Raw genomic sequence first — 114,383 nt, forward strand, 5'->3', positions numbered from 1 at the left:
AGGCCTTCGGCACCGAGGATTGGTTCGGGATCGTCAGCATCCGCATCCAGCGGCCAAGGATGCGCAGTTGCGAGACGGCGTTGAAGCTTTGAGAGCCGCCATTGACCTGCATCACGGCAAGGGTCTTGCCCTGGGTCGGCCGCACTGCGCCCAGCGACAGCGGAATCCAGTCGATCTGCGCCTTCATGATCCCGGTCATGGCGCCATGCCGTTCGGGCGTGCTCCAGACCATGCCGTCGCACCAGGACACCAGATCGCGCAGTTCGGCCACCTTCGGGTGCTCGGCCGGCGCGTCATCGGGCAGCGGTAGCCCGGAAGGGTTGTAGATACATGTCTCGGCGCCCAGCCGGCGGAGGATTCGTCCGGATTCCTCGGCGGCGAAACGGCTGAAGCTGCGGGTCCGCAGCGAGCCATAGAGCAGCAGGAACCGCGGCGGGTCGCTGCGGCGCTCTTTCGGAAACAGGGAGTCGGGATCGGGCAGGCGGAAATGCGCGTCGTCGAGCGCCGGCGTATCAGTCAACAGCTTGGCCTTCTGCATCAAGGATCATGGTGCCGTCCTCCTTGTAGAGCGGCCCCTTGGGCCTCTGGTCGAGGAGGTCGAGGACGGCCTGCGACGGGCGGCACAGGCGGACACCCTTCGGAGTGCAGACAATCGGTCGATTGACAAGCACAGGATGCGCGATCATCGCGTCGATCAGCACTTCGTCCGCTACTGCCGGATCGGTCAGGCCCAGCTCGGCGGCGGGCGATTTCGAGACCCGCAGCGCTTCGCGCGGGGTCAGCCCGGCGGCGGCGAACAGGCCCAGAAGCTGCGCCCTTGTCCAGCCCTCGGCCAGATAGTCGATGACCACCGGCGTCTCGCCCGCGGCCCTGATGATGGCCAGGACATTGCGCGAGGTGCCGCAGGCCGGGTTGTGATGGATCACGATCATGCCGGGAACCTTTCGCGGGTCCGGTTGGCAAAGGCAACCAGCGACAGCATCACTGGCACTTCCACCAGCACTCCGACGACCGTCGCCAGCGCCGCGCCCGAGGACAGGCCGAACAGGCTGATCGCCACCGCCACCGCCAGTTCGAAGAAATTCGACGTGCCGATCATCGCGCAGGGCGCCGCGATCCGATGCGGGACCTTCAGCGCGAAGGCGGCGCCATAGGCGACGGCGAAGATGCCGTAACTCTGGATCAGGATCGGCACCGCGATCAGCGCGATGACCACGGGACGGTCAAGGATCACCTGGCCTTGCAGGCCGAACAGGATGGCCACGGTGGCGATGAGGCCGACCACCGACCAGGGTTTGATGCGCGCGGTGAAGCGGGCAATCCGCTCGTCGCTGCCCAGGGCGCGGCGGGTGATCAGCCCGGCGGTCAGTGGCAGCAGGACATAGAGCAACGTCGCAAGCACCAGCGTCTGCCACGGCACCGCGATGTCGGTGACGCCCAGCAGGAAGGCGACGATCGGCGCGAAGAGCACCACCATGATCAGGTCGTTCAGGGAGACCTGGACCAGCGTATAGGTCGGGTCGCCGCGGGTCAGCTGCGACCAGACAAAGACCATCGCCGTGCAGGGCGCGGAGCCCAGCAGGATAAGCCCGGCGGTGTATTGCGCCGCGTCCTCGGGTGCGATCCAGGGCGCGAAGACGTGGTCGAAGAACAGCACCGCCAGCAGCGCCATGGTGAAGGGTTTGATCGCCCAGTTCACGATCAGCGTCACCAGCAGCCCCTTCGGCTGCCGCGCCACCCCGGCCACGGCGCCGAAATCGACGCCGACCATCATCGGGTAGACCATCGCCCAGATCAGCACCGCGACGACGAGGTTGATCTGCGCCACTTCTGCGGCGGCGATCGCTCCGACCAGGCCGGGGAACAGGCTGCCGATGCCGATACCGGCCAGCATTGCCAGCGCCACCCAAAGCGTCAGCCAGCGTTCGAAGGGCCCCATCGCGGCTGGGGCGGCGGTTGTTTCGGCCATGGTGGTCCCTTGATTATTCGGTCTCGGCGCGGGCCTGATCCTTGCCGATCTCCCGCAGACGGGACTGAAGCGACAGGCCGTCGAGCGATTTCAGCGGCAGGTTGACGAAGATCGAGATGCGGTTCTTCAGCATCCGGTAGGTGTCGGAGAAGGCCAGGCGGCGCTCGGTCTCGGAACCGGTGGCCGCGGCGGGATCGGGCAGGCCCCAATGTGCGGTCATCGGCTGGCCGGGCCAATAAGGGCATTCCTCGGCCGCTGCCTGGTCGCAGACGGTGAAGACGAAATCCATCTTCGGCGCGTCGGGGCCAGCGAATTCGTCCCAGCTCTTCGAGCGGAACCCAGAGGTGTCGTAGTTCAGCCGTTTCAGCAGGTCGATGCTGTAGGGATGGACCTCGCCCTTGGGATGCGACCCGGCCGAGTAGCCCTTGAACCTGCCCCGGCCCTCGCGGTTGATCACCGCTTCGGCCAGGATCGAACGGGCCGAGTTTCCGGTGCAAAGAAACAGAACGTTGTACATGGTCTTGTCTTCCTCAGCAGGCGCAGGCGACCTGATCGATCACCGGTTGACACAGATCGGGCCGACCGCCGCAGCAGTCTTCCATGAGGTAGCCCAGCAGGGCGCGCATCCCCTCCATATCCGCGAAATAGCGGATCCCGCGGCCCTCGCGAGCATTGCGGACCAGTCCGGCGGCGGCGAGGATCGACAGGTTGCTGGACATGGTGTTCTGTCGCACGTCCAGCGCATCGGCGATCTCGCCCGCCAGCATCCCCTGCGCCCCGGCCTTGACCAGCAGGCGGAACACATCCAGCCGGGTTTCATGGCCAAGAGCGGAAAGTGCCGCGAGGTGACGTTTCTTTTCCATATATCGAGATAACCCGATTCAAAGAGGCCCCGCAAGCGGATAATCCCGCGCCGTCGCCACTGTGCTGGTCTCAGGCCTTGGCGGCGGTGTGTTTCGGACGGCGCAGAAGAAAGACGATGGGCGCTGCGGCGAGGGTAAAGACCAGCATCAGCAGGAAATTGTCGTCATAGGCGATCATCGCTGCCTGCTGGCTGACCAGCCCGTCGACGACCTTGGCGATCGTCGGATTGCCGGAAAGCAGGCCGGGCACCTGGCTGGCCACCTGCGGCGCGTCGGCGGTGAGACGGGCGGCCAGCTCTTCGTGGTTCACCGTCACCATCCGGGCCAGAACCGTGGTGACGATGGAAATCCCGACGCCCGAGCCGACATTGCGGACCAGGCTGAACAGAGAGGTGGCATCGCCGCGATAGTGGGGCGCCAGGGTGGCGAAGGTCAGGGTCGAGAGCGGCACGAAGACGAAACCCAGGCCAAAGCCCTGAATCACGCCCGACATGATGATCGGCTGCCGGTCCATGGTGACGTCGAAGCCCGACATGATCCACAGTGACCAGGAGGTCATCCCCAGCCCGAACAGGATCAGCGCCCGGGCGTCGATCCTGGCGACCAGTCGGCCGACCAGGATCATCGACAGCATGGTGCCGATCCCGCGCGGGGCCATGACGATGCCGGTGGTGATGACCGGATAGCCCAGCAGCGACTGCAGAAGCGGCGGCAACAGGGCCAGTCCCGAGAACAGCGTCAACCCGACCATGAAGATGAAGACCAGCCCGGTCGCGAAATTGCGGTCGGCAAAGATCCTGAGGTCGATGAAGGGATCGTCGGCGGTCCAGCAATGCACGATGAAGACCCAGAAGCCGCTGATCGAGAGGAAGAGATAGATCCAGATCTCGAGCGACTCGAACCAGTCGACGGCCTGACCCCGGTCGAGGATCAGCTGCAGCGCCCCGACCGCCAGCGCCAGCATGGCGAAGCCGAAGAAGTCGAAGCGCCGCCGCTTCAGGCCGGTCTTCGGCAGGAAGGCGAGAATCCCGGTCAGGGCCAGCAATCCGACCGGCAGGTTGATCAGGAACACATAACGCCAGTTGAAGGTCTCGGTCAGCCAACCGCCCAGGGTCGGGCCGATGATCGGGCCGACCATGATCCCGGCGCCGTAGATCGCCATCGCCTGTCCGATCCGCTCACGCGGGTTGATGTCGAGGATCACGGCCTGCGCCAGCGGGATGAGCACCGCGCCGAAAATCCCCTGGACGACCCGGAACAGCACCATCTCGGACAGGCTGGTCGCGATGCCGCAGGCCAGCGAGGCCAGTGTGAAACCGCCGATCGCGGCGACGAAGACCGCCTGCCGTCCGAACCGGTCTGTCACCCAGCCGGTCACCGGGGTCGCAATGGCCGAGGCGACGATATAGGAGGTCAGCACCCAGGTGATTTCGTCCTGCGCGGCGCCGAGGCTCGATGCCATGTGCGGCAGAGCGACATTGGCGATCGTGGTGTCGAGCACCTGCATCACCGTGGCCAGCATGATCGCGGCCGTCAGCCAGCCGGGATGGGCGACCTCGACCGCCGGTTTCGAATGGGCGGCCGGGCTGCTCATCCCAGTTTGTCCAGTCGCGTGCGGCCGGTGTCGACCGATACCGTGACGCTCATCCCGTCGCGCAGCGGATGGTCGGCGTCGGGGGTGACGCTGATCCGCACCGGGACACGCTGCACCACCTTCACCCAGTTGCCGGTCGCATTCTGTGCCGGGATCAACGAGAACTGCGAGCCGGTGGCCGAGCCGATGCTTTCGACCGAGCCGGTCAGTTCGACTCCCGGATAGGCGTCGATGTGGATGCTTGTCGGCTGGCCGACCTGCAGGGATTCCAGCTGGGTCTCCTTGAGATTGGCCTCGATCCAGGTCTCGCCGGTCTCGACGATGCTGGCAACGTTGGTGCCCGGGGTGACGTATTGACCGACATTCAGACTCTCGATCTGGCTGACGATCCCCGCCACCGGCGCCACGACCTCGACCTTGGACAGGTCCCGCTCGGCGGCTTCGCGCTGCGCCAGGGCGGCACGGACCGCGGGAAAGGAGTCGGTTTCGATGTCAGGGTCACCGCCAAGCGCTGCCGCTGCCGCGGCCACGCCCTGCCGCGCCAGGGTTACATCGTTTTCGGCGACCTGCACGGCCATCGTCGCCTCATCCAGCGCCGCCGACGACGAGACGCCGCGCCCGGCCAGGGCTTTCTGGCGGTCGAACTCGCGTTTCCGGACGTCCAGGATCTGCTCGGCCGCGGTGAGCTTTGCCTGCGCGGTCGCATAGGCGGCGCGCAGCTGCGCGACCGACAGCCGGGCCGAGGCCAGCGCAGCATCGGCCTTATCCAACGCGATCCGATACGGTTCAGGGTCCAGATGGAAGATCGGGGTGCCTGCGGCGACGGCCTGGTTCTCGGTGACATCGACGGCCACGATCCTGCCGGCCAGGTCCGGCGAAATAGTGACGATCGGCTGATGCACATAGGCGTTGTCGGTCGATACATAACGCCCGCCGGTCAACCAGACGTAACCGCCGCCGAGGGCAAGAAGTAGCGGGACCGCCAGCATCAGAAGCCGGTTACGGCGTTTCTTCGGCTTCGCAGGCTGCGGCGGAGGCCCGGCTTCGCTGGGCTGTACCGTCTCGACCTGCGGTTCGGCCTTCCGGGCATCCGGCACGGGCACCGCCTCGATGCGCTTGGTCGCGGCGTTCATGAGTTGTCTTCCTTCTCTTCGATCCCCGAGGCTTCGAGATTGGCGGCGATCTGCTGCAGCCCGCGGGTCAGGCCCTGGAGGTCTTCTTCGGTGATCCCCGCCAGCGCCTCGGCATAGACGTCGTCGGCGATCCGGCGCATCTCCTCGACGATCGGCCTGGCCCGGTCGGTGATCCAGACCAGCTTGGCGCGGCCATCGCTCGGGTCGGCCTCGCGGCGTACCAGCCCGTCGCTTTCAAGACGGTCGATGATGTCGCTCATCGTCATCTGGCTGGCCTCGACCCGGGACGCCAGCGCCGTCTGCGTCATCCCGTCGCTTCGATACAGGGCCCCCAGGGTCCGCCATTGCATCAGCGACAGCCGATGCTCGCGCGCCCGTCGTTCGAACGCGCTCTTCATCAGCCGCGCCGCGTCGTGAAGCATGAGTCCGAGACTTTGCATCCAATCCGCCTCAATTTGCTACGCGGCCAGATAGTAGCCATACGTAGTATATGCAAGAGGCAATTCGGCGGCTTTTTCGGAGCCATGCGGGCGATGCGGCTGCGGCGGAGAGGGATCAGCCGATCTCGGAGAACCGGCCCTTGTAGATCGTCCGCGGCGGGATCAGGTCAGGCTCGATCTCGATGAGCACCGGGTCGGTGGTCCCGGCGTCTATCAGTTCGAAAGCCGTCTGGATCAGCCGGTCGGAATTCTGCCGAACCATGTGGACCGGGAATTGCAGGAAGGCGCCGAACGGATCGTAGTCGTAGCAGCCGATGACGGATTGCTCGAACGCATCGGGCGGCAGATCGACGAAATAGCTCAGCGCGCCCTCGAAGGCGGTCAGCGAATTCACGAACAATCCGGCGGGAAGGCCGCCGAGCCGGTCGCAGAGGGCGGCAAGCTCGCGCGCGGTTTGGCCCGGGGCATAGCCGCAGGCGATGACCTGTTCGGGGCTGATCTGTCCAAGCCGGTCGGTGACCACGGTCCTGAACGCGTCGATCCGGAGCGAGGTGGCGATGTTCGTGGTCAGGCCGCCGACGAAATAGGGCTTTGCCCGCGCCGGGTTGCTTTGCGTCGGCATGGTATCGACGATCACGCGGCTCAGTTGCTCGGCGCCGTGGTAATTGTGGCTGACCACCGAGGGCGCGTCCTTTCCGGGCAGGTCCACATAGATATGCTGGACATTCGCGGCCTTGCAGATGTCGCTCAGCGCGTCGGGGTCGGCGGCACCGGCGATGAACAGCGAATCAATCGCATAGGCGATCAGGGTCTCGACGGTGCGGATCTCCTCTTTCGGGTCGCGCAGGGTGCTGGCGATCACCGGGCAGAGGCCGCGTTCGCGGGCGCAGGCTTCGAAGCTCTGGCTCATCGAGGCGAAGAAGCGGTTTTCGTGGACCGGCAGGATCATCCCGACGAGGCCAGAGCGGGATTTGCGCAAGCCGCGGGCCTGCAGATTGGCGGTGTAGCCGATCTGCGCGGCGGCCGCCTGGATGCGCGTCACCGTTTCTTCGCTGATTCGCCGACGCTTCCAGGAACCGTTGAGTGCGGCGCTGACTGTGGAGGGCGAGGCGCCCGCTGCGGCCGCGACGTCAGATATCGTGGGTTTCGGCTTCCTTGTCGGCATCGGATTTCCTGTCGCTCTGGTCGGTCTGGGCGATTTCTCTTGACGACTATCGGGTTTCTTGTTCATCTGTGCAACATCGATTGTGCAAGCTGCAGGCAAGGACGCCGCGGCGTAGACCCCAACGCAACTGAAGCCCTTGGAAACCCTGCGCTCAAATCGGCAACACAAATAACACAATCGATTGTGCAACGTCGGCCGGGCACTCCGGCCTCTGTGGGAGGAAAGAACATGAACAAATTCACGTCCATTCTGGCCGGGGCGGCTCTCGCCGTTTCGGCTGCTGTTTCGGCGTGGGCAGAGGATCAGCCCACGATGGGGATCGTGGTGAAGATCGGCGGCGTTCCCTGGTTCAATGCCATGGAGCTGGGCATCAACGAAAAGGCCGCCGAGCTTGGCGTCGATGCAAGGATGATCGGCCCGACGAGCACCGACCCGGCGCTGCAGGTGCGGGCGATTGAGGATCTGATCGCGCAGGGTGTCGACATCATCGGAGTGGTGCCGAATGACGAGGCGGCGCTGGAGCCGGTGCTGGAAAAGGCAAGGGCGGCCGGTATCAAGGTGATCGCGCATGAGGGGCCGGGGCTCGAGAACGTCGATTGGGATTTCGAACTCGCCTCGGCCAAGGGCTTTGGAGAGACCCATGCCGAACTGCTTGCCCAGAAGATGGGGGGCGAAGGGCAATATGCGGTGTTCGTCGGCTCGCTGACGGTTCCGCTGCACAACGCCTGGGCCGATTACGCGATTGCCTATATCAAGAAGAACTATCCGAAGATGGAGCTGATCGGTGACCGCTATGGCGTTGCCGAAAGCGTCGATGACAGCCGCAAGACGGCGCTGGACTTGATGGCCGCCAATCCGGGGCTGAAGGGCTTCCTTGCCTTCGGGTCACAGGGCCCGATCGGGGCCGGCCGCGCAATCCAGGAGCGCCGGATGGTCGGCAAGGTGCATGTGCTCGGGCCGTTCTCGCCGGGGCAGGGTCGCAGTCTGGTGAAGGATGGCGCGATTGCCGGCGGCTTCATGTGGAATCCGGCCGAGGCCGGGCGGGTCTTTGTGACCATCGGGCGGATGATGGCCGATGGCACCGCGATCACCGACGGGATGGAGATCCCCGGGCTGGGCGTGGTGCATCCCGATGAGGCCAATCACGACATCATCACCGACAACCTGATCCCGATCAACGCGGAGACTGTGGACGAACTGGCCGATCTCGGCCTGTGATCCGATCCCGGTGAGAGGGGCGGCCTGCGCGGCGGCCCCTTCCTCCACCCCGAATTCAACCTGAGACATGATCCGGACCGATCCCGTAGGGGGGGCCGTCCGGTTGCAAGCTGATCCCGGAGCATTGCCGATGACTGACCTATACCATTCCGCCCTCACCGAACTGGGGACGGTCTTTGACCGGCTCGACGACATCCAGGTCGACCATGCGGTCCGGATGATCGGGCAGGCCGACAAGATCGCGGTTTTCGCCGGCGGGCGCGAGAAGCTGCAGATCATGGGCTTCGCGATGCGCCTGTTCCACATGGGGCTGAAGGTGGCGGTCGAGGGCGACATGACCTGCCCTCCGATCGGCAAGGGTGATCTGTTCATCGTCTCCATCGGGCCGGGCGAAATCTCGACCGGGCTGGCGCTGATGGAGGTGGCCCGCAAGGCCGGGGCAACGATCCTGTTCATCACCGCCCAACCCGAAGGGCGCGGCGCGACCTATGCCGATTTCGTTCTGACCCTGCCCGCCCAGACCATGGCAGACGACCAGGGCGCACAGAGAACATCGACGCTGCCGATGGGGTCGCTCTACGAAGGGGCCTTGTTCGTTCTGTTCGAAGTGATGATCCTGAAGCTCATCGACCATCTGGGCATCACCGCAGAAGCGATGCGCGCCAACCACACCAATCTGGAATAGGGGGGCAAGTTGCGGGAAGAGACTGCCGTCGGTATCGGGGCGCCGCCCGCGATTTCGCTGAAGCATGTCTCGAAGACATTCGGGGGTGTCCATGCGCTTGACGACGTGTCCTTCGAGATCGCCCAGGGCGAAGTGCATTGCCTGGCCGGCGAGAACGGCTGCGGCAAGAGCACGCTGATCAAGATCATCACCGGGGTCTATCAACCCGACGCGGGTCTTGTGGCGGAGTATTTTGGCGAAAGCGTCGCTTCGATGACGCCGAACGATGCCCGGCGCCGCGGCATCGCGGTGATCTGGCAGGACCTTGCGCTGTTTCCCGAAATGACCGTGGCCGAGAACATTGCTTTCGAAACCCTGGTCGGCGGCCGCCCGCGCCTGTTCAGTTTCGGCAAGATCCGGGCCATTGCGCAGAAGGCGCTGGCATCGCTGGAGGTCGAGATCGATCTGGAAGAGCGGTTGGGCCGCCTGCCCATCGCGCAACGCCAGATCGTCGCCATCGCCCGCGCCCTGGTGAGCGACGCGCGGCTGATCTTCATGGACGAGCCGACCGCCTCGTTGACCCAGTCGGAAACCAATGCGCTGCTTGCCGTCGTGCGTCGGCTGTCGGCCCGTGGCGTGTCGGTGGTCTTCGTCAGCCATCGGCTGGCCGAGGTGCTGGACATCGCCACGCGGGTGACGGTCCTGCGCGACGGCAAGCTGGTCGGTGTCTATCCGACCGAGGGCATGACCCAGTCGCGGCTGACCGAGCTGATGACGGGCACGCGTTTCGACACCGCCGTCGCCGCGCGCGACACGGCGAACAATGCGCCGGTTCTCGAAGTGCGGGGCCTGACCCGTCGCGGCGAGTTTTCCGATATCGGTTTCGTGCTGCGCGAGGGCGAAGTGCTGGGCCTTACCGGCCTGATCGGGGCCGGGCGGACCGAGCTTGGCCATACCCTCTTCGGGATGACCCGGCCTGATGCCGGGACCATCGCGCTCGACGGCCGGGTGCTGCATCTGAAATCGAACCGCGATGCGGTCGAAGCGGGGATCGCCTATGTTTCCGAGGACCGGCTCGCGCTTGGTCTCGTGCAGCCGCAATCCATCGCGGACAACCTGGTGCTGCCGGTGCTGGGCAAGATATCGAACCGGGCCGGGCTGATCTCGCGCGCGGCCCGGGACGATCTGGTGCGGCACTGGCTGACGGAACTGGCGATCAAGATCGGCCATCCATCGGACCCGGTGGCAACCCTGTCGGGCGGCAACCAGCAGCGGGTGGTGCTGGCGAAATGGCTGGCTACCGAGCCGAAGGTGCTGATCCTCGACAGCCCGACAGTGGGGGTCGATGTCGGCGCCCGGGCCGGCATCTTCCGCATCGTGCGGAAGCTGGCCGAGAGCGGGCTGGCGATCCTGATGATCTCGGACGAAGTGCCCGAGGTCTATTTCAACGCCGACCGCATCCTGCACATGGCGGCCGGTCGCATCGTCGGTGAGTACGATCCGAGGAAATTCGAACTGCCTGATCTGGAGGCTGCGGTCTATGGCTAGGTTCTTCCGCGCAAGCCCGACCGAGTCGCGGCTGCTGCTGGTGCTGATCGCGATCTGTGTCTTCCTGTCCTTCGCCTCGGACAGCTTCTTCACGCTGGTGAACTTCACCTCGCTCCTGAACAATTCGGCGATCAACCTGATCTGGGCCATGGGGCTGTTGGTGGTGCTGATTGCCGGCGGGATCGACATCTCGTTCGCGGTCGCCGCCTCGGTGGTGCAATATGTCTGCGTCTATGCCTTCGACGCGATCGGCGGCGGCAACTGGGCGATCGGGGTCGTGCTGGCGGCGGGGCTGGGCATGGGGTTGGGGTTCATCAACGCCACGCTGATCCATGTCTTCAGGATCATCTCCATCGTGGTCACCATCGCCACCTTCAACGCCTTCTTCGGGCTGCTGATGTTCCTCAGCTCGGGGCGCTTCCTCTACAATCTGCCGGATTGGTGGACCCGCCGAATCCTAATCTTCGAATACCAGACCGCGGACGGCACATGGGCGGAACTAACGCTGCCGGTGGCGGTGATGTTCGCGGCGGTGCTGGCGACATGGGTGCTGATCAACCGGACCACCGTGGGTCGCCAGCTCTATGCCTTCGGCGACAACCCCGAGGGCGCGCGGCGCGTCGGGGTCAACGTGGCGGCGATGCAGTTCATCGCCTTCGGCTGGATGGGCGCGATGGCCGGGATCGGCGGGCTCATGCAGGCCAATATCGTGCAGGAGGTGGTCCCGAATGCGTTGATCGGGCGCGAGCTGGACGTGCTGGCTGCGGTGGTGCTGGGCGGGGCCCGGCTCGGGGGCGGGCGCGGCTCGGTGCTGGGCTGTTTCCTCGGCGTGCTGCTGGTGGCGATCACCCAGAACGGGCTGAACCTGCTGGGTGTCTCGCCCTTCGCCTTCAAGATGGTCGTCGGCGGAATCATCCTGGTGGCCATCTCGATGTCCAACCTCGATTTCGGAACCCGTGCCAGGCACCGGCCCGGGGACGACCGGGAGGAAACGGCATGACCAGAGCGATTTCCTGGCTGCGCAAATCCTATGGTGACGACGTGCTTGGGCTCCTGGCCTTTCTCTGCGTGGTCATTGTCGGCTTCTCCCTGGCCACGCCGCGCTTCCTGACCTTCGCCAATTTCGACTCGATGGCGTTCCAGCTGCCGGTTCTCGGGTTGCTGACCCTGGCAATGCTGGCGCCGATCATCTCGGGCGGGCTGAACCTGGCGATCATCTATACGGCCAACATGTCGGGGCTGACGCTGGCCTGGATTCTCAACATCAACGGCGGTGTCGAGGCCGGGCCGGCGGCCTTTGCGCTCGGCGTCGTGGCGGCTCTTGCGGTGGGGACGTTTGCCGGCCTGGTGATGGGGCTGATCGTCGCCTATGTCGGGGCGCACCCGATCCTCGTGTCGCTGGCGATGATGATCTTCCTGCGCGGACTTGGAGAGTTCCTGACCAGGGGTGGCGACATCTCGGGCTTTCCGGAATACCTGCGCCCGATCGGGCATGGCGTGTTCCTGGGGATACCGGTGCCGATGCTTTTGTTCCTTGCGGTGGCGCTGATCTGGCACGTGCTCCTGCGTCGGGCGCGGCACGGATTTGCGGTCTACATGATCGGCTCCAATATCGCTGCAACGACCTATTCCGGCGTGCACAGTCGGCGCACGCTGACCCTGATCTACACCCTGAGCGGCTTCATCTGCGCGCTGGCCGGCATTCTCATGCTCACCCGGTTCAACTCGGTCCGGGTCGGGCATGGCGAGGCGCTGCTGCTGGTCACGGTACTGGCCTGCTTCCTGGGAGGTGTCGACCCGTTCGGCGGCTTCGGTCGCGTCGTGCCGGTGGTGATCGCGCTGTTCATCCTTCAGGTGCTGTCCTCCGGCCTCAACCTGCTGGGCGCGAACCAGCATCTTTCGACGGCGGTCTGGGGCCTGTTCCTGATCGCGGTCATGGTCATCCGTTACCTCGTGGCCAATCAACGGATTTTCGGGAAAGGAAAGGGAACCTGACATGGAAGGATTTGGCGTCCATACCAGCATGTGGACCATGGACTGGTCCCGCGAGGGGGCAACAAGGGCGGTCGAGGCGGCAGCGCATTACGAGATGGATTTCATCGAGATCGCGCTGCTCGACGCCCCGAATGTCGATGCGGCCCATACTCGGACCTTGCTCGAGAAGCACGGGCTGCGGGCGCTGTGCTCTCTGGGCTTGCCTAAGGCTGCCTGGCCCTCGCAAGACCCCGAGGCGGCGATTGTCCATCTGACGCAGGCGATCGACAAGACCGCCGAGATGGGGTGCGAGGCGCTGACCGGCGTGACCTATGGCGGCATCGGCGAACGCTCGGGCCAGCCGCCGACCCAGGCGGAACTGGACAATGTCGCCCGGGCGCTGGAGGTGGCCGGCCGGCACGCAAAGACGCGCGGCATCCTGTTCGGGATCGAGCCCGTGAACCGGTACGAAACCCATCTGATCAACACCGGCGCCCAGGGCGTGGAGATGATCGAGCGGATCGGGCTCGACAACATGTTCCTGCATCTCGATACCTATCACATGAACATCGAGGAAAAGGGCGCCGCCAACGGGGTGCTGGCCGGGCGCGAGCACCTGCGCTACATCCACCTGTCGGAAAGCGACCGCGGCACCCCGGGCTGGGGCACCTGCGACTGGGACGAGATCTATGCCGCGCTCGCGGCGATCGGGTTCACGGGCGGGTTGGCGATGGAGAGCTTCATCAACATGCCGCCGGAGCTCGCCTATGGGTTGTCGGTCTGGCGGCCCGTGGCCCGCGACGAGGCCGAGGTGATGGACAACGGCTTGCCGTTCCTGCGCGGGAAGGCGCGGCAGTACGGGCTGATCTGACCCTGCGGGAGGGAACCCCATGTCACAGCGCATGGACATTGACGGTCTGACCGGTCTGCTGGCGGAACAGCCGGGTGATGAACGCTGCTTCGTGGCCATCGCCGGAGCACCGGGGGCGGGAAAATCGACCGTCGCCGCGGCATTGGTCGAGCGGCTCAATGCGGAGCGTTCGGGGGCCGCGGCGCTGCTGCCGATGGATGGCTTTCACTATGACGACGAGTTGCTGCGCGCGCGCGGCAGCCTCGCGCGAAAGGGGGCGCCCGACACCTTTGATGTGGCGGGGCTGCGCCACATGCTGATCCGGCTGCGCGACGACGGCGAGAGAGACGTCGCAGTGCCGGTCTTCGACCGTTCGCTCGAGATCGCCCGGGCCGGGGCGCGGCTGATCGGGCCCGAGGCGCGGATCATCGTGGTCGAAGGCAACTACCTGCTGCTTGACGAGCCGCCATGGGACACGCTGCGGCCGCTGTTCGACAAGACGGTGATGCTCGAGGTGCCCGAGCCGGTGCTCCGTGCCCGCCTGGAAGACCGTTGGCGCGGCTTTGCCTTGTCGCCAGAGGAGATCACCCGAAAGCTGGAAGAGAACGACCTGCCCAACGGCAGGCGGGTGATCCGCAACTCGGTCGCGGCCGAGTTCGTGCTGGACACCTGATCGCGGCTCTTCCCCGCAAGTCGGGAGGTCTGCCGACCGGGAGCCCGCAGCGGTGTTGCCGAAGGCCCTGGCCGGCGGGATGCCCGAACCCGGCCGGCTCCGGTTCAGAGCGCGCCCTGTTCCTTCAACGCGCCAACCGCGGCCTCGGTGATCTCCAGGGTTTCATCGACGACCTCGGGACCATGCTCGCAGGACATGAACCATGCGCCGCGCTCCAGCACACGGACGCCGCGGTGCACCAACTCGTTGGCCAGCGCGACATAGCCGGTCCGGTTCAGCTTCAGCAGGTCGCGGTAGCTCTTGGCCGGGGCGTCGAGGCCCAGGCCGATGTGGAAGACCTGCGGGAAACCGACGATCGAGGCGGTGACCCCGGCATCGGCGAAAATCCGTTTCAGCCCCTCCATCAGCCGGGTGCCATTCTCGGCGATCCCGGCATAGAGTGCGGGCGTCAACTGGCGCAGGGTCGCGGCGGTGGCGGCCATGGCGATCGGCTGCGCGTTGTAGGTTCCGCCGTGCAGCACCCTGCCGGCGCAGAGTTCCAGCAGATCGGCGCGGCCGACGACCGCGGCCACCGGGAATCCGTTGGCAATTGCCTTGCCGAAGGTCGAGAGGTCGGGCGTGACTCCGAACAACTCCTGTGCGCCGCCCGGCGCCAGGCGGAAGCCGGTGATCACCTCGTCGAAGATCAGGATCGTGCCGGTTCGGCTGCAGGCCTCGCGGACACCTTCCAGATAGCCCGGGGCGGGATGGATGGCGCCGGCATTGCACATCGCCGGTTCCATGATCACCGCCGCGATGTCGCCCTTGGCCAGACGCGCCTCGAGCGCGGCGAGATCGTTCCAGGGCAGGACGCTGATCGCCTCGGCGGCGCTGGCAAGCTGACCCTGGCTGCCCGCGAAAGGGGCCGGGTCGTTATGCGAGGCCAGCCAGTCGGCGGGCGGTGCCACCGACCAGAGCACATTGTCGAACCAGCCGTGGTAATGGCCTTCGAACTTCACCACCCGCTCGCGGCCGGTATGGGCCCGGGCGATCCGCAGGGCGGCCTGGATCGCCTCCGAGCCGGAGCAGGCAAAGCGCATCCGTTCGGCACTGGGGACCATTTCGCAGACCAGTCGGGCGGCCTCGGCCTCGATCTCGGTGGTGCCGGCGTAGAGGATGCCCTTCTGGATCTGTGCTGTCACCGCCTCGACCAGGGCCGGCGGCTTGTGCCCCAGGATCATCGGCCCCATCCCGAGGTAATAGTCGATCAGGCTGTTGCCATCGATGTCGGTCAGTCGCGCCCCATTACCGCTCTCGATCACCAGCGGGGTGGGCGAGATGTTCAGGCGGAAGTTGCTGCTGACCCCGCCGGCCAGCCATTGGCCGTTGCGCGCAATCGCTTCCCGCGATCGGTCGAAGCTCAGGCGTGGCTTGCCGCCGCCCGCGTTCTCCGATGGAACATTGCTTTCGAGGCTCATCAGCCTTCTCCTTGTGTCTTCGCTGAGGTCATGGGCGCAAGGTCCCCGATCGGATCGAGCGGGTAGATCGGGCGCCGGAGCTTGCGGTAGGGCAGGCTTTTGAGATCGCTGGTGCAGGGCCCCGGCGTCGCCACCGTGTAGCTGCCGGCCGCGATCTTGTCGTAAGCGCGCCGATGCGCCACGGCCGCTTTCACCCCGATCGCCAAAAACTCCGTTGGTTCAAGTCCTTGCGACCGGAGTTGGGCCAGGTCGTTGGGCGGGGTCTTGTGGCTGGTCAGCATGATGGTGACGCCGCCCGAGCGGACCACGGCTGTTGGCCCCATGCTGAAATGGGTGCCCTGAGACGCGACCATATGGCTTTGCCGGTCCTCCAGATCGAATTCGCCGTCGCTGGTGCTGACCAGGGTCACTTCCAACTCGACCGGGCCGGGGTCGAAGGGGCTGCCCTTGCCGCCGATCGACAGGGTGCGGCGCCCCCCGGGGGGCGTGCCATCCAGGGCGGCGACCGCGGCCGGGTCGGAGATCACGACCAGCGCCTTCTCGATCCCGTGCCGCAGAAATCCACGCAGGATGCTGGTGCAGTCTCCGGGCCCGCCGCCGCCGATGTTGTCGGCCGGTTCGACGATGATCCAGGGTCCGTCAGGACGGGCCTTCACCTTCTCCAGGGCGGTGTCGAGATCATCCTCGTCCGGCTGCCCTTCGTCGCGCAGGCGCCAGGCGATGTCGCAGAGTGACTCCAACGCTTCCCGGGCCTGCGCTTCGCTTCCTGTCGTCACCATGTTGAAGGCGACGCCGGCCGAGTCCACGTCGGAAAAGGCAAAGCCCGCGGTGACACTGACAGACCAGATCTCGGGCGATTCCGCCTCGATCTGCCGGGCGCGCGCTTCGAGATCCTTCATCGGCGAGGCGGCGGTGGCGGTGCCGGTCGGGGGCCAGATCAGTGGTACGCGGGCGCAGTAGATTCGCGGCAGAACCCCTTCGCGCAGGGTCCGGGCCAGAAGTCTTGCCGATTCGACGGCGGCGGCACGGGCGTCGGTATGCGGGTTTTCCCGGTAGCCGACGAGGCCGGTCGCGTGGCGGGCCATGGCGTCGGTGAAATTGGCGTGCAGGTCGAAGACCGCGAAGATCGGCAGGGCCTCGGCGCCGGCAATGGTCCTGATGCGCTTCAGAAGCTTACCCTCGATATCGTCGCAGTCGGTGGTGACGCCGGCGCCATGCAGCGCCAGCCAGATCGCGTCCAGCGGCGCTTCTGCCAGGGCCGCCTTCAGGCCGCTCTCGAGTTCCTGCCAGAAGGCCTCGAAGACGCTGTGCTCAATCGGGCCGGCGGGCAATGCGGAGTATTCGCAGACGGGCACCACCGCCCAGCCCTGCTCGCCCGCGACTTCGAGAAAACCGTCCACTGTCGAGCCATCGCCCGCCCGGGCCAGCAGCTCTTCCCCGCGGCGAATCCGGAAGTCGTCCAGCGCGGTCGTCCGTCGGACGAAGGTGTGGGTTTCGTGATAGATGCCGGCCAGCAGAATTCTGGGTTGAGCGCTCATGTCACCGCCTTCGCTTCGGGGCGCCGTGCCGGGCAGGCCGTGCCGGGGCCCGGGGTGCGCCTGCGTCTGGTTGTCGGCTGGCGATGTTTCATGGCGATCACGTTGTTCCATATTATGGATCGAGCGGCGAAATGCGTTGGCCGATCTAACCACCGGCTTCGGGCGTTGCGCAAGTAGGCAATCCGAAAAAACGTCTACAACAACGCTATTGTTGCTTGACGTGTGGGTATTCAAGGCTGTCAGATGCTCTTTGAGATAGTCCGAATGGTTTGGTAATATAGAACGATGCGACAGAGCATGGCCAAAGGGCGGGAGGGGCTGCGGGTTTTCGTGGCGTCCTTGGCGACCGAGACCAATACTTTCTCGCCGCTCTATGTGGACCGGTGGGCGTTCGAGGACGCCTTCTATTGCCGGCCCGGGGAGCATCCCGAGACGCCGACCCTCTGTTCCGGGCCGATGGTCGCGGCGCGCGAGCGGGCGCGGAGCGACGGGTTCGAACTGATCGAAGGCACCGCGACCTGGGCCGAACCGGCGGGGCCGGTCTCACGCGATGGCTACGAGAGCCTGCGTGACGAAATCCTCGACCAGATCCGCGCCGCGCTGCCACTCGATGTGGTGCTGTTCGGAATGCACGGCTCGATGGTCGCGGTCGGCTATGATGATTGCGAAGGCGATCTCATGGCGCGGGCCAGAAAGATCGTCGGGCCGGAGTGCATCATCGGCACCGAGTTGGACATGCATTGTCATCTCACCGACCAGATGGTGCAGGCGGGTGATGTGATCGTCGCGTTCAAGGAGTTTCCGCATACGGATTTCCTGGCCCGGGCGCGCGACCTGACCGATCTCTGCCTGCGGGCGGCGAAGGGAGAGGTGTCTCCGGTCATGACGGTCTTCGACTGCCGGGCGATCGGGGGGTTCATGACCAGCCGGCAGCCGGGGCGCGATTTCGTAGATCGTCTGCTGGCGATGGAGGGCAGGGACGGCATCCTGAGCATCACCATCGCGCACGGGTTTCAGGCTGCGGACGTCCATGACATGGGCACCAAGGTTCTGGTGATCAGTGATGGCCCCTCCGACAAGGCTGGCGCACTGGCCGAGAGCCTCGGGCGCGAAATCCTGTCGTGGAAAGGCGCCGGTTCGGCCCCGTTGCTGAAGCCGGATGCGGCCATAGAGGCGGCGCTGGCCATCGACGGCGGGCCTGTCGTGCTGGCGGACCGCTGGGACAACCCGGGCGGTGGCGTGGCGGGGGATTCGACCGTGATGGTCGAGGCTCTGCTGGCCCGGCCAGAGATTCCCGCAGCCATCGGCGCGATGTGGGACCCGGTCGCGGTATCCTTCTGCCGGGCTGCCGGCGTGGGCAACAGGATTTCGCTGCGCTTCGGTGGCAAGGCGGCGGCGACCTCCGGCCCGCCCATCGACGCCGAAGTGACGATCCGCGGGGTCACTGACGACCTGTTGATCCCGTTCGAGCAGAGCCTGGTCTCGCTTGGCCCGGCGGCGGCGATAACGCTTGGCAATCTCGACGTGGTGCTGGCGTCCGGCCGGGCCCAGACCTTCAGCCCGGCGGTCTTCACCCGTCTGGGCATCGACCTGGGGGCCAAGAAGATCGTCGTGGTGAAGTCGTCCAACCACTTCTACGCGGCCTTCGCGCCGATCGCGGCCGAGGTTCTCTATCTCGACACCGGCGGCCCCTATCCCGGCGACGTGACCAAGCTGACCTTCAAGAAGCTGCGCCGCCCGATCGCGCCGCTTGACCCGAACCCGCTGCTCTAGGAACCGAGGACCGCCCATGCGCATCGCGCTGATCCATATTTCGCAGGAAACCAACGACTTCAATCCGGCCCTCACCAGGCTGTCGGACTATCGGTCCTTTGGCATCCTCGAGGGCGAGGAGATGCTGGACAAGCTCTCCGGCCATGGCGAGGTCGGCGGCTTCCTGGAGGTGATGCGGGCGAAGGCGCCGAACTGCGAGATCGTGCCGATCTTCCGGGCCTTCACCGTGGCCGGTGGCCGGATCGACCGGGAGTCCTTCGAGTTCTTCGAGCGCAAGATCCGGGATGGCCTGGCCGCGGCGGGCCGGATCGACGGGCTTATGCTGCAGCTGCATGGCGCCTGTGCCTCGGTGGTCACCGACGATGTCGAGGGCGCACAGGCGGCGCTGTGCCGGGAGATTCTGGGTCCCGACATCCCGATTGCCCTGGCGCTGGATCACCATGCCAACATCACCGGCAGGATCGTCGACTCGGTCGATGCCATTGTCGGCCACCGCACCCAGCCGCATGACCTGATGGACACCGGCCGCATCGGCGCCGAGATGATCCTGAAGATCCTGGTCGAAAAGGTGCGGCCGGTGATGGCCTGGCGGAAGATTCCGCTGGTCACGCATCAGGAGCAGTTCCTGACCTCGCAGGGACCGATGAAGACCTGGTTCGACAGGGCGCGGGCGCTGGAGGGCGATCCGAACGTCCTGCAGGTCGCGAATTTTCCGATGCAGCCCTGGCTGGACGTGGCCGAAGGGGGTTGGGCGACCGTGGTGGTCACCGACGGCGACCCGGCCCTGGCCGAGCGCCTGGCCGACGAGATGGCCGAAATGGCCTGGGAGATGCGTGACGACTTTCTGGTGCGCGAAGCCGTCCCGGTGGATACGGCCCTTCGTGCAGCGGATGCGGAACCCGAAGGTCTGGTCGTCCTCAGCGATACCGGCGACACGGTGTTCGGCGGCGCGGCGGGCGACAGCAACGTGATCCTCGAAGCGGCCCTGCGGCTGGGCGTGACCGGACCGGTCCTGATCCCGATGATCTCGAAGGCCGCCGTGGCGATCCTGTCCGAGGCCGGCGAAGGCGCCGAGGTGACACTGCCGCTGGGCGGCTGCACGGCCAAGGAGTTCTTCACCCCGCTGACAGTGACCGGCGTGGTCCGGAAGGTCGCAGACGGCAGCAACGTGACGCTGAGCAACTATTTCCACCAATCGGCGGTGAACATGGGCAAGGTCGTGATCTTCGAGACCGGTCCCGTGACCCTTATGATCACCGAATTGCGCGGCGTGGCGGGCAATGTGCCCGATGCCTATCGGGCCTTCGGGGTCGAGCCCCGGGACTACAAGATGGCGGTGCTCAAGACCGCATCCAATTTCCAGTTCTTCGCGTCGATCACCTCGCGGCTGATCCGGGCGGATACCCGCGGTCCGGGTCAGTCGGATGTCTACACGCTTCCGTGGAAACGCTTGCCGCGGCCAATTCATCCTCTGGACAAGGTGACAGACTGGCGTGGCGCGCACCCCGTCAACCGGAGGACCACACGGGAGGCCGGCCGATAGGCCTGTCCTCGAACCAACGGCACGGAATGAACCGGCCGGCAAATCAACAGGAGATGTGAAAATGACCAAACTCAAGACCACAAGGCGGTTGTTCATGACCGCGGCAACGGTTTCCGTCGTCGGCCTGGGACAGCTGGGATTCGGCAGCTCTGCCTGGGCCGCCGATCTCAAGGGCGGAACCCTTCGGGTGGCCATCACCAATGACATGACCAACTATGACCCGCAGCAGTTCTCGACGGTCAATTTCTTCCTCATCAAGAACCTCTACGACAGTCTGATCGAGTATTCGGCCGAAGGCGAGGCGATGCCGAGCCTGGCGACCGAATGGACGATCGCGGAGGACAACACCTCGGTCTCGCTCAAACTGCGCGATGACGTGACCTTCCATTCCGGCACCCCGTTCGATGCCAATGCGCTGACCGCGACGCTGGAGAAGGCCGCCGACCCCGAGCGCGGCAAGAACGTCTATTCGACCATGTCGATCGTCAAGGACTGGACCGTCGATGGGGATCATGCGCTGACGATCAGCTTCATCCGGCCGATCCCGGAACGCCAGATCACCGACCTGTTGCAGTTCCTGCTTCCGATCGACCCGGCCGCGATGGACTCGCTCGAGACCATGGAAGGCGGCACCGGTGCCTTCATGCTGGGCGAACGCCAGGTCGGCCAGAGCGTGACGCTGGTCCGCAACCCGAACTACTGGCGCGCCGATCAACCGATCCTGGACGAGCTGCAGTTCACCATCTTCAGCGAGGATGCCGCCGCGGCCTCGGCGCTGGAATCCGGCTCGGTCGATCTGATCTATGGCGGCCAGTCGCGCAGTGCGGTCCGGCTTCGCAACAGCGGCTTCAACGTGCTGCAGGGGCCGGGCAAGCTGGTGCAGGTGTTCCGCATCAACTCGACAAAGGCGCCGTTCGACAACAAGCAGTATCGCCAGGCGTTCAATTACCTGATGAACCGCGCGGCCATCCTCAAGGTCGGCTATGCCGGTCTGGGCGAAGTGACCGCTCTGCCCTGGGCGCCGGCCAACCCGGCCTTCGATGCCAGCTATACCGAGAAATATGCCTACAACATCGACAAGGCCAAGGAACTGCTCGCGGCGTCGGGTCTTTCGGCGGAGGAGATGAGCAACTGGAAACTGCTGGTCAACGGCTCGGATGAAGCATCCACAGCCATCAGCCAGGTGGTGCAGGGGTCGCTGAAGGATGCCGGCATCGACATCGAACTGGACGTGCGCCAGGGGGCCGAGTTCATCGACGCGCTGCTCACCGGCGGCTTCCACGCGGTGTTCGGCGGGGTCGGCAACGTGCAGAAATTCCCGTCGCGCGTGGCCACCAACAGCATCTACCGGACCGCGAAGAACCCGGTCTTCGGCGACCCACACCCGCATCCGGCCTATGTCGAGGCCATCGCCAAGGTGGACTCCAGCTTCGGCGAGGATGTCCAGCCCGCATACGACAACCTGAATGCGGTGCTGGTGGACGAAGCCTTCGCGATCCCGACCAACTCTTACGAGACCGGTCTGATCGTCGCCTCGCCCAAGCTGGACGGGTTCACTTTGGATATCGATAATCTCTTCGTGGGCCGTACAGTCGGATTCAAATGACCGACCCCGTCCTGAGCGTCCGCGATCTGAAGGTGGATTTTCTCACCGGCACCCGGAAACGGGTGTCGGTGGTTCGCGGCGTTGATTTCGAAGTCTATCCGAACGAAATCCTCTGCATCGTGGGGGAGTCCGGCTCGGGAAAGAGTGTGACCGCGCTTGCGGCGACCGGGCTGCTGCCCGAGAACGCCGAAGTGCGGGGATCGGTCCGGCTGAATGGCACCGAGGTGATCGGAGCCGATACCGAGACATTGCTCCGAATGCGGGGCAGAGAGGTGGGGTTCGTGTTTCAGGACCCCTCCACCACCCTGAACCCGGTGGTTCAGGTCGGAAAACAGATGACGGAAGGGCAGGTCTGGAACGGCCTGCTGGCGCGCAGGGACGCCCATGCAAGGGCCGTCGAGCTGCTGCGCGAGGTCGAGGTGGCCAATCCCGAGGTGCGCGCCTCGCAATATCCGCACCAGTTCTCGGGCGGGATGCGGCAGCGCGCCGTGATCGGCATGGCGATGGCGGGAAAGCCGAGCCTGATCATCGCGGACGAACCGACGACCGCACTGGACGTGACCGTGCAGGCGCAGGTGCTGGACCTGCTGGCGCGGCGCAAGCAGGAGACCGGCGCCCCGATCATCCTGATCACCCACGACCTGGGTGTCGTGGCCGAGACGGCCGATCGCGTGGCGGTGATGTATGGCGGGCGGATCGTCGAGACCGGGCCGGTCGATGAGATATTCAGGGCGCCCCGGCATCCCTACACCGCCGCGCTGCTCAAGAGCATCCCGCGCCTGAACACGACCGACCGGCGGCTCGATCCGATTCCGGGCCAGCCCGTGACCCCGGCCAACCTGCCGCCCGGTTGTCCCTTCGAGCCCCGGTGCAGGGTCGGCAACGGGCGGCCGCTGTGTCAGAGCGAAGAGCCGCCGCTGAAGGACACCGGCGCGGCGACCCTCTCGGCCTGCCATTACTGGGACGAAATCCCGCCCGACGATCTTCCGGCCCGGCCGCGCCCCCAAGCGACGACGACGCCCGAGGAACAGGCACCGCTGCTGGAGATTCGTGATCTGAAGGTGCACTTCCAGATCCGGCGTGGCATCCTGCAACGCGTCGCAGCGCATGTGCGGGCCGTCGACGGGGTGAGCCTGAAGCTCTTCCCCGGCGAAACCGTCAGCCTGGTGGGCGAGTCCGGCTGTGGCAAGACCACGACCGGGCGGACGGTCATGGGGCTGATCCCCGCGACCGGCGGCGACATCCTCTTCGACGGCAAGTCGATGCGCGGCCTTTCCTTTGGCGGAATGCGCCGGACCCGGCGCAACCTTCAGTATGTGTTCCAGGACCCGTTCTCGTCGCTGAACCCGGTGAAGACGGTCGAGGATATCGTGGCAGAGCCGCTGCATATCCACGGCATCTACGACGAGGTCGGCGGCGCGAAATACATCGCGGAGCTGTTCGACATGGTGGGTCTGTCGCCGCAGATGTTCGGGCGCTTTCCCAACGAGTTTTCCGGCGGCCAGAAGCAGCGGGTCGGGATCGCCCGGGCGCTGGCGCTGAAGCCGCGGCTGCTGATCCTCGACGAACCCGTGGCTGCGCTGGACGTGTCGATCCAGGCGCAGGTCCTCAATCTGCTGGACGACCTGCAGCGAGAACTTGGCCTGACCTATCTGTTCATCGCGCATAATCTCTCGGTGGTTCGGCATATCTCGGACCGGGTCGCGGTGATGTATCTGGGCCGGATCGTCGAGGAAGGGACGCGCGATGCGATCTACGACTCGCCGTCGCATCCCTATACGCAAAGCCTGCTCTCGGCGGCGCCGATCCCAGATCCGGTGGCAGGGCGTCGCCGCAAACGCATCATGTTGCAGGGCGAGGTGCCCGATCCGTCGAATCCGCCGAAAGGCTGTGCCTTCAGCCCGCGCTGCTTCCGGGCGAGCGAGCGTTGCCATTCGGAGAAGCCGCCCTTCGTCCATGCCCCGGGCAGCCCGACCGGGGTGGCCTGTTTCCACGCCGGGCCGCTGGACGGTGCTGCTCCGGAAACCGAGATACCGATCAAGATGGAGGCAGGTCGATGAACAGCCTGCGATTCATGCTGCGGACCATTCGGGGTCTGATGGCCAGGCCCGGACCGGCGCTGAGCCTTCTGTATCTGACGGTCGTGGTGCTGGCGGCCGCGCTGGCGGAAGTGTTGCCGATCGATCCCTTCAGCCAGGATTTCGTGATGATGCTCGAAGGTCCGTCGGCGGCGCATTGGTTCGGCGCCGACGAACTGGGCCGGGATATCCTGGCGCGGGTGATCTATGGCGCCCGGACGTCGCTGGTCACGGCGGCAGGGGCGGTGGCGATTGCCGGGGCGATCGGCATTCCCATGGGACTTGTGGCAGGTTTCTTCGGCGGTTGGCGCGACGCGGTGCTGATGCGCATCGTCGATGTGATGATGGCGCTGCCGGCAATCCTCTTTGCCATGGCTCTGATCGCGGTCTTCGGACGCAGCCAGGGCGCCGCCCTGCTGGCCGTGGGACTGACCGGCGTTCCCGGTTTTGCCCGGATCGTCCGCGCCCAGGTGCTGACCCTGCGCCGCCGCGACTTCGTGGTGGCTGTCGAGGCCTTCGGCGGCACCTCCGGCTACAACATGTTCCGCACCATCCTGCCGAACTCCTGGAGCCAGATTCTGGTGCAGGTGGTCGTGCTGTCCTCGGTCGCGATCCTGCTCGAGGCGGCGCTGGCCTTCCTCGGGGTCGGGGTGCCGCCGCCCACGCCGAGCTGGGGCGAGATGCTGCGGACCGGAAAATCCTATCTCTACGAGGCGCCCTATTACGCCGTGTTGCCGGGCATCGCGTTGACTCTGACGATCCTGTCCTTCGACACCATAGGCCGGGGGCTGGCGCGGATTCTGGAAAACCCGCGTGACGTGGCCGCGGCAGGAGGTCCCACATGATCGGCTATGTGCTGCGCAGAATACTCCAGTTGCTGCCGGTCCTGCTGCTGGCGTCGATCGGCATCTGGGCCATGCTCTATGCGGTTCCCGGCGGGCCGGTCGGCATGATCCTGGGCGAGAACGCGACACCGGAACAGATCGCCGCCACGCGCGCCGAACTCGGGCTCGACCGGCCGGTGGTGGTCCAGTATCTCGACTGGCTCGGCAGCGTGTTTCGCGGCGATCTGGGCCTGTCGATCCACAGCCGGGAACCGGTGCTGGACCTGATCATGCATCGCCTGCCGGCCACGCTTCAGCTGGCCTTCGTCGCCACCATCGTCGCCATCCTGCTGGGCGTTCCAGTGGCGATCATCAGCGCGATGCGGCCCGGATCCTGGCTGGACAGGGTTCTCAGCGGCTGGAGTGCCCTGGCCCTGGGCGTGCCGACCTTCTGGCTGGGGATCCTGCTGATCCTGCTGTTCGCGGTCTATCTGCACCTGCTGCCTTCGGCCTCGGTCTATGCGCCGCTGTGGAGCGATCCGGTGACCGCGTTGAAGAGTCTCATCCTTCCGGCGCTGACGCTGGGCGTCTATGTCTCGGGTGTTCTGGCCCGGTTCCTGCGGGCCTCGCTGGTCAGCGAGATGAACGCGGACTATGTGCGCACCGCCCGGTCCAAGGGCCTGCCCGAGCGGCAGATCATGCGGGCGCATATCATCCGGAACGCCATGTTGCCCTTCATCACCATCGTCGGCCTGCAAATGGCGGCCTTCATCGGCGGTGCGGTGGTGACCGAGGCGGTGTTCACCTATCCGGGGCTTGGACGGTTGCTGATCCAGGCGATCAATACCCGTGACTACCCGCTGATCCAGGGCTGCATCGTCGTCATTCTGGTCATCTATGTGCTGATCAATCTGACCGTCGATGTGATCTATGCCTATGTCGATCCGCGCATCGAGTATCGTTGAGATGGCCGGGGCCTTTCCCACTCCGGCGCAGCTGTTTGACCTGTCCGGGCAGGTGGCGCTGATCACCGGCGCATCGCGCGGACTCGGCTGGGGAATGGCGCAGGCGCTGGCGGCGGCCGGGGCCGATGTGGTGCTGGTGGCGCGCGGTGCCGAGGCGGTCGAGGCGCGGGCGGCCGAACTGCGCGACGCGGGGCTGTCGGCGCATGCATTGGCGCTGGACATATCAGGGCAGCATGCCGCGGAACAGGCCGTCGCCGCCGCGCAGGAACGCTTTGGCCAGCTGGACATCCTGCTGAGCAACGTTGCCGCCAGCGTGCGCAAGCCGGTGCAGGAACTGGGCGAGGGCGAGTGGCAACATGTCCTGACCAATGGCGTCACGGTTGGCTGGCGTCTGGCCCGCGCGGCAGCGCCGCCGATGCGGCAGGCCGGGCAGGGGCGGATGATCTTCGTCTCCTCGATCAATGCCCGGATCGTGCGGCCCGAAATGGCGGCCTATGCCGCCGGCAAGGCCGCCCTGGAAGGGCTGGTCCGATCCCTTGCCGTGGAGCTTGGGCCGGACAGGATCACCGCCAATGCCATCGCTCCCGGCTATTTCCTTACCGATGGAAACGCGCCGCTGCGGCGGCAGCGGCCTGAGTTCCACGACTGGATCGCGGGCCGCACCGCACTGGGACGCTGGGGCATGCCCGACAACCTGGCCACGGCGGCGCTCTATCTCGCCTCCCCCGCCTCGTCCTTCACCACCGGCAGCGTGCTGCTGGTCGACGGTGGCATCACCGTGAAAATCTGAGCCGTTCCGGTTCGGGCCCCATCCAGCAAGAACAGGAGACAGACCATGCTCAAGCTTGTCGACAAGGGCGCCAAGTCCAATCGCCCGTTCAGCCCCGGGTTCATCGCCGGGGATATGCTGCACATTTCCGGCCAGGCCTCTGTCTCCCGCGACGACGGGACGATCATCCCGGGAACCTTCGAAGAGGAAATGCGCCGCTCGATCGAGAATCTCGAGGCGATCCTCAAGGCTGCCGGCCTGACGCTGGATCATGTCATCAGCGTGCGCTGCTATCTTGGCGACTCTGCCGATGGTGCCCGGCACAACGAGATCTATGCCGAGTATTTCGCCGAACCGCGCCCGGTGCGCTCGACGATCTCGGGCGTTCTGGGCACACAGCTGAAATACGAACTCGACGCCATCGCCTATGTCCCCATGACCCGGCAGGAAGCGCAGCGGGTCGAGTGAGCGAGGTCTAGAAGAAGGTCAGGATGCCGTCGATCACGGTGTAGTCGTCAGAGACGATCGGCATGAAGCGCCATTTGTCGAAGGCGGTGCAGGGATGGGAGATGCCCGAGGCGACAAGATCGCCGACCTGCCAGTCCGAGCTGGGCTCGATCCGGACAAAGGCGTGCTGATCGTTGACCGCAAAGACCTCTGCCGCGCCGACATCACGGAACCCGACGCCGGGCCGGTACCGCCGCAGCGGTTTCGGCAGACCGGCGTCATAGGGCACATCGCGCTTGCCCATCGCCAGCAGCGCCAGGCCGGGCTCGGGGCGCGACTGGACATAGGTCCAGGCTTCGAGCGCCGGGCGCAGCTCTCCCTTCCAGGCCCGGTGCGGGTCATTGCGCGCGGCTTCCTGGTTCGAGCGATAGCCCCCGTTGTCGGTGGTGATGTAGCAGCCGGACCGCAACAGGATGCGCACCGGGACATCCAGCTTCAGCGTGGCGAAGCATTCGGCCATGATGTCGAAATGCGAGGACCCGCCGCCGGTCAGGATGAACTCGTCCAGCCCCTGGAGCAGCGCCGGCGGCAGGGCGGCCGCGATATCGACGGTGCTCTGGGCATAGTCGATCACCGGCTGAAGGCTTTCGGCGGCACCGGGAACTACGCCTTCAAAGGCGGCGACACCGGCAAACCGGAACCTGGTGGGATCGGCGGCGGCCATGGCATCGGCCAGGGCAAGACCCTCGGCCGTGCTGCGCACCCCGGTGCGACCGCCGGTGACGCCGACCTCCAGAAGCATCCGGATGGGCTGGGCAAGCGGGGTCTCGGCCAGATGCCGGGCCATGTTGTCGAGCTGGGCGACCGAGTCGACGAAGCAATAGAACTCGAACCCGGGGTCGGCATTCAGCAGCGCCGCGATGCTGGCCAGATGCGTCTTGCCGATCAGTTGGTTGGCCAGAACGATCCGGGGAACGCCATAGTGCCGCATCACCTGCACCTGGGGCACCGTCGCGGCAGTGATCGCCCAGGCTCCGGCCTCGAGCTGTTCGGCATAGAGCTGCGGCGACATCGTGGTCTTGCCATGCGGCGCCAGCGACAGGTTGTGCCGGGTCAGATAATCCGCAAAGACCTTCTTGTTGTGGTCGAGATTGCTGCGCTTGAGCACCATTTGCGGGAACGGCAGATCCTCGGCCAGCAGGTTCCAGCCCCGGGCACCGATCTCGGCAAGGGGAAAGGGGCGCACGGTGCCGGGGATGCCCTTGGTTCTTGCGTCAAGGATCGTGTTCTGGATTTCGGTGAGATTCATCGAGTGTCGTTCCGTAATGTGGTCCGATGCCGAGGGTTCGCGTGACGTCAATAGAGGCGGGATGGGTGATGCATGTCAATCAACTCCTTTAGGGGCGTTGTTTTCTGGAGTTTCATGGCATGGCCGTCACCCGGTCGCCGAAAGGGAATCATTGAATATTGTGGAACATCTCCCGATGGCTATAATCGAATGAAAGGGGTGGCGGATGAACACGCGAACCGGATCGAAGAAGGGTGAAGGCGGCGCCGTCGAGGCGCGTATCCAGTCGATCGGCAGGGCCAAGGCGCTGCTCGACGCGATGGCGGACGGGGAATGGATCGGGCTTCGCGACCTTGCCGCGCAGACCGGGCTGGTCAAGACCACCGCCTTCAACCTCGTCAACGCACTGGCGGATGTCGGCCTGGTCGAGCATGACCCCGAGGTCGGGGCCTACCGTCTTGGCCTGCACCATGTCGTCTATGGCCGGGCGGTGGAGCGCAGGCTCGACATCCTGACCATCGCCAAGCCGCATCTGGTCAAGCTCTGCACCGCCACGCGCGAGACGGTGAACCTGGCCCTGCCGGGACCGGGCGAGGCGACCATCGTCGAAAGCCTGGAGGGCAGCCACAATCTGCGCGTCACGTCCTATTCGGGCACTGCGGCAAGCTATCACGCCACGGCCTGCGGCCGCGCCCTGCTGGCCTATCAGCCGGAAAGCTTCCGGCAGATGGTCTATTCGATGGGCACGCTGAACAAGATCACCGAAAAGACGATCATCGATCCGCAGGAACTGGAACAGTTGCTGGAGCAGTGCCGGACCCGGGGCTGGACGCTCGAGGTCGAAGAAAACGAACCCGGCAGCGCCTGCATCGCGGCGCCGATCTTCGACATGACCGGCAAGGCGGTCGCGTCGGTCAGCGTCGCCGGGCCCGCCGCACGGTTCCATCCCGAGGCGGCCGAGAACCTCGCGCGGATGCTGGTCGAGCACCTGTCGAGGATCAGCGAGGACCTGGGCCGACCACGGACGCCGGCAGAGGTGCCGGACGGCAAGGGTCGCCGCGCCGGGCCCCGCTGAGCGGCGGCAGAATGCGGGTGCAAGTCCATACCCGGGTCCGGGCGCAGGCGACGGCCGGTTCAATCGGCCTCACCGGGCGGGGGTTGGCGGTCCGTGCTCTGCGGCCCGGAATTTCTGACAAGGGAGCCTGACCGAATGCATGTCTTTCTCGCCACGCTTGGCACCGAAACCAACACCTTCTCGACCTTCCCGACGGGCATCGACAGCTTCCGGCATCGGCTGTGGCAAGAGGGCGATGTCGAGAACGCGGTTGCCACGCCATGGTCGGCCCCGGCCCGCAACTGGCGGAACTGGGCGCTGGAAGAAGGGTGGAAGGTATCGCAGGGGCTGCATGCCTTTGCCGAACCTGCGGGAACGACGACACGCTCGGCCTATGAAACGATGCGGGATCGAATCTTGGCCGATCTGAAAGCCGCAGGCCCGGTGGATGCGGTGATGATGTTCATGCACGGCGCGATGGTGGCCGACGGATACGATGACTGCGAGGGCGACATGGCCACCCGCATCCGTGAAATCGTCGGCGACAAGGTGAAGATCGGCATCGAGTTGGACCTGCATGCTCATATCGACCAGGTGCTGGTGGATGCGGCGGACATCATCGTCTTCTACAAGACCTATCCGCATTTCGATCACACCGAGCGGGCGCGCGACGTCTTCGACCTGATGAAGCGCACCCTGGCGGGCGAGATTGACCCGGTGATGGCGCTGTTCGATTGCCGGACGATGGGGCTGTTCCCGACGACGATGGACGGGCCGATGCCGGCCTATATGGAGAAAATGGTCGCGGCCGAAGGCAGGGACGGCATCCTGTCGTTGTCGCTCAACCACGGGTTCCCCTGGGCGGATGTTCCGCTGGCCGGCGCCAAGATGCTGGCAATTGCCGACGGCGACATGGCGAAGGCCGAGGCCGCCGCCGGGGCCTTCGGGAAGGAGTTCTACGGCTTCCGGGCGCAGGCGATGCTGCCGTTCACGCCGTTCGACGAGGCCATCGAGAAGGCGAAGGTCAAGGGCGACAAGCCGATCCTTCTGGCCGATACCTCGGACCAGATCGGCAGCGGTGCGCCGGGCGACACGACCTACATGCTGCGGGCGCTGATCGACGCCGGAATCCGCAGCGCGGCGGTGGCGCCGCTCTATGACCCGCTGGCGGTGAACATCTGCTTTCAGGTGGGGGTGGGGGCGAAGCTGCCGATGCGGATCGGCGGCAAGCTCGACCCCAATTCGGGGCCGTTCCTGGATGCGGATGTCGAGGTGCTGTTCCTGAAGCGCGGGGCCTATCAGGAACATGTCAACAACGAGCGTATTCCGGTCGGCGATCTGGCGGTGATCCGGGTCGAGGGGATCGAGGTGGTGTTGACGACCGAGCGGTCGAACCTGTTCTCGCCGACGCTCTACACGCTGCACGGTATCACCATCGACGACAAGCAGGTGCTCGCGATCAAGAACCTCTACAAGCACAAGGACATCTTCATCCCGCTGACCCGCGAGCAGTTGTTCGTTGCCTCGCCGGGATGCAGCAATCCGGATTTCGGCCAGTTGCCGTTCAAGCGTCTGCCGCGTCCGATCTGGCCCCTGGACCCGGACCCTCTGGGGCTGGACCCGGGCTGACCGGGCAGCAGCAGACCGGGGATGGAAGACAATGTCGCGATCCATGCGGGTCGCGGGTGACGCAGGCAAGGAGATCGGAACATGACGGCCACTTCGGAGATTATGATCCGCAACGCTCGTCTGTTTGACGGCACGGGTGCGGCAGCCGTTGTCAGGGACCTCAGCGTCGCGGATGGCATCATCACCGCCATTGGCCGTGATCTGCCCGGGACGGCTGCGCAGGAGATGGACGGCAGCGGGCTGGCGCTCGCTCCCGGGTTCATCGACGTGCATACCCATGACGATGCCATGGTGCTGCAGCCTGGCGGCATGGAGCCAAAGCTCTCTCAGGGCGTGACCTCGGTCGTGACCGGAAACTGCGGTATCTGTCTTGCGCCCGGTCTGCCCGAGGGAGCCAGCGTGCCGACGCCGCCGCTCGATCTTCTGGGCGATGCGGCGGCCTTCCGGTTCCCCGAATTCGGCGACTTCATCGACGCCCTGCACGGGTCCGGGCCGGAGGTGAATGTCTTTCCGCTGGTCGGTCAGACCCTGTTGCGCCTGCGGGCCATGGATCGTCCCGGCCGCCCCGCCACCGCGGCCGAGGTTGAACGGATGCGGGAGGATCTGGCCCGGGCGATTGCCGGCGGGGCTGCGGGCCTGTCGACCGGGCTGGCATATCCGCCGGCGCGTTTCGCCTCGACCGATGAAATCCTGGCCCTGGCCCGCGATGTCGCGGCGGCGGGGCTGCTGTGGACGACGCATATGCGCGACGAACGCTCGGGCGTGGTGTCGGCGGTGGCCGAGACGCTGGATATCGCCCGGCGCTCGGGGGTGCGGACCCTGATCTCGCACCACAAATGTTGCAGCCAGGCGGCCTTCGGCCTGTCGCGCACGACGCTGGCGATGATCGAGGAGGCCCGCAAGGAGCTGTCCGTCGGGCTTGACCTCTATCCCTATACCGCCAGCTCGACGGTGCTGCTTCCGACTTTCGCGCGCGACAGCACCAAGGTCACGGTCACCTGGTCCGATCCGCATCCGGAAATGGAGGGGCGGGACCTGAAGGATATCGCAGCCGAGTGGGGTGTCAGCCAGGACGAGGCTTTGGAGCGTCTGAAGCCCGGCGGGGCGATCTATCACCAGATGGACGAGGGCGACCTGCGCCGCATCATGGCCTATCCGCCGACGCTGATCGGCTCGGACGGGTTGCCGCAGGACCGCCGCCCGCATCCCCGGCTCTGGGGCACCTTCCCGCGTGTCCTTGGCCATTTCGCGCGGGACGAGGCGGTGCTGCCGCTGGAAACCGCCATTGCGAAGATGACCGGGCAGACGGCGGCCTTGCTGGGGCTCAAGGACCGGGGGCTGCTGAAGCCGGGCTGCAAGGCCGACCTGGTCCTGTTCGATCCGGAGCAGGTCATCGACCGGGCAAGCTATGCCGAGCCGACGCTACCCCCGGCGGGCATCCGGCAGGTCTGGGTCAATGGCGCGCCGGTGGTCGAAGACGGTGCGTACAGGCCCGGAAGGCCCGGTGCCGGCACGGTGATCGGCGGTTGCCGGGCGGCAGCCTGATCCTGCGCCGGCCCCGGCGCGCTAGAGATGCAGGAAACGATACTTCTCGAGCAACTCCAGAAGCATGGTCTTGGCATGGGTGCGGTGCGCATAGTGGATCCGGCGCGCCTCGGCGGCATTACCCGAGCGGATCGCCTCGAAGACGCCACGATGGTCCTCGTTCGACTTCACCGGCAACGGGCGGATTTGCAGGGTCATGGCCTTCGCTCGCCGCACCTGATCGACCATCATGCCGGCGATGGCCTGCACCCGGCTGTTGCGACCCAGGCGGACCAGTTCGGCGTGGAACGCGTCGTCGGCCTTCGCCCAGGCTTCCAGATCCTTGCGTTCCAGCGCCTCCTCCATGTCGCTGATCGCGGTGGCAAGATGGCGAAGCTCCTCGTCGCTGTAGCCAAGGCGGGCGGCATTCTCGGCCGACAGGCTTTCAAGCTCGGTCAGCACATCATAGATGTCGCGCATGTCCGAGGGCGACAGCGCCAGAACCCGCAGCCCCTTCCGGGGCCGCATCTCGACCAACCCCTGCGCCTCGAGGATCAGAGCGGCTTCGCGGATCGGGGTGCGGGACATGCCCAGACGCTCGGCCAACTCGCTTTCCAGGTGGTCCGAACCGGCACCGAGCTCGCCCGAGAAGATCAGCCTGCGCAGTTCATCGACGGCTCGCTGAGTGTTCGAAACCTGTTTCACGGCACCGTCCATTCGGGGTCAAAGCCTCATCTTCATCCCGGTCTCGGCTGACCGGTAGATCGCATCGCGGACCTTGATCACGGTCAGATAGTCCCTTGCAGTATTCGCCAATTCGGTGCCCTGCAACACCCCGGAGACCACATGCGCCTGCAAGGCGTGCACGCAATCGCCGCCAAACCCCTGCCAGGTATCGGGTGGCAGGATCTGCTGCGCCTCAAGCTGGCCGAACCTGCGCAGCTGGACGCTGCCGTCACCCAGCAGGGTCAGCGTGCCCTCGGTGCCTTCGATCAGCGCCTCGCCCATGGTCCGCCGCAGGTTGTCGGCGGCGTGGTCCAGCAGGCGGTTGCCGTCGAACAGCGCACGGACGTCGCCGGGGTGGTCGAACAGGACGAACCCCGCATCCTCGCCGGCCAGCACCGGGTTGATCCGGCGCAGGTCGGCATAGACGGCTTCCGGGTCCCCGAACAGATAGCGGAAGGTATCGACCCAATGCACGCCGGTCTCGTGGATCAAGAGCTGCGGCATGGTCTGGAAATAGGGTTGCCGGTCAAGATAGGCGCGCGGCCCCTGGCCATCGCCGGGGCGCAGCCGGAACGTCGCCTGCAGCACGGTGCCGATCCGCCCCGCGTCGATCGCCGCCTTCATCGCCCGATACCACGGCATGAAGCGGAAGTTCTCGTGCACCACCAGGGTCATGCCCGCCGCTTCGGCCTCGGCGGCAATCGCGGTCGCTTCGGCCAGATCGTGGCAGAAGGGCTTCTGGCAGATCACCGTCGGAATGCCCGCACCGATCGCGGTGCGTATCGCCTGTGCATGGCCCGGCGGCGGCAGGATGATGTCGAGGATGTCCGGCCGGGTCTCGGAGAGCATCCGCTCCAGGTCGTCAAAGGCCGGCACCCCGGTCGCTTCGGCGGCCTGAAGGTTCAGGTCCGCGGCACCCACCAGTGTCACCTCGGGAATGCGGCCCCAGGCGCCATAGTGGAACTGGCTGAAATACCCGGCGCCCAAGCAGGCCACCCGCAGGGGTGCCCGGGCACTCATGCGCGGGACAGGCAGGTCATGACCGCCTCGGCCGCGTCCTGGGTCGTGGCCTTGCCGCCCATGTCTCCGGTGCGCACCTTGCCCTGCGCGATCACGGTCTCGACCGCCTCGCGCAGTCGCGTGCCGTCTGCGGCCAGCACCGGCGCATCGTGGCGCAGGCCCAGCCAGTCCAGCATCATCGCGCCAGAGAGGATCATCGCCAGCGGGTTGGCGATTCCCTGTCCGGCAATGTCGGGGGCCGAGCCGTGGCAGGGCTGGAACACCGCATGGTCAAGCCCGATGTCGGCGGACGGGGCCACGCCCAGCCCGCCCATCAGCCCGGCGCCGAGATCGGACAGGATGTCGCCAAACATGTTCTCCGTCACCAGCACGTCGAAATCCCAGGGCTTCAGCACGAACCAGAGCGCCGTGGCGTCAACATAGGCGTGATCGGCGATCAGGTCAGGGTGCTTTGCGGCCTCGGCATCGAAGATTTCGCGGAAGAAGGCGAAGGCGCGGAACACATTTGCCTTGTCCACGCAGGTCACGCGGCCCTTGCCGCGGCCCTGTTCCTTGCGTTCGCGGGCCAGATTGAAGGTGAAGCGGAACAGCTTTTCCGAGATGTCGCGGGTGATCAGCAGGGTTTCGCGGGCCTCGTCCCGGCTGACCTCGCCGCAGCCCTGGGTATGAAACAGCCCCTCGGTGCTTTCGCGGATCAGCACGAAATCCACTTCCTTGCCCTCGGGCATGTTCAGCGGGGTCGTCTGTCCCGGAATGATGCGGACGGGGCGCACGCCGGCAAAGAGCGTCAACGCCTTGCGCAGGTCGATCTGCGGGGAAATCTCGGTGCCGTCGTCATAGCGCACGCTGGGCAGGCCCATGGCCGAAAGCAGGATCGCATCCGATTTGCGCGCCGCCTCCATCGAGGCAGCCGGAAGTGATTCCCCGGTCCGGGCATAATGTGCGGCGCCCGCCGGAACCGAGTTGAAATCCAGATGATAGCCGCCGTCCTGTGCCAACTGCGTCAGTATCTTCAGGGTGGGCTGCATGATCTCGGGACCAATCCCGTCACCTTCGAACACCGTGATATCGAAATGGTCTTGCATCTTGGTCCTTAACCTCTGCCCCTGATCGCGGTTTTCCGCGCGACTGCAATGTGCGTTGACAATGCATTGATTAACGCATACGCAAATAAATGCAATAATAAACTCAGTGTTCGGGAGGACATTATGAAAGGCACATTCATCAGACTGGCCGCGCTCACGGCGGTGGCGGCTGTCATGGGCACCGGGGTCATGGCCCAGACGGTGCTGCGCTTCAGTCACACCGACAACCCGGGCGGGTCGCGCCAGGCTGCGGCCGAAGTCTTTGCCGAAAAGGTCAAGGAATACACCGACGGTCGTTACGAGATCCGGATCTTTCCGGCGGGCCAGTTGGCGAACGACCCCAAGGCGATCGAACAGCTGATTCTGGGCGGCGTCGATTTCACCGTCTCGGCCACCGGCTCCTATGCCACCCATCTGGCCTCGCTGAACCTGACCGCGATGCCGTTCCTCGTGGACACCTATGAGCAGGGCTGGGAACTCTACGACAATTCCGAATGGCTGCAGGGCGAGTTCGACAAGCTGCCGGCAGTCGGGTTCCGGGTGCTGGCGACCTGGGAGGCCGGGTTCCGCTCATTCACCACCGACCAGCCGCTGGCCTCTCCGGCGGACGCGGCCAAGATGAAGATGCGCGTCTATCCCAACGACATGATCCGCTGGAGCATGGAGGCCATCGGCTTCCAGACCGTCGTGATGCCGATCACCGATGTCTATCTGGCGATCCAGCAGGGCACCGTGAACGGCCAGGAAAACCCGGTGGACACGATCAAGTCGCTGCGCTTCTACGAAGTGGCGCCCTATGTCACGCTGACCCGCCACGTCTACAGCCCGCTGCCGTTGACCGTCTCGGAAGCGACCTGGCAGAAATTCTCGCCCGAGGATCAGGAAGCCGTAATGAAGGCCGCCGCCGAGGCCGCCGCCTTCAGCCGTGACCTGGTGAAGAACTCGGTCGATCAGCAGATCGCCGACATGGAAGCGGCCGGGGCCAAGATCTCGACTCCCGAAATCGGACCGTTCCGCGATGCGGTGGCCAGCGTCTATGACAAGGCCCGCGGTGTCTATGGCGCCGAAGAGGTCGACAATCTGCTGGCCGATGCCGCTGCCATCCGCGCGGCGATGCCGGCGAACTGATAGACATCGAGTCATCGAAGATACCGGGGCCATGGTAACAGGCCCCGGTCACTGACGACCTGGTGGGGGAGCAGGGACATGGACTACAGGCCGCAATACCCGGCGCCTTTGCGCGCCTTGAGCTTCTTGATCGACATCTGCCTGGCTCTGGGCGGGATCAGCATCGTGGCATTGGTCTTCATCAATGCGCTTCTGCGCGGCGCCGCCGGGTTCGACCTGGCCTGGTCGCTGGAGGTCACGGCCTTCTTGCTGCTCTGGACCACCTTCCTCGGTGCTGCCGCAGCCATGGCGCGGGGGGCACACATGCGGGTCACCGAGATCGTCGCCAACCTTGTTCCGCGCGCCGCGCAGGCCTGGCTGGCGCTTCTGATCGACCTGATCGTGACTGCCATGCTGGCGTCGCTGATCTGGTATGGCGTCTCGATCGCAAGCCACAGCTGGGCGCAGAAGACCACCGTGCTCTACTGGCCGGTCGGGCTGCTCTATGCCTCGATGCCGACGGGCATGGCCTTCGCACTGGTCTTTCACCTCTTCAATCTGGTCCGTGACTGGCGCCATCCCGAAACCTGGGTGGCCAAGGACGCGGATGACGGTGCCGCGCAATGATCCTGCTGTTTATCGTCGCCGTCTTCCTGGTCACGGTGTTTCTGGGAATACCGCTGGTCTGGGCGATCCTGCTGACCGCGATCCTGCCGATCTTCGTCTTCGACCTGTCGGGCTATCCGCTGCAGGCGGTCTATCTGAACTTCATCGGCGGGGTCGAGCCGAACCATTTCCTGGCGATCCCGCTGTTCATCGTCGCGGGCGAGCTGATGTCGCGCGGCGGGGTCGGGCTGCGGATCATCGGCTTTGCCCGCGCCGCCTTCGGCTTCATGCCGGGCGGCCTGGGAATGGTGGTGGTCGGTGCCTCGATGCTCTTTGGCGGCATCTCGGGCTCGGCCATCGCCGATACCGCCGCCATCGGTTCGGTGATGATCAAGAACATGGCCAAGGAGGGCTATCACCGCCCCTTCGCGGCAGGGCTCGTCGCGGCGGCCGGAACCATCGGCATCATCATCCCGCCCTCGATCCCGATGCTGATCTACGGATTCGTCGGCAATGTCTCGGTCGCCGACCTCTTCCTTGCCGGGATGGTCCCCGGCGTGATCTTCGGGCTGTTCTTCATGGGGGTCTGCTTCTGGGTCGGCAAATCCTCCGGTTGCGATCCGGGTGGCCGCACCGTCAGCAAGGCCGAGTTGTGGCGATCGTTCATCGGAACGGCTCCGGCGCTGTTCATGCCGGTCCTGATCCTCGGCGGCATCTTCACCGGCTGGGTCACCCCGACCGAGGCCGCCGCCGTCGCCGTGGTCTACGGGCTGTTCGTGACCATCGTCGTCTATCGCGACTTCCGCCTGCGCGACCTGCCGTCGCTGATGGTCGATGCCTTCGTGACCTCTTCGGTGGTCATGGTGGTGATCGGGGCGACAACCGTGCTGGGCTGGATGATCACGCTGGAGCAATTGCCGCAGATCCTCGTGGCCTTCGTGCAGGACGTGTCGAGCAGTCCCTGGGTCTTCCTGCTGCTGGTCAACATCGTCATGCTGATCCTCGGCCTGGTGCTGGACCCGGTGCCGGCGATCCTGCTGACCGCGCCGCTGTTCCTGCCCACCGCGCAGAGCTTTGGCGTCGATCCGGTGCATCTGGGCGTGATCATGACCTGCAACGTCGCGGTGGGCCTGTTCACGCCGCCGGTCGGGGCGACACTCTATGTCGCCTCGCGGATATCCGGGGATGGGGTGCTGTCGATCGCGCGGGCCATGGCGCCGCTCTATATTGCGGCAATCTCGGCGCTGTTGCTGATAACCTATGTCCCGGCGGTCTCGATGAGCATGGTCGAACTGTTCCGCTGAGAAAGGCAGAAGATGTTTGCAGTCGTTGTCACCTTCCAGATCGTGCCGGGGCAGATGCCGGCCTTCCTGCCGCTGATGCTGGCCAATGCCCGGGCCTCTCTGACCGCCGAGGACGGCTGCCACCAGTTTGACGTGGCCACCGACCCGGAGCGTCCGGACGAGGTGTTTCTCTATGAACTCTACACCGACAAGGCGGCGTTCGACGCACATCTCGACAGCCCGCATTTCGCGGAGTTCAACGCCGGGACCGCGGCGATGATTGCCGGCAAGACCGTCGCCACCTATGCGCAGGTGCAGCAATGAGCGACTGGGAGGTTCACGCCGTCAAATACGCCGATCGCAACGCGCGCACCCGCGGCGACAGCTTCATCTTCGACGACAACCACGATGCGCCGCACCCGATGGACTACTTCGTCTGGGTGTTGCGCCGCGGGGCCGAGGTGATCCTTGTCGATACCGGCTATGACGGTGCCGAGGCGGCGGCGCGCGGGCGGCCGATCCGGCAGGACCCGGTGGCCTGCCTCGCGCCGCTGGGGCTGCGGCCCGAGGATATCGGCCAGGTCATCGTGACCCATCTGCATTACGATCACGCCGGGGGCCTGCACCTGTTCCCGAACGCCACCCTGCACATGCAGGCCGCCGAGATGGCCTATGCCACCGGCCCCTGCATGTGCCACGACGTCCTGCGCGGGCCGTTCACCGCGGGCCATGTCTGCGAGGCGGTCAGGCGTCTCTATGCCGGCAAGGTGATCTTCCATGACGGCGAGGCGCAGGTGGCCGAGGGCGTGACGGTGCATCGCATCGGCGGACACAGCCGGGGCCTGCAATCGGTGCGGGTGCGGACCTCTGCCGGCTGGCTGGTCCTGGCCTCGGACGCGGCGCACTATTACGAGAACCTGCTGCTGCGCAAACCCTTCCCCATCGTGGTCGATCTTCAGGACATGCTGGACGGGTTCGACACGCTGGAACGGCTCGCTTCGAAGCCCGAGTTGATCGTGCCGGGCCATGATCCGAAGGTGACGCAGGTCTTTGCCCAGGGTGTGGCCGACCACATCTGGCGGCTCGACCCCGGCCCGATCGCCAAGGTCACGCCATGAAGCTGGGGGTGATCGCGGATGACTTCACCGGGGCCTCGGACATTGCCCTGACGCTGGCCGAGGGCGGGATGCGCTGCGTGCAATATGCCGGCGTTCCCGGACAGCCCGCCGACAAGGAGGTCGAGGCCGGCATCGTCTCGCTGAAGTCGCGGACGATCCCGGCAGGGGAGGCGGTGGCACAATCGCTGGCCGCCTGCGACTGGCTGCTGGAACAGGGCTGCACCCAGATCGTGTTCAAGGTCTGCTCCACCTTCGATTCCACCCCCCAAGGCAACATCGGCCCGGTCGCCGCGGCGCTTGCCGAACGGCTGGGAGAGGATCGGGTCATCGTCTGCCCGGCCTTTCCGGAAAGCGGCCGCTCGGTCTATCAGGCGCAGCTGTTCGTCGGGGACCAGCCACTGGCGGAAAGCAGCATGAAGGACCACCCGCTGACTCCGATGCGCGATTCCGACCTGCGCCGGGTGCTGGGGGCGCAGACCGACTGGCCGGTGGCCCATATCGCTGCGGCGACAGTCTTCGAGGGCGCCGAGGCGATCCGCGCGGCCCTGCCCGACGGCCCGGCGATGGTGATCGTCGATGCGATCCGCGATGCCGATCTGCGGGCGATTGCCGGGGCCGCGCGTGATCGCCGCTTGCTGGTCGGTGGTTCCGGCATCGCCATCGGGCTGCCGCGGAATTTCGGCGCCAGTCCCGCCACCCCCGGCTGGGCGCCGGTCGCCGGCCCGGGTGCGATCATCTCCGGTTCCTGCAGCAGCGCCACACGGGGCCAGGTCGCCGCCTATCGCGACATGGCGCCCAGCCACGAGATCACGCCCGAGGCGGTGATGTCCGGGCAGGTCGATGCCGAGGAGATTGCCGATTGGGCGATGGCGCAGAGGACCCCGCCGCTGATCTATTCCTCGGCCGACCCGGCCGCGGTGGCTGCGGCACAATCGCGCTTTGGCGGCAGTGCACTGGCCGAGGCCATCGAGCATTTCTTCACCCGTCTAACGGCCGCACTCCGGCGTCGCGGCATCGCCCGGCTGGTCGTCGCCGGTGGTGAGACTTCGGGCGCGGTGGTGGCCGGGCTGGGCGCGGCGGCCTTTGCCGTCGGCCCCCGGATCGCCGCCGGGGTTCCGATGCTGCGCCCCGAGGGAAGCGATATGGGCCTGGTCCTGAAATCCGGCAATTTCGGTGGCCCGGCCTTCTTTGCCGAGGCTCTGGAAAGGCTGCGCACCCCATGACCGAAGAGACCCGTCTGCGGGACGAGATCGCCCGCTTTGCCCGATCGCTGTTCGAGCGCGGCCTGACCCCCGGAAGCTCGGGCAATATCTCCGCCCGGTTGTCCGACGGCTCGGTTCTCGTCACGCCCACGGGCAGTTCGATGGGGTTTCTCGACCCGGCGGAGATCAGCCATCTGGCTGCCGACATGACCCATCTCTCGGGTGCCAGGCCGACCAAGGAAGTGCCGCTGCACAGCGCCTTCTACGATACCCGCCGGACCACCGGCGCCGTGGTGCATCTGCATTCGACCCACGCCGTCGCTCTGTCGATGCTGCCTGACACGGACCCCGAGAACGTGCTGCCGGCGCTGACACCCTATGCGATCATGCGGCTGGGCAAGGTGCAGTTGCTGCCCTTCTTCCTGCCCGGCGACCCGGCGATGGGCGCGGCGGTGCGCGGGCTGGCAGGCAGACGTTCGGCGGTGCTGCTGGCCAACCACGGGCCCGTGGTGGCCGGGCGCGACCTGGCGTCGGCGGTCTTTGCCATGGAAGAGCTGGAAGAGACGGCGAAGCTTGCGCTGCTCACCCGCGGGACGGGAGCCCGCGGTCTCGGCCCGGAGCAGGTCGGCGCGGTGGTCGAGCGCTTCGACGTCGATTGGGACTGAGGCCGGGGTGAGCGTCGGGGTCAGGCAGGGGCAGAGAAGGACCGGGTCCGTCAAGACTGGTTGAACAGACGGCCCGTGCCGGTCTTATCGCCCCCGCCGCGGTTTGCCGCCGCGCATGCCGCCTCGGCCCGCCGTGCTTCGGGCCTTCGGGCCTTGGGCGGCATCGCTCGCGGCCTCTACCGCCGACTGCCGCGCCAGCGGGTCGTCCGCGATCGCGAGTTCCACCGCTTCCAGCCGCTTGATCTCGTCGCGCAGGCGGGCGGCCTCTTCGAATTCGAGGTTCTCCGCGGCCTTGCGCATGTCGGTGCGCAACCCCTCCAGATGGGTCGCCAGATTGTCGCCGACCATCGCCTTGTCGACCTTCGCGGTGATCCGGCTCTGGTCGGTGTCGCCCTGCCACAGCCCGTCCAGAACGTCCGCGACGTTCTTCTTCACCGTCTCGGGGGTGATCCCGTGTGCGTCGTTATAGGCGCGCTGCTTTTCGCGGCGCCGGTTGGTTTCGCGGATCGCCCGTTCCATGCTGCCGGTGATCCGGTCGGCATAGAGGATCACCCGGCCTTCCGAGTTCCGCGCCGCACGGCCGATGGTCTGGATCAGCGAGGTTTCCGAGCGCAGGAAACCTTCCTTGTCGGCGTCGAGGATCGCCACCAGCCCGCATTCGGGGATGTCCAGCCCCTCGCGCAGCAGGTTGATCCCGATCAGCACGTCGAAGGCGCCCAGCCGCAGGTCGCGCAGGATCTCGATCCGTTCCAGCGTGTCGATGTCGGAATGCATGTAGCGCACCCGGATGCCCTGTTCGTGCATGTATTCGGTCAGGTCCTCGGCCATCCGCTTGGTCAGCGTCGTGACCAGGGTGCGCAGGCCCTTGGCGGCGACCTTGCGGACCTCGTCCAGCAGATCGTCGACCTGCATCTCGACCGGGCGGATTTCGACCTCGGGGTCCAGAAGCCCGGTCGGGCGGATCACCTGTTCGGTGAAGACGCCGCCCGATTGCTGCAACTCCCAGGCGGCCGGGGTGGCCGAGACGAAGATGCTCTGCGGCCGCATCGCGTCCCATTCCTCGAACTTCAGCGGGCGGTTGTCCATGCAGGAGGGCAGGCGGAAGCCATGCTCGGCCAGGGTGAACTTGCGCCGGTAGTCGCCCCTGTACATGCCGCCGATCTGCGGCACCGAGACGTGGCTTTCGTCGGCAAAGACAATGGCATCGTCGGGGATGAACTCGAACAGGGTCGGCGGCGGCTCGCCCGGGGCGCGGCCTGTGAGATAGCGCGAATAGTTCTCGATCCCGTTGCACACGCCCGTCGCCTCGAGCATCTCGAGATCGAAGCGTGTGCGCTGCTCCAGCCGCTGCGCCTCGAGCAGCTTGCCCTCGCCCACCAGCTGGTCGAGCCGCTGCTGCAGCTCGGCCTTGATGCCCTTGATCGCCTGCTGCATCGTCGGGCGCGGTGTCACATAGTGCGAATTGGCATAGATGCGGATCTGCTCGAAGGTGTTGGTCTTGGCGCCGGTGAGCGGATCGAATTCGGTGATGCTTTCCAGCTCGTCGCCGAAGAACGAGAACCGCCAGGCCCGGTCTTCCAGGTGCGCCGGCCAGACTTCCAGACTGTCGCCCCGAACCCGGAAACTGCCGCGCGCGAAGGCGGCGTCATTGCGACGGTATTGCTGGGCGACAAGCTCGGCCATCACCTGCCGCTGGTCATAGCTTTCGCCGGTCTTCAGATCCTGCGTCATAGCCGAATAGGTCTCGACCGAACCGATGCCGTAGATGCACGAGACCGAGGCGACGATGATCACGTCGTCGCGTTCCAGAAGCGCCCGGGTGGCCGAGTGGCGCATCCGGTCGATCTGTTCGTTGATCTGGCTTTCCTTCTCGATATAGGTGTCGGATCGCGGCACATAGGCTTCGGGCTGATAGTAGTCGTAGTAGCTGACGAAGTATTCGACCGCGTTGTCGGGAAAGAAGCCCTTGAACTCTCCGTAGAGCTGCGCCGCCAGGGTCTTGTTCGGCGCCAGGATGATCGCCGGTCGCTGGGTCTCCTCGATCACCTTGGCCATGGTGAAGGTCTTGCCGGTGCCGGTGGCGCCCAGCAGGACCTGATCGCGCTCGCCGTTCAGAATGCCCTGCGACAGTTCGGCGATCGCCGTCGGCTGATCCCCTGCCGCGGTGAACGGCGTCTGCATGACAAAGCGCCGCCCGCCTTCCAGCTTCGGCCGGGTCAGCACCTCGGGGCGGTCGGTCAGGGCATTCGTGTTGTTATGTGGCATGGGGGGCGACTCCTTGCCCCCAAGATGGGCGGATTGCGCCCGGGCGCAAGGGCAGGCTGCCGCCGGGCGGTACGTTGCGGCGCCCTGCTGACGTGATCTGGCAGGGGCGGGGTCGGTTCGGCCATGTGGCCGGGTGCTGCGTGGCCGGTGATCCGCTGCCCAGGTGATCCGGTGTGTAGAGCTTAAGAAAGTCCTACCATTTTGGAACGCATTTTCGACAATTGAACACCGTCAGGTCGGTTGTTGCGCTTGATCGGCGCGGGGTCGGGGCGTAGCCTTTGCGGGCAAGCATCTGAACAGACTGCCGGGGTCGGCGCACCATCCACCCCACCCACGCTTCCAGCCGTGCCCCGGCAGTCACCCCTGCTCTCACCCCCACAACTCACCGGATTGCCGCTTTGCCCGGCCTCCCGTCGGATGCCGGCGCCTTCCAATGGCTTGTTGCGGCAGGAAGCGCCTCGTGCGACCGGAGCGCTGGCCCTTGCCTCGGGTGCCGATTCTGCGGATAACACGCCCGAAGCCAGAGGAGTCTGCCCCATGCGCGCCCGTATCTTTCAGCCTGCCCGCACCGCGATGTCCTCGGGCACCGCAAGGACCCGACGCTGGGTGCTGGAATATGCCCCGACCCAAAGCCGCGAGATCGACCCGCTGATGGGCTGGACCGGCTCGGGCGACACGAACCAGCAGGTGCGCCTGACCTTCGCCACCAAGGAAGAGGCGCTGGACTACGCGCAGGACAAGGGGCTGGAGGTCACGCTGGTCGAGCCGCACAAGCGCAAGCCCAATATCCGCCCTGGCGGCTATGGCGAGAACTTCGCAACCAACCGGCGGACCGTCTGGACCCATTAGGGCCTTTCGGGCCTGACCGAAAGACCAGCCCGGTTGACCTGACCTCTTGGGCCCGCGTTCATCACGCGAGCCCGCAGGTTTGATTTCGGTAGCCATGGGGTCGGCTTGTGTCGGCGCGCCCTCATGTCGCTCAAACGCCAGGCGCCCGCCCGAGGCCCGCCAGTTGGCGGAACGCGACGGGCGAGATCAGAACCAGACCGACCAGCGTGGCGATCAGGTTGGGCGCCACCAGGAAGATCGCCGCGACCACCAGCAAGGCCCTTTCAAAGGCGAAGACAGGTGCAAACAGCCATCCGGCGAAAGCCGCCGAAAGCGCCCAGATCCCCAGCATCGCACCGCCGGCGGCAAGAAAGAACGCCTCCCAGGTGAATCCGTCTACGACCAGCAGCAGCGAGGGCGAGAAGACGAAGACGAAGGGCACCAGCGCCTTGCCGATCCCCAGCCGGAAGGCGGTGTTGCCGGCCTTGAAGGCGTTGCAGTTGGCGATCCCGGCGGCCGCATAGGCAGCCAGGGCCACCGGTGGCGTGATGTCGGCCAGCACGCCGTAGTAGAAGACGAAGAAATGCGCCACCAGCGGCTGCACCCCCAGAAGTCCCAGGATCGGCGCCGCGACCGCGATCATGATCAGGTAGTTGGCGGTGGTCGGAATACCGCAGCCCATCAGGATGCAGACAATGGCAGTCAGGATCAGGGTGAACAGAAGCGTCATGTCGGTCTGGGTCATGACCTCGAAAGGCAGCACCGACAGCCAGCCCGTGATGCTCCCGGCCCAGGTGGCGGCGATCCCGGTGACCATATAGGCGATCTTGAAGCCGACTCCGGTCAGCGTGACGATGCCGATGATCACCCCGACCAGGGCGGCCGCGGCGGTTACCGACAGCGAATATTTCGCGCCCAGCACGAAGCCGTCGAAAATCCCCCGGATGACCGCGTTGGCGGCGGCGCGCGGCGTCAGCGTGGCCGCGCTCTGAATGATCAGCACCGCGATGCAGGAGGTGATGCCCCAGAATGCCGCCGCGTAGGGCGTCATCCCCGACAACAGCACCGAGACCAGGATGATCAGCGGCACCACCGTCATCCAGCCTGCCTTCAGCACTTTCCAGATTTCGGGCAGCTCGTCCTTGGTCAATCCGCGCAGGCCGCGCCGTCGCGCCTCCAGGTGGACCTGGGTAAGCACCCCGAAGAAATGCATGAAGGCCGGCACCAGCGCCGCGGTCAGGATCGTGGTCAGCGGCAGGCCTAGGTATTCGATCATCAGAAAGGCCACCGCGCCCATGACCGGGGGGGTGATCTGGCCGCCGGTCGAAGAGGCTGCCTCGACCGCCGCCGCAAAATGCCGCGGATAGCCGATGCGGATCATCGCCGGGATCGTCAGCGAGCCGGTGGTCACCGTGTTGGCGATCGACGAACCCGAGATCGAACCGAGCAGCGCCGAGGACAGCACCGAGACTTTCGCCGGCCCGCCCGCATAGCGCCCCGCGATGGCCGAGGCGAGGTCGATGAAGAGCTGCCCCAGACCGATCCGCGTCGCCAGAACCCCGAACAGCACGAAGTGGAACACATAGGTCGAGATCACCCTGAGCGCGGTTCCATAGATGCCCTGGCTGGTCAGGTAGAGATGGTTGACGATGCCGCTCCAGCTGGCGCCGGGATGCACCAGCACCCCGGGCATCGAGCGGCCGAAATAGGCATAGGCGATGAACAGCAGCGCGATCACCGGCAGCGGCCAGCCCATCGAGCGCCGCACCGCCTCGAGCAGCACCACGATCAGCGTGGTGCCCATGATTACGTCGATCGGCAGCGGATTGCCGACCCGGAACGCCAGCTGTTCGTAGATCCAGGGCACATAGAAGGCCGAGACCAGTCCGGCGATGGCCAGCAGCCAGTCCCAGATCGGCAGGCCCAACGGCGCCCAGATCCGGTTGGTCGGCGTCGGGCCCTGTCCCCAGATCCCGAAGGACATGAAGATCAGCGCCAGGGTAAAGCCCATATGGACGCCGGTATGGGTGGTCATCGGCGGGATGCCGAAGCCCGAGGTGTAATAGTGATAGCACGAGAGACCGAACAGGATCGTACCTGACAGGATCAGCACTGGTCGTGACTGGGGCCGGAACCGGACCTCGCTGTCGAAACTCTCTTCCAACTTGCGCAGCTCTTCCGCGGTGAGCGTGGCTACCGAACTCTCGGCTTTTTCGGTCATCCAGGGGTCCCCAGGCAGTCTGTATCGGATCGCGGCCGGAACTTGCCCGGCCGAAAAGCATCGGGGCCGACCCTTGGGGTCGGCCCCGCGGCCCTTACTTCAAGAGGCCGGCTTCTTTGTAGAACCGCTCGGCACCCGCATGCAGCGGAATCCCGACGCCGTCCAGCGCGCTCTCGGCGGTGATCGCCTTGCCCTTGGCATGGCCGGCGTCCAGGAGCTTGCGGGTATTGTCGTTCCACAGCGCCTTGGTGATCTGGTAGATCAGATCGTCCGACTGGTCGGCCGAGGTGACCCAGAGCGCCATGACCGAGATCGTCTCGACATCGCCATCCACGCCCTTGTAGGTGCCGCCCGGCACCAGATCCTTGGCGAAGAACGGATAGTCGGCAATGGTCTTGTCGGCCTCGGCGCCATTGATCGGCACCAGGGTGATGTCCTGCTGGCTGGCCAGTTCGGCAATCGCGCCGGCCGGGAAGCCGCCGACGAAGAAGAAGGCATCCATCGCGCCGTCGCGCATCCGGTCGCCGGCCTGATCGGGCTTGAGGTATTCGGCCTGAATGTCGTCCTCGGTCAGCCCGTAGGCGCCCAGAATGATCCGCGCGTCGACCAGGGTGCCCGAGCCGGGTTCATCCAGCGACACCCGCTTGCCCTTGAGATCGGCGACCGAGCTGATGCCCGAGGCTTTCGAGGCGACGAGGTGGATCGATTCCGGATAGAGCGAGGCGATGGCACGCAGCTTGTCGACCGCGGGCTTGCCTTCCCAGACGCCGGTGCCGGACTGGGCCCATGCGGCGACATCGGATTGCACGAAGCCCGATTCCAGCGTGCCGCCCATGATCCCGTTGATGTTTGCGACCGAGCCATTCGAAGAGACCGCAGTCGCGATGACGCCCGGAGCGCCGCAGGACCCACCCTGGTCGCAGGGCCGGCTGCCCGGCGGGTTCGAGATCGCATTCGCGATCAGCCCGCCAATCGGATAATAGGTGCCGGCGGTGCCACCGGTGCCGATCCGGAAGAATTGCATGTCCTGCGCAAAAGCGCTGGTCGAATTCAGCAGACCGGCGCCGAACAGGCCGGTGGCGCCGAGGCCAAGCAGGAGGTTTCTGCGTGTCGTCATTGTCGATCTCCCTTTTGCAAACTGCCCACACAAAATCACCTTGGCGGCATAGGTTCAACAATGATGTGCACGTCCAATCCGGAGGCTGGCCGCTGCTGATCCTGCTCCGCCGGTCAAGGTTGTCGCGGGCGAAACGGCATGAGCCGCGAACCCGTTCGCTGTTCACGAAACGGCGTTTGTCTTGGTCCCCCGCGCCTTCAATCCGGCCGTATCCGCCAACTGACTTCCTCTGCTGATTGTCGGTATTCGATATCCATCCGGCCATTGGCCAAGATAATGTCGCGTCACGGGTTCCGACGGAGAACCCTGCCTGAGCTCCTCGGAAACCCAATTCCTTGAAGCGCGCCCTCTCGGGCTTTTGTGCGGGCTTTTTCCGCTATCAAAACGGCAGAAATCAACGCATTGACTTTGCCTGCGTTTATGGGCTTCTCCGGGGTAGCCTTGCGCCAATTCTCACCCGGTGCTGCCGATGCTGACTTGCCGGGTGAGCTCCGCCCGACCCCCAATGCGAAAGGACTGCCGATGCGCCGTTGCGCCGTCGTTGCCCTGCTGGTCTGTCTGCCTGCCGTGCCGACCTGGGCCGAACCCGCCACCCGCGCCGGCGCGGATGGGATCGCCGCCGCCCTGGGCCGGCTTCTGCCTGCCGCGCCCGGCACGCTGGCCGTCACGCCGAGCGGCGACCGCTATGTCGCGACACTGGACCTGGGCGCCCTGTTGCCCGAGAAGAAAATCACCCTTACTCTGCGCTTCGGCAGCGTGGGAGCCGCCGCCTGCAAGCTGGATTTCGAGGGCAGAATGGACATCGGTCCGGGGCAGGCCCCGGTCGGAAGGGCCAGGATCGCCCTCGACGGGATCGAGGCGGTTCTGGCGGTGCTGAATGCCGGACCCGAGGAGGTGAAGGGGGACGCGGTGCCGGGGCTGCCGATGATGCGTGGCCCGGGTCGGGCCGAGAGCCCCGACAAGGTAAGCTGGGAGACCGAGATGACCCCTAAGGGAAAACTTCTGATGAACGGCAACGATCTGCCGCCGATGATGGGCCGATGAACGGTCCCGGGAACAGCAGGGTGCAGGGCAGCCGCATCGCGGCGGAAAATCCCCTGGGCGCGGATCTGGCGCTTCTGCACCGGCGCCATACCGACGAGATGCATGCCGACACGCCGCCGGAGTCGATCCACATGTTGCCGGCCTCGGCGCTGGCCGCCCCGGGGATCAGTTTCTTCGTCGCCCGGGACGGCGAAGGGACACCGGTGGCGATGGGCGCCCTGAAACGGCTGGACGTCGTCCATGCCGAGATCAAGTCGATGCATGTGCTGGCCGAGCATCGCGGCAAGGGGTTGGCCCGGCTGATGCTGATGCGGCTGATCGACGAGGCGCGGGCGGCGGGCTTTACCCGGGTCTCGCTCGAAACCGGCAGCCAGGAGAGCTTCAAACCGGCGCGGGCGCTGTATCTGCGGTCGGGTTTCACCGAATGCGGCCCCTTCGCCAGCTACACCCATGATCCGAATTCGGTCTACATGACCTGCACCCTGGCCATGACGACCGAATCCGCCTGACCATCTCTTTGCCACGCCGGGCTTGTGGCGACGGCCCCTGGCGCTTTAGAAGCAGGCGACGACTCCATAGCTCAACTGGATAGAGCAGCTGACTTCTAATCAGCAGGTTGAGGGTTCGAGTCCTTCTGGAGTCGCCAAACGGATTGCCTTGCGGACCCGGTCGCGACGTTGCGACACCGGGGCCGCAAGCGGGCAGGACGCGCCCGATTGCGGCGAAATGCCCTATGACTCGACGCCGAGGCGTGTCAGAAGCGGGCCGCGTCGCTCATCGGGGTCGCCGGCAGCAGACGCCGGTCGCCGGGGGCGCGGACGACACTCGGGGCATTTCAATCCGGCACTCCCATCGGGGCGTCCTTCCCCCGGGGCGCGCAGGCAGATATCGGGCGCCGACCGCCCGGGTTTCAGACAGGGCTCTCGCCATGATCAAGACACTTCAGGACGCGCTCACCGAGCGTGGATATGACAAGCTTACCGATGTTCAGGAGGCCGTCACCGCCGCCGAACTCCAGGATGCCGATCTTCTGGTGTCGGCGCAGACCGGCTCGGGCAAGACGGTGGGTTTCGGGCTGGCGATCGCCCGCACGCTGATGGGCGATGACGAGCAGCTTGGCCCGGCGGCGGCGCCGCTGGCGCTGATCGTGGCCCCGACGCGGGAGCTGGCCTTTCAGGTGATGCGCGAACTGGCCTGGCTTTACGCCAAGGCCGAGGCGCGGGTCGTTTCCTGCGTCGGCGGCATGGACATGCGGGACGAGCGGCGGGCGCTGGACCGGGGCGCCCATATCGTCGTCGGAACCCCGGGCCGGCTGCGCGACCATATCCAGCGCGGCTCTCTCGAGATGAATGCGCTGCGGGCGGTGGTCCTGGACGAGGCCGACGAGATGCTGGACCTCGGCTTCCGCGAGGATCTGGAGTTCATGCTGGCCGCGGCCCCGGTCGAGCGGCGCACGCTGATGTTCTCGGCCACCGTGCCGCCGACCATCGCCAAGCTGGCCAAGCAGTTTCAGCGCGACGCGGTCCGGGTCTCGACGACGAGCGGCGCCAGCCAGCATGCCGACATCTCCTATCAGGCGCTTCAGGTGGCCGAGCGGGATGCCGAACACGCGATCTTCAACCTGCTGCGCTATCACGATGCCACCAATGCCATCGTCTTTGCCAATACCCGCGTCGCGGTGAGCCATCTGACCGCGCGGCTGGCGAACCGGAACTTCTCCGTGGTCAGTCTGTCGGGAGAGTTGAGCCAGGCCGAGCGGACCCATGCGCTTCAGGCTATGCGCGACGGGCGGGCGCGGGTCTGCGTCGCCACCGATGTCGCGGCACGGGGGATCGACCTGCCCAATCTCGAACTGGTGATCCATGCCGATCTGCCTTCGAACCCCGAAGGGCTGCTGCATCGGTCGGGCCGCACCGGACGTGCCGGGCGCAAGGGCATCTCGGCACTGATCGTCACGCCGAAGAACGCCCGCAAGGCCGAACGGCTGCTGGGTTTTGCCAAGATCACCGCCGAGTGGACCGCGCCGCCGGGCGTCGAGGACATCCTGCGCCGGGACAAGGAACGGCTTCTGGCCGATCCGGTCTGGGACGAGGAGGTGACCGAGGATCAGGCGGCCTTCGCGGCCGACCTGCTGGCGCTGCATGCGCCGGAGAAGATCGCCGCCGCCTATCTTCGGCTCTACCAGGCTCGGCAGTCGGCCCCGGAAGAGCTGTCGCCGCCCGGGGCGAAACCGGCCCCGAGAGAGCGCAAGCCCTTCGGTCCGAGCATCTGGTTTGCCGTTTCGGCGGGGCGTGAACAGAACGCCGAGGCCCGTTGGCTGCTGCCGCTCCTCTGCCGGGCAGGGGGCATCACAAAGGACGAAATCGGCGCGATCCGGATTCAGCATTCGGAAAGCTTCGTCGAACTCAAGGCGGATTCCGTCGAAGGCTTCCTGGGGAACCTTCCGGACGGGGTCACGCTTCAGGATGGTGTTACGATCCGCCAGATGGAGGGGGTGCCCGAACTGGGCGTGACGGGCCGTGGCCGAAAGCCGCACAAGGCCAGGGACCGCGCCCCGCGCGAACGTCCCGCCGACCGTGGACCATCGCGCAGGCCGGCGCCTGCGGACGACAGGCCACCGGCCCCGGTCGCGGCACAGGCGGACCCCGCCGCCGAAGCGCCGCAGCCGGCACCCGCACCGACCGCTCCGGTGGCCGAACCTGCACCTGCTGTCGAGCCTGCCCCGGCCCCGGAGCCGAAACCCGCCAAGCCGCGCAAACCCCGGCACGGCGATGGTGGCGCTCCCGCAGGGCCGCGCGCCAAATCGCCGGGGCCGAAACCATCCGGCAAACCCCGCTTCGACCGGCCCAAGTCGCGCCCGGCGGGATCGGGGCCGAGGAAGGCCGCGTCAGAGGGATCGTCCGCCGCGCCGAAAGGGCCACGGCCAGGCGCTGCGGACCCGTCGAAACGCTTCGAGCGGCCGGGCAAGGCCGGACCCGGGAAGCCCCGGTCCAAGGCCCCGCGCAAGCCGCGGCCGCATGGCGGTGGCGGGGCCGAGCCACCAAGGCGCAAGAAGCGGAGCTGATCGCCCCCGCCGCCGGGGTCAAAAGGGGAGTCGGGGGGAATTCGTGCCGCGTCCGGTTTCCGGCTCAGGCGTCGCGTTTCATGATCCACTCGAGTTCCGGCGCAGCGACGAAGCGCCATTTGCGCAGCGGCCCGGCCATGACGTTGAGGTAATACATCTCGACCCCATAGGGTGCGCCGCAGGGGTGATGACCGCGCGGCACCAGCACCACGTCGCCGTCCGAGACCGCCATGGTCTGATCGAGACCGCCGTCGTCGGTATAGACCCGCTGGATGCCGAAACCGTTCGCCGGATTCAGGCGGTGATAATAGGTCTCTTCCAGATAGGTGATCCTGGGGAAGTCGTCCTCGTCATGGCGATGCGACGGGTAGGATGACCAATGCCCCGCCGGGGTGAAGACCTCGGTGACCAGCAGGCTGTCGGCGTAGTCCTCGTTCTCCATGGCGATGTTGTTGATGTAGCGGGTGTTTGTGCCCTTGCCGCGTTCGGTCAGGCTGATGCCCTCGGGTCCGATGCGGCGTGCCGGATGCCCGCCCAGCCCCGGCGCCGAGCAGACGGCGATGACGCAATCGGTCTCGGCGCGTGCGCTCCAGTCGCTGCCGTCGGGCAGGTAGAGGCCATGCGGCGGGGTCTTCTCGAAGACATCCATCCGTTCGCCCAGAACGCCCCAGTCCTGTCCGGCACCGCTGATCGCGGCCTTGCCCTCGACCATGACCAGGATCACTTCGCGTTCCCCTGTCGCCTCGGCGGCGCTTTCGCCCTTGCGCAGGCGGTAGAGCGAAAAGCCGACATAGCGCCAGCCGGCCGAGGCCGGGGTGATCTCGTGCACCTTGCCGTGGGTTCCGAAGGGTTTGCGCAGCAGATCTGTCATGGGTCGATGTCCTGTCTCTCTAGGCCGGGATCAGCCCGGTTTCCCGCGCCTGCCGTTTCAGTGTCGCCAGCCCGAGGGTCTGGTAGAGCAGCGGGTTGTAGCGCTTCGGGTCCTGTTCGGCCTCGATCACGATCCAGCCGTCATAGTGGTTGTCGGCCAGGACCTTCAGCAAGGGCTTGAAGTCCAGGCCGCCTTCCTGATCTCCGGGAACCGTGAAGGCTCCGGCGAGCACCGCCTGTAGGAAGCTCAGCCCCTCCTGCCGGGCCCGGGCGATGATGTCGGGGCGGATGTTCTTGGCGTGGAAGTGCCGGACCCGGCCGATATGCCGGGTCAGCACCGCAAGCGGATCACCGCCGCCGAACCGGCAATGGCCGGCATCGAACAGGAGTTGGGTCGCCGGCCCGGTCGCGGCCATGAGGGCGTCGATCTCTTCCGGGCTTTCGACAATGGTGCCCATGTGATGGTGGTAGACCAGCGCGATGCCTTCCCCGGCCAGATAGACGGCGAAGGATTCCAGTTTGTCGCCGAATGCCGTCATCTCCTCGGCGCTCAGGCGCGGCCGGTCGTTTACCGGTCTGCTCGCATCGCCGTGGATTGCGTTCGAGGTCTCGCAGACGATGCAGACCTTGCAGCCGTTGTGTTTCAGCTTGCGCAGATGCGGCTGCACGGCGGCGATCTCTTCCTCGACCGAGCGGGCGAGGAGTTCGGTGGAATACCAGCCGGAGATGAAGGACAGCCCGTAGCGCCCGAGCAGCGATCCGAGTGCCTTGGGGTCCTCCGGCCAGCGGTGGCCGTTCTCGATCCCGTCGAAGCCGATCAGCTCGCCCGCCTCGTGCAGGATGCGCTCGGTCGGGATGTCGGCGCCGATCGAGCGGTCGTCGTCATTGGCCCATGCGATGGGGTTGGTCCCGAACCGGATCATCCGCGTGGTCTCCTCAATCGGCGCGTTGCTGTTTGCGCGATGCATCATAGGCCGCACGCGCCTCGCGTACCTGCGGGCGGTCCGAGACCTCGGGCACCGCGACATCCCACCAGGCGCCCGCCGCGCCGAATCCGGGGCCCTGGGTCGGGTCGGTCTCGATCACGATGACGGTCGGAATTTCGCGCCCGCGGGCGGCGGCGATCTGCGCTTCCAGATCGGCGATGTCCTGCGCCTTGACGGCATGGGCGCCCATCGCGGCGGCATGGCCGACATAGTCGATCTGCGGCTGGGCCTCGACGTTGCAATCCTTGTAGAGGTTGTTGAATTCCTCGCCGCCGCAGCCCTGCTGGAGCCGATTGATGCAGCCGAAACCGCGATTGTCGGTCAGGACGACGGTGAAGGGCACCCGGCGCATCACCGCCGTCGCCAGTTCGGAATTGGCCATCATGTAGGAGCCATCGCCGACAAAGCAGATCACCTCGCGCTCGGGTGCCGCCAGCTTGACGCCCATGGCGCCGGCGATCTCGTAGCCCATGCAGGAGTAACCGTATTCCATGTGATAGCCGCCGGCGCTGGCCTGCCAGAGCAGCTTGAGCGCTCCGGGCATGGTCCCGGCGGCGCACATGGCGATGGCGTCCTCTCCGGTGGCGCGTTGCACGGCGCCGATCACCTGCGCATCGGTGGGGAGGGCATTGCTTTCGGCCGGCGCGGCGCAATGGGCATCGACGGCGGAGAGCCAGTCTGCACGGGCCTGGGCATCGACCGTGCCGCGATAGTCGCCGATCCGCTCGCCAAGCTTCTCGATCGCAACCTTCGCGTCCGAGACCATGCCGATCGCGCCATGTCGGTCGGCGTCATAGGGTTGCACGTTGATCGACACCAGCTTCCGCTCCGGGTTCCTGAACAGCGCCCAGGAGCCGGTGGTGAAATCCTGAAAACGGGTGCCGATGCCGATCACCAGATCGGCGCTCGCCGTGGCGGCATTGGCAGCGGCCGAGCCATCCACCCCGGCAGCGCCGAAATTCATCGGATGCGCTTGCGGGATGGCCGATTTCCCGGCCTGGGTCTCGACCACCGGGATATTGTGGCGGGTGGCGAACTCGGCCAGCGTGGTCTCGGCCCCGGAATAGATGACCCCGCCGCCGGCGACGATCACCGGGGCCTTGGCGCCGCGGATCAGGGCCGCCACCTCGTCCACTTCGCGCGGGTCGGGTTCCGGTCTGCGGATGCGCCAGACCTTCGGTGTGAAGAAGCTGGCCGGATAGTCGAAGGCCTCGGCCTGCACGTCCTGGCAGAAGGCCAGGCAGACCGGGCCGCACCTGGCCGGGTCGGTCATCACCGAGAGTGCGCGGGGCAGGCAGGTCAGCAGATGTTCGGGCCGGGTGATCCTGTCGAAATAGCGGACAACAGGCCGGAAGCAATCATTGGCGCTCACGGTGCCGTCGCCGAAATCTTCGACCTGTTGCAGCACCGGGTCGGGGGCGCGGTTGGCGAAGACATCGCCCGGAATGAACAGGACCGGCAGCCGGTTCACATGCGCCAGCGCCGCCGCAGTGACCATGTTGGTCGCCCCCGGCCCGATCGAGGAGGTCACCGCCTGCGCCTGGCGCCTTTTCCTGGTCTTGGCATAGGCGATGGCGGCATGGGCCATGGTCTGTTCGTTCTGGCCGCGCCAGGTCGGCAGGTCGTTCCCCAGAGCCTGCAGCGCCTCGCCGAGCCCCGCGACATTGCCATGGCCGAAGATCGCCCAGACGCCCTGAATGAAGCGCTCGCCCTCCTCGGTCATCTGCAGGCTCAGCCAGCGCGCCATGGCCTGGGCAGCGGTCAGTCGGATCGTCTCGGTCATGTCTTCGCCTCCCCTGTCGTGTCACGCGCCTCGTTCCAGATCGTGCAGAGCCTCTCAAAGCGCGTCGCCATCTCGGCTACGGCGGCATCATCGCTCATCTCGCCCTCCAGCCAGGCCCGCGCGACACTGCCGAAGATCGTGCGGCCGACCGCGAAGCCCCTGACCAGCTCATGTGCCGCAGCGACCTTGAAACTGGCTGCCAGCTCGGCCTCGGGCGCGTCGAGGCCAAGGACCACGATGCCGCGTGTATGGCGGTCGTTCTCTTCGATGGCCGCGATCGTGTTGCGCCAGGCGGCGTCGGTCTGCATCGGTTCCAGCTTCCACCAGTCGGGATGGATGCCGCAAGCGTAGAACTGGCGGATCAGCGTGGCGGTCGTGCCATCGTCCACCGGGCCGACCTTGGACGGAATGATCTCCAGCAGGAATTCCAGCCCGTTGCGCCGTGCGGCTTCGAACAGCCGCCTTGCGGTGGCTTCCTGTTCCCTGCGCAGGGCGGGGTCGTCGTCGGGATGGCAGAAGCAGAGCAGCTTGACCACGTTCTCGCGGGCCCATTCCTCCAGCCCGCCGCAGTCGGACCCCAGTTCGGGTTCCAGCGCCAAGGGCCGCGAGCCGGGCAATTCGCAGGGTCGCCCGATCCAGAGCCCAGAGCCGGAGGCGGCATGCAGTGCCGAACGCCCGATCCGGTTGTCGCAGAGGATGCCATAGCCGGGCCGGCCCTGCTGCACCCTAAGCGCCGCCTGCAGGCATAGCTCCTTGAAGGCGCTGCCCCTGGCCGGGGTGAAGCCCTGCATCTCCTCCAGCTGCGACCGGTGGTCGAAGGCGAAGACCCGCATCGTCGACCAGTCGCCCTTGCGGTTCGTTGACCAGTGGAGCTGGTCCAGTTCCGGGTCATTGCGCAGATCGGGCCGGACCACGCCGCGCTTGAGGAAGAACTCCAGTTCCTCCAGCGAGGGATAGGCCGGGGTGCAGCCGTGGCGCGAGACGGCAAAGGCGCCGCAGGCATTGGCGTATTGCAGCGCGGTGGACCAGTCCTCGCCATCGAGCCAGCCTTTCAGCAGCCCCGAGAAGAATCCGTCCCCGGCGCCAAGGACATTGAAGACCTCGACCGGAAAGCCGGGGCCGGACTGGCCGTCATCCAGATCGTCCGGAATCTCGCCGTCCAGGGCCACCGCCCCCCTGGCGCCGCGCTTGCAGATCAGCGTTGCCGGCGTGACCCTCCGCACGGCCCGCAGTGCCGCCAGCGTGTCGGTCGTGCCGCCGGCGATGTGAAACTCTTCCTCCGTCCCGACGATCAGGTCGAAAAGATGCAGCGTCGATTGCAGCTTGGCCGTCACGCTGGCGCTTTCGACAAAACGGCTTTCGCCGTCGCCATGTCCGGCCAGGCCCCAGAGGTTGGGCCGGTAATCGATGTCGAGCGCGGTCTTCGCGCCATGTTTGCGGGCCAGGCGCAGCGCCTTCAGCACCGCGGCTTCGGTCTCCGGGTGGCTCAGATGGGTGCCGGTGGCCAGGACCGACCTTGCCTCCCTGATCAGGCCTTCGTCGATGTCATCAACCCGCAGCCCCATGTCGGCGCAGTTCTCGCGGTAGAAGATCAGCGGGAACCGGGTTTCGTCGCGAATGCCCAGCAGGACCAGCGCCGTCAGCCGCTCCGGGTCGGTCTTGACGCCGCGCGTATCGACGCCCTCGCGCTGCAGTTCTTCGCGGATGAAGCGGCCCATGTGCTCGTCGCCGACGGCCGTGATCAGCGCCGAGCGCAGGCCAAGCCGTGCGGTGCCGCAGGCAATGTTGGTGGGGGAGCCGCCGATGTACTTGCGGAACGACCCCATGTCTTCCAGCCGCCCGCCGATCTGTGCCCCGTAGAGGTCGACCGATGACCGGCCGATCGTGATGACATCAAGACGTTTCACGCGCAGGGGTCCTTCTTCATCGCGGTGTCGTGTCAGGCTTCGAGGGGCACCGGTGCGCCGGTCCTGAGCGAGAGGGTCGCAGCCTCGGCCATCGCCAGCGCCGCCACGCCATCGGCCAGCGTGACGGGAGGCACGGCGCCCTCCGACACCGCTTCCACGAAGCCCGCCCATTCCGCCCGGTAGGCTGGCATATAGCGTTCCAGAAAGAAATAGGTGGGCTTGGCGCCGGTCACGCCCTCGGCGGTGGATTTCACCACGGTGTTCTCCAGCACGTTCTGGGCCTGCAGCAGCCCCTTGGAGCCGAGAAGCTCGATCCGCTGGTCATAGCCATAGGCCGCCCTGCGCGAATTCTTGATCACTGCGATCCGCCCGTCGCCATAGCTCAGGGTGACGACGGCGGTATCGACATCCCCCGCCGCGCCGATCTCGGGATCAACGATGGCCGAGCCGACCGCCGAGACCGTGGCAGGCGCGCCGCCCATCAGGAAATTCGCCATGTCGAAATCGTGGATCATCATGTCGCGGAACAGGCCGCCCGAAACCCTGACATAGGCCACCGGCGGCGGCGCCGGGTCGAAGGAGGTGAGCGTGAGAAGCTCCGGCTTGCCGATCTCTCCCCGGGTCGCGGCCGTCTTGAGGGCGACGAAATTCGGATCGAAGCGGCGGTTGAAGCCGATCATCACCGGACGGCCGTTGGCCGCGACCGCCTTCTGACATTCCTGTGCCCGGGCCAGGCTGAGATCGACGGGCTTTTCGCAGAACACCGCCTTGCCGGCCGCGGTGGCCCGCTCGATCAGATCGGAATGGGTGTCGGTCGAGGTGGCGATCAGCACCGCGTCGATGTCGGGATCGTCAATGATCGCCTGCGTGTCGCCGGCTTCGGCGCCATGGCGTGCGGCCAGGGTCCCGGCGGCGGTGGCATTGATGTCGGACACCGCGACAAGGGCGCTTCCGGGATGCGCGGCAATCGTGGAAGCATGCACGGCACCGATGCGCCCGGCGCCCAACAATCCGACTCTCAGCATGCGTCCCCCCAGTAGTTGCGGTGTGGTGGTTCGGTTTGAGCGCAATTTGCACGCGCGTGCAAGATCATTTTGCACCCCCGTGCAGGACCGTGCTAGCTTCCGCGCGATGCCCGTGCCGGGTATTTCGGTCGGGACAGGCCACCAGCCTTCGGAGGGTGCGATGGACGAAGACGGCTCCGCCCGTCCGCAAACCGCGGTGACCGCGGACGATGTGGCGCGGCGGGCCGGGGTGTCGCGCTGGACGGTCAACCGCGCCTTCAAGAAGGATGCCTCGATCTCGGCGCGGAGCCGCGAGAAGGTGCTGAGCGCCGCCGCCGAACTGGGCTATGTGCCCGACCTGCTGGCGGCTTCGCTGGCGTCTAGCCGGTCAAGGCTGGTCGCGCTGCTGATCGACGACTTCGCCAATCCGCACAAGCTGGTCATGCTGGAACGGCTGACGCGCATTCTGCAACATGCCGGCTGGGACACCCTGCTGGTCAACATGTTGTCCGAGGACGATGGCCGCGACGCGCTGATGAACGCCAGCCAGCGCCGCGTCGATGCCGCGATCCTGATCGGCATCCAGTTCGACGACAAGGTTCTGGCGGCGGCGCTCGGGGCGCGGCGGGTGCGCAAGCTCATCATCTTCGCCCGCAGTTCCCAGAACGCCGAGACGATCTCGATTGCGGTGGATGACGTGGCCGCCATGACCGAGATCACCAGTCATGTCATCGACAGGGGCTATGCGCGGCCGATGTTCCTTGCCGGGCCGCAGACATATTCGGCGCATCTGTTGCGGAAGGAGACATTCGTGGCGCAGTGGACGGCCAGGGTCGGCCGGGCGCCCGAGGTCATTTCGGTCGAGACCTACGATCCGGCCCGCGCCTTCGACCGGGTGCATCAGGTGCTTGCTCCCCGGAACGGGCGCGGGCTGCCCGATGTCCTCGTCTGCGAGAATGACGCGCTGGCGATCGGCGCCATCGACGCCGTACGCCACAAGCTGGGTCTGCGGGTGCCCGAGGATATCGCCGTGACCGGCTTTGACGATGTCCCCCTTGCGAGCAGTCCGAACTACCGGCTGACCACCTACAGGCAGCCGCTGACGGCCATGGCGAACCGGATTGTCGAAATCCTGAACGAAGACCGGGAGCCGGGGAACCACTGCGATTTCCTCGGCCAGATCGTGTCGCGCGACAGCGCCTGAGAACCGCCCGCGACCTCAGTCGTGGTTGCGGAACGGTCTGACCGTGCCGCGCCAGATCATCCGCGCCGGCAGCGACACGGTTGTCGCCGACTCCTTGGGATCCTCCGCGTGCTTCAGCCAGTCCACGGCGGCGTCCGCAATTCCCTCGACCGGTTGGGCAAAGGTGGTCAGCGCGTAGCTTTCCCAGCGGGCCTCCTCGATGTCGTCGAAACCGATCACCGACAGCTCGTGCGGGACCTGGAACCCGAACCGATGCCGCGCCGCGTCCAGAACCCCGCAGGCCAGGAGGTCGGTCGTGCAGAATACACCGTCGGGCCGGTCGGGCCGGGCCATCAACTGGGTGCCGAGGTCGAGGCCTGTCTGATACGAGGTCATGCCGAGCGCCGCGACGGTCAGATCGACACCCGCCTCGCTGGCGGCGGCCTTGAAGCCTTCCTCGCGCCCCGCCAGGCTGGGCGTGCCGGCCTGCGACGTGGCCAGAGCCAGCCGTTTGCACCCGGCCGCGACGAGCGTCGCGAAGGCCTGCCGGCCGGCCTCGGCATCGTCGAGCTGGATGCGGATCGAACCTGGGCGTTCCTCGTCGCGATTGATGAGCACCAGCCGCATGCCGTTCCGCAGGCAGGTCTCGGCCAGCGAGCGCGCCGGCATTCCCGACATCACCACGGCGGCGTCGGTGCGATAGCTGATCGCCTGGCGAAGGGCGCGTTCGACGCTGGCATCGGATCGGTCGGTGTTGATCAGCAGCGCCACCTTGCCCGCTTCCTGCAGGCGCGCGGTAAGTGCAGCGAGCATATTCGAGCGGTAGGGTGTGTTGATCTCGGCCGCGATCAGCGCCACCAGACCGGTCTCGGACCGGATCAGCCCGCGGGCGAGGTGATTCACCTGATAGCCGAGCGTCTCGGCGGCCTGGAACACCTTGGCCCGGGTCTCGGCCGAGACGCTGGCACCGGGCGTGAAGCTGCGCGACACCGCGGCCCGCGAGACACCGGCGAGGTCCGCGACGTCCTTCGCGTTGACCGATGTCCGCGCCATGAATGCTCTCCAATTGCTGTGAACACCTGTGTGCAAAGGTGTTCAACGCGCCAACTTTGGCCGTCATGGGTAGCGAGAAAATGCCTTGTTGACAACGCGAGATTTCAATCCGAACTTGATGCACAGGTGTGCAAGCATCTGCACTAGGGAGGAGACAAGATGAAGAAACTTGCGATTGCCTTGCTGGGAACGACGGCGCTTTCGGCCGGCGTGGCCACGGCGGGAGAACTGAACCTGATCTGTTCGGCGGATGTGGTCATCTGCGAACGACTCGTCACCGAGTTCGAGGCCCGCCATTCCGACATCGACGTGAACATGGTGCGCCTGTCCTCGGGAGAGGCCTATGCCAAGATCCGGGCCGAATCACGCAATCCCCAGACCGATCTCTGGTGGGGCGGCACCGGCGACCCTCACCTGCAGGCGGCGCATGACGGGCTGACGATGGAATACAAGTCGCCGATGCTCGACGAGTTGCAGCCCTGGGCGGTGAAACAGGCCGAGGTGTCCGGCTGGCACACCGTGGGGGTCTATTCGGGCGCCCTGGGCTGGGGCTACAACACCGAAATCTTCAAGGAAAAGGGGCTGACCCCGCCGAAATGCTGGGCCGATCTGCTGGACCCGGCGCTGAAGGGGGAAATCGAGATCGCCGATCCCAACTCTTCGGGAACCGCCTATACCACACTCGCCACGCTGGTGCAGATCATGGGCGAGGACGAGGCTTTCGAATTTCTCGGCAAGCTGAACGAGAACGTGGCGCAATACACCAAGTCGGGCTCGGCCCCGGTCAAGGCGGCGGCGCGTGGCGAGACCGGCCTCGGCATCGTGTTCCAGCATGACGCGGTGGCACAGGCGGTGGCGGGATTCCCGATTGCCGTCGGCTCGCCCTGCGAAGGCACCGGCTACGAGATCGGCTCGATGTCGTTGGTCGAGGGCGCGCAGAATGTCGAAGAGGCCAAGACCTTCTATGACTGGGTTCTGAGGCCGGAAGTGCAGGGCGTCATGCCCGAGGCCGGCTCGTTCCAGATCCCGTCGAACAAGAACGCCAAGGCGCCGAAGGAAGCCCCGGACCTGTCGACGATCAAGCTGATCGACTATGACTTCGCGGTCTATGGCTCGTCCGAGAAGCGCAAGGCGCTTCTGGCACGCTGGGATGCCGAAATCGGCGGCAAGCCCGCGGAATGAGGATGGCGGGGCGCCTTTGGGCGCCCCGTTCGCACTGGACGTTTTCCTATGAACCGTGACAACCGACGGCTGGATCTGGTGATCCTGATGGCGCTGGTCGCGCTGGCGCTGCTGCCCTGGTATCGGGTCCGCGGCGGTTTCTTCGGCTTTGGCTGGATCGGCGACATGATGTCGAAATCCGATCTCTGGCCGGGGCTGGTGCAGGCGGCGACCGGGCGCTGGCAGATCTGGCCCGTGCTGGTGCTTCTTGCGCTGGCGATCTGGTTGCGGCTTGGCCGTGCGCCGGGCGAACAACGGGGGCGTGCCCTGGTCTGGACCGGCGCTTCGGGCCTGCTGTGGATGCTGGTCGAAGGGCTGTCGATCGGTTTGCGCGGCTGGAACTGGGGCCGGCTCGAGGCCCTGGGCGATGTCGCGGGGCAGCCGGCCTTTGGCGCCGGCGCGATGATCCTGGTCCTGGCATTCACCGCCTTCATCGCCTTCGGCCAGGCCGAACGGGGGGCGCTGAAGGGGGATGCCTTCGTGCTCGGCGCGATTTCGTTGCTGATCCTGCTGGTTGTCACCTTCGTCTTCTACCCGCTGATCTCGATGTTCACCGGGGCATTCCAGGACTTTGACGGCTCGTTCACGGCCGATGGCGTGCTGCACAACATCGTGGATCCGAAAATCTGGAGCCTCGGCTGCCTGTCCGGCGGTTCCTGCGGGGTGGCCTGGCGCACCTTCTTCCTGGCCTGCTGCACCGCGACCGGCACCACACTTCTGGGTCTCGCCTTCGCATTGGTGGCGACCCGCACCGCGTTCCCGTTCAAGAAATCCCTGCGCCTGCTGACCGTCCTGCCGATCATCACGCCGCCCTTCGTGGTCGGCCTGGCGCTGACCATGATGCTGGGCAGGAACGGCACCGTCACGCATTGGATCGAGGCGGTGACCGGCGGCGAACTGGGGCGCTGGCTCTATGGTCTGACCGGGATCTGGATCGCGCAGGTGCTCAGCTTCACGCCGATCTCCTTCCTGGTGCTGATCGGTGTGGTGGAAGGCGTCAGCCCGTCGATGGAGGAAGCCTCGCAGACGATGCGCGCCGGGCGCTGGCGAACCTTCCGCAAGGTCTCGCTGCCCCTGATGGCGCCCGGACTGGCGAATGCCTTCCTGATCGGCTTCATCGAGTCGATGGCCGACTTCGGCAACCCGCTGGTGCTGGGCGGGTCCGGAGGGGTGTTGTCGACGGAGATCTTCTTTGCCGTGGTCGGGGCGCAGAACGATCCGGCCCGGGCGGCGGTGCTGGCCACGGTGCTGCTGATGTTCACGCTGTCCGCCTTTCTGGCGCAGCGCTTCTGGCTGGCCGGGCGCAATTTTGCCACCGTCGGCGGCAAGGGCGACGGCGGCCGCCCGGCCCAGTTGCCGGCGCGGGTGGCCTGGCCGGTGACCATCGTGGTGATCGGCTGGAGCGTGTTCACCATCTCGGTCTATGCGATGATCCTGTTCGGCGGCTTCGTGAAGGTCTGGGGCCTGGATCACTCGCTGACCTTCGACCACTACATCCGTGCCTTCGGGGTGAGTTTCGTGGACGGCTGGCACTGGACCGGCGTCGCCTGGAACAGCTTCTGGACCACGATGAAGATTGCCCTGATCTCCGCGCCGCTGACGGCAGCCGTCGGGCTGCTGACCGCATGGCTGATCGTGCGCCAGAACTTCCCGGGCAAGACGGTGTTCGAATTCGCCCTGATGATGAGCTTCGCCATTCCCGGCACGGTGATCGGCATCAGCTACATCATGGCTTTCAACCTGCCGCCCCTGCAGATGACCGGAACCGCGCTGATCCTCATCGCCTGTTTCGTCTTCCGCAACATGCCGGTCGGGGTGCGCGGCGGCGTCGCGGCGATGGCGCAGCTCGACGGTTCGCTGGACGAGGCGTCGCTGACGCTGGGCGCGACCTCGGGCCGGACTCTGCGCCGGGTCATCCTGCCGTTGCTGCGTCCGGCGATCCTGGCTGCGCTGGTCTACAGCTTCGTGCGCGCCATCACCTCGATCTCGGCGGTGATCTTTCTGGTTTCCGCCAAGTACAACATGGCCACCGCCTATATCGTCGGTCTGGTCGAGAACGGCGAATACGGCATCGCCATTGCCTATTCCTCGGTGCTGATCCTCGTGATGATCACCGTCATCGGCGGTTTCCAGCTTCTGGTCGGCGACCGCCGCCTGCGGCGTCCCGAAGCCCGCCGCGAACCGAAGGAGGTCACTGCATGACCATGACCCGTGGGGCCGTCGAGTTTGACGGCGTGCGCAAGGACTATGGCAGCTTCACCGCCATCCCCGAACTGAACCTGCAGATCGAGCCGGGGCAGTTGGTGACGCTGCTGGGCCCTTCCGGCTGCGGCAAGACGACGACATTGCGGATGCTGGCCGGTCTGGAAAGCCCGACCCAGGGCCGCATCCTGATCGGCGGAGAGGATGTCACCCGGCTCCCGGCGAACCGGCGGGACGTCTCGATGGTGTTCCAGAGCTACGCCCTGTTTCCGCATATGTCGGTCGTGCAGAACGTGGCCTATGGTCTCGAATCCGGAGGCATGAAGCCCGTGGAGGCGCGAGAGGCGGCGGCGAAGGGCCTCGACCTGGTCGGTCTTGGCGGGCTGGGCGACCGGCTGCCTTCCGAACTTTCCGGAGGCCAGCAGCAGCGCGTGGCGGTGGCAAGAGCGCTGGTGCTGGAGCCGCAGGTGCTGCTGCTCGACGAGCCGCTTTCGAACCTCGACGCCCGGCTGCGGCGGAGGGTGCGCACCGAAATCCGCGAGTTGCAGCAGCGGCTGGGCTTCACCGCCGTCTATGTCACCCACGATCAGGAAGAGGCGCTTGCCGTCTCGGACCAGATCGTGGTGATGCAGGCGGGGCGCATCGCCCAGATGGGGGCGCCGCGAGAACTCTACGAAAGCCCGGCCTCGGAATTCATCGCCGATTTCATCGGAGAGGCCAACGTTCTGGATTGCACCGTCGTCTCGGTCGCCGAAGACATCGCGACGATCCGCATTGCGGCACTGGAACAGAACCTGCCCGCCCGTGGTGCGCAGCCCGGGCCGACCAAGCTGGCAGTGCGGGCAAATGCGATCAGCGTCACCCCGGCCGAGGATGCCAGCTTTCCCGGACGCATTACGTCCTCAGCCTATTTGGGAGATCACGTGGAATACGAAATCGACACCACGCTCGGCCGGCTCTTCGCCATCGACGCCGGCGCCACCCAGCCGATCGCGACCGGCACCAGCGTCGCGTTAGGGTTCCGGAATCGCGGTCTGGCGCTGGTCTCATGAGCAGTCTCGACATTTCCGCCCGCGTCGCGCGGGCCGAGTCGATCGCCCGCCGCGCCGGCGCCCTCGCTCTGGAGCATTTCCACGCCCGGGACTCGTTGGTGATCGAGACAAAGCGGCACCCGACCGACCTGGTGTCCGAGGCCGACCGCGCGGTCGAAACGCTGATCCGCGATGCGCTGTCGCAGGCATTTCCGGATGATGCGCAACTGGGCGAAGAGCATGGTCTCAGCCCGGGCGGCAGTGGGCTGACATGGGTCATCGACCCGATCGACGGCACCGCACCCTATCTGAACGGTCTGCCCGGCTGGTGCGTCTCGATCGGGGCCTGCGATGACGAAGGACCGCTGATCGGCGTGATCTTCGCACCGGTTCTGGGCGAGATGTTCGTCGCAGCGCGAGGGCAGGGGGCCACGTTGAACGGCAGCGCGGTCCGGGTGTCCGACAGTCTCGACCTGCGGAGCGGGCTTCTGGGGCTCGGCGCGAACGATCGGGTTCCGGCGGCGCGTGTCGGCACGACGCTCGACGCGCTGATGTCTGCCGGGGCCAGCTGGATGCGTTATGGCTCGGGCGCGCTGATGCTTGCCTGGGTCGCGGCGGGTCGGTTGATCGGCTATGTCGAGCCGCGGATGAGCGCCTGGGACTGCATGGCGGGCTATTGCCTGATCCTGGAGGCCGGCGGGCTGGTTCTGCCGTTCCCGGCGGGCGAAGGACTGTTGCGGCCGGCCCCGGTCCTGGGCGCCCGGCCCGGCGACTACGAGGAAATCCTGGAAATCTGCCGGCTTCAGGACGACGAATTCTGGACAATGCCGCCGGAATAGCGGTTTTGCGTAAACCGTGAGCACAGCGCATCCTGCGCTCTCCCTGCCTTCGGGGCGGGAGAGTGCCCCGGATCGCAGTTTCGGCGTCGGTGCGGTAATGCACGAAGCCACCCCACCCGATCTTGTGGTGGGGGACGGGTCTATCCACAATTTGTTCGGAGTTGCTGCCGTGTTCGGCCCGGAAGCCGCTTCCTGACCGCTCCGATCCCGTGTCGTGGTCCCCCGCCAGCGCCCGGACCGGCGCGGCGCCAGTGTTTGCGAAAATGCATCAGCACCGGAATGTTCGACGCCTTGACCGTACGTTAATGGATAGTTGGATGTGCGCCACTCGCCTTATGCGGTATGAATAACGATCATGGGTGACACGAAGATCACCGAAGATTCAGGTACGGCAGAATGCTCGGCGGACGCGCAAGCCTCATATTCCGGTATGCGATCACACTCCTCAGTCTCGTCCTGACTCTGGCGGTCTTTCTGCTTGTGGACTCCATCATTCGCTCCAGGGGCGAGTCCGCCTTTACGACCGTGACCAATGACAACCTGTCGGCGCTGCATGGTCGGCTGCAGAGCTATCTGCAATCGCTCAACGGGCTGGCGGGCCTGCTGGAAGCCTCGGACAATGTCACGGCGCAGGACTGGCGCCAGTATGTCTCGGCCCTGAAGATCGAGGAAAACCTGCCGGGGCTGACCGGGCTTGGCATCATCGTCATGGTTGACAGCAGCAAGCTGGACGAGTTCCAGAAGCTGATGCACGAGGAAGGCGTCGACGACCTCGTGATCCACCCCGAGACCGGCAGGGACCAGAAGCTGGTCATCACCTATATCGAACCGATCGAGACCAACGCCCCGGCGCGCGGGTTGGACATTTCCTTTGAAGAGGGGCGTCTGGCCGCGGCGATGGCGAGCCGTGACAGCGGATTGCCGCAAGCCACCCAGCCGATCCAGCTCGTGCAGGACGCGAAGGGTGAACCGGGATTCCTGCTGATGCGGCCATTCTACCAGCGCCAGATGCCGATCAGCACCGTTGCCGAGCGCCGCCGCGCCTTCCTGGGCTGGGTCTATGCGCCCTACCTGGGCACCTCGTTGCTGTCCGATCTGACTGCCAGCCAGGACAGGTTGTTCGATCTCAGGGTGATCGATCCCGACGCCCCGCCCGAACGCCAGGTCATCTTCGATTCAACCCCTCATGATCCGGACGCTCCCGGTGGTGATTTCGTCCGGCGCACCGAACTGCCGGTCTACGGCCGGACCTGGGAGCTGGAATGGGTCAGCACGCCGGCCTTCGACCTGTCGCAGAACCGCTATGCGAAATGGTTGTTCCTGATTGCCTGGCTGGGCCTGACGGTCTTGCTGCATCTCTACCTGCGCTCGACCCATGAACGGCAGCGGCTGGTCTCGGAGCAGGTCGAGAAGAAGACCCGCGACATCAAGGCGGTCCTCGACCACAACCGTTCCATCGTGGCCAATGCACTGGTCGGCATTCTGGTTCTGGATGGCGAGGACCGCATCCTTCAGGCCAACCCGGTGGCGGAAAAGCTGTTCGGTCGTGACGAGCAGACGCTGCGCAAGATGCAGTTGTCCGATCTGATCGACGAGACGATACAGGGCACCCATGCGCAGCGGAGCCTGGTCACGGCGCATTCGCAACGAGGCAAGCGCCTCTACCTGGACATCCATCGCAACCTGTGGACCGACGGCGAGGGCGAGAAGCGCCAATCGGTTCTGATCGTCGATGTGACCGACGAGACATTGGCCAACCGCGCGCTGGTCGAGAGCGGTGTGCGCTGGAACCTGGCCCTGAAGGGGGCCGAGATCGGCATCTACGATATCGACTTCAAGACCAACACATCTGTGGTGTCGGATACCTGGCTGGAACTGATGGGCCTTCCGCTGGACGATCCGAACCTGGACCCGCAGAAGAACTTCCTGTCGCGCGTGCATCCCGATGACCTGCCGTTCCTGATCCATGCCGATCGGGAATGCATCGCGGGCCGCACCCAGAGATCGATCTCGGAGTACCGGGTGAAGTTCGGTGACAGCTGGCGCTGGATGCATTCGGACGGCGTGGTGACCGAGTTCGACGAAGACGGGAAGGCGCTGCGCTATGTCGGCGTGCAGACCGATGTGACAGAGCTGATCATGGCGCGCGAGGCGCTGGCCCGCAGCGAGGACCGCTTCCGGCTCGTGTTGTCGAACGCGCCGGTCGGGATGGCGGTGATGGATCTCGACGGGCGCCTGACCGACTCGAATACCGCGATCTGCAACATGACCGGCTATAGCGAGCACGAGCTGGACGGCTTCCAGTTCGTGCGGCTGTTCGCCGAGGATGAGGTCGAGGACCTGCTGATCAAGATCGCCAATCTTCAGGGCCTGGCGAACGAATCCTACAGCGGCGAGCATCGGATCATCCGGAAGGACGGAACAGTCCGCTGGGGCGACGTGAAGGTGTCCTGCGTCGTGGACGTGCATGAAGGCGGCGAGATCTACATCCTGCAGATCAACGATGTCACCCATCAGCGGGAAGTCGACAGGATCAAGACCGAGTTCATCGCGACGGTCAGTCACGAACTGCGCACCCCGCTGACCTCGATCAAGGGGGCCCTGGGGCTGGTGTCCGACTCGCGGCTGGCGCCGCTTGAACCCTCGACCCGTCGCCTGATCGAGATCGCGGCGATGAATACCGACCGGCTCATCCTTCTGGTGAACGACATTCTCGACCTCGAGAAGATCTCCGCCGGCAAGGAGAATTTCGAGTATGCGGACATCAGCTGCAACCAGCTGATCCGGGACGCCGCACTGCACATCCGGCCGATGGCCGACAAGCACAAGGTCCGGATCGTCTGGAAGGCGGCGCGGAAGGACGCGACGGTCCGCGCCGATCTGGTCCGCATCGGTCAGGTTTTGTCGAACATGCTGTCGAATGCCTGCAAGTTCTCCTACCCCGAGGGCACGGTGGAACTGTCGTTCAAGGTGGAAGGCAGCGTTGCCCGGTTCAGCGTCGTCGATCATGGCGAAGGCGTGCCCGACAGTTTCCGCGCCAACGCCTTCGATCGGTTCTCGCAGGCCGATTCCTCGGATACCCGGCGCAAGGGCGGCACCGGGCTCGGGCTGAGCATCTCGAAGCAGATTGTCGAGAGGATGGGCGGCGAGATCGGATTCGAAAGCGTTCCGGGCGAACGGACGGAATTCTGGTTCACCTGTCCGCTGGCGATCCCCAGGGTGCAGTCCAAGCGCATGCCGCCGGCGCTGCCGAAGCCCGAGCCGCAAGCCGAGTCGAAGTCGATCCTGCACCTGGAAAAGGATGCCCAGTTCGCCGCCGCGGTTCGCGCCAGCCTGAAAGGGGTGGCCGAGGTGGTGTCGGTTGCCGATGTCACCGCGGCCCGGAAGGCGCTCAAGGAAGGCACCTATGACGTCATCATTCTCGACTGGAGCTTTTCCGACGAGCAGGCCCGCTATCTGCTGGACGACATCGACCTGAAGCAGCCGCAGGCAAGGGTCGTGGTCCTGTCGTCGAACGAGAAGATAGATGCGGATCGGCGGATCAGGACGTCGAAGATGAAATCGGACAACAGCACGCCGGAGGTGGTTTCGTGGCTGAAGGAAGAGATGGCCATGGCACAGCAGTGACGTTACGTCACGGCAGCGCCAAGTTTCCGTCAACAAAACACCCAACCCGCCGTGGATTATCTATGGGTGGTGAACGACCGGCCGACGCGATCACCTGTCCATGGACAGGTGGAACGGAAGCATTTGAGTACATCTGGGAGTAGTACTGTGTCGATGAGTGCCGATAACAATACCCTGCGGGTTGCCATCCTTGGCAGTTGCAGCGTCCTTGCGACCATTCCGCTGATGGCGGTTGCTCCGTTCGTGTCGATCCCGCCGCTGACAAATCTTGCCATCGGTACACTGGCTGCGGGATGCACCTCGATGATCCTGACCTCGATCCTCAGGCTGCGCGGCACCCAGAGCAGCCTGCGCAAGAAGCAGCACCAGCTGGAGCAGGAAGCCAAGGCCCTGAACGACCATGCGATCCTGTCGATGACCGACAGCGACACCCGCATCTGCTACGTGAACCAGAAATTCCTCGACGCCACAGGCTATGCTCCGGAGGACGTGATCGGTAAGGAGCCGGTCGAGTTCTACGAGAAAAAGGACGCGGCATTCTATACGGACATCAACAAGAGGTTGAGACGCGGCGAGTCCTGGAGCGGTGAGACCCGCATGCGCTGCAAGGATGGCAGCATCATGTACAGCCAGACGACGATCCTGCCGCGCGACGACGATCAGGGCAGGTGGCAGGGCACGATCGCCGTCCGCACCGACACGACCGAGATGCGCCGCGCCGCGGCCGCCATAGACACCGTCGCCGCGCTGCGCGGATTGTCCGAGCCGGTGGTGATGTTCATGCCCGACAGTCTGGAACTGGTCTTCATGAACAGGGCCGCCAAGGAGACCGTCGGCTGGTCCGGAGATACCTATCTCGGCAAGTCGGTGTCCGATGTGCCGCTCGATCTGGATATCGACCGGCTTCGCGACGGTCTGCGCCAGCTGGATGAACCGGGGACCGAACAGGTCGTGCTGCGCTTCATGCACATGGGCGCGACCTTCGACGCCGGGCTTCAGATGATCACGCTGCAATCCGGAGAGCGGCGCTGCTTCGCGATCTTCCGGGACATGTCGGGCGAGGTGGAACTGGCTCGTGCCCGCGAGGAATTCATCGCAACCGTCAGCCACGAACTGCGCACGCCCCTGACCGCGATCAAGGGTGCCATGGGGCTGCTTCTGTCGGGTGCGACCGGGACCCTGCCGGACAAGTCCCGCGATTTTGTCGCCATCGCGCACCGCAACGCGGAACGGCTGGTGCTGATCGTCAACGACATTCTCGATCTCGAAAAGATCGTAGCAGGCAAGATGGAATTCCGTCGCGAGGTCGGCGATCTCTGCGAGGTTCTGATCGAAGCGAAGGCGGCGAACCAGGCCTATGCGGACCAATATGGCGTGACGGTCCGGCTGGAGGGCACCGACAGCCCTGCTCTGGCCGATTTCGACGCCGCGCGGATTCTTCAGGTGATCACCAACCTGTTGTCCAACGCCTGCAAGTTCTCGGACAAGGGCTCAGAAGTCGTCGGGGCCATTGCCGTCGAAGACGAGGTGGTGAAGGTCAGCATCATCGACAACGGCATCGGGATCCCCGAAGAAGACCTGCCGCGGATGTTCGACCGCTTCCAGCAGGCCAGCAATGCCGATCGCCACCACCGCGACAGCTCGGGTCTTGGTCTGAGCATCGTCAAGGCCATCGTCGAGAAACACGGCGGGACCACCGAACTCAGCAGCACCCTGGGCGTCGGAACGACGGTGTCCTTCTCGCTGCCGCGCGCGGTCAATGCCTCCTGGCCCAAGAAGCTCCATGTCGTTGCCGGATAGCCCGGCCAGATCTCCTGGAATTGAACATGATCAAACTGCTCCACGTCGAAGACGATCCGGATATCCTTGAAATCGCGCTGATGGCCCTGGAACTCCCCGGGGTGTTCGAGGTCAAGCAATGCTCGGACCCGCTCGAAGCGCTGGCGACGGCACAGGAGTTCGCGCCCGACGTGTTGCTGATGGACCTGATGATGCCCGGGATGAGCGGCGACGTGCTTCTGAGCCGCCTGCGCGAATTGCCGGGGCTCGAGACCACGACGGCGATCTTCATGACGGCGCGTGCGCAGCCGCACGAGATTCAGTCGCTCATCGAGAAGGGTGCCAAGGATGTGATCGTCAAGCCCTTCGATGCCCTGACCCTGGCCGATCAGGTGCAGGCGATCATGGAGCGGCCGTGACGCCGGGCGTCACTCGGCGGTGGTGCTGCAATAGGTGATCGACAGCTCGAGGAACCGGTCCAGTTCCTCCGTGACCGGGGTCTGATCACGGAAATTCGTGTCGATATGCTCCTGCACCACGGTTTCGGCCTTGCCCGCCGCTTCGCCGAGGTCGGCAAAGCCCAGCGAGCCGGCCGAACCGGCGATCTTGTGCAGGATGTCGCGGGCGGTCAGCAGGGCCTGCTGACAATCCTCGCCCGAGCTGATCAAGGTCAGCGCGTCCTCGAGAGCGTCATGTCTCTCGTCATGCATCTCCAGGAACCGCTCGCGGATACGGGCGATCCCGGGCAGCTTATGAGCAAGACTGTTCAAGCCGTGGCCCGCAGCGGCCAGCGGGACTGACGCTGGGCGCTGGCGCAGAGCGCGGCGTGGCGGGCGCTGTCCACGATATCCTCGAAGGCGGTCAGCACCGAGCTGCTGGAGCGCCAGTCAAGCCGCAGGGCCTTGCCGTGGACCACTTCCACGTCCAGCGGCGTGCCATCGCTGCTGTAGAGCCCCATCTTCAGGATCTCGATCTGGGTCCGCGACACGAAATCGTCGAGGTCCGGCATCCATCCATCCTCGGTGACGCAGCCGAACAGGCCATTGCCGAGATAGGCCATCAGGAACTGGTTGCCGACCAGACAGTCGGACAGGGCCTCGGCCACGTCCGAGATCACGCCACGGAAATCATAGGGCTTGATGCTGTGGAACAGTTTCTCGACGTCGCGGATCGCGAAGGCGAAGATGGTCGAGCCGAACATCGCGCTGCGGGTCAGCTTCTGCAGGTAGTTCTCGAGCGCATGGGCCTCGATGACGCCTTTGACGTCGTTGATCTCGAACGGCTGGTCGAGCGTCAGCTGCGGAACGATCCGGCGGACGCGGTTGCGGCCCGGATAGGAGACCGCCGCCCGCTCGGAGCCGCTGCGCCGCTCCTGGACGAGGGAGGCGACCAGCTGGATGCGGCCCTGCAGTTCGGACAGTTCGAAGGGCTTGGTGACGTAATCGGTCGCACCGGCGGCAAAGGCGTTGTCGATATAGCGCTTTTCCGACATCGCGGTCAGCATCAGCACCGGGGTCCGCTTGAACCGCGGCATCTTCCGAAGCGCCTGGCAGAGTTCGATTCCATCCATGCCCGGCATCTGGATATCCAGAAGGAAGCATTGGATGTCCGGTGTCGTGCTGGCGATCATCAGAGCTTCCTCGGGGGAATCCGACGTGATCAGCTCGTGCTCGCCGATCACCGCAAAAAACTCTCTCAGCAATTCAAGTATGATGAGATCGTCATCGACGGCGAGAATTTTCATAGCCTGCCCTTCCTGCCTGCCAATGCCTCTTGACCGAGACTCTATGGCAGTGACGTGTTCCTTCTGCTTGTTTCAACCTGAAGGGTGACTCTGGCAAAAGTATGTCAACTTATCGGATAAAGCGGTGCAAAGCGCGTGTCCGCCAAGGCGTTTCGCGCATGTTGCATTGGCCCGACAGGCGCCGGTCGCAGGGGTGTTGCGGCCTGCCGGATCGGTCCGGATGGCGCCCATGCCGGGCGCTTCCGGATGTCGGGTTCAGCTGTTGATCCGCGCGCCGGTGGCGTCGAAAGCATGCACTCTTTCGGGCTGAACCACGATGCCCAGCCGGTCGCCGGCGCGCAGGGCGACATGGCCATGCTGGCGGACCATCAGCGGCCCGATCCCGTCGATCTGTGCATAGATGTTGGTGTCCGATCCAAGGTGTTCCACAACATCGGCGCTGCCGGTGAAGGTGGCATTGTCCGGGTCGGCCAGATCGAGATGCTCGGGGCGGATACCGAGTTCCGCGACCGGTCCTTCCAGCCCCTCCAGCGAGATCAGCGCACCGTTGGACAGCCGCACGTCGCCGCCTTCGCGCGAGGCCGGCAGCACGTTCATCGTGGGTGAGCCGATGAACTGCGCCACGAAGCGGTTGGCGGGGGTGTCGTAGAGCTCCAGCGGCGTTCCGACCTGCTGGACGATGCCGCCGTTCATCACCACGATCCGGTCGGCAAGGGTCAGCGCCTCGACCTGGTCATGCGTCACATAGACCATGGTTGCCCCCAGCCGGTGGTGAAGCCGTGCGATTTCCAGCCGCATCTCGACCCGCAGCGCCGCGTCCAGGTTGGAGAGCGGCTCGTCGAAGAGGAAGGCCTGGGGATCGCGCACGATGGCGCGGCCCATCGCCACGCGCTGCCGCTGACCGCCCGACAGGGCCTTGGGCAGGCGCTCGGTCAGGACATCCAGCCCCAGGGTCTTCGCCGCCGCCGCCACCTTCGAGCGGCGCTCCTCGGCCCGGGCGCCACGGATTTCCATCGAGAACCCCATGTTCCGGGCCACGTCCATATGCGGGTAGAGCGCGTAGGACTGGAAGACCATAGCGATGTCCCGGTCGCGCGGGGCGGCATCGTTCATCCGCCGCCCGTCGATCAGCAACTCGCCATGGGTGATCGGCTCCAGCCCGGCGATCATCCGCAGCAGCGTTGACTTGCCGCAGCCGGAGGGGCCGACGAGAACGATGAATTCACCATCGGCAACCGAAAGGTTGATGTCGCGCAGCACTTCCATCGTGCCGTAGCTCTTGCCGATGTCGCGCAATTCCAGCCTTGCCATTGTCGTCTCCTAACCCTTGACCGCGCCCGAGGTCAGTCCCTGCACCAGGTATTTCTGGATGAATATGAAGAAGATGCACGACGGGACCAGCGCCAGCACCCCGGCCGCCATCATCTGCCCCCAATCGACCGAGAACTTCGAAACGAAGGTCAGAAGTCCGACCGGAAAGGTCATCGCGTCATTCGAGCGGATCAGCATCAGCGCGAACAGGATCTCGCTCCAGGCCGCGGTGAAGATGAAGCCCAGCGTCGCCCCCAGGCCGGGCAATGTCAGCGGCAGGATCACCTTGCGCAGCGCCTGGAAGCGGCTGCAGCCGTCCATCATGGCGGCGTCCTCGAGGTCTTTCGGGATGCCGTCGAAGAAGGATTGCATCAGGAAGGTCGCGAAGGGGATGTTGAAGGCCGTGTAGACCAGGATCAGGCTCGGCAGCGAATTGAGCAGTCCCAGGGCGGCGACGATCCGGTAGATCGGCGCGATGATCATCAGCAGGGGGAACATCTGCGTCAGCAGCAGCAGGGCGACGAGGATCCGTTTGCCGGAGAACTCGAACCGCGAGAAGGCATAGCCCCCCGCGGCCGCGATCAATGTGGTGACCGCAGCCGTGGAGAGCGAGACGAACAGGCTGTTCCGGAAGAAGATCAGGAAATCGGTCTGGAAGATCACCTTGCCGAAATTGCCCAGCGTCGCGGTGCTGGGCCACAGCTTGGTCCCTTCGGTATAGACCAGCTGGTCGGGCGTGACCGAGATTTTCACCAGCCAGTAGATCGGGAACAGCGCGAAGCACAGGTAGAACAGGATGGCGCACAGCTTGCCGAAGCTGCGCAGGGGCGATCGTCTGACTTGCACCGACATCGGGTCAGACCTTCACGAACTTGCGACGCAGGGCCAGCACCAGGGCCGCGTAGATGAACAGCAGGCCGAGCAGCGCGACGGCGATCGTCGAGGCATAGCCGAAGTCCAGCTTCTTGAACGCGGTGGTGAAGACATAGGTCGACAGGATTTGCGTGGAATTGGCCGGTCCGCCGGCGGTCATGATGAAGATCAGATCGGCGAAATTGGCGATCCAGATCGTTCGCAGCATCACCGTGATGGCGATCATCGGGGCCAGGAACGGCAGGGTGATCTTGGTGAAACTCTGCCAGGCGGTCGCGCCGTCGATCTCGGCCGCCTCGTAGAGCTCGGAGGGGATGGATTGCAGCGCCGCCAGAAGGGTGATCGCGAAGAAGGGGACGCCATACCAGATGTTTGCGGTGATCGGGCCCCAGATCGCCAGTTCGGGGTCGCCAAGGATATTGTAGGGTTCCGACAGCGCACCGACGGCGGCCAGCCAGTGCGGCAGCGGGCCGATCACCGGATTGAACAGCCAGGCCCAGATCAGCGCGGTCAGGAAGGTCGGCACCGCCCAGGGCAGGAAGACCAGCGCCTGAAACACGCGCCGCCCGGGGAACCGGGTGTTCAGCAGCAGCGCCAGCCCGAGGCCCAGGGTGAACTGGAAGAACACCGAGCCGAATGTCCAGACAAGCGTGTTTTCGAGGGCGAGCCAGAATTTCCGGTCGGCCCAGAGATCGGCGTAGTTCGACAGACCGGCCCAGCCGCCCTTGTCGAGATGAAGAAGATTGACGGTTTGAAAGGAATAGGAGATCCCCACGATCAGGGGAAACAGCATGACCAGCGCGATCAGAAGGATCGCCGGGGTCAGGTAGAGATAGGGCTCGACCAGATATCGCCAGTAGAGCGAAGTGCGCGCCCGGGTTCCCCCGGGCGCCTTGTTGGTGAACGTCGTCACTGCTTGGCTTTCCAGTTGCCGTAAGCATCCGTCAGCAGTTCGGCCCATTCATCGGCCAGGCTCTGCGCGGTGCGCTGGCCAAGCAAGCCTTCCTGGGCGGTGTCCTTCAGCACCGTCGAGGTGAAATAGCCCCATTCCTCAAGATAGGTCGGCATGACGGTGGGAATGTAGTTCGGGCTGTTCAGCTCTTCGAACCAGCCCTTGAACTGGTCGGTCTTGAAGAAGGGGTCCTGATCGGCGCCGGTGTGGATCGGAATGACACCGACGCGCTTGCTCCAGGCCGCGTTGGACTCGGGCGAGGACAGATAGGCCACCAGCTTCCACGAGTCGTCGGCGTATTTGGTCGTGTTGAAGATCGACCAGCCGGCATAGCCAATGGTCGGGAAGGCCTTGCCCGCGGGCCCGACCGGCATCGGCATGACGCCAAAGTCCTCGGCCGGCATCCGGTCGGCAATCGCGATCAGCGCGTCGGGGTCCTGGTCCAGGAAGGCACAGGTGCCCGAGTAGAAGCCCGCGACGATCTCGTTGAAGCCCCAGTTGACCGAGTCCTTCGGCGCATAGCCCTTCTGGTACATGTCCAGCAGGAACTGGATGCCGGCGACCGAGCCCGGCTCGTTGATCCGGCTCTTGCCGTCGGCGGTGAAGAACTCGTTGGTCCCGTTCATGGTGGCGGCCATCATGATCCAGCCGTTGGTCCCGCCGGGCCCGCCGCGAAGGCAGTAACCATATTTGCCGTCAAGCTTCGAAACGGCTGCCGAGGCGGCCATGAAGTCGTCCATGGTCTTCGGAAGTTCGGTGACGCCGGCTTCGGCGAGCAGCTTCTTGTTGTAGAACATGGCCCGCAGGTAGAAGCCGTAGGGGATCATGGTCATCTTGCCGTTGGCAAGCTTGCCCATGGCCACGGTCTTCTCGGTCAGCGTCGTGCCGTGATCCCAGGTGGCGATGCGGTCATCCAGCGGCACGAGCTTGTCGGCATAGAGCGCGTTCCAGGTGTCGGGCATCTCGATCACGTCGGGAACGTCGCCGCCGGCGATCATTGTCGCCACGGTCTCGAAGGCCTGGCCCCAGGGGACCGAGACGATTTCCACGTCGATGCCCGGATTGGCTTCCTTGAATCCGTCGACGAGATTCTGCAGCACCACGGTGCGTTCGGGGCTGGTGATGACCTCGACCAGTTTCAGGGTCTCGGCCCAGGCCGATGTCCCCATGGACAGCGCAAGCAGGCCCGCGCTCATCAGCATTCGTTTCATCGTTCTCACTCCCTTTGGTTGTCAGATCTTGCTCTTGTCCAGCGCCGACTCCATGTCGGCCCAGAGGTCGTCCGCGCCTTCCAGGCCCAGGCTCAGCCGGACCAGTTGCGGCGAAACGCCGAATTCCTGCATCGAATTGAAGTCGCCGGCCTGCGCCAGGCCGATCCGCGACGGCAGGATCAGGCTTTCGAACCCGCCCCAGCTGACGCCCAGCCGGAAATGCCGAAGCGTGTCGGACAGGCGGGCGACGTCGATCGAGTCGTCGAATTCCACCGACATCAGCCCGGACCTGCCGCCCAGCCCCGGTACCGTGTTGCGCGAGGGCGAATTGACCCGCTTGACGAAGGGCAGGGCCGACAGGCGGTCGACAAAGAGGTCGGCCGTTTCCTGGTGCTGGCGCATCCGCGGCACCAGCGTTCGCAGCCCGCGGATCAGCAGCCAGGCCTCGAACGGGGCCAGCTTGCCGCCGAACAGGGGCAGGGTCAGGTCGCGTAGCCGGGCGATGTGATCCTTCGAGGAGACCACGACCCCGGCCACGGTATCGCTGTGACCGGAAATGTATTTCGACGCCGAGTGGATCACGATGTCGATGCCCAGTTCGATAGGGCGCTGGAACACAGGTGTGGCCCATGAATTGTCGATCATCGTGGTCACGCCATGCCGCCGGGCATGGGCCGCCACCTTGGGCAGGTTCAGCGCCTTGAAGACCACCGAGGTCGGGCTTTCCAGATAGGCGACCTTGACGCCTTTCAACAGCTCGGGATCATCTTCCAGATCGGCGCAGGCGTGATAGTCCGTCTCGATCCCGAAGGGCCGCAGGATGCGCTCCATGAAGCGGTAGGTGTCGGGATAGACATGCTCGACGCAGGCGACCCGGTCCCCGGGTTTCAGATGTGCGAGAAGCGCCGAGGATATCGCCGCCATGCCCGAGGCAAACCCGACGGCCGCCTCGCCGCCCTCGGCCTTGGCCATCATCGCTTCGAAAGCCGCGACCGTCGGGTTCTGCACCCGGGTGTAGAGGGCGCTGTCGCTGTGCCCCGACATGCGGTCCTCGAACTCGGCATAGGAGTCGAAGGTGAACAGCGAAGACTGCACGATGGGCGGCGTCACAGACCCGCCGATGCCGCCATTCACCTCGGACAACAGCGTGGCGAGGTCCGGGCTTCCCTGACCGTCAGGCATCGGAACCGCCCGCGACGCCGACCGTCGCCGCGTCCATGTCCGACATGATCCTCTCCATGATGGTCACCGCTTTCTCCTCTTCGCCTGCGACAATTGCTTCGGCGAGATCCCGGTGGACCGGGATCGTCGCGGCACCCAGTTGAGGCTGACCGAACGGGGCATCGTAGATGTCGTGAAACACACCGTGAATCTGTCGGATGATCTTGCCGAACAGGGGGTTGCCGGTCGCCTCGTGGATCACGGCATGGAACTGCCGGTCGGCGTCGCGCCAATCTTCCCCGGCCTCGTAGACTTCCATCAGCTCATACATCCGTTGCATGATCTTGCGCTTCATGGCCTCGCTGGCATTGCGGGTGGCCAGCCGCACGGCCTCGACCTCCAGCGGGCGGCGGACGGCGATCATGCGTTGCAGGCTGTCGGCCTCGATCTTCACCGTCAGCGGAATGTGCATGGAGCGCGACGACACCTCGGAGACGAGCCAGGTACCGGCGCCCTTGTTGCGCTCGATGATGCCGAGGCTTTCCCATTGCCGTAGCGCCTCGCGCACCGTGGAGCGGCTGAGCCCGAATTCCCGCGCCAGGGCGATTTCCGGTGGCAGCCGGTCCCCGACGCCAAGGCCTTCCCGTTCGACGAACTCGGCCAGCAGCCGCATCACCTCGCGCGGTTTGCGCGACGGTTGCGAAGGGGCGGGCGGCGTCCGTTCTGGCATGCGGTCCTGCTGGCGATGGTCAGCGTCGAATCAATCGACATTCCACGAGGTTATACATTGTCAGACATAAACTCAATTATGTCTGACATAAATCGGCCGCCCCATCGAGCCGATGGCGGAAAGGGGGCTCCGGGCATCGGAACGCGGGGCTGCCATGTCCGGCAGATTGATGATGGGATAGGGATGTGGCCGCAGGCGCGACGTTCTATTCGGTCCGGGCGAACCCGGCCTTGACCCGGCGCAGCGGGATCGAGCTTTCCATCGAGGCAATCCCCCGAACCCGGCTCATCCGGCCGACCAGGAATTCCTCGTATTCCCGAAGCCCCTCGGTCGCGATCCTCAGCAGATAGTCGCGGTTTCCGGTCATGAGCCAGCAATCGACCACTTCGGGAAACTCTGCGATGGCCGCTTCGAACCGGGCCAGGGCTTCATCGACCTGCCGGTCGAGCTTGATCGAGACAAAGACAGACACGCCGAAGCCCAGCGACGCCTCGTCGATCAGCGCCGAATAGCCGCTGATGACACCGGAGTCTTCCAGCCGCCGGACCCTGCGCGAGACCGGCGTCGGGCTGAGACCGACGGTTTCGCTCAACTCCTGGAGCGAAATCCGGCCGTTGTCCCGAAGGGCCTTCACGATTCGTCTATCGAACTCGTCAATCTTGGGGGATTTCACCAAAAATAATCCATGTCATGGCTGTATTCTGCGTAACTCTGTCGTCTGAGGGGTGAAATGGCAAGCCAGGCCGCCGCCATTCCGGCTAGAGTCGCGCGGCAGAGAGTCGGAGCAGGCAATGACCGGAACGTCGAGAACGAACCCCCATCTGAAGACCATCGAGCAGCGGCTGCTGTGGCTGTCGCACTGGATGATCCACAACGCGAACCACATCCGGCCCAAGGTGGACGGGATCAAGGTCGGCGGTCACCAGGCTTCGTCGGCGTCGATGGTCTCGATCATGACCGCGCTCTACTTTTCGGCCTTGCGGCCCGAGGACCGGGTGGCGGTCAAGCCGCATGCCTCGCCGATCTTTCATGCGATGCACTACCTGATGGGCAATCTGAGCCGCGAGAAGATGGAGAATTTTCGCGGCTTCGGCGGCGTGCAGTCCTATCCCTCGCGGACCAAGGACTTCGACGATGTCGATTTCTCGACCGGTTCGGTCGGGCTTGGGGTCGCCATCACCTCCTTTGCGTCGCTGGTACAGGACTACATCCGCGCCAAGGACTGGGGCGCAATCACCCCGGGCCGGATGGTGGCGCTCCTGGGCGATGCCGAACTGGACGAGGGCAATGTCTATGAATGTCTCCAGGAGGGCTGGAAACATGATCTCCGCAACGTCTGGTGGGTCGTGGACTACAACAGGCAATCGCTGGACGGGGTGGTGCGCGAAGGGTTGTGGCAGCGGATCGAGAAGGTCTTCGAAGCCTTCGGCTGGGATGTCGTCCGGGTCAAATACGGGGCGTTGCAGAGGGCGGCCTTTGCCGAGCCCGGCGGAGAGGGGCTGCGCAACTGGATCGACGCCTGTCCGAACCAGCTCTATTCGGCGCTGACCTACATGGGCGGCGCGGTTTGGCGGGAGCGATTGATGGAGGAACTGGGCGACCAGGGCGATGTCACCGCACTGCTGGACCGGCGGAGCGACGACGAACTGGCCGAACTGATGGAAAACCTCGGCGGCAATTGCGTGGCCTCGATGGCCGAGGCCTTCGCCTCGGTCGACCACGACCGGCCGACCTGCTTCCTGGCCTATACGATCAAGGGCTGGGGCACGCCGATTGCGGGGCACAAGGACAACCATGGCGGGCTGATGACCAAGGCGCAGATGGCGGCCTGGCAGAAGGACATGGGAATTGCGCCGGGCGAGGAATGGGACCGTTTTGCCGGTGTCGCCGATGCTCCGGCACTCCAGGCCTTTCTTGATTCCGTGCCGTTCTTTTCCGCCGGACCGCGCCGCCATTCCGACGCAAGGCTCGCCGCTCCAGCGATCAGTCAGACCAGCGACCGCGAGGTTTCGACGCAGACGGTCTTCGGCAAGATTCTCGATCAGATCGCCAAGGACGGCGGCCCCCTGGCCGACCGGATCGTCACCGCCTCTCCCGATGTCACCGGCACCACCAGCCTGGGTCCCTGGGTCAACCGGCGCAAGCTGTTCGCACGCAATGCCGTCGAGGATACGTTCCGGGCCGAGAAGATCGCCTCGACCGCGAAATGGGACTTCGCGCCCGACGGCCAGCACATGGAGCTCGGCATTGCCGAGATGAACCTGTTTCTCTGGCTCGGCGCCGCCGGTCTGGCCGAGTCGCTGTTCGGCAAGCGGTTGATCCCGATCGGCACGGTCTATGACCCTTTCGTGTCACGCGGGCTCGATGCGTTGAACTATGCCTGCTACCAGGATGCCCGGTTCATGATCGTCGGCACGCCCTCGGGCGTCACGCTGGCGCCGGAAGGCGGCGCGCATCAGTCGATCGCGGCGCCGCTGATCGGGATGAGTCAGGACGGGCTTGCAGCGTTCGAACCGGCCTTTGCCGACGAGCTGTCGGTGATCATGGAATGGGCCTTCGATTATCTGCAACGGCGCGGAGATGGCCCGGAGGACCCGCGCACCTGGCTGCGCGACCAGACCGGCGGGTCGGTCTATCTGCGGCTTTCGACCAATCCGATCGAGCAGCCCGGCAAGCGTGGCGATCAGGCCTTCCGGCAGGGTGCGATCGACGGAGGCTACTGGCTGCGGCAACCGGGGCCGAATTGCGATGTGGTGCTGGCCTATCAGGGCGTCATCGCGCCCGAGGTGATCCGCGCGGCGGGGGTGATCGCGGATGGCCGGCGCGACGTCGGCGTGCTGGCGGTGACCTCGGCCGACCGGTTGAATGCGGGCTGGACCGCCGCCCAGAGGGCCCGGGCCGCCGGTGTCGCCGGGGCACAGAGCCATGTCGAGCGGCTGCTGGCCGATCTGCCGCCGCATTGCCGGATCGTGACGGCGATCGACGGCCACCCGGCGACGCTGGCCTGGCTGGGTGGCGTGCACGGGCATCGGACGATGTCGCTCGGGGTGGAGCATTTCGGCCAGACCGGCACGATCGGCGATCTCTACCGCCACTTCGGCATCGACGCGGCTAGCATCGTGGCGCGGGTGAGCGAACTCACGGCGGGGCCGAGATTGCGATCCGTCGGGTAGGCAGGGTCCACGCACGAAAAGGCCCCGCTGCGGACGATGCCGCGGCGGGGCCCGTGAGTTGTCGCGATCAGGCCTGCAGGTCGAACCGGTCGGCCATCATCACCTTGGTCCAGGCCGCCGCGAAATCGCGCACGAATTTCTCGGCATTGTCGTCCTGGGCGTAGAACTCGGCATAGGAGCGCAGCACCGAGTTGGAGCCGAAGACCAGGTCCATCCGGGTCGCGGTCCATTTCACCGCATCGCTCTTGCGGTCACGGATCTCGTAGGTTCCATCCGCGACGGGCAGCCATTTGTTGCTCATGTCGGTGAGGTTGACGAAGAAGTCCTGCGTCAGCGCGCCGACTCGGTCGGTGAACACGCCATGCGCCGTGCCGCCATGGTTGGTGCCCATCGCCCGCATCCCGCCGACCAGAACGACCATTTCCGGCGCGGTGAGGCCCATCAGCTGGCAGCGGTCCAGCATCAGTTCCTCGGCGCTGACGACATAGTCCTGCTTCAGCCAGTTGCGGAACCCGTCGGCCAGCGGCTCGAGCGGCGCGAAGGACTCGGCGTCGGTCATCTCGTCGGTGGCATCGCCGCGGCCCGGAGCGAAGGGCAGCTCGATCGGGAAACCTGCGGCCTTGGCCGCCTGCTCGACCCCGAGGTTGCCCGCCAGGACGATCACGTCGGCAATGCTGGCGCCGCTTTCGGCCGCGATCGGCTCCAGCACCGCCAGCACCCGGGCCAGGCGTTCGGGCTCGTTGCCCACCCAGTCCTTCTGCGGTGCCAGGCGGATGCGGGCGCCATTGGCGCCACCGCGCATGTCCGAACCGCGATAGGTGCGGGCGCTGTCCCAGGCGGTCGCGACCATGTCGGCCAGCGACAGCCCGGAATCGGCGATCCGCGCCTTGACCGCAGCCACGTCATAGCCGGTCGGACCCTTCGGCACCGGATCCTGCCAGATCAGATCCTCCTGCGGCACTTCCGGCCCGATATAGCGGGTCTTCGGCCCCAGGTCGCGATGCGTCAGCTTGAACCAGGCACGGGCGAAACAGTCCTCGAAATAGGCCGGGTCGGCCATGAACTTCTCGCAGATGGCGCGATAGGTCGGGTCCATCTTCAAGGCCATGTCGGCGTCGGTCATCATCGGGTTGTGGCGCTTCGTGGGGTCGCTGGCATCCAGCGGCTTGTCCTCTTCGCGGATATCAACCGGCTCCCACTGGTTGGCGCCCGCCGGGGATTTGGCCAGCTTCCATTCGTGGTTGAAGAGCATGTCGAAGAAGCCCATGTCGAACACCGTCGGATGCGTCGTCCAGGCGCCTTCCAGGCCCGAGGTGACGGCCCGCGCCGCCAAGCCGTTCTGCGCCGGGTTGGCCCAGCCGAGGCCCTGCATCTCGACATCAGCGCCTTCCGGCTCGGGGCCGAGCAGCGCGGCATCGCCGTTGCCATGGGTCTTGCCGACGGTATGGCCGCCGGCGGTCAGCGCAGCGGTCTCTTCGTCGTTCATCGCCATCCGCGCGAAGGTCTCGCGCATCTGCGCCGCGGTCTTCAGCGGGTCGGGGTTGCCGTTGACGCCTTCGGGGTTCACGTAGATCAGCCCCATCTGGACGGCGGCCAGCGGGTTTTCCATCGTGTCGGGCTTGTCGACGTCAGCGTAGCGATTGTCCGAAGGGGCCAGCCATTCCTTCTCGGAACCCCAGTAGACATCCTTCTCGGGGGCCCAGATGTCTTCGCGACCGTAGGCAAAGCCATAGGTCTTCAGCCCCATTGTCTCATAGGCGACATTGCCGGCCAGGATGATCAGGTCGGCCCAGCTCAGCTTGTTGCCGTATTTCTTCTTGATCGGCCAGAGCAGCCTCCGGGCCTTGTCCAGGTTGCCGTTGTCCGGCCAGGAGTTCAGCGGCGCAAAGCGCTGGTTGCCGGTGCTGGCGCCGCCGCGACCGTCGGCGATCCGGTAGGTGCCGGCCGCGTGCCAGGCCATGCGGATCATCAGGCCGCCATAGTGGCCCCAGTCCGCCGGCCACCAGTCCTGGCTTTCGGTCATCAGGGCTGCGAGATCGGCCTTGACCGCGGCGTGGTCGAGCGTCTTCACCGCCGCGCGATAGTCGAAGTCCTTGTCCAGCGGATTCGTCTTTGTGTCGTGCTGGTGCAGGATGTCCAGGTTCAGCGACTTCGGCCACCAGTTGAGCACCGAGGTGCCTGCCTCGGTCATCGCGCCATGCACCACCGGGCATTTGCCGGTCGGAATATCGTTGCCATCCATCGGGAGTCTCCTAGCTGTGCCTGTCTTGCCGAACGCCCGGCCGCGCGGTGCGCCGAGTCCTGTCGGCGTGCCGGTCATTCGGCGCCCCGCCACGGTTGCGGGATCGGCCCTGTCCGGGCGAATCCGCTTGGTGGCGTCGGCGTCTTTCTAGCACCCTTCGCGATGAATTCGACTTCAATCTTCTGATGATTACGATAGTCTTAGGTTATGAACGGTCTTACCCTGCGACATCTTCGTTATTTCATCGCGCTGGCCCGGCACCGGCATTTCGGCCGTGCCGCCCAGGCCTGTTCGGTCTCGCAACCGGCGCTGTCCGTGCAGATCAAGGAACTGGAAGCGCTGTTCGGCGCGACGCTCATCGAACGCTCGGCACGGCAGACCCGGCTGACCCCCTTGGGCGAGGAACTGGAGGTTCGGGCCAGCGATATCCTGCGCGCCGTCGATGAACTGGGCGATCTTGCCCGCGCGGCGCAGGATCCCTTTGCCGGGCGGCTCCGGATCGGCGTCATCCCGACCATCGCGCCCTATCTGCTGCCCCAGCTGATCGCGGCCATCGGGGCCGGCTTTCCCCGGCTCGACATCCGCCCGCGCGAAACCGTGACCCAGACCCTGATCCATGAACTGAACGAGGGCCGGCTGGACGCCGCGGTGATGGCATTGCCGGTCTCGGAACCGGCGCTGCACGAGGAAGACCTGTTCGCCGAGGATTTCGTCCTGGTCCGCCCCCGCGCCGATGCCGGGAAGCCGGTGCCCGATGCCGAGGCCCTTCGCGAAATGCGGCTGCTGCTGCTGGAAGAGGGGCACTGCTTTCGTGATCAGGCCCTGTCGTTCTGCAATCTCGGCTCGCCGCCGCCGCGCGACATGATGGAAGGCAGTTCGCTTTCGACCCTGGTGCAGATGGTCGGGGCCGGCATCGGGGTCACCCTGATCCCCGAGATGGCGGTGGAGATCGAGACACGCTCGGCGCCGGTCTCGATCGCCCGGCTGGCGGCGCCGCCGCCACGGCGTCGGGTCGGCATGGTCTGGCGCAAGAGTTCTTCGCTGGCAGACTCGCTGACCGAGATCGTCGCCCGTCTGCGACCGATCCTGGGCAACAGACAGGCGGGGCAGGGGCGCAGCGGCGCCGGTTCGGACGGCTAGCCCGGCGTCCGGCCCCGGGCGAAGGTTCGTCGCCCGAACAGCACAAATGGTCAGGAATTGATGCGGGGCCGGCAGCCGCCGGGGCACGCATGGCCGCGATGCCGAAACGGCAATTCGGCGGCCGATCTCGCTTGACAGCCCTTCGGGGCTGGAACATCCTTTGTTGTGGAGTATATGACCTAATAAGGGAATAGCAGCAATGTCAAAGCCTCTCAGCCTCGCCCTCGCCTTCATCATGGGAAGCACGGCACTGTCGCCTGTTCTCGCCGAGGATGTCGTCAATGTCGCAATCATCGGCGAGCCCGACACCCTCGATCCGATGGTTTCTACCAAGGACATCGTCTCGATCGTCACCCAGCACATCGTCGAAACGCTCTATACCTTCGACGAGAACTGGGCGGTGGCGCCGCTGCTGGCGAAGGACATGCCGACGATCTCGGCGGACGGGAAGGTCTATGACATTCCGCTGCGGACCGGGATCACCTTCCAGGACGGCTCGAGCCTGGATTCGGCCGATGTCGTCGCCTCGCTGGAGCGTTGGCTGAAGGTTGCCAGCCGCGGCAAGACCGTCGCCGACAAGGTGCAGAGCGTCGAGGCCAACGGCCCGGACGCGATCCGCATCACCATGTCCGAGCCCTACGCGCCGCTACTGTCGCTGCTGGCCTTCTCGAACTCGGCGGCGGCGATCTATCCCGAAGAGATCGTCAAGGACGCCGGCGACACGTTGCCGAAAGTCGTGGGCACCGGCCCCTACGAGGTTGCCGAGCATGTGCCCGACCAATATCTGCAGTTGGTGAAATTCGACGGCTTCGTGCCGCGCGAGGATCCGGCCAGCGGCTGGGCCGGCAAGCGCGGGCAGGTGCCCGGCGAAATCCGCTTCGTGCCGGTTCCCGATCCGAACACGCGGGTCGAGGGGCTGCTGTCGGGTCAGTTCGATTTCGCCGACGGACTGCCGGCCGAAAGCTATGACCGGATCGCGGCAAGCGATGTCGCCGAGCCGCTGCTGCTGCAGCCCTTCGGCTGGCCGGTCTGGGCGATCAACCACAAGGACGGCCTGCTGACCGACCTGAAGATCCGGCAGGCGCTTCAGGCGGCGCTGCCCTTCGACGACATGCTGTTCGCGGCCTTCGGCGATGACAAGTTCTTCAAGACCGATGGCGCGATGTATCCGGAAGGCTGGGCCTACTACACCGATGCCGGCACCGAACTCTACAACCAGAACGACCCGGCCAAGGCGAAGGCGCTGCTCGAGGAGGCCGGATACGATGGCACCCCGCTGCGCATCCTGACCTCGCGCCAGTACGAGTTCCACTACAAGATGGCCGAAGTCGCGAAACAGGCGCTGGAGGCGGCGGGCTTCACCGTCCAGATGGACGTTGTCGACTGGGCAACCCTTGGTCAGCGGCGCAACGACCCGGCGCTGTGGGACATCTACATCACCCACTCGCCCTTCCTGCCGGAGCCGGCGCTGACCGACATGTGGTTCCCGACCTCGCGGATCGGCTGGAACGACCCGGTCGAGGTCGAACTGGGCAAGCAGTTCACCACCGAGACCGATCCGGCCAAGCGGAAGGAAATCTTCGCCAAGATGCAGGCCGAGAACTACAAGGATGTCGGCTTCATCAAGGTGGGCAACTTCAACGCGCTGGAGGGTCAGGCGAAGGCGCTGAAGGGCGTCGAGCCCTCGCCCTGGCCGTTCTTCTGGAACGCTTCGAAAGAGTGATCCCTTCGGCGGGGCCGCCCGGCCCCGCCATCCCCCTGCGGTCGGACAAGCATGAAGCTATACATCCTCAAGCGCCTTGTCGGCATGGTCGTGGTGGTGTTCCTCGTGCTCACCATCGCCTTCGTCATCGTGCGGCTGGCGCCCGGCGATCCGGCGGCGCTGATGCTGGGGCCGGATGCCACCCCTGCCGATGCCGCCGAACTGCGCGCCCGGCTGGGCCTCGACCGGCCGATCCCGGTGCAGTATCTGACCTTCATCGTCAATGCGCTGCAGGGCGATCTTGGCCAGTCGTTGTTCTTCAACCGCCCGGTGCTGTCGGTGCTGGCCGAGCGTGTCGAGCCGACGGCCTTCCTCGCTTTGTTCTCGCTGGCCATCTCGGTGGTGATCGCGCTGCCGCTTGGCATCTTCGTCGCTTACCGGCGCGGCTCGTTCCTGGATCAGTCGGCGGTCTCGGTGGCGATGCTGGCGGCTTCGGTCCCCAGTTTCTGGACCGGCCTCGTGCTGCAACGCTATCTGGCCACCGACCTCGGCTGGTTCCCGGCCTCGGGCTATGGCGGGCCGGATGCCACGTTCCTTGACCGGATGGGCTATCTGATGCTGCCCTCGATCGTGCTGGGGATCGTCAATTCCGCGCTGATCCTGCGTTTCACCCGGGCCTCGATGCTGGATGTGCTGGGCGAGGATTACATCCGCACCGCGCGCTCGAAAGGCATGACCGAGGGCCGGGTCGTCCTGCGCCACGCGATGAAGAACGCCGCGATTCCGATCGTCACCGTGGTCGGGCTGACCTTCGCGCTGCTGGTCTCGGGCGCTGTGGTGACAGAGAGGGTCTTCAACATTCCCGGCATGGGCAATCTGGTGGTCGGCGCGGTCCTGCGCCGCGACTACCCGGTGATCCAGGGCACGCTGGTGGTCGTCGCCACGCTCTACATCCTGATCAATCTCGCGGTGGACCTGCTCTACCTCGTCATCGACAAACGGGTCCGCTACTGATGGCCGCTGCAAGCATCTCTGACGACCCGGGCCTGCTGCGGACGCTGGCCGAGCGCCGGTCGGTGCTGATCGCGATGCTGGTCTTCGGACTGATCCTCGCCGCCGCGATCCTGGCGCCGCTGATCGCCCCGGCCGATCCGGCGAAGATGGCGGTCCGGGCGCGCCTGTCGCCGCCGTTCGGGGACTACCTGCTGGGCGCCGACGCATTTGGCCGGGATGTCGCGTCGCGTTTGCTCTATGCCGGGCGCGTCTCGCTGCTAATCGGGGTCGGGACCGCCCTGGTCGCGACGGTGGCGGGCATTGCGATCGGGCTTCTGGCCGGCTTCTTCAGCCGTCTCGATGCGCCGCTGAGCCGGCTGATCGATGCGATGATGGCCTTTCCCGACATCCTGCTGGCGATTTCGCTGGTCGCCATTTTCGGCGGCTCGATTGCCAATGTCATCCTGGCGCTTTCGATCGTCTATACGCCCCGCATCGCCCGCATCGTCCGTGCCGCGACCCTGGTGATCCGCGAACTGCCCTTCGTCGAGGCGGCCCGGGCGCTCGGCACCGGCAACCTCTCGATCATGACCCTGCACATCCTGCCGAACATCGTGTCGCCGGTGACCGTGCAGGCCACCTTCATCTTCGCCTATGCGATGCTGGCCGAGGCCGGTCTGTCCTTTCTGGGCGTCGGAGTCGATCCCTCGATTCCGACCTGGGGCACGATGGTCAACGAGGGGCGTCAGTATATCGACCAGGCGGCGTTCCTGATCTTCTTTCCCGGCATCGCCGTTTCGGTGGCGGTGCTCAGCCTGCAACTGATCGGCGACGGGCTGCGCGATGCGCTGGACCCACGCCTTGCCAAGGAGCTCTGACATGGCGCTGACCCTGACCAACTACCGCGCCATCGGTCTGGACGGCGGATCGTCCGAAATCCACGTCGGGGACGATGGGCTTGTCTGCGCGTCGGCGCCTCCCGGCGCCCGGGTGGTGGACTGCGGCGGCGCCTTCCTGTCGTCCGGCTGGTGCGATCTGCATGTCCATGTCTGGCACGGCGGTACCGATATCTCGATCCGCGCCGCCGAGGCGGGGCGCGGCACCGGGGTGACGGCCATGGCCGACGCCGGTTCGGCCGGGGAGGCCAGTTTCCACGGGTTGCGGGAATATGTGATCGACCCGGCGGCCGAGACCGTGCGGGCCTTCCTCAACATCGGCTCGATCGGGCTGGTCGCCTGCAATCGGGTGCCGGAGCTGATCGACCTGCGCTCGATCGACGTGGACCGGACGCTGGCGGTGATCGAGGCGAACCGCGACGTGATCTGCGGCGTCAAGGTCCGGGCCTCGGGGGTGATCGTCGGCGACTGGGGGATCACGCCCGCCAAGATCGCCAAGCGGGTGGCAGAGATCGCCGGCCTGCCGCTGATGGTCCATGTCGGAGAGCCGCCACCGCTGCTGGACGAGGTCTTCGACATCCTGACCCCGGGCGACATCGTCACCCATTGCTTCAACGGCAAGAAGGCCGGGTCGATCGCGGATACCAGCGCGCTCTGGGCGCAGGCCAGGCGGCTTGCCGACGAGGGCGTGCGGATGGACATCGGCCACGGCGCGGCGTCGTTCGACTTCGGCGTCGCGCGGCGGGCCATCGAGGAGGGGCTGAAGCCCTGGTCGATCTCGACCGATCTGCATCTGCGCAACATCCGCGGGCCGGTCTATGACATGGCGCTGACCGCCTCCAAGCTGCTGGCCGTGGGTCTGAGCCTCGATGACTGCATTCCTGCCATCTCCGTGCGGCCGAGAAGCGTGCTGGGCCTGTCGGGGGCCGAGGGGCTGACGCCGGGCGTCAAGGCCGACTTCACCGTCTTCGACCTGGTCGATGGCGAATATGACGCCGTTGACAGTCTCGGCGGGCATCTGCGGCTCGACCGGCTGCTGGAGCCGCGGATGACCGTCCTCGGCTCCGATGTCGCGCCCGCCGCGCGGCGTCTCGAATGAGCGCGGGGCCGATCCTCTCGGTCGAAGGCCTGCGCGTGGCCTTCCGCAGCCGCCGCGGCGCGGTCACGGCCCTGCGCGATGTCAGCTTCACGCTGGAGGCCGGGCGCACCCTGGCGCTGGTCGGCGAGTCCGGTTCGGGCAAGTCGGTGACGTCGCTGGCGATCCTCGGGCTCTTGCCGCGCAACGGCGATATCACTGCCGGTCGGCTGGCCTATCGCGCCCGCGACGGTCGTGAGCTCGATCTTGCCCGGCTGCCGCAGTCCGAGTTCCGTGCCATTCGCGGCCGCGAGATCTCGATGATCTTTCAGGAGCCGATGTCGTCGCTGAACCCGCTGTTCACCATTGGCGACCAGATCGGCGAAATGCTGTTGCTGCACGAAGGGCTGGACGGCGCGGCGCGGCGCAAGCGGGTGATCGAGATGCTGGAGATGGTCGAGATCCCGGCCCCGGCCCGGCGCATCGATTCCTATCCGCACGAGATGTCCGGCGGGATGCGGCAGCGGGTGATGATCGCGCTGGCGCTGATCTGTGCGCCGCAGCTTCTGATCGCCGATGAGCCGACGACGGCGCTGGATGTGACGGTGCAGGCGCAGATCCTCGACCTGATGCGGCGGCTCCAGCGCGAAATGGGGATGTCGATCCTCTTCGTCACCCATGACATGGGCGTGGTCGCGGAAATGGCCGACGATGTTGCGGTGATGTATGCCGGTGCGGTGATCGAGCAGGCCCCGGTGGCCGATCTCTTTGCCCGGCCGTCGCATCCCTATACCCGCGGCCTTCTCGCCTCGATCCCGCGACCCGACCGGCCCGAAGGTGAACGGCTGGTGGCGATTGCCGGATCGGTGCCGCCGCTGGGCAGTCTGCCGTCCGGCTGTGCCTTCGCGCCGCGCTGCCCGCTGGCGACCCCGGCCTGCGCCGAACCGGTGGGCCTGCGCGACATCCACCCCGGCCATCGCGTCGCCTGCATCCGCGCCGAGGAGGTGCTTGCCGATGCCTGAGCCGCTTCTGTCCCTGCGTGGCCTGTCCAAGCATTTCGAGACCCCGCGCGGCACGGTCCGCGCGGTCGAGGATGTGTCGCTGGACATCGCCCGCGGCTCGATCACCGGGCTGGTGGGCGAAAGCGGGTCGGGCAAGACCACGCTGGGCCGGACGGTCCTGCGGCTGATCGAACCGACCGCGGGCACGATCCTGTTCGACGGAACCGAGCTGACCGGGCTGGGGCAGCACGAGATGCTGGCGATGCGCCGGCGCATGCAGATCATCTTCCAGGACCCGGTCTCGTCGCTGAACCCGCGGTTGAAGGTCGGCACGATCATTGCCGAAGGGCTGCGTGCGCACCGGATGGGCGCGCGCGCCGAGCGTCGCGACCGGGTGGCGGCGCTGCTCGAAGAGGTCGGCTTGCAGGCCGAGGCGATGGACCGCTACCCGCACGAGTTCTCCGGCGGTCAGCGCCAACGGATCGGCATCGCCCGGGCGCTGGCGGTCGAGCCGGAGTTCATCGTCGCGGACGAAAGCGTCTCGGCACTGGACGTGTCGATCCAGGCCCAGATCCTGAACCTGCTTCTGGACCTGCGCGAGAAGCGCAACCTTACCATGCTGTTCATCGCCCATGATCTCAGCGTGGTCGAGTATCTCTGCGACCGGATCGCGGTGATGTATCTGGGCCGGATCGTCGAGACCGGCCCGGCGAGGCCGCTCTCGCGGGAGCCGGTGCATCCCTATACCCGTGCGCTCCTGTCGGCGGTGCCACAGCCCGACCCGAAGGTCGAGCGTGACCGGCAGATCCTCCAGGGCACCGTGCCGAGTCCGCTGGACCCGCCCTCGGGCTGCGTCTTCCGGACCCGTTGCCCGCGCGCCCTTCCCGCCTGTGCCGAGGCGGTCCCGCCGCCCAGCATCCCAGGCCCCGACCGCATCGTTCATTGCATCAATCCATGATCCAGGCCCATGACAACAGATAGTCCAGACCGACCAGAAGCCCGACTGCTGCAAGCAGGCATCGTCCTGCCGAGCCTGCCTCCGACCCCGATCGGGTCCTTCACCAATGTCCGGGAGGCCGGCGGGCTGGTCTATGTATCGGGGCAGGGGCCCGTGGCGGCCGATGGCAGCCTCTGCCGCGGCAAGGTCGGGGATGACGTGACCGCCGAACAGGCGCGCGGACATGCCGAACTCGTGGCGGGCAACATACTGGCGGCGCTGAAGGCGCAATTCGGCAGCCTTGACCGGTTAGCCGGGGTGGTGAAACTGCTGGGGCTGGTCAATGCCACCCCGGACTTTGACCGCCATTCTTTCGTGATCGACGGCGCCTCGGACCTGTTTGCGGGCATTTTCGGCTCGTCAGGCATTCATGCTCGGTCGTCCTTCGGTGTCTCCAGCCTGCCGAACCGGATCACGGTCGAGATCGAGGGGATATTCGAGCTTGCAACCTGACGGTCCATTAGCGCCCGAGCGATCGCTCGACGGCCGAGGCGGCCTCCTGCACCGCCCGGGCCAGCTCGTCCCGGCGTTCGCCGGCCTTGCGGTCGGGCAGCACGATCGAGATCGTCGCGACGCAGGCGCCGGTCTCGTCGCGGATCGGGGCGGCGATGCAGGCGACCGAGAATTCCGAGGCGTTGAACTGCACCGCCAGCCGGGCCTCGAAATCGGCGCGGGCCTGCGCCGCAAGGATGTCGGGATCGGTCTCGGCCATGCCGGTATGCGAAGGGCGGGCGGTGGCGGCGAAGGCGTCGCGGCGCTCGTCATCGTCCAGATGGCCCAGAAGCAGGCGCCCCGACGCGGTCCAGTTCAGTGGCACACGCGTGCCGACATTCGAGGTGACGCGAAAGTGGCCCTCGCCCTCTTCCATCCCGATCACCAGCATCATCCCGTCGTCGCGGGCGCATATCTGCACGGTTTCGCCGGTGGCCTCGACCAGTCGCTGCATCTCGTGCCGGGCCAGGCTGAAGATATCCATTCGCGCCCGGTATATCAGCCCGTAGCGCATCAGCCGCGGTCCGAGCCAGACCGAGTTGTTCGGCCCGCGCGACAGCATGTCCCGTTCGATCAGCTCATCGACGATCCGGTAGATCGTCGAGACCGGGGCGCCGGCGGACTTGGCAAGGTCATAGGTGCTCATCGGCACCTGGCGCTCGGCCAGGATGTCCATCACCTGGAGGGTCCGGTCGATGCCGCTGGTTCGGCTGCGGGGAACGTCGTTCATCTGGCTCGGCCTCCTGGGTTGTTCCACAGTAAGGGAATAACCCGGTGGGTCAAGAGCGCATCAGCTGGCGAGGTCCATCGACAAGTTCCGGGCGCGGTCGAGAAGCTTCTTCCGAAGCTGCGTCACCGTGCTGTCCGCGGTGTTGATCGGCAGAACGAAGCAGAGCGTCGCGGCCACCGAGCGGTCACTGTCGCGGATCGGCACCGCCAGGCATTTCGTCACCGCATCGACCAGCCCCGTCGTCACGCAGAAGCCCCGCTCTGCCGCCTCGGCGATCTCGGCATGGAAGATCTCGCGGTTGATCCGGCGGCCGTCGGGAAGCGTCAGATCCTCGTCCTGGACCAGTCGGTCCACTTCCGGCCGCGCGAGGCCGGACAACAGCAGGCGGCCCGAGGCGGTCCAGGGCAGCGGAATCTGCAGCCCGACCGCCGAGGATATCCGGAACGGCCGGGCTCCGGGGCACATGTGGATGATGGCATAGCGGCCCTCGTGCAACATGCACAGTTCCGTGGTCTCGCCGGTTTCCGCGGCCAGTTCGTCCACCGCACGCCGTCCCTGCCGCAACAGGGCGTTCTCGCGCATGTAGTCCATGCCCCAGAGATAATGCTTGCGGCCGAAATAGACCCGGCCGTCTCCGGCATTGGCATCAAGCAGCCCGCAGTCGGACAAGGTCCGGACCAGGCTGTAGATCGTCGACCGTGGCGCCCCGAGACCGCGTGCGATGTCCCCCGGAGAGGCCGGGCGGCCATGGGCATGCAGGAAATCCAGAATCTGCACCGCGCGCGACAGACCGGCCTCGCGCCGCGGACCGGAGTCATTCGATGCAGGAGAATCTTGCATTCGTGCCGCCTTTCGTTACGCTGTCCTTAGTAACGGATAACTGTCCACTATAATGGACGACCCTATACCCCACCAACAGGAGAAAGCAAGATGACTGCAGACAGAAGAGACTTCCTGAGACTTGGTGCCGTCGGGATGGCAGCCGCCGGCCTGAGCGGCGGTGGCCTTGTGCTGTCCGCCAGCGAAGCCGCCGCGCAATCCGCCGAAGGCAGCCGCCTTCGCACCGTTCTCGACCGTGGCAAGGTGATCGTCGGGACCGGCTCGACCAATGCGCCCTGGCACTTCGAGGACGAAGCGGGCAAGCTGGTCGGCATGGACGTGACCATGGGTCATATCCTCGCCAAGGCGCTGTTCGACGACGAGAATGCGGTCGAATTCGTGCTGCAGGACCCGGCGCAGCGGATTCCGAACGTCAACACCGGCAAGGTCGATATCGTCGTCCAGTTCATGACGATGAGCGGCCAGCGGGCGCAGCTCGTCAACTTCTCCCGCCCCTACTATGTCGAAGGCGTGGCGCTGATCTCGACCCCCGGCACCGACAACAACGACTTCTCCAAGCTGCTGGCGGCCGGTTCGGGCGCGACGGTGGCGATCCTGCAGAACGTCGGCGCCGAGGAAAGCGTGCATGAGGTGCTGCCGGAAGCCAAGGTGATGCAGCTCGACACCCAGGCGAACGTCCTGCAGGCGGTCGACTCGAAGCGGGCCGATGCGGCCGTGGTCGATCTGTCCACGGTCAAGTGGCTGGTCGCCCGGAACCCGGATCGCTACTACGATTCCGGCAAGCAATGGCACACGCAGCTCTACGGCGCGGCGCTGAAGCAGGGCGACCTGGACTGGCTGCACTTCGTCAACTCGGCCTTCACCATCGCGATGTTCGGGCATGAGACCGCGCTCTATGACGAGGCGTTCAAGAAGTTCTTCGGTGCCACCCCGCCGGCGCGGGTGCCGGGCTTCCCGACGATCTGATCGAAAACGGCGCGGCGGGGCCCGTCTCCGCCGCGCCACCAGCGGGATCACGCAATGGGCTACGACCTTCATTTCAATGTCATCTGGCGCAACTGGGACAAGCTCTGGGGCGGGCTGCTGCTCAGCCTCGAACTGGCGGTCCTTTCGATCGGTATCGGCATCGTCATCGGCCTGACGCTGGCGGTCGCGCATGTCTCGGGCAACCGCTGGGTGCGCGGCGCCATCGCGACCTATGTCGAGGCAATCCGCAACGTGCCGCTGATCCTTCTGGTCTATCTGGTCTTCTACGGCCTGCCGCAGGCGGTCGATATCCGATATGGCGCCACCACCTCTTTCGTCGCGACGCTGTCGATCTATGCCGGCGCCTATCTGGTCGAGGTGTTCCGTTCGGGCCTGGAGGCGATCCCGCAGGGTCAGCTGGACGCCGGGCGCGCGATCGGGCTGACGCCGTGGCAGCGTTTCGCCCATGTCCGATTGCCGGCCATGACGCGGATCACCCTGCCGGCGCTGTCGAACACCTTCATCTCGCTCTTCAAGGATACTTCCGTCGCCTCGGTCATCGCGGTGCCGGAGCTGACCTGGGGCGCACAGTGGATCAACCTCAACACCTTCCGCATCGTCGAGGCCTATCTGATCGCGACCGCGATGTACCTGGTCACCGGCTATGTCCTGCTGTTCCTGCTGAGACGTCTCGAACGGCGCTTCCGGATTGCCCGCCATGCTTGATGCCATGCTCTATGCACTGCCCTTCCTGATGGAGGGGCTCTGGGTGACGATCGAGGTCTCGTTCCTGACCGTGTCGATCTCGCTGGCGGTCGGGGTGGTCCTTGGCGTTGCGCTGATCTACGGGCCGCTGCCGCTGCGGCTTCTGGTGCGGCTGTTCTCGGACACGATCCGCGGGATCCCGATCCTGGTCCTGATCTTCTTCGTCTACTACGGCTTTCCGGCGATCGGCATCGACCTGGCCTCGTTCTGGGCCGCGGTCACGGCGCTCACGCTGTTCAAGACCGCGCAGGTGATCGAATATGTCCGCGGCGCGGTGCAGTCGATCCCGCAGGGCCAGACCGAGGCGGCGATGGCGATCGGCCTGACCTTTCGCGAGCGGCTGACCAATGTGATCTTCCCGCAGGCGATGCGCCGTTTCCTGCCCCCCTGGATCAACGGGGTCACCGATGCGGTGAAGGGCTCGGCGCTGGTCTCGCTGCTGGGCGTCACCGACATGATGTATTCGATCAACCAGGTGATCGGCCGCACCTACGAGGCGCTGCCGCTCTACATCCTCGGTGCCGCGATCTATTTCATCATCAACTATTCGCTGTCGGCGCTGTCGCGCCGGCTGGAACGCCGCTTCTCCTTTGTACAGGCCTAGATCATGACCGAACCACTTCTTGCGATCCGGGATCTCAGCAAGTCCTTCGGCACCGTCCAGGTGCTGAAGTCGATCGACCTTTCCGTGAACCGGGGCGAGGTGGTCAGCGTGATCGGCCCTTCGGGCAGCGGCAAGACCACGCTGCTGCGCTGCGTCAACTTTCTGGAAAGCTATGACGGCGGCTCGATTACCATCGACGGGGTCGAGGTCGGCTATGACGAGGGTCGCAAGCCGCGCGGCGAGCGCGCACTGGCAAGGATGCGGGCCGAGACCGGGATGGTGTTCCAGTCGTTCAACCTGTTTCCGCATCTCACCGCCGCGGGGAACGTGATGCTGGGGCTGATCAAGGTGCGGGGCAAGTCGAAGGCCGAAGCGCATGAGATCGCCCTGCACTGGCTCGACCGGGTCGGGCTGTCGCACCGGGCCGATGCGCTTCCGGCCGAGCTTTCCGGTGGCCAGCAGCAGCGCGTCGGGATTGCCCGCGCCGTGGCGATGGAGCCGAAGATCCTGCTGCTGGACGAGATCACCTCGGCGCTCGACCCGGAACTGGTGGGCGAGGTGCTGGAGGTCGTGCGCGGCCTGGCGGCCGAGGGCATGACCATGCTCATGGTCACCCACGAGATTGCCTTTGCCCGGGACGCCTCCTCGCGGATCGTGTTCATGGATGCCGGCACGGTCGCCGCCGAAGGTCCGCCCGCCGAGTTCCTGGCGACCGCCGACGATCACCCCCGCCTTTCCGCCTTCCTCGCCCGTTTCCGGGCCTCGCACTTCTGACAGGACGTTCCCCCATGGCTCAGCCGCATCAACACAACTCCGACATCCGCAGCCGCCTCGGTCTCCGGCAGGTGGTCAACGCCTCGGGCACCATGACCTTCCTTGGTGCATCGATCATCGTCCCCGAGGCGATCCAGGCGATGTCCGAGATCGCGCCGGAATGGATCGAGATGGACGACCTCCAGCGCAAGGCCAGCGCCACCGTGGCCCGGCTGACCGGCGCCGAGGCCGGGTTCGTCACCGCGTGCTGCGCGGCGGGGATCTCGATGGCGATTGCCGGGGCGATGACCGGCACCGACCTGCTGGCGATCGAGCGCCTGCCGGACGACACGACCGGGCTGAAGGACGAGGTGATCCTGCAGGTCGGGCATTTCGTCAACTACGGCGCCCCGATCGATCAGTCGATCCGGGTCGCCGGGGGCAAGGTGGTTCTGGCCGGTACCGTCAGTTCGGTCCAGCCGCATCACGTCGCCAACGCGATCACCGATAAGACCGCGGCGCTTCTCTATGTCGTCACCCATCACGCGGCTCTCTACGGGATGCTGTCGCTCGAGGAGGTCTGCGAGATCTGCCATGCAAAGGGCGTTCCGGTGATCGTGGACGCGGCCTCGGAATACGATCTGAAGGGCTTCCTGGCCCGCGGCGCCGATGTCGTCATCTACTCGGGGCACAAGTTCCTGTCGGGGCCGACATCGGGGCTGGTCGCGGGCCGCAAGGACCTGGTCCGGGCCGCCTATCTGCAGAACCGGGGCATCGGCCGGGCGATGAAGGTCGGCAAGGAGACAATCGCCGGCGCCATGGCCGCGCTGGACGCCTGGGAAAAACGCGACCATGCGGGCATCCGCGCACGCGAGCAGGCGGCGCTGGACCTCTGGCTCGAGACTGCCAACGGGCTGAAAGGGCTGAAGGCGCGGATCGTTCCGGATCCGACCAACAACCCGCTGGACCGGCTGGAAGTCACCGTGCTGCCCGAAAGCGGCTATACGGCGGTCGGCCTGGCCCGGACCATGGCGGCGGGGGAGCCGCCGGTCATCGTGCGCGACCACGAGGCCGAACTGGGGCATTTCTATCTGGACCCCTGCAACCTGCATCCGGGCGAGGCCGAAGTCGTCAGCCAGGCGTTGCGCGACGCCCTGACGTCCGAGACCCGGCCCGAGGGCGCCATGGCCACGACCAGGAAGAATCCGGCCGCGGCCCTTAGCTGGCCTGACTGACCCGCCCGGCGAGGCCCGCGACGGCCGGCTTCCGGCCGTTCGGCCCGGGGCCCGAATGTCCCGGGCGGCGCCGCCGGGAAAGTTTGCGGCGGCGCAATGACGAGTCCTTTGCGATGGCGCATTCTGCGGGGTGACGAATCATGCCCAGGCCCGCGCCGGGGCTGAAAGGATTTCGCATGGCTGAACGCTCCACATATTCCGGTCCGGCCCTGTTCAGCTACGGCTTCAGGCCCTTCTTTCTGGCGGCGACGCTCTTCGGGCTCGGCGTGATCCCGGTCTGGCTGATGGTCTGGCAGGGGCGGATCGAGCTTGGCGGCCCCTTCGCACCGGTGGACTGGCATATCCACGAGATGATCTTCGGTTATGCGGCGGCGGTGATCGCCGGGTTCCTGTTCACCGCGGTGCCGAACTGGACCGGGCGGATGCCGACCCGCGGCTGGCCGCTGGTGGTGCTGGTGACGCTCTGGGTTGCCGGCCGGGTGGCTGTCGCGGGCCTGCTGCCGATCGGGCCGGTCGGTGTCGCGGTTGCGGATTGCGCCTTTCTGCTGGCCATAGCGGCAATGATCCTGATCGAGATCGTGGCGGGCCGGAACTGGCGCAACCTCAAGGTCGTGGTGCCGGTCAGTCTTCTGGCTGCCGCCAACCTGACCTATCATCTCGAGGCGATGACCCGGGGCAGTGCCGATTTCGGGCGGCGCGGCAGCATAGCGGTCGTCGTCTTTCTGATCACCCTGATCGGGGGCCGGATCATCCCCAGCTTCACCCGCAACTGGCTGGCGCAGCGCCGCGCAAAGCGGATGCCGGTACCCTTCAACCGGTTCGACGGGCTGTGCATCGGCTCGGGCGTGCTGGCGCTGGCTGCCTGGGCGGCGGCGCCCGAGAGCTTGGCCGCGGCCGGGCTGTTGACGGTTGCGGGTCTGTTGCATCTGCTGCGGTTGGGGCGCTGGCGCGGGGGCGCGACCTGGCGTTCGCCGCTGCTCCTGATGCTGCATGTCGCCTATCTCTTCGTGCCTCTGGGCATGATTGCCGCCGCTTGTGCCGCGGTCGGATGGGTCGGACCGGCGGTCGGGGTGCATCTGCTGGGGATCGGCGCGATCGGCGGGATGACCATCGCCGTGATGATGCGGGCGACGCGGGGCCATACCGGGCGTGCCCTGGTTGCGGGCCCGGTGCTGTCGGCGGCCTTCGCCATCGTCGGCGCCGCGGCCATCGTGCGGGCGCTGCTGCCCGACATCACCATGGCCGGGCTCGATGGCGTCACCATTGCCGCGACGCTCTGGACCACCGGTTACGCCCTGCTCGCGCTGCGGCTCGTGCCCTGGCTTGCCCGTCCGTCCGTTGCCAGACGGCAGGCGAACCGGCCTGCCTGACCCGGTCCGGCGGCCGCTTACCCCTTTTCCGGGCAGCCCGAAACAGCCTTCGCGGCCTTCCCTCGCGCACAAAATCCGGCGCTCTGGGACGAGTTTGCTTTGGCACAACGTCGCATGCCACGGGACGTCCTATCCACGCCTCATCTTATTCAGACCTACGCGAAAGGATACGTCATGAAGCTCGGAACACTTGCCATCGCCGCCACCCTGGTCGGCTTCCTTGGCCAGGCGGCCGCCGCCGAAGAGTTCGAGGTGCGGATGCTCAACAAGGGCGAGAAGGGGTCGATGGTCTTCGAACCCGACCTCGTGCGGGCCCAGGTCGGCGACACGGTGAAGTTCATCCCGGTGGACAAGGGCCATGATGCCCAGTCGATCAAGGGCATGATCCCCGATGGCGCCGAGATGTTCGCCGGCAAGACCAACCAGGAGATCACCGTCACGCTCGACGTCGAAGGAGTCTACGGCGTTCGTTGCAAGCCGCATTACGGGCTTGGGATGGTCATGCTGATCGTCGCCGGCGAGCCGGTGAATCTCGAAGCGGTCGAGGCGGTGAAGACGCCGAAGAAGGCGGCCAAGGTGTTTCAGGAACTGTTCGACGAGATCGCGGCCGAATAGGCCCGATCCGACACTCAGCGGAACGGCCGGGCGATTGCCTGGCCGTTCTTTTTCGTGCCGGTTGCGGCGCAGAGTTCAGACGGGCAGGGCGACCACCTCGAACCCGCGGGCGCGCAACGTGGCAAGCTGCCGGTCGGGCATCAGGGCGGCCGCCGTCGAGAGTGCGTCCGCCAGTGCGGCGCTGTCGGCAAGGACACTGACCTGGCGCTGCACCGGCGCGACCCAGCCCCGGGCCGGGTGCAGGATGTGGCCGATCCGTCCTGCCCGGTCCAGCGGGGTGCCCAGCGGGGCCGAGGTCGCCAACCCGCGATCGCAGAGCCGCCGCTTCCCCTGAACGCCGGCGATCCGCACCGCCCAGCCCGGCCCGTCCCCTGCAGTGCCGGTGGCCAGGATTTCGCCGATATCGACGATGACATCGGTCAGCCCATGTGCCTTGAGCAGCGCCGCGATGCGGTCGGTGACATGGCCCTGGGCGATCCCGTTCAGTGTCAGCGCCATGCCGGGCCGGCCAAGCCGGATCACCGAGCCGGTCACGCTCACCCGGTCCATTCCGACCCGCGCAAGCCCGTCATGCAGGGCTTCCGGCACCACCGGCTGCCCCCCCGTCGCGGCCTTTGCATAGAGGTCGAACAGCGGCTGCACCGTGGGATCGAACAGCCCGTCGCTGCCGGCGTGGACGCCGCGGGCCAGGCCGAGAAGCTCGACCAGTTCGGGCGGTGGCATCTCCAGGACACCGTCGCGGTTCAGCCGGGCCAGAGCGCTGTCGGTCCGGTAGAGAGAAAAGATACCCTCAAGCCGTGCCAGCTCGATCTCGATGGCCGCGAAGAGCGGCCGTGCCTCGGCCTGCGACAGGTGACGAAAGCGGATTTCGGCATGGGCGCCTAGCGCCTGCCCGTGCCAGCGTGCCTCGGGGGCGCGGGCGGCCGGGGCCAGCCCCGTGGCGGCGGCCGCGGCGCCGATGAACAGCGCCCGACGGCGGGTGATCCCTGTCATTCTCCGAACTCCCCATCTGTTTCCTGGCCGACCAGCGTCTCGGGCGGACGGATCGGACCGTCTCCCGGCACGATCTGACCGTAGCCTGGCGGTATGTCTGCCCAGGCGACGACCCGGCCGCCGTGTTTGGCCGCGAATGCCTCGGCATCGGGCAACCGGCCGAACGGAATCGCTTCCGGCAGGCCCATGCCGCCGGTCTGGCGGCTGTCGATGACATAGGAGGCCGTTTCGGCGCTGATCCAGTTCGCCGGACCGGCAACAGCCCAGCTTTCCGCGGCCCCCATGTCCGAGACATAGATCACCGCGATCGGCGCCGGTTTCTCGCGGTCGTCGCGATAGGCGGCGGCATCCGAGACCTGGCTGAACCAGACGGGCTGATGATAGCCGTCCAGAAAGGCCTGTGCCTTGGGGCCGGTATGGTCGGAGAGATACATCTGGCAGTAGTGTCCCAATGCCTCGTCGGTCATCACCACCGGATCGGGCAGAGCGGCCTCGTCCTTGCAGGCGCCCAGCGACAGGGTCAGGGCCAGGATCAGCACGGTTCTCATGGTGTCAGTCTCCGGACCAGGGCGATGCCGGCGGCAAGCGCCGCCGTGACCCAGAGAAACAGTGGAACCAGTGTCGCGGCGGGCGGGATCGGCAGGGTCCTGGCGAGGCCGTCGATTCCCGCGACCGGCGCGGTGTCGAGCGACACGAGGTTGTAGAGGCGGAAGGAGTCCGCCGGATTGGCCAGGACCAGCCAGGGGAAGACGTGAGTGGTGAAGGTGCTCTCGCCCGCCGCGATGACGGCGCCCAACAGGGCGATATCGTAAAGGACCACGAAGACCAGCCAGAGACCGACGGCAAAGGCCGCCGCGGTTCCGGTGCGTGGTGTCGCGGCCGAAATTGCCAGGCCAAGCCCGACAAAGACGCCGCCGAGAACCAGGCTGGTCAGCCCGAGCCGCAGCCAGGCGATGGCCCCGGCTGCGGTCAGTCCGCCGGTGGCCGCCACGACTGTCGCCGCCGAGGCAAAGGCGATCAGGATGGCCAGACCGACCACTGCCGCCTGCCCGAGGAACTTGCCCGCGAACATCTCGCCGCGGCCCAGCGGTGTCGCCAGCGTCAGCGCCAGGGTGCCGCGCTCGACCTCTCCGGCAAAGGCGTCATAGCTGACCAGCAAGGCGATCAGCGGGATCAGATAGACCGAAAGAGTGGCCAGGCTGGCCGCTGTCAGGGTCAATGTGTCGGCCTTGACCTGCCCGGCCTGCCCGGCGGCGAACAGCGCCAGAGACAGGGCAAACAGGGTCAGCAACAGGGTCGACAGCAGCGCCCAGCGGTTGCGCCGGGCAATGCGGATTTCCTGCCCGGACGTTGCGAGGATGCGCGAGGCAGCGCTCATGTCCGGTCCTCCAGATGGGAATAATGCCGGTAGACATCGTCGAGGCCGGGCAGTTGCAGGTCGATGTCGTGCACGCCCTCTTCATTGGCAAGCCGACGGAGCAGGTCGAATTTCCCGGGGACATCGCAGCTCAGCTCGACCGAGGCGCCGTTGATCCGGGTGCCGCCGATCCTCGCGTGCAGGGTATCGGCATCATCGGGTCGGGCGGTCACACGGATCTGTGCCTTCAGCGCCGCGCGATCGGCAAGCTCGGGCAAGGTGCCCTCGGCCACCAGATGTCCCCTGGACAGGATGGCCACCCGGTCGGTGCGGCTCTCCACCTCTTCCAGCCCGTGCGACGACAGGACCACGGCCGCGCCGCGCGCCGCAACCGTGTCGATCAGGGCATAGAATTCTCCCCGCGACACCGGATCGAGGCCCGATGTCGGCTCATCCAGCAACAGCAATGACGGGGTGCCAAGCAGCGCCTGCGCCAGACCAAGCCGCTGCCGCATCCCCTTCGACCATGTGCCGACGGGGCGTCTTGCGGCATGGGCGACTCCGACCCGCTCCAGGAGCGGCATGACGGCTGCGACGGGTTCACCCTTGAGGCGGGCGAAATGGGTCAGGATCTCCAGCCCGGTGAGGGCGCGGTGAAAGGCGACGCTTTCCGGCAGATAGCTGACCGCGCGGCGGGCGGTGCTGCTGCCCGGCATCCGGCCCGCGACCGTGACCTTGCCCGACGCCGGGCTCAGAAACCCCAGCACGGCCCGGAAGAAGGTCGATTTCCCGGCGCCGTTGTGACCCAGCAAGGCCAGCTTCTCGCCCGCCGCGACCGAGAGTGTCAGCCCGTCCAGGGCGGTGAAGCCACCGAACCGGATGGTCAGGTCTTCTGCATGCAGCACGGCGTTCATCCGCGGCCTCCTTCGAGTCCGGCCACGCCGGGCGCCAGCAGCGGCGCGCTGTCGACGATGCCGCCGGGCAACAGTCCGGGAAACCTTGATTGGGACCAGCTGACCAGCTGCATCGCCGGGGCGCCCAGCAGCAGCTTGGCCATGGGCTGGGTCCAGAGCAGCTGATCCACCGCGTCATTCGGGCGATAGGGGCTGTCGGCCCGACCGTCGCCGTCGATGTCAAAGCCGACATGATCCGACCAGTAGTTGCCGGTTCCCTCCTCGGACCATTCCAGCCAGCGCGAGCCGACGTATTTGACCTGGGTCCGGTTGCCCTCGAAGGCGTTGCCGGTCAGCACGTCATCCTGGGACCCGGCGGTGAAGTGAATGCCGATCCCGCAGCCCTGGAACCTGTTGAAACGAAAGATGTCGCGGTTGGAATTGTAGACGAACAGGCATTTCTCGCCGCCGTCGCGCACCTCGTTGTGCTCCAGCACCGCCTTGTTGGCGAAATTCATGAAGAAGCCGTGGCTGCGGTCGCCCTGGCTGAGATTGCCGGTCACGATCAGCCGGGTGGAGTACATGAAGGCATAGCCCATGCCGTTGCCGGTCGAGACATTGCCGGTCACTTCCAGCTCGTTGGAATACATCGAGTGGAAGGCATAGCGCAGGTCCGAAAAGCGGTTGTTGCGGTAGACCGCCTTGTTCGAGGTGGTCACGAACACCCCGTCGCGGCCCAGAGAAATGTCGTTGTCCTCGACCAGCAGCCCCGGCGCGTTCCAGACATAGATGCCGGGGCCACGCTCGGGCACCCGCAGGTCGTCGCGGCCGCGGATCGTGTTGCCGCGCACCACCACGTCATGCGCGCCCTGCACGTCGATGCCGATCAGGTTGCCGGTCAGTCTGTTGTCTTCGATCACCGCCCCCCTGGCGGTCTTGTCCAGCGCGATGCCGCTGTCGAGCCGGTCGAGCCGGATGCCCGAATTCTCGATATCCAGCCCCCGGATGGTGACGCCCGGCGCAGTGACCCGGATCACCGTGCCTTCGCCCGGCCCCACGACATGCGCGTCTCCGGTATCGGTCAGCGTCATGGGCCGGTCGATCAGCACCGGCCCGGCGTGAAGGCCGTCCGCAAGGATCAGCACATCGCCGGGCCGGGCCCTGGCCACAGCTTGCGTCAATGCCCCCGCCGTCGCCGGAACGCGGATATCCTCCCCCGCCGCCGCGGAGGCGGCGAGGATCAGGCATCCGGTCCATGCAAGACGCAGGCGCATTGTCGTGCCCCTCCCTCAGGTGGCCTTGGGATGAACCAGCATCCGGCCGCGCATCTCCATGTGAAGCGCGTGGCAGAACCACTGGCAGTAGTACCAATGCACCCCGGGCCGGTCGGCGGTGAAGGTGACGCTGGCCGTCGCCTGCGGCCCGACCTCCATCGCGATCCCGTGGTTGCCCAGGGTGAAGCCGTGGGTCAGATCATCCACGTCATCCATGTTGGTGACATAGACCGTGACTTCGTCGCCCTGGTTGACCTCGAAACTGTCGAGGCTGAACTGCGGCGCGACCGAGTGCATCCAGACCCGCACCTTGTTGCCGTCCCGGATCACGTCGGCGGCATAGTCGATGTCGACGCCGTCGATCTCGGCCTGCCGGCGGGCCTCTTCCCACATCGGGTCCATTCTGTCGTAGATCGAGACCGGGTTGACGATGTCGGCCCGGACGATGATGCAGTCATGCGGTTCGGCAAAGGTCGGGCCGTCGTGGACCACTTCCATGCGGTCGTCGCCGATGGCGATCAGCTGGTCGTTCTCGGGCTTCAGCGGGCCGACATTCAGGAACCGGTCCTTCGAGAACTTGTTCAGCGTGACCAGATACTGGCCATCGGCCTCCAGCGTCTCGCCCATCGAGGTGTGGTTGTGCCCCGGCTGATACTGGACATCGACCTTCTCGATGATCGGGTCGGCATCGGCCCCGTCGAAGGCCTGTATTGCCTTGTCGATGTTCCATTTGACGATCTGACTGTCGAGGAACAGCGTCGTGTAGGCATTACCGCGCCCGTCGAATGCGGTGTGCAGCGGGCCCAGTCCCAGTTCCGGTTCGGCGACCACGGCGCTGCGCGGTTCGGCCCCGTCGAACAGGGCGTCGAGCTTGGTCACGTCGATGACCGTCACCGTCGGAGAGAGCTTGCCGTTGATGCAGAGATGCACCTTGTCCGGGGCCATGTTGCAGCCGTGCGGGCTGTTCCCGAGCGGGATATAGGCGGTGTATTTCGAGCCGTGCCGACCGTCGAAGACCTTGACGCCCTTGTGCTCGGTATAGTCGCCGTTGGCGATGCCCTCTTCGATGGCCCTGATGTTGAACACGACGACCCAATCCTGGTCGTTCGCGGCCATGTCGGCCAGGGTGACGCCCTCTTCCGAGTTGTAGCAGGTCGAGAAGGCCCATTTGCCTTCGTAATCGGCGTCGCAGTTGTCGAGGTTGCCATCGACGATCACCTGCCAGGCCACGTCCATCGTGTCGCCGTCGATGGCTGTGAAGATGGAGTGATACTGCGTCGGATCGTCCAGGATCATGCCGTCGTTGGGCAGCGGGATCCGGTGTTCGCCATTGGCAAAGACATAGCCGGTGCGGGGGTATTTCTGCGGCCGAAGACCGTGGATGTCCGATGTATTCGGGATCTCGATGATCTTGTCGGTCTTCATGATGTCGCAGCGAATCCGCGCGACACGGGTATTGGCCTTGTCGTTGGCAAAGATGTAGCGCCCGTCATAGGTGCCGTCGGTGAAGGACATATGCGGGTGGTGCAGGTCGCCGTTGTCGTAGGTGACGCGGCCGCGCTTGGCGAGGAATTCCCGGGTCTCGGGCAGCAGGCCCTCGGTCAGGATTTTCAGGCTCTCGTTGGTCGAGCCCCAGCCGGTGGCCGAGCAGCGGTTGAACACCGGGATGCGCATGAACTCGCGCATCGAAGGCACGCCCATGATCCGGATTTCGCCCGACTGGCCCGAGGACCAGAAGCCGTAGTAATCGTCCAGCTCGCCGGGCTTCACCTCGACAGAGCCGGCGGCCTTGGCGGGGGTGCCGCCCAGCCCGGTGAGGGCCCCGGTGCCGATCGCTCCGGCGGCAAGCGCGGTGCCGGCGGTTCCGGCGAAGAGGCCACGGCGGGTCAGGCCCTGCCTGGCCGCGGTGGTGTCTTTCGTGTCCTTGCTGTCGTCGCTCATGGTGCGAGCTCCTTCTCGGGTTTGATGTTGGGGTGGTTGACGAGATCGGGGTTCAGCCTGGCCGCGGCGACCAGATCCTTGGCGCGCCGCTTGTCCTTTGCGATCACCACCGGGCAACGGTCGTGATCGTTGTAGAGAACCTGGCAGTTCAGGCACTGGATGCATTCGTTGGGGTTGATCTCGCCGGTCGGGTGGATCGCCTCGACCGGGCAGTCGGTGGCGCAGCGCTGGCAGGGATTGCCGCATTCGCGGTAGCGCTTCAGCCAGCGGAACATGTGCAGCCGCGCCGGGATCGCCAGCCCGCCGCCCAGCGGGCAGACGTAGCGGCAATAGAACCGCTCGATGAACAGGCTCGGCGCCAGCATCGCCAGGGCAAAGAGCACATAGGGGGCCGGGCGGGCGAACTTGAGGATGATCGCGGTCTTGAACGGCTCGACCTCGGCGTAGTGCTCGGCCAGGTCCAGCGAATAGAGCGACAGGCCGAAGAGCCCGAGGAAGATGATGTATTTCACCGCCCAGAGACGCTCGTGCAGGCCCCAGGGCAGTTTGACCTGCGGGATACGGGCCAGCTTGGCGACCCGGTTCAGCAGTTCCTGGAAGGCCCCGAAGGGGCAGAGCCAGCCGCAATAGGCGCCGCGGGCCCAGAACAGCAGCGCCGCCGCCACCGCCAGCCAGAGCAGGAAGATCAGCGGGTCCATCAGGAAGGTTTCCCAACTGAAATTCGAGAAGATCGCCGAGAACACCGCAAGGATGTTCACCACCGACAGCTGGGCATTGGCGTACCAGCCGATATAGACCAGCGTGAAGGTCAGGAACGCCATCCGGAACGCCAGGAACAGGCGCGCGCGGCGAACGAAGAACTGCTGGAAGAAGAACACCATCGACAGCACGACCAGTGAACTGGACAGCACGATGATCTGCACCCGCTTGGTTTCCCAAATCCGGGCCCAGAGCGCATCGCGGTTGGTGCTGGTCGCGGCCGGCGGCGCCTCGACCCGGGGCTTCACCTCCTGCACGATCTCGCGGGTATAGGTGGCGGGGATGTCATAGCCGAGCTCGTAGCTGCGGAACTGCTTCTCGATCGGGCCGACCGCGCGGTGAACCAGGAATTGCAGCCGCCAGGATCGCGCCGGGTCGAAACCGGAGTCGGCCGGGATCACGAAGAGGTCCATCTCGTTGAAATCCGGCGCCCCGTCGGCCTCGATGCGGACCAGCCGGCGATGCTCCTTGTCGCGGAACCGATGCGAGATCTCGCCCTGTATCAGCTGGAACCGGTCGAAGATGCCCCCGCGCACATAGCCCGAGCCCTTGAACGACCAGCGCCCCGACCCGGCGATCACGATCGCCTCGTCGCCGGGCTTCAGCATCTTGAGCAGATTGGCATAGCCGTCCTCGCCCAGCACGCTGCGCCCGATCGAGGGTTCGCTGACCAGCGCGGTCCAGAGATCGACATAGGGGTCGGTTCCGGGCGGCGGTTCGGTCTCTTTCTCGGTGCGCGGATCGCCGAGCGCCGCGAAATCCGCGTTGATGGTGTCGACATCGACCACGAGATGCCGCAGCGCCCCGATACCGGCCAGGGTTTCCCAATCGGTCACCTCGCCGGCGTCGCGGTCGAGCACCCTCTTCGGGCCATTGTCGTCCACCGGGGCGAAACCGCCCAGCTTCAGGGACTGCGCTACCTTGATCCCGGCGCGCAGGATCGAGTCGTCGATGACCATGATCGTCACCGTCGCGCCCGAGACGATGTCGATGTCGTCGGCGCTGTGACTGGCCTCTGCCTCGCGCAGGTCAAGGCCGGCATATTTCTCGATGACGGCCCGGATCCTGGTCTCCGGGATGCCGACCAGCACGATGGGTTCGGAATGCTTCATCAGCCGCACGCCGGTGATGACCGCCTGGTCGGAGATTCCTGCGATGATGTGGATCGGCTTGCCGGAATAGCCGGTGGTCGGAACCCAGTCCGAGGTCAGGAAGACCCAGCCGACGATCCTGCCGCCGGCCAGGGCGGGCGCCACCGGGGCGTCATCGCGGATCGGGCCGAAGGCGTCGGCGCCCGGCACCATGTCGCCCGGCGCCACGTCCTCGATGTATTTCGACAGTACCGTATCGGCCAGCGCCGCGTTCAGCGGGGCAAGGACCGCGATGAAGAGCGACAGGGCGAATACCTGGAACGCATGGATCAGGCCCGGTTCGATGGCACGTCCTCGCTCACCCATTCCTGCGACCCCCTCGCGGTTGTTTCGCCGGGGATAACAGGAAGTCGCCGCGCAACTTTGTGCTGGCACAAACTCGGGACAGGTCGGGTCTGCGGCCTGGCCGTGCTGCCGGGTCAGGGGGGCATGTCTTGCCCGCGACGAGGGGCGTCGGGGTCAGCCCGCGCCGGGGCGCGGCGGATGGCTGGGAAAGGTCGAGCGTGTCAGAATCCGGCCCGCCCGATCGACAACGAGACGCAGGGCCTTGCCGCCGTGGAAGAAGGTCAGCCGCCAGCGCCCCTCATCCGCATCCACCCCGGCCTCGCAGCGGCTGGTGATCGCGTTGGAGCGCAGCATTTCCGGCACTTCGGCCGCGGCGATGCCGAAGGCTGTGCCGAGAACGGCGGCATCGACGACGAAATCCGGCTTGATCTGCGGGTCCGTGCTCATCGCGGCACGACGCTGCCATGCCCGGCGAGAGGCTGTATGATCTTGTTAAGATGATTGCGTGACACTTCAAAGGCGTCGGCAACCCCTGCCGTCGAGACGATCTGCCCCGGTGGCGCGGCCGGAAGTATCCGCGCCCGAAGGCCGCTATCGGTGAAACCGGTCAGGTGCATTGCGGGACCCTTGTAATAGGTATTCAGGATGTCAATTATAGCGCGGCGCACTCCGGCGCAAGCCCGAGAGAGGATAGAGCGATGAACGAGGCTCCGGTTTCCCTGACCGTCGGCGGCTCGCTCCGGCCCGAAATGACCGAGGCGATCAGCGCCCGCACCGGCCTGACCGAGGAGATGCTGCGCAGCCTCGTGCACCGGTTCTACGACAAGGTACGGCGAGACCCCGCGCTTGGCCCGATCTTCGAGGCACGGATCGGCGACTGGGGCTCGCATCTCGACAAGATGGTGGCCTTCTGGTCCTCGGTGGCCCTGATGACCGGGAAATACCACGGCGCCCCGGTTCCCAAACATGCAGGGCTTCCTGTCGGCTGGGCGCATTACGACCGCTGGCTGGCCCTGTTCCGCGAAACGACGTCCGAGGTCTGCCCGCCGGCCGGCGCGGCGCATGTGATCGAGCGGGCCGAGCGTATCGCCCGGTCGTTGCACCATGCCAGTACTGCCGCGCCGCCGCCGGATGTCGGCAGTCGCCCCGCCAGCGCCTGACATCCGGTATCTGCCCGGCGGCAACCCTGCCCGTTGCGACTTGCCGAGACCCCGGAGGGCTGCTCTAACGGTGGCAGCCGGGCGGTCGGCCTGCCGGGCTCTGCGCCAACCTGCAATGGATTCGAGGACATAGCATGACCAGTTCGGCCCCCGCCGTGCCATTCACCTGCGAAAAGCGGCCGGCCAGCAGCGCCGGCGGCATGGTGGTGACAAACCATCCGCTCGGCACAGCCGCGGGCAGCGAAATGCTGGCGGCGGGCGGCAATGCCGTGGATGCCGCCGTGGCGGCCCTTCTGACGTTGACGGTGGTCGAACCGATGATGATCGGCATCGCGGGCGGCGGCATATCCCATCTGCGGCTGGCCGATGGACGTCATACCGTGATCGACGCGCTGTCCTGCGCCGGGGCGGCGATGCATCCCGAACTCTACGAGCCGGTGTCGGACCATCCGCCGACCTACATGAACGTGCGGGATCGGCGCAACGAGATCGGCGCCTCGGCCGTGGCGGTGCCGGGCAATCTCAAGGGCTGGTGCCTGATGCACGAGCGCTACGGGCGGCTGCCCTTTGCCGACGTGGTCGAGCCGGCGATCCGCCATGCCGCGCGTGGCTTCACGGTGACCAGCTATCTGCATGGCGCCATCCACGAGAATCAGGCCGATCTGGCAATCGACCCCGAGATTTCGCGCATTCTGCTGCCCGGTGGCGCTCCGGCCGCGGCGGGCAGCCGCGTGGTCATGTCCGACTATGCCGAGAGCCTGCGCCTGATCCAGACCCAGGGTGCGGCGGCGCTCTATGACGGGCCGCTGGGGCAGGCCCTGGTGCAGCGGCTGGCCACGGGCGGTCCGGATGCCGGCTATCTGACGATGGATGACCTGGCGGCCTACAAGGCGGTCGAGCGCGATGTGATCTTCGGCAGCTACCGCGGCCATACCATCGCCGGCCCGCCGCCCCCGGCATCGTCCGGGGTGCATGTCACGCAAATGCTGAACCTGCTGGAACCGCATGACATCAAGGCCATGGGCTTTGGCAGCGCCGAGGCGCTGAACCTGCTGGCCGCGGTGATCCGGGTGGCGTTCGAAGACCGTCGCGCGGCCTCGGGCGATCCCGATTTCGTGGATGTGCCGGTCGAGCGCTACATCTCGAAGGCCTATGCCGCCGAATGCCAGGCCCGGTTGCGGCTCCCCGGTGCGCAGGGGGATGTGCCCGGCACGCACGAAAGCCGCGACACCACGCATGTGACCATCGCCGATCGTGACGGCAACATCGTCTCGGCCACCCATACGCTGAACGGTCTGTTCGGCGCCGGTTTCATGGTGCCGGGCACCGGGATCATTCCGAACAATTACATGCTGAACTACGATCCGCATCCGGGTCAGGCGATGTCCATTGCGCCGGGCAAGCGGGTGCCGACCTCGATGGCGCCGATGATCGTGCTGAAGGACGGCGCGCCGGTCCTGGCGATCGGGCTTCCTGGGGCGGTGCGCATCTTTCCCTCGGCGATGCAGGCGATCGTCAACGTGATCGACCACGGCATGACCGTGCAACAGGCGGTCGAGGCGCCGCGGCTCTGGACCCAGGGCCAGCATGTCGAACTGGAACCGGCCTATGCGGCAATGAAGCCTGCGCTCGAGGCACTGGGACACGAAGTGAACCTGGTCAAGACGATCGGCGGCGGGATGAACGCGATTGCCTTTGCCCCTGACGGCATGATGACCGGCGCGGCCTGCTGGCGTGCCGACGGGACCGTCGCGGCTCTCGGCGGCGGTCTGGCGCGGCCCGGCATCCGCTTCACGATCTGACCCCGGAATGGAGTGCAAGACCCGATGACGCGACTGGTAATGCTCGATCCCGCCACGCCCGAGAGGCTGGAACGGATCAAGCCCTTCCTGCCCGAAGGCTGGGAGATCGGCACCGCGGCGTCCCGCGCGCCGGCGGATCAACTGGCGGCGCTGGACGGGGCGAGTTTCGCGATCACCGGCGACGTGCCGGTCACGGCCGAGATGATGGCGGTGCCCGGGTTGCGAGGCGTTCACAAATGGGGCGTCGGATACGACAATATCGATTGCGAGGCGGCGCGGGCGCATGGGGTGCGGGTGCTGCGCACCACCGGGTCGAACGCGGTGGCGGTGGCCGAGACCACGCTGGGCCTGATCCTGGCGGTAAACCGCAACATCGTGCGCGGCCATGTCGGTATCCAGGCCGGAAAATGGCGCAAGTCCGAACTCTCGCCGACCTCGATGACGCTGTCGGACAAGACGGTCGGGATCATCGGCATGGGCTACATCGGCAAGGCGCTGGCCCGGCTTCTGCGCGGCTTCGGCTGCACCATCCTCTACACCAAGCGCAGCCCGCTCCCGGCCGGGGACGAGGCCGAACTGGGCGTGCGTTACGCGGAACTCGACGCGCTTTTGCAGAATGCCGATGTGGTGACGTTGAACTGCGAGTTGAACGACTCGACGCGCGGGATGATAGACGCCCGGGCGCTGGCGCTGATGAAGCCCGACGCGATCCTGGTCAATGCCGCCCGCGGCGGGGTGATGGTCGAGGCCGACCTGGCCGCGGCGCTGCGCGCCGGGAAACTGCGCGGGGCAGGGGTGGACGTCTTCGCGACCGAACCGATCGAGGAGGGCAACCCCCTGTTCGGGCTGGAGCATGTTGTTCTGACCCCGCATGTCGGCGCGATCTCGGCGGACAGTTTCGTCTCCTCGCTGACCCGGATGATCGCCAATCTTCAGGCGGTGGCCGAGGGGCGCGAGCCGAAACAGATCGACATCGTGGTCTGACCCGCCCCTGAGGGTTTCGTCCTTCCGGGACGGCTGCGCCTTGCACCGAAGCCCTTGACCCGAAATACTTTCCGCACCGGCCCCGGGGCCGTCCGAAGGTGTGGACGCAGGGGTCATCCGCCTGCAACGGGGCCGGGCGTACAGTCATTTTGTCTACTAATTCTTTCGATTGATTTCGGGGCGGATCCCGTTCGCCCTGAGGAAGCCGTGCTCGGACGGCGGTGCTCGACGCGCTGGCGCCCTGCTCGGGCAAAAGGCGCAAACGAACAGAGAAAAGCGAAAATAGTTGACGGTATGCAGAAGTAAATGAATAATCGAACGATCACGGACCACGTAGAGAGTCCGAATGGGGAGGAAAAATGACCAGAATAATCTCGGTGCTTGGCGCTTTAGCCGGCGTGGCGACACTGGCCGGAACTGCCAATGCGGAAGATCTTACGATCTGGACGCTGAACTATTCATCCGATGCGCAGGTCGCAGCGCTGGACGCCAGCGAGGCGCGGTTCGAGGCATCGCATCCGGGCGTCAATGTCGAAATCGTCAAGCGCGGTACCGACGAACACAAGACCGCGCTGCGCGTCGCGGCCGGTTCGGACACCGGCCCGGATGTCTATTTCATGTGGGCCGGTCTCGGGCTCGGCGGTGAGTATGTAAAGGCGGGTCTCAGCCTGGACCTGACCAAGTATTACGAAAAATACGGCTGGTCCGACCGCGTCTCGACGCCGTCGCTGGCCTTTGTCGAGGCCTACGGTCCCGGCATGAACGGTGCGCCCTATCGGTTCACCGGCGAG

Annotated in this window: 101 protein-coding genes, 1 tRNA gene and 1 pseudogene (2 of these 103 cut by a window edge); 58 read left to right on the forward strand and 45 right to left on the reverse strand. The window is 65.8% G+C overall.

Features of this window, described 5'->3' with window-relative positions; translation table 11 throughout:
• The 10 genes and pseudogenes from arsH to NUW50_RS21520 form a co-directional block, all read right to left on the reverse strand.
• On the reverse strand, positions 1–520 hold the 5' portion of the coding sequence (gene arsH / locus NUW50_RS17100; RefSeq protein WP_443135118.1) for an arsenical resistance protein ArsH. It extends 194 nt beyond the left edge of the window; the window shows 520 of its 714 coding nt (coding positions 1–520); it begins with the start codon at positions 518–520; its stop codon lies beyond the left edge, outside the window.
• The gene (arsC, locus tag NUW50_RS17105) at positions 513–932 is read right to left on the reverse strand and encodes an arsenate reductase (glutaredoxin) (protein WP_258290374.1); all 420 of its coding nucleotides are present in this window, start codon (positions 930–932) and stop codon (positions 513–515) included. The genes arsH and arsC overlap by 8 nt, the downstream gene beginning before the upstream one ends.
• Positions 929–1,939, reverse strand: a complete 1,011-nt coding sequence (gene arsB, locus NUW50_RS17110) for an ACR3 family arsenite efflux transporter (protein ID WP_275982220.1) — start codon at positions 1,937–1,939, stop codon at positions 929–931. Before arsB ends, arsC begins: the two co-directional genes overlap by 4 nt.
• A 43-nt stretch (positions 1,940–1,982) precedes the next feature.
• The gene (locus NUW50_RS17115; RefSeq protein ID WP_258290376.1) at positions 1,983–2,486 is read right to left on the reverse strand and encodes an arsenate reductase ArsC; all 504 of its coding nucleotides are present in this window, start codon (positions 2,484–2,486) and stop codon (positions 1,983–1,985) included.
• 13 nt (positions 2,487–2,499) lie between these two features.
• Complete coding sequence (locus NUW50_RS17120) at positions 2,500–2,832, reverse strand: ArsR/SmtB family transcription factor (protein ID WP_258290378.1); 333 nt, start codon at positions 2,830–2,832, stop codon at positions 2,500–2,502.
• Positions 2,833–2,902: 70 nt separating this feature from the next.
• The gene (locus NUW50_RS17125) at positions 2,903–4,426 is read right to left on the reverse strand and encodes a DHA2 family efflux MFS transporter permease subunit (protein WP_258290379.1); all 1,524 of its coding nucleotides are present in this window, start codon (positions 4,424–4,426) and stop codon (positions 2,903–2,905) included.
• Positions 4,423–5,559, reverse strand: a complete 1,137-nt coding sequence (locus tag NUW50_RS17130) for an HlyD family secretion protein (RefSeq protein WP_258290380.1) — start codon at positions 5,557–5,559, stop codon at positions 4,423–4,425. Before NUW50_RS17130 ends, NUW50_RS17125 begins: the two co-directional genes overlap by 4 nt.
• Positions 5,556–5,999, reverse strand: a complete 444-nt coding sequence (locus NUW50_RS17135; RefSeq protein ID WP_258290381.1) for a MarR family winged helix-turn-helix transcriptional regulator — start codon at positions 5,997–5,999, stop codon at positions 5,556–5,558. The genes NUW50_RS17130 and NUW50_RS17135 overlap by 4 nt, the downstream gene beginning before the upstream one ends.
• A gap of 115 nt (positions 6,000–6,114) precedes the next feature.
• Positions 6,115–7,041: a LacI family DNA-binding transcriptional regulator gene (locus NUW50_RS17140; protein WP_258290382.1), complete on the reverse strand. Its 927-nt coding sequence runs from the start codon at positions 7,039–7,041 to the stop codon at positions 6,115–6,117.
• A gap of 12 nt (positions 7,042–7,053) precedes the next feature.
• A pseudogene (locus NUW50_RS21520) lies at positions 7,054–7,230 on the reverse strand (hypothetical protein); the annotation flags it as partial.
• Between the two features lie 162 nt (positions 7,231–7,392).
• On the opposite strand from NUW50_RS21520, the gene NUW50_RS17150 reads away from it, so the two are divergent.
• The 7 genes from NUW50_RS17150 (at position 7,393) to NUW50_RS17180 (ending at position 14,091) form a co-directional block, all read left to right on the forward strand.
• Positions 7,393–8,382, forward strand: coding sequence for a substrate-binding domain-containing protein (locus NUW50_RS17150; protein ID WP_258290384.1), 990 nt, complete (start codon positions 7,393–7,395; stop codon positions 8,380–8,382).
• 130 nt (positions 8,383–8,512) lie between these two features.
• The gene (locus NUW50_RS17155; RefSeq protein WP_258290385.1) at positions 8,513–9,067 is read left to right on the forward strand and encodes an SIS domain-containing protein; all 555 of its coding nucleotides are present in this window, start codon (positions 8,513–8,515) and stop codon (positions 9,065–9,067) included.
• Positions 9,068–9,076: 9 nt separating this feature from the next.
• Complete coding sequence (locus tag NUW50_RS17160) at positions 9,077–10,594, forward strand: sugar ABC transporter ATP-binding protein (protein ID WP_258290386.1); 1,518 nt, start codon at positions 9,077–9,079, stop codon at positions 10,592–10,594.
• Positions 10,587–11,594, forward strand: coding sequence for an ABC transporter permease (locus NUW50_RS17165; RefSeq protein WP_258290387.1), 1,008 nt, complete (start codon positions 10,587–10,589; stop codon positions 11,592–11,594). The genes NUW50_RS17160 and NUW50_RS17165 overlap by 8 nt, the downstream gene beginning before the upstream one ends.
• Positions 11,591–12,589 carry an ABC transporter permease gene (locus NUW50_RS17170; RefSeq protein WP_258290388.1) on the forward strand — a complete coding sequence of 333 codons (999 nt, stop codon included), beginning with the start codon at positions 11,591–11,593 and terminating at the stop codon, positions 12,587–12,589. Before NUW50_RS17165 ends, NUW50_RS17170 begins: the two co-directional genes overlap by 4 nt.
• Position 12,590: 1 nt before the next feature.
• Positions 12,591–13,439 (forward strand): sugar phosphate isomerase/epimerase family protein, encoded by an 849-nt coding sequence (locus NUW50_RS17175; RefSeq protein WP_258290389.1) that lies wholly within the window; start codon positions 12,591–12,593, stop codon positions 13,437–13,439.
• A 19-nt stretch (positions 13,440–13,458) separates the two neighbouring features.
• Positions 13,459–14,091 carry a nucleoside triphosphate hydrolase gene (locus tag NUW50_RS17180; protein WP_258290390.1) on the forward strand — a complete coding sequence of 211 codons (633 nt, stop codon included), beginning with the start codon at positions 13,459–13,461 and terminating at the stop codon, positions 14,089–14,091.
• A gap of 104 nt (positions 14,092–14,195) precedes the next feature.
• Here NUW50_RS17180 and NUW50_RS17185 read toward each other — a convergent pair whose 3' ends face one another.
• Together NUW50_RS17185 and NUW50_RS17190 are read right to left on the reverse strand one after the other, a co-directional pair.
• Positions 14,196–15,548, reverse strand: coding sequence for an aspartate aminotransferase family protein (locus NUW50_RS17185; RefSeq protein ID WP_258290391.1), 1,353 nt, complete (start codon positions 15,546–15,548; stop codon positions 14,196–14,198).
• Positions 15,548–17,320 (reverse strand): M81 family metallopeptidase, encoded by a 1,773-nt coding sequence (locus NUW50_RS17190; RefSeq protein WP_258290392.1) that lies wholly within the window; start codon positions 17,318–17,320, stop codon positions 15,548–15,550. Before NUW50_RS17190 ends, NUW50_RS17185 begins: the two co-directional genes overlap by 1 nt.
• A gap of 63 nt (positions 17,321–17,383) precedes the next feature.
• Here NUW50_RS17190 and NUW50_RS17195 point away from each other — a divergent pair, with 63 nt between their 5' ends.
• From NUW50_RS17195 to NUW50_RS17230, 8 genes are all read left to right on the forward strand, one after another.
• On the forward strand, positions 17,384–18,859 hold the full coding sequence (locus tag NUW50_RS17195) for a M81 family metallopeptidase (RefSeq protein WP_258290393.1): 1,476 nt from the start codon (positions 17,384–17,386) through the stop codon (positions 18,857–18,859).
• 16 nt (positions 18,860–18,875) lie between these two features.
• The gene (locus NUW50_RS17200) at positions 18,876–20,402 is read left to right on the forward strand and encodes a M81 family metallopeptidase (protein WP_258290394.1); all 1,527 of its coding nucleotides are present in this window, start codon (positions 18,876–18,878) and stop codon (positions 20,400–20,402) included.
• A gap of 61 nt (positions 20,403–20,463) precedes the next feature.
• The gene (locus NUW50_RS17205; RefSeq protein ID WP_258290395.1) at positions 20,464–22,008 is read left to right on the forward strand and encodes an ABC transporter substrate-binding protein; all 1,545 of its coding nucleotides are present in this window, start codon (positions 20,464–20,466) and stop codon (positions 22,006–22,008) included.
• Entirely contained in the window at positions 22,005–24,068 is a 2,064-nt protein-coding gene (locus NUW50_RS17210) for an ABC transporter ATP-binding protein (protein WP_258290396.1), read from the forward strand. Before NUW50_RS17205 ends, NUW50_RS17210 begins: the two co-directional genes overlap by 4 nt.
• Positions 24,065–24,931 (forward strand): ABC transporter permease, encoded by an 867-nt coding sequence (locus tag NUW50_RS17215; RefSeq protein WP_258290397.1) that lies wholly within the window; start codon positions 24,065–24,067, stop codon positions 24,929–24,931. The genes NUW50_RS17210 and NUW50_RS17215 overlap by 4 nt, the downstream gene beginning before the upstream one ends.
• Positions 24,928–25,875, forward strand: a complete 948-nt coding sequence (locus NUW50_RS17220) for an ABC transporter permease (RefSeq protein WP_258290398.1) — start codon at positions 24,928–24,930, stop codon at positions 25,873–25,875. The genes NUW50_RS17215 and NUW50_RS17220 overlap by 4 nt, the downstream gene beginning before the upstream one ends.
• Before the next feature lies 1 nt (position 25,876).
• Complete coding sequence (locus NUW50_RS17225) at positions 25,877–26,665, forward strand: SDR family oxidoreductase (protein ID WP_258290399.1); 789 nt, start codon at positions 25,877–25,879, stop codon at positions 26,663–26,665.
• A gap of 45 nt (positions 26,666–26,710) precedes the next feature.
• Positions 26,711–27,112 carry a RidA family protein gene (locus NUW50_RS17230; protein ID WP_258290400.1) on the forward strand — a complete coding sequence of 134 codons (402 nt, stop codon included), beginning with the start codon at positions 26,711–26,713 and terminating at the stop codon, positions 27,110–27,112.
• Positions 27,113–27,119: 7 nt separating this feature from the next.
• On the opposite strand, the gene NUW50_RS17235 is transcribed toward NUW50_RS17230, so the two are convergent.
• Positions 27,120–28,400 carry an amino acid deaminase gene (locus tag NUW50_RS17235; RefSeq protein WP_258290401.1) on the reverse strand — a complete coding sequence of 427 codons (1,281 nt, stop codon included), beginning with the start codon at positions 28,398–28,400 and terminating at the stop codon, positions 27,120–27,122.
• A 205-nt stretch (positions 28,401–28,605) separates the two neighbouring features.
• Between NUW50_RS17235 and NUW50_RS17240 the strand changes: the two genes are divergently transcribed.
• The 3 genes from NUW50_RS17240 (at position 28,606) to NUW50_RS17250 (ending at position 32,607) form a co-directional block, all read left to right on the forward strand.
• Positions 28,606–29,454: an IclR family transcriptional regulator gene (locus NUW50_RS17240; RefSeq protein ID WP_258290402.1), complete on the forward strand. Its 849-nt coding sequence runs from the start codon at positions 28,606–28,608 to the stop codon at positions 29,452–29,454.
• A gap of 135 nt (positions 29,455–29,589) precedes the next feature.
• Positions 29,590–31,062 (forward strand): M81 family metallopeptidase, encoded by a 1,473-nt coding sequence (locus NUW50_RS17245; protein ID WP_258290403.1) that lies wholly within the window; start codon positions 29,590–29,592, stop codon positions 31,060–31,062.
• Between the two features lie 81 nt (positions 31,063–31,143).
• On the forward strand, positions 31,144–32,607 hold the full coding sequence (locus tag NUW50_RS17250; protein ID WP_258290404.1) for an N-acyl-D-amino-acid deacylase family protein: 1,464 nt from the start codon (positions 31,144–31,146) through the stop codon (positions 32,605–32,607).
• A 21-nt stretch (positions 32,608–32,628) separates the two neighbouring features.
• Here NUW50_RS17250 and NUW50_RS17255 read toward each other — a convergent pair whose 3' ends face one another.
• The 3 genes from NUW50_RS17255 to NUW50_RS17265 are packed head-to-tail and all read right to left on the reverse strand — an operon-like array spanning position 32,629 to position 35,417.
• Entirely contained in the window at positions 32,629–33,291 is a 663-nt protein-coding gene (locus tag NUW50_RS17255) for a GntR family transcriptional regulator (RefSeq protein ID WP_258290405.1), read from the reverse strand.
• Positions 33,292–33,309: 18 nt separating this feature from the next.
• Positions 33,310–34,332, reverse strand: a complete 1,023-nt coding sequence (locus NUW50_RS17260; RefSeq protein WP_258290406.1) for a Gfo/Idh/MocA family protein — start codon at positions 34,330–34,332, stop codon at positions 33,310–33,312.
• Entirely contained in the window at positions 34,329–35,417 is a 1,089-nt protein-coding gene (locus NUW50_RS17265; protein WP_258290407.1) for an isocitrate/isopropylmalate dehydrogenase family protein, read from the reverse strand. Before NUW50_RS17265 ends, NUW50_RS17260 begins: the two co-directional genes overlap by 4 nt.
• A 123-nt stretch (positions 35,418–35,540) precedes the next feature.
• Here NUW50_RS17265 and NUW50_RS17270 point away from each other — a divergent pair, with 123 nt between their 5' ends.
• The 7 genes from NUW50_RS17270 to otnC all read left to right on the forward strand — a co-directional run bounded on the left by NUW50_RS17270 (position 35,541) and on the right by otnC (position 41,398).
• On the forward strand, positions 35,541–36,545 hold the full coding sequence (locus NUW50_RS17270) for a TRAP transporter substrate-binding protein (protein ID WP_258290408.1): 1,005 nt from the start codon (positions 35,541–35,543) through the stop codon (positions 36,543–36,545).
• Positions 36,546–36,623: 78 nt separating this feature from the next.
• Entirely contained in the window at positions 36,624–37,151 is a 528-nt protein-coding gene (locus NUW50_RS17275) for a TRAP transporter small permease (protein ID WP_258290409.1), read from the forward strand.
• Entirely contained in the window at positions 37,148–38,434 is a 1,287-nt protein-coding gene (locus NUW50_RS17280) for a TRAP transporter large permease (RefSeq protein WP_258290410.1), read from the forward strand. Before NUW50_RS17275 ends, NUW50_RS17280 begins: the two co-directional genes overlap by 4 nt.
• A 12-nt stretch (positions 38,435–38,446) precedes the next feature.
• Complete coding sequence (locus NUW50_RS17285; protein WP_258290411.1) at positions 38,447–38,737, forward strand: putative quinol monooxygenase; 291 nt, start codon at positions 38,447–38,449, stop codon at positions 38,735–38,737.
• Positions 38,734–39,531, forward strand: a complete 798-nt coding sequence (locus NUW50_RS17290; RefSeq protein WP_258290412.1) for an N-acyl homoserine lactonase family protein — start codon at positions 38,734–38,736, stop codon at positions 39,529–39,531. The genes NUW50_RS17285 and NUW50_RS17290 overlap by 4 nt, the downstream gene beginning before the upstream one ends.
• Positions 39,528–40,754 (forward strand): 3-oxo-tetronate kinase, encoded by a 1,227-nt coding sequence (otnK, locus tag NUW50_RS17295; protein WP_258290413.1) that lies wholly within the window; start codon positions 39,528–39,530, stop codon positions 40,752–40,754. Before NUW50_RS17290 ends, otnK begins: the two co-directional genes overlap by 4 nt.
• A complete protein-coding gene (otnC, locus tag NUW50_RS17300; RefSeq protein WP_258290414.1) occupies positions 40,751–41,398 on the forward strand; it encodes a 3-oxo-tetronate 4-phosphate decarboxylase in 648 nt (215 codons plus the stop codon). Before otnK ends, otnC begins: the two co-directional genes overlap by 4 nt.
• A gap of 84 nt (positions 41,399–41,482) precedes the next feature.
• Here otnC and uvrB read toward each other — a convergent pair whose 3' ends face one another.
• Positions 41,483–43,663 carry an excinuclease ABC subunit UvrB gene (gene uvrB, locus NUW50_RS17305; RefSeq protein ID WP_258290415.1) on the reverse strand — a complete coding sequence of 727 codons (2,181 nt, stop codon included), beginning with the start codon at positions 43,661–43,663 and terminating at the stop codon, positions 41,483–41,485.
• Between the two features lie 537 nt (positions 43,664–44,200).
• Here uvrB and NUW50_RS17310 point away from each other — a divergent pair.
• Complete coding sequence (locus NUW50_RS17310; protein WP_258290416.1) at positions 44,201–44,512, forward strand: ETC complex I subunit; 312 nt, start codon at positions 44,201–44,203, stop codon at positions 44,510–44,512.
• A 130-nt stretch (positions 44,513–44,642) separates the two neighbouring features.
• Here NUW50_RS17310 and NUW50_RS17315 read toward each other — a convergent pair whose 3' ends face one another.
• Positions 44,643–46,712: a TRAP transporter permease gene (locus tag NUW50_RS17315; RefSeq protein WP_258290417.1), complete on the reverse strand. Its 2,070-nt coding sequence runs from the start codon at positions 46,710–46,712 to the stop codon at positions 44,643–44,645.
• 94 nt (positions 46,713–46,806) lie between these two features.
• The gene (locus NUW50_RS17320; RefSeq protein WP_258290418.1) at positions 46,807–47,829 is read right to left on the reverse strand and encodes a TAXI family TRAP transporter solute-binding subunit; all 1,023 of its coding nucleotides are present in this window, start codon (positions 47,827–47,829) and stop codon (positions 46,807–46,809) included.
• Between the two features lie 522 nt (positions 47,830–48,351).
• Here NUW50_RS17320 and NUW50_RS17325 point away from each other — a divergent pair.
• The 4 genes from NUW50_RS17325 to NUW50_RS17340 all read left to right on the forward strand — a co-directional run bounded on the left by NUW50_RS17325 (position 48,352) and on the right by NUW50_RS17340 (position 51,937).
• Entirely contained in the window at positions 48,352–48,873 is a 522-nt protein-coding gene (locus tag NUW50_RS17325) for a hypothetical protein (protein WP_258290419.1), read from the forward strand.
• Positions 48,870–49,382, forward strand: a complete 513-nt coding sequence (locus tag NUW50_RS17330; RefSeq protein ID WP_258290420.1) for a GNAT family N-acetyltransferase — start codon at positions 48,870–48,872, stop codon at positions 49,380–49,382. Before NUW50_RS17325 ends, NUW50_RS17330 begins: the two co-directional genes overlap by 4 nt.
• 60 nt (positions 49,383–49,442) lie before the next feature.
• A tRNA-Arg gene (locus NUW50_RS17335) sits at positions 49,443–49,519 on the forward strand.
• A gap of 282 nt (positions 49,520–49,801) precedes the next feature.
• A complete protein-coding gene (locus tag NUW50_RS17340; protein ID WP_258290421.1) occupies positions 49,802–51,937 on the forward strand; it encodes a DEAD/DEAH box helicase in 2,136 nt (711 codons plus the stop codon).
• Between the two features lie 64 nt (positions 51,938–52,001).
• Here the strand turns inward: NUW50_RS17340 and iolB are convergent, their stop codons facing one another.
• From iolB to iolG, 5 genes are read right to left on the reverse strand one after another with little or no spacing between them, the layout of a single operon-like run.
• Complete coding sequence (gene iolB, locus NUW50_RS17345) at positions 52,002–52,808, reverse strand: 5-deoxy-glucuronate isomerase (protein WP_258290422.1); 807 nt, start codon at positions 52,806–52,808, stop codon at positions 52,002–52,004.
• Positions 52,809–52,827: 19 nt separating this feature from the next.
• Complete coding sequence (gene iolE / locus NUW50_RS17350; RefSeq protein ID WP_258290423.1) at positions 52,828–53,730, reverse strand: myo-inosose-2 dehydratase; 903 nt, start codon at positions 53,728–53,730, stop codon at positions 52,828–52,830.
• A gap of 13 nt (positions 53,731–53,743) precedes the next feature.
• Positions 53,744–55,576 (reverse strand): 3D-(3,5/4)-trihydroxycyclohexane-1,2-dione acylhydrolase (decyclizing), encoded by a 1,833-nt coding sequence (gene iolD, locus NUW50_RS17355; protein ID WP_258290424.1) that lies wholly within the window; start codon positions 55,574–55,576, stop codon positions 53,744–53,746.
• Positions 55,573–57,483 carry a bifunctional 5-dehydro-2-deoxygluconokinase/5-dehydro-2-deoxyphosphogluconate aldolase gene (locus NUW50_RS17360; RefSeq protein WP_258290425.1) on the reverse strand — a complete coding sequence of 637 codons (1,911 nt, stop codon included), beginning with the start codon at positions 57,481–57,483 and terminating at the stop codon, positions 55,573–55,575. Before NUW50_RS17360 ends, iolD begins: the two co-directional genes overlap by 4 nt.
• Before the next feature lie 32 nt (positions 57,484–57,515).
• The gene (gene iolG, locus NUW50_RS17365) at positions 57,516–58,508 is read right to left on the reverse strand and encodes an inositol 2-dehydrogenase (protein ID WP_258290426.1); all 993 of its coding nucleotides are present in this window, start codon (positions 58,506–58,508) and stop codon (positions 57,516–57,518) included.
• Between the two features lie 160 nt (positions 58,509–58,668).
• On the opposite strand from iolG, the gene NUW50_RS17370 reads away from it, so the two are divergent.
• Complete coding sequence (locus tag NUW50_RS17370) at positions 58,669–59,691, forward strand: LacI family DNA-binding transcriptional regulator (protein WP_258290427.1); 1,023 nt, start codon at positions 58,669–58,671, stop codon at positions 59,689–59,691.
• Between the two features lie 15 nt (positions 59,692–59,706).
• Here NUW50_RS17370 and NUW50_RS17375 read toward each other — a convergent pair whose 3' ends face one another.
• A complete protein-coding gene (locus NUW50_RS17375) occupies positions 59,707–60,723 on the reverse strand; it encodes a LacI family DNA-binding transcriptional regulator (RefSeq protein WP_258290428.1) in 1,017 nt (338 codons plus the stop codon).
• A gap of 159 nt (positions 60,724–60,882) precedes the next feature.
• On the opposite strand from NUW50_RS17375, the gene NUW50_RS17380 reads away from it, so the two are divergent.
• From NUW50_RS17380 to NUW50_RS17410, 7 genes are all read left to right on the forward strand, one after another.
• Complete coding sequence (locus NUW50_RS17380) at positions 60,883–61,905, forward strand: ABC transporter substrate-binding protein (RefSeq protein WP_258290429.1); 1,023 nt, start codon at positions 60,883–60,885, stop codon at positions 61,903–61,905.
• A 48-nt stretch (positions 61,906–61,953) separates the two neighbouring features.
• Positions 61,954–64,146: an ABC transporter permease gene (locus NUW50_RS17385; RefSeq protein WP_258290430.1), complete on the forward strand. Its 2,193-nt coding sequence runs from the start codon at positions 61,954–61,956 to the stop codon at positions 64,144–64,146.
• The gene (locus tag NUW50_RS17390; RefSeq protein ID WP_443135119.1) at positions 64,143–65,198 is read left to right on the forward strand and encodes an ABC transporter ATP-binding protein; all 1,056 of its coding nucleotides are present in this window, start codon (positions 64,143–64,145) and stop codon (positions 65,196–65,198) included. The genes NUW50_RS17385 and NUW50_RS17390 overlap by 4 nt, the downstream gene beginning before the upstream one ends.
• On the forward strand, positions 65,195–66,016 hold the full coding sequence (locus NUW50_RS17395) for an inositol monophosphatase family protein (RefSeq protein ID WP_258290431.1): 822 nt from the start codon (positions 65,195–65,197) through the stop codon (positions 66,014–66,016). Before NUW50_RS17390 ends, NUW50_RS17395 begins: the two co-directional genes overlap by 4 nt.
• A gap of 525 nt (positions 66,017–66,541) precedes the next feature.
• A complete protein-coding gene (locus NUW50_RS17400) occupies positions 66,542–69,643 on the forward strand; it encodes a CHASE domain-containing protein (RefSeq protein WP_258290432.1) in 3,102 nt (1,033 codons plus the stop codon).
• 153 nt (positions 69,644–69,796) lie between these two features.
• Entirely contained in the window at positions 69,797–71,443 is a 1,647-nt protein-coding gene (locus NUW50_RS17405; protein ID WP_258290433.1) for a PAS domain-containing sensor histidine kinase, read from the forward strand.
• Positions 71,444–71,469: 26 nt separating this feature from the next.
• On the forward strand, positions 71,470–71,841 hold the full coding sequence (locus NUW50_RS17410; protein WP_258290434.1) for a response regulator: 372 nt from the start codon (positions 71,470–71,472) through the stop codon (positions 71,839–71,841).
• 9 nt (positions 71,842–71,850) lie between these two features.
• Here the strand turns inward: NUW50_RS17410 and NUW50_RS17415 are convergent, their stop codons facing one another.
• The 9 genes from NUW50_RS17415 to NUW50_RS17455 form a co-directional block, all read right to left on the reverse strand.
• Positions 71,851–72,192 carry an Hpt domain-containing protein gene (locus tag NUW50_RS17415; RefSeq protein WP_258290435.1) on the reverse strand — a complete coding sequence of 114 codons (342 nt, stop codon included), beginning with the start codon at positions 72,190–72,192 and terminating at the stop codon, positions 71,851–71,853.
• Complete coding sequence (locus tag NUW50_RS17420) at positions 72,189–73,166, reverse strand: response regulator (protein WP_258290436.1); 978 nt, start codon at positions 73,164–73,166, stop codon at positions 72,189–72,191. Before NUW50_RS17420 ends, NUW50_RS17415 begins: the two co-directional genes overlap by 4 nt.
• 255 nt (positions 73,167–73,421) lie before the next feature.
• Positions 73,422–74,477: an ABC transporter ATP-binding protein gene (locus NUW50_RS17425; protein WP_258290437.1), complete on the reverse strand. Its 1,056-nt coding sequence runs from the start codon at positions 74,475–74,477 to the stop codon at positions 73,422–73,424.
• A 9-nt stretch (positions 74,478–74,486) separates the two neighbouring features.
• A complete protein-coding gene (locus NUW50_RS17430; protein WP_258290438.1) occupies positions 74,487–75,329 on the reverse strand; it encodes a carbohydrate ABC transporter permease in 843 nt (280 codons plus the stop codon).
• A gap of 4 nt (positions 75,330–75,333) precedes the next feature.
• Positions 75,334–76,263 (reverse strand): carbohydrate ABC transporter permease, encoded by a 930-nt coding sequence (locus tag NUW50_RS17435; RefSeq protein ID WP_258290439.1) that lies wholly within the window; start codon positions 76,261–76,263, stop codon positions 75,334–75,336.
• On the reverse strand, positions 76,260–77,513 hold the full coding sequence (locus tag NUW50_RS17440; protein ID WP_258290440.1) for an ABC transporter substrate-binding protein: 1,254 nt from the start codon (positions 77,511–77,513) through the stop codon (positions 76,260–76,262). The genes NUW50_RS17435 and NUW50_RS17440 overlap by 4 nt, the downstream gene beginning before the upstream one ends.
• A gap of 21 nt (positions 77,514–77,534) precedes the next feature.
• Complete coding sequence (locus NUW50_RS17445) at positions 77,535–78,695, reverse strand: aminotransferase class I/II-fold pyridoxal phosphate-dependent enzyme (RefSeq protein WP_258290441.1); 1,161 nt, start codon at positions 78,693–78,695, stop codon at positions 77,535–77,537.
• Positions 78,688–79,347: a FadR/GntR family transcriptional regulator gene (locus NUW50_RS17450; RefSeq protein ID WP_258290442.1), complete on the reverse strand. Its 660-nt coding sequence runs from the start codon at positions 79,345–79,347 to the stop codon at positions 78,688–78,690. The genes NUW50_RS17445 and NUW50_RS17450 overlap by 8 nt, the downstream gene beginning before the upstream one ends.
• 262 nt (positions 79,348–79,609) lie before the next feature.
• The gene (locus NUW50_RS17455; protein WP_258290625.1) at positions 79,610–80,062 is read right to left on the reverse strand and encodes an Lrp/AsnC family transcriptional regulator; all 453 of its coding nucleotides are present in this window, start codon (positions 80,060–80,062) and stop codon (positions 79,610–79,612) included.
• 133 nt (positions 80,063–80,195) lie between these two features.
• On the opposite strand from NUW50_RS17455, the gene NUW50_RS17460 reads away from it, so the two are divergent.
• Positions 80,196–82,577 carry a 1-deoxy-D-xylulose-5-phosphate synthase N-terminal domain-containing protein gene (locus tag NUW50_RS17460; RefSeq protein WP_258290443.1) on the forward strand — a complete coding sequence of 794 codons (2,382 nt, stop codon included), beginning with the start codon at positions 80,196–80,198 and terminating at the stop codon, positions 82,575–82,577.
• Between the two features lie 67 nt (positions 82,578–82,644).
• Here NUW50_RS17460 and katG read toward each other — a convergent pair whose 3' ends face one another.
• The gene (gene katG, locus NUW50_RS17465; protein WP_258290445.1) at positions 82,645–84,819 is read right to left on the reverse strand and encodes a catalase/peroxidase HPI; all 2,175 of its coding nucleotides are present in this window, start codon (positions 84,817–84,819) and stop codon (positions 82,645–82,647) included.
• A 207-nt stretch (positions 84,820–85,026) separates the two neighbouring features.
• Between katG and NUW50_RS17470 the strand changes: the two genes are divergently transcribed.
• The 8 genes from NUW50_RS17470 (at position 85,027) to NUW50_RS17505 (ending at position 93,076) form a co-directional block, all read left to right on the forward strand.
• Positions 85,027–85,959 carry a hydrogen peroxide-inducible genes activator gene (locus NUW50_RS17470; protein WP_258290447.1) on the forward strand — a complete coding sequence of 311 codons (933 nt, stop codon included), beginning with the start codon at positions 85,027–85,029 and terminating at the stop codon, positions 85,957–85,959.
• A 199-nt stretch (positions 85,960–86,158) separates the two neighbouring features.
• Positions 86,159–87,682 (forward strand): ABC transporter substrate-binding protein, encoded by a 1,524-nt coding sequence (locus NUW50_RS17475; RefSeq protein ID WP_258290448.1) that lies wholly within the window; start codon positions 86,159–86,161, stop codon positions 87,680–87,682.
• Positions 87,683–87,733: 51 nt separating this feature from the next.
• The gene (locus NUW50_RS17480) at positions 87,734–88,675 is read left to right on the forward strand and encodes an ABC transporter permease (RefSeq protein WP_258290449.1); all 942 of its coding nucleotides are present in this window, start codon (positions 87,734–87,736) and stop codon (positions 88,673–88,675) included.
• Positions 88,675–89,532, forward strand: a complete 858-nt coding sequence (locus NUW50_RS17485; RefSeq protein ID WP_258290450.1) for an ABC transporter permease — start codon at positions 88,675–88,677, stop codon at positions 89,530–89,532. Before NUW50_RS17480 ends, NUW50_RS17485 begins: the two co-directional genes overlap by 1 nt.
• A 1-nt stretch (position 89,533) precedes the next feature.
• Positions 89,534–90,649, forward strand: coding sequence for an amidohydrolase/deacetylase family metallohydrolase (locus NUW50_RS17490; RefSeq protein ID WP_258290451.1), 1,116 nt, complete (start codon positions 89,534–89,536; stop codon positions 90,647–90,649).
• On the forward strand, positions 90,646–91,647 hold the full coding sequence (locus tag NUW50_RS17495; protein WP_258290452.1) for an ABC transporter ATP-binding protein: 1,002 nt from the start codon (positions 90,646–90,648) through the stop codon (positions 91,645–91,647). The genes NUW50_RS17490 and NUW50_RS17495 overlap by 4 nt, the downstream gene beginning before the upstream one ends.
• A complete protein-coding gene (locus tag NUW50_RS17500; protein WP_258290453.1) occupies positions 91,640–92,584 on the forward strand; it encodes an ABC transporter ATP-binding protein in 945 nt (314 codons plus the stop codon). Before NUW50_RS17495 ends, NUW50_RS17500 begins: the two co-directional genes overlap by 8 nt.
• A 9-nt stretch (positions 92,585–92,593) precedes the next feature.
• Complete coding sequence (locus NUW50_RS17505; RefSeq protein WP_258290454.1) at positions 92,594–93,076, forward strand: RidA family protein; 483 nt, start codon at positions 92,594–92,596, stop codon at positions 93,074–93,076.
• A gap of 7 nt (positions 93,077–93,083) precedes the next feature.
• Here NUW50_RS17505 and NUW50_RS17510 read toward each other — a convergent pair whose 3' ends face one another.
• Positions 93,084–93,845 carry an IclR family transcriptional regulator gene (locus NUW50_RS17510; RefSeq protein WP_258290455.1) on the reverse strand — a complete coding sequence of 254 codons (762 nt, stop codon included), beginning with the start codon at positions 93,843–93,845 and terminating at the stop codon, positions 93,084–93,086.
• Between the two features lie 60 nt (positions 93,846–93,905).
• Positions 93,906–94,685 carry an IclR family transcriptional regulator gene (locus NUW50_RS17515; RefSeq protein ID WP_258290456.1) on the reverse strand — a complete coding sequence of 260 codons (780 nt, stop codon included), beginning with the start codon at positions 94,683–94,685 and terminating at the stop codon, positions 93,906–93,908.
• A 90-nt stretch (positions 94,686–94,775) separates the two neighbouring features.
• On the opposite strand from NUW50_RS17515, the gene NUW50_RS17520 reads away from it, so the two are divergent.
• From NUW50_RS17520 to NUW50_RS17550, 7 genes are all read left to right on the forward strand, one after another.
• Positions 94,776–95,651 carry a transporter substrate-binding domain-containing protein gene (locus NUW50_RS17520; RefSeq protein ID WP_258290457.1) on the forward strand — a complete coding sequence of 292 codons (876 nt, stop codon included), beginning with the start codon at positions 94,776–94,778 and terminating at the stop codon, positions 95,649–95,651.
• A gap of 54 nt (positions 95,652–95,705) precedes the next feature.
• Complete coding sequence (locus tag NUW50_RS17525) at positions 95,706–96,377, forward strand: amino acid ABC transporter permease (protein ID WP_258290458.1); 672 nt, start codon at positions 95,706–95,708, stop codon at positions 96,375–96,377.
• Positions 96,370–97,020 carry an amino acid ABC transporter permease gene (locus NUW50_RS17530; RefSeq protein WP_258290459.1) on the forward strand — a complete coding sequence of 217 codons (651 nt, stop codon included), beginning with the start codon at positions 96,370–96,372 and terminating at the stop codon, positions 97,018–97,020. Before NUW50_RS17525 ends, NUW50_RS17530 begins: the two co-directional genes overlap by 8 nt.
• 3 nt (positions 97,021–97,023) lie before the next feature.
• Positions 97,024–97,794, forward strand: coding sequence for an amino acid ABC transporter ATP-binding protein (locus NUW50_RS17535; protein ID WP_258290460.1), 771 nt, complete (start codon positions 97,024–97,026; stop codon positions 97,792–97,794).
• Between the two features lie 14 nt (positions 97,795–97,808).
• Positions 97,809–99,008: an aminotransferase class V-fold PLP-dependent enzyme gene (locus tag NUW50_RS17540; RefSeq protein ID WP_258290461.1), complete on the forward strand. Its 1,200-nt coding sequence runs from the start codon at positions 97,809–97,811 to the stop codon at positions 99,006–99,008.
• A gap of 176 nt (positions 99,009–99,184) precedes the next feature.
• Positions 99,185–100,378: an NnrS family protein gene (locus tag NUW50_RS17545; protein ID WP_258290462.1), complete on the forward strand. Its 1,194-nt coding sequence runs from the start codon at positions 99,185–99,187 to the stop codon at positions 100,376–100,378.
• Between the two features lie 174 nt (positions 100,379–100,552).
• A complete protein-coding gene (locus NUW50_RS17550; RefSeq protein ID WP_258290463.1) occupies positions 100,553–100,993 on the forward strand; it encodes a pseudoazurin in 441 nt (146 codons plus the stop codon).
• A gap of 75 nt (positions 100,994–101,068) precedes the next feature.
• On the opposite strand, the gene NUW50_RS17555 is transcribed toward NUW50_RS17550, so the two are convergent.
• From NUW50_RS17555 to NUW50_RS17590, 8 genes are all read right to left on the reverse strand, one after another.
• Complete coding sequence (locus NUW50_RS17555) at positions 101,069–101,986, reverse strand: FAD:protein FMN transferase (RefSeq protein WP_258290464.1); 918 nt, start codon at positions 101,984–101,986, stop codon at positions 101,069–101,071.
• The gene (locus NUW50_RS17560; RefSeq protein WP_258290465.1) at positions 101,983–102,534 is read right to left on the reverse strand and encodes a nitrous oxide reductase accessory protein NosL; all 552 of its coding nucleotides are present in this window, start codon (positions 102,532–102,534) and stop codon (positions 101,983–101,985) included. Before NUW50_RS17560 ends, NUW50_RS17555 begins: the two co-directional genes overlap by 4 nt.
• Entirely contained in the window at positions 102,531–103,364 is an 834-nt protein-coding gene (locus NUW50_RS17565; protein ID WP_258290466.1) for an ABC transporter permease, read from the reverse strand. The genes NUW50_RS17560 and NUW50_RS17565 overlap by 4 nt, the downstream gene beginning before the upstream one ends.
• Positions 103,361–104,257 carry an ABC transporter ATP-binding protein gene (locus NUW50_RS17570; RefSeq protein ID WP_258290467.1) on the reverse strand — a complete coding sequence of 299 codons (897 nt, stop codon included), beginning with the start codon at positions 104,255–104,257 and terminating at the stop codon, positions 103,361–103,363. Before NUW50_RS17570 ends, NUW50_RS17565 begins: the two co-directional genes overlap by 4 nt.
• The gene (locus NUW50_RS17575) at positions 104,254–105,510 is read right to left on the reverse strand and encodes a nitrous oxide reductase family maturation protein NosD (RefSeq protein WP_258290468.1); all 1,257 of its coding nucleotides are present in this window, start codon (positions 105,508–105,510) and stop codon (positions 104,254–104,256) included. Before NUW50_RS17575 ends, NUW50_RS17570 begins: the two co-directional genes overlap by 4 nt.
• Before the next feature lie 15 nt (positions 105,511–105,525).
• Entirely contained in the window at positions 105,526–107,451 is a 1,926-nt protein-coding gene (nosZ, locus tag NUW50_RS17580; RefSeq protein WP_258290469.1) for a TAT-dependent nitrous-oxide reductase, read from the reverse strand.
• On the reverse strand, positions 107,448–109,667 hold the full coding sequence (locus NUW50_RS17585; RefSeq protein WP_258290470.1) for a NosR/NirI family protein: 2,220 nt from the start codon (positions 109,665–109,667) through the stop codon (positions 107,448–107,450). The genes nosZ and NUW50_RS17585 overlap by 4 nt, the downstream gene beginning before the upstream one ends.
• Before the next feature lie 153 nt (positions 109,668–109,820).
• A complete protein-coding gene (locus tag NUW50_RS17590; protein WP_258290471.1) occupies positions 109,821–110,093 on the reverse strand; it encodes a DUF6522 family protein in 273 nt (90 codons plus the stop codon).
• 251 nt (positions 110,094–110,344) lie between these two features.
• Here NUW50_RS17590 and NUW50_RS17595 point away from each other — a divergent pair, with 251 nt between their 5' ends.
• From NUW50_RS17595 to NUW50_RS17610, 4 genes are all read left to right on the forward strand, one after another.
• Complete coding sequence (locus NUW50_RS17595; RefSeq protein WP_258290472.1) at positions 110,345–110,806, forward strand: group III truncated hemoglobin; 462 nt, start codon at positions 110,345–110,347, stop codon at positions 110,804–110,806.
• 134 nt (positions 110,807–110,940) lie between these two features.
• Positions 110,941–112,608 (forward strand): gamma-glutamyltransferase, encoded by a 1,668-nt coding sequence (gene ggt, locus NUW50_RS17600; RefSeq protein WP_258290473.1) that lies wholly within the window; start codon positions 110,941–110,943, stop codon positions 112,606–112,608.
• Positions 112,609–112,632: 24 nt separating this feature from the next.
• Entirely contained in the window at positions 112,633–113,592 is a 960-nt protein-coding gene (locus tag NUW50_RS17605) for a 2-hydroxyacid dehydrogenase (protein WP_258290474.1), read from the forward strand.
• 359 nt (positions 113,593–113,951) lie between these two features.
• Positions 113,952–114,383, forward strand: partial view of an ABC transporter substrate-binding protein gene (locus NUW50_RS17610; RefSeq protein ID WP_258290475.1) — the start only. It continues 807 nt past the right edge of the window; 432 of the gene's 1,239 nt are visible here — the first part of the coding sequence; the start codon lies at positions 113,952–113,954; the stop codon falls past the right edge of the window.

It is taken from the genome of Frigidibacter sp. ROC022 (genome assembly GCF_024723735.1).
Classification (GTDB): domain Bacteria; phylum Pseudomonadota; class Alphaproteobacteria; order Rhodobacterales; family Rhodobacteraceae; genus SLM-1.

Coding starts and splice junctions, on each gene's coding strand:
- NUW50_RS17405 (WP_258290433.1), top strand. CDS start 69,797: ATGAGTGCCGATAACAATACCCTGCGGGTTGCCATCCTTGGCAGTTGC.
- arsC (WP_258290374.1), bottom strand. CDS start 932: ATGATCGTGATCCATCACAACCCGGCCTGCGGCACCTCGCGCAATGTC.
- ggt (WP_258290473.1), top strand. CDS start 110,941: ATGACCAGTTCGGCCCCCGCCGTGCCATTCACCTGCGAAAAGCGGCCG.
- NUW50_RS17445 (WP_258290441.1), bottom strand. CDS start 78,695: ATGCCTGACGGTCAGGGAAGCCCGGACCTCGCCACGCTGTTGTCCGAG.
- NUW50_RS17320 (WP_258290418.1), bottom strand. CDS start 47,829: ATGACGACACGCAGAAACCTCCTGCTTGGCCTCGGCGCCACCGGCCTG.
- katG (WP_258290445.1), bottom strand. CDS start 84,819: ATGGATGGCAACGATATTCCGACCGGCAAATGCCCGGTGGTGCATGGC.
- NUW50_RS17240 (WP_258290402.1), top strand. CDS start 28,606: ATGAACACGCGAACCGGATCGAAGAAGGGTGAAGGCGGCGCCGTCGAG.
- NUW50_RS17430 (WP_258290438.1), bottom strand. CDS start 75,329: ATGTCGGTGCAAGTCAGACGATCGCCCCTGCGCAGCTTCGGCAAGCTG.
- NUW50_RS17590 (WP_258290471.1), bottom strand. CDS start 110,093: ATGAGCACGGACCCGCAGATCAAGCCGGATTTCGTCGTCGATGCCGCC.
- NUW50_RS17535 (WP_258290460.1), top strand. CDS start 97,024: ATGACCGAACCACTTCTTGCGATCCGGGATCTCAGCAAGTCCTTCGGC.
- uvrB (WP_258290415.1), bottom strand. CDS start 43,663: ATGCCACATAACAACACGAATGCCCTGACCGACCGCCCCGAGGTGCTG.
- otnK (WP_258290413.1), top strand. CDS start 39,528: ATGAAGCTGGGGGTGATCGCGGATGACTTCACCGGGGCCTCGGACATT.
- NUW50_RS17390 (WP_443135119.1), top strand. CDS start 64,143: ATGACCATGACCCGTGGGGCCGTCGAGTTTGACGGCGTGCGCAAGGAC.
- NUW50_RS17120 (WP_258290378.1), bottom strand. CDS start 2,832: ATGGAAAAGAAACGTCACCTCGCGGCACTTTCCGCTCTTGGCCATGAA.
- NUW50_RS17570 (WP_258290467.1), bottom strand. CDS start 104,257: ATGAACGCCGTGCTGCATGCAGAAGACCTGACCATCCGGTTCGGTGGC.
- NUW50_RS17550 (WP_258290463.1), top strand. CDS start 100,553: ATGAAGCTCGGAACACTTGCCATCGCCGCCACCCTGGTCGGCTTCCTT.
- NUW50_RS17180 (WP_258290390.1), top strand. CDS start 13,459: ATGTCACAGCGCATGGACATTGACGGTCTGACCGGTCTGCTGGCGGAA.
- NUW50_RS17155 (WP_258290385.1), top strand. CDS start 8,513: ATGACTGACCTATACCATTCCGCCCTCACCGAACTGGGGACGGTCTTT.
- NUW50_RS17380 (WP_258290429.1), top strand. CDS start 60,883: ATGAAGAAACTTGCGATTGCCTTGCTGGGAACGACGGCGCTTTCGGCC.
- NUW50_RS17575 (WP_258290468.1), bottom strand. CDS start 105,510: ATGCGCCTGCGTCTTGCATGGACCGGATGCCTGATCCTCGCCGCCTCC.
- NUW50_RS17440 (WP_258290440.1), bottom strand. CDS start 77,513: ATGAAACGAATGCTGATGAGCGCGGGCCTGCTTGCGCTGTCCATGGGG.
- NUW50_RS17175 (WP_258290389.1), top strand. CDS start 12,591: ATGGAAGGATTTGGCGTCCATACCAGCATGTGGACCATGGACTGGTCC.
- NUW50_RS17480 (WP_258290449.1), top strand. CDS start 87,734: ATGAAGCTATACATCCTCAAGCGCCTTGTCGGCATGGTCGTGGTGGTG.
- NUW50_RS17515 (WP_258290456.1), bottom strand. CDS start 94,685: ATGCAAGATTCTCCTGCATCGAATGACTCCGGTCCGCGGCGCGAGGCC.
- arsB (WP_275982220.1), bottom strand. CDS start 1,939: ATGGGGCCCTTCGAACGCTGGCTGACGCTTTGGGTGGCGCTGGCAATG.
- NUW50_RS17555 (WP_258290464.1), bottom strand. CDS start 101,986: ATGACAGGGATCACCCGCCGTCGGGCGCTGTTCATCGGCGCCGCGGCC.
- NUW50_RS17215 (WP_258290397.1), top strand. CDS start 24,065: ATGAACAGCCTGCGATTCATGCTGCGGACCATTCGGGGTCTGATGGCC.
- NUW50_RS17485 (WP_258290450.1), top strand. CDS start 88,675: ATGGCCGCTGCAAGCATCTCTGACGACCCGGGCCTGCTGCGGACGCTG.
- NUW50_RS17310 (WP_258290416.1), top strand. CDS start 44,201: ATGCGCGCCCGTATCTTTCAGCCTGCCCGCACCGCGATGTCCTCGGGC.
- NUW50_RS17605 (WP_258290474.1), top strand. CDS start 112,633: ATGACGCGACTGGTAATGCTCGATCCCGCCACGCCCGAGAGGCTGGAA.
- NUW50_RS17495 (WP_258290452.1), top strand. CDS start 90,646: ATGAGCGCGGGGCCGATCCTCTCGGTCGAAGGCCTGCGCGTGGCCTTC.
- NUW50_RS17170 (WP_258290388.1), top strand. CDS start 11,591: ATGACCAGAGCGATTTCCTGGCTGCGCAAATCCTATGGTGACGACGTG.
- NUW50_RS17210 (WP_258290396.1), top strand. CDS start 22,005: ATGACCGACCCCGTCCTGAGCGTCCGCGATCTGAAGGTGGATTTTCTC.
- NUW50_RS17385 (WP_258290430.1), top strand. CDS start 61,954: ATGAACCGTGACAACCGACGGCTGGATCTGGTGATCCTGATGGCGCTG.
- NUW50_RS17330 (WP_258290420.1), top strand. CDS start 48,870: ATGAACGGTCCCGGGAACAGCAGGGTGCAGGGCAGCCGCATCGCGGCG.
- otnC (WP_258290414.1), top strand. CDS start 40,751: ATGACCGAAGAGACCCGTCTGCGGGACGAGATCGCCCGCTTTGCCCGA.
- NUW50_RS17260 (WP_258290406.1), bottom strand. CDS start 34,332: ATGAGTGCCCGGGCACCCCTGCGGGTGGCCTGCTTGGGCGCCGGGTAT.
- iolB (WP_258290422.1), bottom strand. CDS start 52,808: ATGACAGATCTGCTGCGCAAACCCTTCGGAACCCACGGCAAGGTGCAC.
- NUW50_RS17280 (WP_258290410.1), top strand. CDS start 37,148: ATGATCCTGCTGTTTATCGTCGCCGTCTTCCTGGTCACGGTGTTTCTG.
- NUW50_RS17130 (WP_258290380.1), bottom strand. CDS start 5,559: ATGAACGCCGCGACCAAGCGCATCGAGGCGGTGCCCGTGCCGGATGCC.
- nosZ (WP_258290469.1), bottom strand. CDS start 107,451: ATGAGCGACGACAGCAAGGACACGAAAGACACCACCGCGGCCAGGCAG.
- NUW50_RS17525 (WP_258290458.1), top strand. CDS start 95,706: ATGGGCTACGACCTTCATTTCAATGTCATCTGGCGCAACTGGGACAAG.
- NUW50_RS17235 (WP_258290401.1), bottom strand. CDS start 28,400: ATGAATCTCACCGAAATCCAGAACACGATCCTTGACGCAAGAACCAAG.
- NUW50_RS17135 (WP_258290381.1), bottom strand. CDS start 5,999: ATGCAAAGTCTCGGACTCATGCTTCACGACGCGGCGCGGCTGATGAAG.
- NUW50_RS17225 (WP_258290399.1), top strand. CDS start 25,877: ATGGCCGGGGCCTTTCCCACTCCGGCGCAGCTGTTTGACCTGTCCGGG.
- NUW50_RS17420 (WP_258290436.1), bottom strand. CDS start 73,166: ATGAAAATTCTCGCCGTCGATGACGATCTCATCATACTTGAATTGCTG.
- iolG (WP_258290426.1), bottom strand. CDS start 58,508: ATGCTGAGAGTCGGATTGTTGGGCGCCGGGCGCATCGGTGCCGTGCAT.
- NUW50_RS17340 (WP_258290421.1), top strand. CDS start 49,802: ATGATCAAGACACTTCAGGACGCGCTCACCGAGCGTGGATATGACAAG.
- NUW50_RS17220 (WP_258290398.1), top strand. CDS start 24,928: ATGATCGGCTATGTGCTGCGCAGAATACTCCAGTTGCTGCCGGTCCTG.
- NUW50_RS17475 (WP_258290448.1), top strand. CDS start 86,159: ATGTCAAAGCCTCTCAGCCTCGCCCTCGCCTTCATCATGGGAAGCACG.
- NUW50_RS17285 (WP_258290411.1), top strand. CDS start 38,447: ATGTTTGCAGTCGTTGTCACCTTCCAGATCGTGCCGGGGCAGATGCCG.
- NUW50_RS17265 (WP_258290407.1), bottom strand. CDS start 35,417: ATGCAAGACCATTTCGATATCACGGTGTTCGAAGGTGACGGGATTGGT.
- NUW50_RS17520 (WP_258290457.1), top strand. CDS start 94,776: ATGACTGCAGACAGAAGAGACTTCCTGAGACTTGGTGCCGTCGGGATG.
- NUW50_RS17290 (WP_258290412.1), top strand. CDS start 38,734: ATGAGCGACTGGGAGGTTCACGCCGTCAAATACGCCGATCGCAACGCG.
- NUW50_RS17315 (WP_258290417.1), bottom strand. CDS start 46,712: ATGACCGAAAAAGCCGAGAGTTCGGTAGCCACGCTCACCGCGGAAGAG.
- NUW50_RS17505 (WP_258290454.1), top strand. CDS start 92,594: ATGACAACAGATAGTCCAGACCGACCAGAAGCCCGACTGCTGCAAGCA.
- NUW50_RS17195 (WP_258290393.1), top strand. CDS start 17,384: ATGGCCAAAGGGCGGGAGGGGCTGCGGGTTTTCGTGGCGTCCTTGGCG.
- NUW50_RS17250 (WP_258290404.1), top strand. CDS start 31,144: ATGACGGCCACTTCGGAGATTATGATCCGCAACGCTCGTCTGTTTGAC.
- iolD (WP_258290424.1), bottom strand. CDS start 55,576: ATGACCGAGACGATCCGACTGACCGCTGCCCAGGCCATGGCGCGCTGG.
- NUW50_RS17425 (WP_258290437.1), bottom strand. CDS start 74,477: ATGGCAAGGCTGGAATTGCGCGACATCGGCAAGAGCTACGGCACGATG.
- NUW50_RS17450 (WP_258290442.1), bottom strand. CDS start 79,347: ATGCGGCTGCTGGCCGAGTTCGTCGAACGGGAAGGCCTTGGCGTCGGG.
- NUW50_RS17540 (WP_258290461.1), top strand. CDS start 97,809: ATGGCTCAGCCGCATCAACACAACTCCGACATCCGCAGCCGCCTCGGT.
- NUW50_RS17245 (WP_258290403.1), top strand. CDS start 29,590: ATGCATGTCTTTCTCGCCACGCTTGGCACCGAAACCAACACCTTCTCG.
- NUW50_RS17125 (WP_258290379.1), bottom strand. CDS start 4,426: ATGAGCAGCCCGGCCGCCCATTCGAAACCGGCGGTCGAGGTCGCCCAT.
- NUW50_RS17565 (WP_258290466.1), bottom strand. CDS start 103,364: ATGAGCGCTGCCTCGCGCATCCTCGCAACGTCCGGGCAGGAAATCCGC.
- NUW50_RS17230 (WP_258290400.1), top strand. CDS start 26,711: ATGCTCAAGCTTGTCGACAAGGGCGCCAAGTCCAATCGCCCGTTCAGC.
- NUW50_RS17410 (WP_258290434.1), top strand. CDS start 71,470: ATGATCAAACTGCTCCACGTCGAAGACGATCCGGATATCCTTGAAATC.
- NUW50_RS17490 (WP_258290451.1), top strand. CDS start 89,534: ATGGCGCTGACCCTGACCAACTACCGCGCCATCGGTCTGGACGGCGGA.
- NUW50_RS17395 (WP_258290431.1), top strand. CDS start 65,195: ATGAGCAGTCTCGACATTTCCGCCCGCGTCGCGCGGGCCGAGTCGATC.
- NUW50_RS17500 (WP_258290453.1), top strand. CDS start 91,640: ATGCCTGAGCCGCTTCTGTCCCTGCGTGGCCTGTCCAAGCATTTCGAG.
- NUW50_RS17165 (WP_258290387.1), top strand. CDS start 10,587: ATGGCTAGGTTCTTCCGCGCAAGCCCGACCGAGTCGCGGCTGCTGCTG.
- NUW50_RS17370 (WP_258290427.1), top strand. CDS start 58,669: ATGGACGAAGACGGCTCCGCCCGTCCGCAAACCGCGGTGACCGCGGAC.
- NUW50_RS17205 (WP_258290395.1), top strand. CDS start 20,464: ATGACCAAACTCAAGACCACAAGGCGGTTGTTCATGACCGCGGCAACG.
- NUW50_RS17460 (WP_258290443.1), top strand. CDS start 80,196: ATGACCGGAACGTCGAGAACGAACCCCCATCTGAAGACCATCGAGCAG.
- NUW50_RS17560 (WP_258290465.1), bottom strand. CDS start 102,534: ATGAGAACCGTGCTGATCCTGGCCCTGACCCTGTCGCTGGGCGCCTGC.
- NUW50_RS17585 (WP_258290470.1), bottom strand. CDS start 109,667: ATGGGTGAGCGAGGACGTGCCATCGAACCGGGCCTGATCCATGCGTTC.
- NUW50_RS17275 (WP_258290409.1), top strand. CDS start 36,624: ATGGACTACAGGCCGCAATACCCGGCGCCTTTGCGCGCCTTGAGCTTC.
- NUW50_RS17270 (WP_258290408.1), top strand. CDS start 35,541: ATGAAAGGCACATTCATCAGACTGGCCGCGCTCACGGCGGTGGCGGCT.
- NUW50_RS17545 (WP_258290462.1), top strand. CDS start 99,185: ATGGCTGAACGCTCCACATATTCCGGTCCGGCCCTGTTCAGCTACGGC.
- NUW50_RS17200 (WP_258290394.1), top strand. CDS start 18,876: ATGCGCATCGCGCTGATCCATATTTCGCAGGAAACCAACGACTTCAAT.
- NUW50_RS17595 (WP_258290472.1), top strand. CDS start 110,345: ATGAACGAGGCTCCGGTTTCCCTGACCGTCGGCGGCTCGCTCCGGCCC.
- NUW50_RS17510 (WP_258290455.1), bottom strand. CDS start 93,845: ATGAACGACGTTCCCCGCAGCCGAACCAGCGGCATCGACCGGACCCTC.
- NUW50_RS17325 (WP_258290419.1), top strand. CDS start 48,352: ATGCGCCGTTGCGCCGTCGTTGCCCTGCTGGTCTGTCTGCCTGCCGTG.
- NUW50_RS17185 (WP_258290391.1), bottom strand. CDS start 15,548: ATGAGCCTCGAAAGCAATGTTCCATCGGAGAACGCGGGCGGCGGCAAG.
- NUW50_RS17150 (WP_258290384.1), top strand. CDS start 7,393: ATGAACAAATTCACGTCCATTCTGGCCGGGGCGGCTCTCGCCGTTTCG.
- NUW50_RS17470 (WP_258290447.1), top strand. CDS start 85,027: ATGAACGGTCTTACCCTGCGACATCTTCGTTATTTCATCGCGCTGGCC.
- NUW50_RS17375 (WP_258290428.1), bottom strand. CDS start 60,723: ATGGCGCGGACATCGGTCAACGCGAAGGACGTCGCGGACCTCGCCGGT.
- iolE (WP_258290423.1), bottom strand. CDS start 53,730: ATGATCCGGTTCGGGACCAACCCCATCGCATGGGCCAATGACGACGAC.
- NUW50_RS17115 (WP_258290376.1), bottom strand. CDS start 2,486: ATGTACAACGTTCTGTTTCTTTGCACCGGAAACTCGGCCCGTTCGATC.
- NUW50_RS17530 (WP_258290459.1), top strand. CDS start 96,370: ATGCTTGATGCCATGCTCTATGCACTGCCCTTCCTGATGGAGGGGCTC.